This is a genomic window from Niallia oryzisoli (assembly GCF_036670025.1).
Taxonomy (GTDB): Bacteria; Bacillota; Bacilli; order Bacillales; family Cytobacillaceae; genus Bacillus_BD; species Bacillus_BD oryzisoli.
Genome location: NZ_CP137640.1, coordinates 5,010,686 through 5,126,028 on the forward strand (window position 1 = coordinate 5,010,686; position 115,343 = coordinate 5,126,028).

The 115,343-nt window shown below is 38.8% G+C and carries 95 protein-coding genes, 1 pseudogene, 1 riboswitch and 1 other annotated feature (2 of these 98 running past the window's edge); of the genes and pseudogenes, 32 read left to right on the forward strand and 64 right to left on the reverse strand.

The window, feature by feature from the left end:
- The 4 genes from fliS to R4Z09_RS25145 form a co-directional block, all read right to left on the reverse strand.
- Nucleotides 1-282: the 5' portion of a flagellar export chaperone FliS gene (fliS, locus tag R4Z09_RS25130; protein ID WP_338449422.1), read on the reverse strand. Its footprint begins 120 nt before the window's first position; 282 of the gene's 402 nt are visible here — the first part of the coding sequence; its start codon is at nt 280-282; the stop codon falls past the left edge of the window.
- A 27-nt stretch (nt 283-309) separates the two neighbouring features.
- Nucleotides 310-2,394, reverse strand: coding sequence for a flagellar filament capping protein FliD (fliD, locus tag R4Z09_RS25135; RefSeq protein WP_338449423.1), 2,085 nt, complete (start codon nt 2,392-2,394; stop codon nt 310-312).
- A 15-nt stretch (nt 2,395-2,409) separates the two neighbouring features.
- Nucleotides 2,410-2,775 (reverse strand): flagellar protein FlaG, encoded by a 366-nt coding sequence (flaG, locus tag R4Z09_RS25140; RefSeq protein WP_338449424.1) that lies wholly within the window; start codon nt 2,773-2,775, stop codon nt 2,410-2,412.
- A gap of 401 nt (nt 2,776-3,176) precedes the next feature.
- Complete coding sequence (locus R4Z09_RS25145; protein ID WP_338449425.1) at nt 3,177-4,376, reverse strand: MFS transporter; 1,200 nt, start codon at nt 4,374-4,376, stop codon at nt 3,177-3,179.
- A 219-nt stretch (nt 4,377-4,595) separates the two neighbouring features.
- On the opposite strand from R4Z09_RS25145, the gene R4Z09_RS25150 reads away from it, so the two are divergent.
- The 3 genes from R4Z09_RS25150 to R4Z09_RS25160 all read left to right on the forward strand — a co-directional run bounded on the left by R4Z09_RS25150 (nt 4,596) and on the right by R4Z09_RS25160 (nt 7,053).
- Nucleotides 4,596-6,278 carry a diguanylate cyclase domain-containing protein gene (locus R4Z09_RS25150; protein ID WP_338449426.1) on the forward strand — a complete coding sequence of 561 codons (1,683 nt, stop codon included), beginning with the start codon at nt 4,596-4,598 and terminating at the stop codon, nt 6,276-6,278.
- A 223-nt stretch (nt 6,279-6,501) separates the two neighbouring features.
- The gene (locus R4Z09_RS25155; RefSeq protein WP_338449427.1) at nt 6,502-6,822 is read left to right on the forward strand and encodes a YbjQ family protein; all 321 of its coding nucleotides are present in this window, start codon (nt 6,502-6,504) and stop codon (nt 6,820-6,822) included.
- 3 nt (nt 6,823-6,825) lie between these two features.
- Nucleotides 6,826-7,053 carry a hypothetical protein gene (locus R4Z09_RS25160; RefSeq protein WP_338449428.1) on the forward strand — a complete coding sequence of 76 codons (228 nt, stop codon included), beginning with the start codon at nt 6,826-6,828 and terminating at the stop codon, nt 7,051-7,053.
- A gap of 55 nt (nt 7,054-7,108) precedes the next feature.
- On the opposite strand, the gene R4Z09_RS25165 is transcribed toward R4Z09_RS25160, so the two are convergent.
- The 5 genes from R4Z09_RS25165 to R4Z09_RS25185 form a co-directional block, all read right to left on the reverse strand.
- Nucleotides 7,109-7,387 carry a chorismate mutase gene (locus tag R4Z09_RS25165; RefSeq protein ID WP_338449429.1) on the reverse strand — a complete coding sequence of 93 codons (279 nt, stop codon included), beginning with the start codon at nt 7,385-7,387 and terminating at the stop codon, nt 7,109-7,111.
- Nucleotides 7,388-7,577: 190 nt separating this feature from the next.
- Nucleotides 7,578-8,294 carry a lactate utilization protein C gene (locus R4Z09_RS25170; RefSeq protein ID WP_338453356.1) on the reverse strand — a complete coding sequence of 239 codons (717 nt, stop codon included), beginning with the start codon at nt 8,292-8,294 and terminating at the stop codon, nt 7,578-7,580.
- A complete protein-coding gene (locus R4Z09_RS25175) occupies nt 8,294-9,721 on the reverse strand; it encodes a LutB/LldF family L-lactate oxidation iron-sulfur protein (RefSeq protein ID WP_338449430.1) in 1,428 nt (475 codons plus the stop codon). The genes R4Z09_RS25170 and R4Z09_RS25175 overlap by 1 nt, the downstream gene beginning before the upstream one ends.
- Nucleotides 9,722-9,743: 22 nt before the next feature.
- Nucleotides 9,744-10,463 (reverse strand): (Fe-S)-binding protein, encoded by a 720-nt coding sequence (locus R4Z09_RS25180; RefSeq protein WP_338449431.1) that lies wholly within the window; start codon nt 10,461-10,463, stop codon nt 9,744-9,746.
- A 236-nt stretch (nt 10,464-10,699) separates the two neighbouring features.
- Complete coding sequence (locus tag R4Z09_RS25185; protein ID WP_338453357.1) at nt 10,700-11,431, reverse strand: FadR/GntR family transcriptional regulator; 732 nt, start codon at nt 11,429-11,431, stop codon at nt 10,700-10,702.
- A 320-nt stretch (nt 11,432-11,751) separates the two neighbouring features.
- Between R4Z09_RS25185 and R4Z09_RS25190 the strand changes: the two genes are divergently transcribed.
- The gene (locus R4Z09_RS25190; protein WP_338449432.1) at nt 11,752-13,443 is read left to right on the forward strand and encodes an L-lactate permease; all 1,692 of its coding nucleotides are present in this window, start codon (nt 11,752-11,754) and stop codon (nt 13,441-13,443) included.
- Between the two features lie 180 nt (nt 13,444-13,623).
- On the opposite strand, the gene R4Z09_RS25195 is transcribed toward R4Z09_RS25190, so the two are convergent.
- The 5 genes from R4Z09_RS25195 to R4Z09_RS25215 form a co-directional block, all read right to left on the reverse strand.
- Nucleotides 13,624-13,941: a YerC/YecD family TrpR-related protein gene (locus tag R4Z09_RS25195; RefSeq protein WP_338449433.1), complete on the reverse strand. Its 318-nt coding sequence runs from the start codon at nt 13,939-13,941 to the stop codon at nt 13,624-13,626.
- A gap of 199 nt (nt 13,942-14,140) precedes the next feature.
- Complete coding sequence (locus tag R4Z09_RS25200) at nt 14,141-15,295, reverse strand: Glu/Leu/Phe/Val dehydrogenase (protein ID WP_338449434.1); 1,155 nt, start codon at nt 15,293-15,295, stop codon at nt 14,141-14,143.
- Nucleotides 15,296-15,326: 31 nt separating this feature from the next.
- Complete coding sequence (nhaC, locus tag R4Z09_RS25205; protein WP_338449435.1) at nt 15,327-16,754, reverse strand: Na+/H+ antiporter NhaC; 1,428 nt, start codon at nt 16,752-16,754, stop codon at nt 15,327-15,329.
- Nucleotides 16,755-17,411: 657 nt separating this feature from the next.
- Nucleotides 17,412-18,533 (reverse strand): amidohydrolase, encoded by a 1,122-nt coding sequence (locus tag R4Z09_RS25210; protein WP_338449436.1) that lies wholly within the window; start codon nt 18,531-18,533, stop codon nt 17,412-17,414.
- A gap of 317 nt (nt 18,534-18,850) precedes the next feature.
- Nucleotides 18,851-20,026, reverse strand: coding sequence for an S-layer homology domain-containing protein (locus R4Z09_RS25215; RefSeq protein WP_338449437.1), 1,176 nt, complete (start codon nt 20,024-20,026; stop codon nt 18,851-18,853).
- A 431-nt stretch (nt 20,027-20,457) separates the two neighbouring features.
- Between R4Z09_RS25215 and R4Z09_RS25220 the strand changes: the two genes are divergently transcribed.
- Nucleotides 20,458-21,549 (forward strand): HupE/UreJ family protein, encoded by a 1,092-nt coding sequence (locus tag R4Z09_RS25220; RefSeq protein ID WP_338449438.1) that lies wholly within the window; start codon nt 20,458-20,460, stop codon nt 21,547-21,549.
- An 84-nt stretch (nt 21,550-21,633) separates the two neighbouring features.
- Nucleotides 21,634-25,236: a PQQ-binding-like beta-propeller repeat protein gene (locus R4Z09_RS25225; RefSeq protein ID WP_338449439.1), complete on the forward strand. Its 3,603-nt coding sequence runs from the start codon at nt 21,634-21,636 to the stop codon at nt 25,234-25,236.
- Between the two features lie 96 nt (nt 25,237-25,332).
- On the opposite strand, the gene R4Z09_RS25230 is transcribed toward R4Z09_RS25225, so the two are convergent.
- Nucleotides 25,333-27,378: a YhgE/Pip domain-containing protein gene (locus tag R4Z09_RS25230; protein ID WP_338449440.1), complete on the reverse strand. Its 2,046-nt coding sequence runs from the start codon at nt 27,376-27,378 to the stop codon at nt 25,333-25,335.
- 224 nt (nt 27,379-27,602) lie between these two features.
- On the opposite strand from R4Z09_RS25230, the gene R4Z09_RS25235 reads away from it, so the two are divergent.
- The gene (locus R4Z09_RS25235; RefSeq protein WP_338449441.1) at nt 27,603-28,145 is read left to right on the forward strand and encodes a DUF7010 family protein; all 543 of its coding nucleotides are present in this window, start codon (nt 27,603-27,605) and stop codon (nt 28,143-28,145) included.
- Between the two features lie 126 nt (nt 28,146-28,271).
- On the opposite strand, the gene R4Z09_RS25240 is transcribed toward R4Z09_RS25235, so the two are convergent.
- From R4Z09_RS25240 to R4Z09_RS25250, 3 genes are all read right to left on the reverse strand, one after another.
- Entirely contained in the window at nt 28,272-28,517 is a 246-nt protein-coding gene (locus tag R4Z09_RS25240; RefSeq protein WP_338449442.1) for a YkuS family protein, read from the reverse strand.
- 185 nt (nt 28,518-28,702) lie between these two features.
- On the reverse strand, nt 28,703-29,890 hold the full coding sequence (locus R4Z09_RS25245) for an amidohydrolase (protein WP_338449443.1): 1,188 nt from the start codon (nt 29,888-29,890) through the stop codon (nt 28,703-28,705).
- Between the two features lie 65 nt (nt 29,891-29,955).
- The gene (locus R4Z09_RS25250; RefSeq protein WP_338449444.1) at nt 29,956-31,374 is read right to left on the reverse strand and encodes an MFS transporter; all 1,419 of its coding nucleotides are present in this window, start codon (nt 31,372-31,374) and stop codon (nt 29,956-29,958) included.
- A 285-nt stretch (nt 31,375-31,659) separates the two neighbouring features.
- Between R4Z09_RS25250 and R4Z09_RS25255 the strand changes: the two genes are divergently transcribed.
- Complete coding sequence (locus R4Z09_RS25255; RefSeq protein ID WP_338449445.1) at nt 31,660-32,526, forward strand: Cof-type HAD-IIB family hydrolase; 867 nt, start codon at nt 31,660-31,662, stop codon at nt 32,524-32,526.
- Between the two features lie 607 nt (nt 32,527-33,133).
- Here R4Z09_RS25255 and R4Z09_RS25260 read toward each other — a convergent pair.
- The 3 genes from R4Z09_RS25260 to R4Z09_RS25270 form a co-directional block, all read right to left on the reverse strand.
- Nucleotides 33,134-33,595 carry a GNAT family N-acetyltransferase gene (locus R4Z09_RS25260; protein WP_338449446.1) on the reverse strand — a complete coding sequence of 154 codons (462 nt, stop codon included), beginning with the start codon at nt 33,593-33,595 and terminating at the stop codon, nt 33,134-33,136.
- 329 nt (nt 33,596-33,924) lie between these two features.
- Complete coding sequence (locus R4Z09_RS25265) at nt 33,925-34,596, reverse strand: DUF2642 domain-containing protein (RefSeq protein WP_338449447.1); 672 nt, start codon at nt 34,594-34,596, stop codon at nt 33,925-33,927.
- Nucleotides 34,597-34,627: 31 nt separating this feature from the next.
- Nucleotides 34,628-35,995, reverse strand: a complete 1,368-nt coding sequence (locus R4Z09_RS25270) for an arsenic transporter (RefSeq protein ID WP_338449448.1) — start codon at nt 35,993-35,995, stop codon at nt 34,628-34,630.
- Between the two features lie 293 nt (nt 35,996-36,288).
- On the opposite strand from R4Z09_RS25270, the gene R4Z09_RS25275 reads away from it, so the two are divergent.
- Both R4Z09_RS25275 and R4Z09_RS25280 read left to right on the forward strand, forming a co-directional pair.
- Nucleotides 36,289-36,498, forward strand: coding sequence for a hypothetical protein (locus tag R4Z09_RS25275; RefSeq protein ID WP_338449449.1), 210 nt, complete (start codon nt 36,289-36,291; stop codon nt 36,496-36,498).
- A gap of 72 nt (nt 36,499-36,570) precedes the next feature.
- Entirely contained in the window at nt 36,571-36,732 is a 162-nt protein-coding gene (locus tag R4Z09_RS25280) for a hypothetical protein (RefSeq protein WP_338449450.1), read from the forward strand.
- 60 nt (nt 36,733-36,792) lie between these two features.
- Here the strand turns inward: R4Z09_RS25280 and R4Z09_RS25285 are convergent, their stop codons facing one another.
- The 6 genes from R4Z09_RS25285 to R4Z09_RS25310 form a co-directional block, all read right to left on the reverse strand.
- Complete coding sequence (locus R4Z09_RS25285; protein ID WP_422392217.1) at nt 36,793-37,128, reverse strand: YnfA family protein; 336 nt, start codon at nt 37,126-37,128, stop codon at nt 36,793-36,795.
- Nucleotides 37,129-37,274: 146 nt separating this feature from the next.
- Nucleotides 37,275-37,913 carry a hypothetical protein gene (locus tag R4Z09_RS25290; RefSeq protein WP_338449451.1) on the reverse strand — a complete coding sequence of 213 codons (639 nt, stop codon included), beginning with the start codon at nt 37,911-37,913 and terminating at the stop codon, nt 37,275-37,277.
- 371 nt (nt 37,914-38,284) lie between these two features.
- A complete protein-coding gene (locus tag R4Z09_RS25295) occupies nt 38,285-39,706 on the reverse strand; it encodes a M20 family metallopeptidase (RefSeq protein ID WP_338449452.1) in 1,422 nt (473 codons plus the stop codon).
- Between the two features lie 51 nt (nt 39,707-39,757).
- On the reverse strand, nt 39,758-40,993 hold the full coding sequence (locus R4Z09_RS25300) for an MFS transporter (protein WP_338449453.1): 1,236 nt from the start codon (nt 40,991-40,993) through the stop codon (nt 39,758-39,760).
- Between the two features lie 409 nt (nt 40,994-41,402).
- Nucleotides 41,403-42,704 carry a hypothetical protein gene (locus tag R4Z09_RS25305; protein ID WP_338449454.1) on the reverse strand — a complete coding sequence of 434 codons (1,302 nt, stop codon included), beginning with the start codon at nt 42,702-42,704 and terminating at the stop codon, nt 41,403-41,405.
- A 304-nt stretch (nt 42,705-43,008) separates the two neighbouring features.
- A complete protein-coding gene (locus R4Z09_RS25310) occupies nt 43,009-43,860 on the reverse strand; it encodes a LysR family transcriptional regulator (protein ID WP_338453359.1) in 852 nt (283 codons plus the stop codon).
- 367 nt (nt 43,861-44,227) lie between these two features.
- On the opposite strand from R4Z09_RS25310, the gene R4Z09_RS25315 reads away from it, so the two are divergent.
- Nucleotides 44,228-45,121 (forward strand): DMT family transporter, encoded by an 894-nt coding sequence (locus R4Z09_RS25315; protein ID WP_338449455.1) that lies wholly within the window; start codon nt 44,228-44,230, stop codon nt 45,119-45,121.
- A 134-nt stretch (nt 45,122-45,255) separates the two neighbouring features.
- Here R4Z09_RS25315 and R4Z09_RS25320 read toward each other — a convergent pair whose 3' ends face one another.
- The 5 genes from R4Z09_RS25320 to R4Z09_RS25340 form a co-directional block, all read right to left on the reverse strand.
- On the reverse strand, nt 45,256-46,437 hold the full coding sequence (locus R4Z09_RS25320) for an amidohydrolase (protein WP_338449456.1): 1,182 nt from the start codon (nt 46,435-46,437) through the stop codon (nt 45,256-45,258).
- Nucleotides 46,438-46,540: 103 nt separating this feature from the next.
- Complete coding sequence (locus tag R4Z09_RS25325) at nt 46,541-47,971, reverse strand: MFS transporter (RefSeq protein WP_338449457.1); 1,431 nt, start codon at nt 47,969-47,971, stop codon at nt 46,541-46,543.
- Between the two features lie 254 nt (nt 47,972-48,225).
- Nucleotides 48,226-50,565, reverse strand: coding sequence for a helix-turn-helix domain-containing protein (locus tag R4Z09_RS25330; RefSeq protein WP_338449458.1), 2,340 nt, complete (start codon nt 50,563-50,565; stop codon nt 48,226-48,228).
- 145 nt (nt 50,566-50,710) lie between these two features.
- Nucleotides 50,711-51,913, reverse strand: a complete 1,203-nt coding sequence (locus tag R4Z09_RS25335; RefSeq protein ID WP_338449459.1) for an MFS transporter — start codon at nt 51,911-51,913, stop codon at nt 50,711-50,713.
- A 281-nt stretch (nt 51,914-52,194) separates the two neighbouring features.
- Nucleotides 52,195-53,463, reverse strand: a complete 1,269-nt coding sequence (locus tag R4Z09_RS25340; protein WP_338449460.1) for an OFA family MFS transporter — start codon at nt 53,461-53,463, stop codon at nt 52,195-52,197.
- Nucleotides 53,464-53,814: 351 nt separating this feature from the next.
- On the opposite strand from R4Z09_RS25340, the gene R4Z09_RS25345 reads away from it, so the two are divergent.
- Both R4Z09_RS25345 and R4Z09_RS25350 read left to right on the forward strand, forming a co-directional pair.
- A complete protein-coding gene (locus R4Z09_RS25345; protein ID WP_338449461.1) occupies nt 53,815-53,979 on the forward strand; it encodes a hypothetical protein in 165 nt (54 codons plus the stop codon).
- The gene (locus R4Z09_RS25350; protein ID WP_338449462.1) at nt 53,980-55,389 is read left to right on the forward strand and encodes a purine-cytosine permease family protein; all 1,410 of its coding nucleotides are present in this window, start codon (nt 53,980-53,982) and stop codon (nt 55,387-55,389) included.
- A gap of 267 nt (nt 55,390-55,656) precedes the next feature.
- Here R4Z09_RS25350 and R4Z09_RS25355 read toward each other — a convergent pair whose 3' ends face one another.
- The 7 genes from R4Z09_RS25355 to R4Z09_RS25385 form a co-directional block, all read right to left on the reverse strand.
- Nucleotides 55,657-56,934: an MFS transporter gene (locus tag R4Z09_RS25355; protein WP_338449463.1), complete on the reverse strand. Its 1,278-nt coding sequence runs from the start codon at nt 56,932-56,934 to the stop codon at nt 55,657-55,659.
- Nucleotides 56,935-57,211: 277 nt separating this feature from the next.
- Complete coding sequence (locus R4Z09_RS25360) at nt 57,212-58,255, reverse strand: zinc-dependent alcohol dehydrogenase family protein (RefSeq protein ID WP_338449464.1); 1,044 nt, start codon at nt 58,253-58,255, stop codon at nt 57,212-57,214.
- Nucleotides 58,256-58,343: 88 nt separating this feature from the next.
- The gene (locus R4Z09_RS25365) at nt 58,344-59,810 is read right to left on the reverse strand and encodes an aldehyde dehydrogenase family protein (RefSeq protein WP_338449465.1); all 1,467 of its coding nucleotides are present in this window, start codon (nt 59,808-59,810) and stop codon (nt 58,344-58,346) included.
- Nucleotides 59,811-59,988: 178 nt separating this feature from the next.
- Entirely contained in the window at nt 59,989-61,167 is a 1,179-nt protein-coding gene (locus R4Z09_RS25370) for an iron-containing alcohol dehydrogenase (protein ID WP_338449466.1), read from the reverse strand.
- A 160-nt stretch (nt 61,168-61,327) separates the two neighbouring features.
- Nucleotides 61,328-61,747, reverse strand: a complete 420-nt coding sequence (locus R4Z09_RS25375; RefSeq protein WP_338449467.1) for a MarR family winged helix-turn-helix transcriptional regulator — start codon at nt 61,745-61,747, stop codon at nt 61,328-61,330.
- 479 nt (nt 61,748-62,226) lie between these two features.
- Nucleotides 62,227-62,598: an SET domain-containing protein gene (locus R4Z09_RS25380; protein WP_338449468.1), complete on the reverse strand. Its 372-nt coding sequence runs from the start codon at nt 62,596-62,598 to the stop codon at nt 62,227-62,229.
- A gap of 14 nt (nt 62,599-62,612) precedes the next feature.
- Nucleotides 62,613-63,695, reverse strand: a complete 1,083-nt coding sequence (locus R4Z09_RS25385; protein WP_338449469.1) for a CotH kinase family protein — start codon at nt 63,693-63,695, stop codon at nt 62,613-62,615.
- A 204-nt stretch (nt 63,696-63,899) separates the two neighbouring features.
- On the opposite strand from R4Z09_RS25385, the gene R4Z09_RS25390 reads away from it, so the two are divergent.
- A complete protein-coding gene (locus R4Z09_RS25390; RefSeq protein ID WP_338449470.1) occupies nt 63,900-64,049 on the forward strand; it encodes a hypothetical protein in 150 nt (49 codons plus the stop codon).
- A 230-nt stretch (nt 64,050-64,279) separates the two neighbouring features.
- A complete protein-coding gene (locus R4Z09_RS25395) occupies nt 64,280-64,882 on the forward strand; it encodes an SET domain-containing protein (protein ID WP_338453360.1) in 603 nt (200 codons plus the stop codon).
- 305 nt (nt 64,883-65,187) lie between these two features.
- Here the strand turns inward: R4Z09_RS25395 and R4Z09_RS31190 are convergent.
- The 3 genes and pseudogenes from R4Z09_RS31190 to R4Z09_RS25405 all read right to left on the reverse strand — a co-directional run.
- Nucleotides 65,188-65,337: pseudogene (locus tag R4Z09_RS31190) on the reverse strand (hypothetical protein); the annotation flags it as partial.
- A gap of 355 nt (nt 65,338-65,692) precedes the next feature.
- The gene (locus R4Z09_RS25400; protein WP_338449471.1) at nt 65,693-66,436 is read right to left on the reverse strand and encodes a glucose 1-dehydrogenase; all 744 of its coding nucleotides are present in this window, start codon (nt 66,434-66,436) and stop codon (nt 65,693-65,695) included.
- Between the two features lie 168 nt (nt 66,437-66,604).
- Nucleotides 66,605-67,342 (reverse strand): SDR family NAD(P)-dependent oxidoreductase, encoded by a 738-nt coding sequence (locus R4Z09_RS25405; RefSeq protein WP_338449472.1) that lies wholly within the window; start codon nt 67,340-67,342, stop codon nt 66,605-66,607.
- Nucleotides 67,343-67,536: 194 nt separating this feature from the next.
- Here R4Z09_RS25405 and R4Z09_RS25410 point away from each other — a divergent pair, with 194 nt between their 5' ends.
- Nucleotides 67,537-68,148: a TetR/AcrR family transcriptional regulator gene (locus R4Z09_RS25410; protein ID WP_338449473.1), complete on the forward strand. Its 612-nt coding sequence runs from the start codon at nt 67,537-67,539 to the stop codon at nt 68,146-68,148.
- Nucleotides 68,149-68,775: 627 nt separating this feature from the next.
- Here the strand turns inward: R4Z09_RS25410 and deoD are convergent.
- Both deoD and R4Z09_RS25420 read right to left on the reverse strand, forming a co-directional pair.
- A complete protein-coding gene (gene deoD, locus R4Z09_RS25415) occupies nt 68,776-69,495 on the reverse strand; it encodes a purine-nucleoside phosphorylase (protein ID WP_338449474.1) in 720 nt (239 codons plus the stop codon).
- A 294-nt stretch (nt 69,496-69,789) separates the two neighbouring features.
- On the reverse strand, nt 69,790-70,041 hold the full coding sequence (locus R4Z09_RS25420; RefSeq protein ID WP_338449475.1) for a hypothetical protein: 252 nt from the start codon (nt 70,039-70,041) through the stop codon (nt 69,790-69,792).
- 344 nt (nt 70,042-70,385) lie between these two features.
- Nucleotides 70,386-70,576: a binding site (T-box leader), on the forward strand.
- Between the two features lie 51 nt (nt 70,577-70,627).
- Between R4Z09_RS25420 and nhaC (R4Z09_RS25425) the strand changes: the two genes are divergently transcribed.
- From nhaC (R4Z09_RS25425) to R4Z09_RS25455, 7 genes are all read left to right on the forward strand, one after another.
- A complete protein-coding gene (nhaC, locus tag R4Z09_RS25425) occupies nt 70,628-72,043 on the forward strand; it encodes a Na+/H+ antiporter NhaC (RefSeq protein ID WP_338449476.1) in 1,416 nt (471 codons plus the stop codon).
- Complete coding sequence (locus R4Z09_RS25430; protein WP_338449477.1) at nt 72,040-72,906, forward strand: MBL fold metallo-hydrolase; 867 nt, start codon at nt 72,040-72,042, stop codon at nt 72,904-72,906. Before nhaC (R4Z09_RS25425) ends, R4Z09_RS25430 begins: the two co-directional genes overlap by 4 nt.
- A gap of 262 nt (nt 72,907-73,168) precedes the next feature.
- A complete protein-coding gene (locus tag R4Z09_RS25435) occupies nt 73,169-73,951 on the forward strand; it encodes a DnaD domain protein (protein ID WP_338449478.1) in 783 nt (260 codons plus the stop codon).
- Nucleotides 73,952-74,096: 145 nt separating this feature from the next.
- Nucleotides 74,097-74,444 (forward strand): DnaB-like helicase N-terminal domain-containing protein, encoded by a 348-nt coding sequence (locus R4Z09_RS25440; RefSeq protein WP_338449479.1) that lies wholly within the window; start codon nt 74,097-74,099, stop codon nt 74,442-74,444.
- On the forward strand, nt 74,414-75,391 hold the full coding sequence (locus R4Z09_RS25445; RefSeq protein ID WP_338449480.1) for a DnaB helicase C-terminal domain-containing protein: 978 nt from the start codon (nt 74,414-74,416) through the stop codon (nt 75,389-75,391). The genes R4Z09_RS25440 and R4Z09_RS25445 overlap by 31 nt, the downstream gene beginning before the upstream one ends.
- Complete coding sequence (locus R4Z09_RS25450; RefSeq protein WP_338449481.1) at nt 75,366-75,800, forward strand: hypothetical protein; 435 nt, start codon at nt 75,366-75,368, stop codon at nt 75,798-75,800. Before R4Z09_RS25445 ends, R4Z09_RS25450 begins: the two co-directional genes overlap by 26 nt.
- 628 nt (nt 75,801-76,428) lie before the next feature.
- Nucleotides 76,429-78,330 (forward strand): serine aminopeptidase domain-containing protein, encoded by a 1,902-nt coding sequence (locus tag R4Z09_RS25455; RefSeq protein WP_338449482.1) that lies wholly within the window; start codon nt 76,429-76,431, stop codon nt 78,328-78,330.
- Between the two features lie 68 nt (nt 78,331-78,398).
- Here R4Z09_RS25455 and R4Z09_RS25460 read toward each other — a convergent pair whose 3' ends face one another.
- From R4Z09_RS25460 to R4Z09_RS25505, 10 genes are all read right to left on the reverse strand, one after another.
- On the reverse strand, nt 78,399-79,643 hold the full coding sequence (locus R4Z09_RS25460; protein ID WP_338449483.1) for a dihydrolipoamide acetyltransferase family protein: 1,245 nt from the start codon (nt 79,641-79,643) through the stop codon (nt 78,399-78,401).
- A 13-nt stretch (nt 79,644-79,656) separates the two neighbouring features.
- Nucleotides 79,657-80,715: an alpha-ketoacid dehydrogenase subunit beta gene (locus tag R4Z09_RS25465; RefSeq protein ID WP_338449484.1), complete on the reverse strand. Its 1,059-nt coding sequence runs from the start codon at nt 80,713-80,715 to the stop codon at nt 79,657-79,659.
- An 18-nt stretch (nt 80,716-80,733) separates the two neighbouring features.
- The gene (locus R4Z09_RS25470) at nt 80,734-81,681 is read right to left on the reverse strand and encodes a thiamine pyrophosphate-dependent dehydrogenase E1 component subunit alpha (protein ID WP_338449485.1); all 948 of its coding nucleotides are present in this window, start codon (nt 81,679-81,681) and stop codon (nt 80,734-80,736) included.
- Nucleotides 81,682-81,705: 24 nt separating this feature from the next.
- A complete protein-coding gene (gene lpdA, locus R4Z09_RS25475; RefSeq protein WP_338449486.1) occupies nt 81,706-83,058 on the reverse strand; it encodes a dihydrolipoyl dehydrogenase in 1,353 nt (450 codons plus the stop codon).
- Between the two features lie 265 nt (nt 83,059-83,323).
- Nucleotides 83,324-85,312 (reverse strand): sigma-54-dependent Fis family transcriptional regulator, encoded by a 1,989-nt coding sequence (locus tag R4Z09_RS25480; protein ID WP_338449487.1) that lies wholly within the window; start codon nt 85,310-85,312, stop codon nt 83,324-83,326.
- Between the two features lie 171 nt (nt 85,313-85,483).
- On the reverse strand, nt 85,484-85,930 hold the full coding sequence (locus R4Z09_RS25485) for a GtrA family protein (RefSeq protein ID WP_338449488.1): 447 nt from the start codon (nt 85,928-85,930) through the stop codon (nt 85,484-85,486).
- A gap of 58 nt (nt 85,931-85,988) precedes the next feature.
- The gene (locus tag R4Z09_RS25490; RefSeq protein WP_338449489.1) at nt 85,989-87,092 is read right to left on the reverse strand and encodes a phosphatidylglycerol lysyltransferase domain-containing protein; all 1,104 of its coding nucleotides are present in this window, start codon (nt 87,090-87,092) and stop codon (nt 85,989-85,991) included.
- A gap of 192 nt (nt 87,093-87,284) precedes the next feature.
- Nucleotides 87,285-88,142: a glycerophosphodiester phosphodiesterase gene (locus R4Z09_RS25495; protein ID WP_422392218.1), complete on the reverse strand. Its 858-nt coding sequence runs from the start codon at nt 88,140-88,142 to the stop codon at nt 87,285-87,287.
- Between the two features lie 505 nt (nt 88,143-88,647).
- Complete coding sequence (locus R4Z09_RS25500) at nt 88,648-89,484, reverse strand: DMT family transporter (protein WP_338449490.1); 837 nt, start codon at nt 89,482-89,484, stop codon at nt 88,648-88,650.
- Between the two features lie 139 nt (nt 89,485-89,623).
- Nucleotides 89,624-91,414, reverse strand: a complete 1,791-nt coding sequence (locus R4Z09_RS25505; protein ID WP_338449491.1) for a pyruvate kinase — start codon at nt 91,412-91,414, stop codon at nt 89,624-89,626.
- Nucleotides 91,415-91,680: 266 nt separating this feature from the next.
- Between R4Z09_RS25505 and R4Z09_RS25510 the strand changes: the two genes are divergently transcribed.
- The 3 genes from R4Z09_RS25510 to R4Z09_RS25520 are packed head-to-tail and all read left to right on the forward strand — an operon-like array spanning nt 91,681 to nt 95,364.
- The gene (locus R4Z09_RS25510) at nt 91,681-92,766 is read left to right on the forward strand and encodes an endospore germination permease (RefSeq protein ID WP_338449492.1); all 1,086 of its coding nucleotides are present in this window, start codon (nt 91,681-91,683) and stop codon (nt 92,764-92,766) included.
- On the forward strand, nt 92,763-94,193 hold the full coding sequence (locus tag R4Z09_RS25515; RefSeq protein WP_338449493.1) for a spore germination protein: 1,431 nt from the start codon (nt 92,763-92,765) through the stop codon (nt 94,191-94,193). The genes R4Z09_RS25510 and R4Z09_RS25515 overlap by 4 nt, the downstream gene beginning before the upstream one ends.
- 1 nt (nt 94,194) lies before the next feature.
- Entirely contained in the window at nt 94,195-95,364 is a 1,170-nt protein-coding gene (locus R4Z09_RS25520) for a Ger(x)C family spore germination protein (RefSeq protein ID WP_338449494.1), read from the forward strand.
- 353 nt (nt 95,365-95,717) lie between these two features.
- On the opposite strand, the gene R4Z09_RS25525 is transcribed toward R4Z09_RS25520, so the two are convergent.
- Both R4Z09_RS25525 and R4Z09_RS25530 read right to left on the reverse strand, forming a co-directional pair.
- Entirely contained in the window at nt 95,718-97,694 is a 1,977-nt protein-coding gene (locus tag R4Z09_RS25525) for a methyl-accepting chemotaxis protein (RefSeq protein WP_338449495.1), read from the reverse strand.
- 504 nt (nt 97,695-98,198) lie between these two features.
- On the reverse strand, nt 98,199-98,660 hold the full coding sequence (locus R4Z09_RS25530; protein ID WP_338449496.1) for a hypothetical protein: 462 nt from the start codon (nt 98,658-98,660) through the stop codon (nt 98,199-98,201).
- Nucleotides 98,661-99,030: 370 nt separating this feature from the next.
- Between R4Z09_RS25530 and R4Z09_RS25535 the strand changes: the two genes are divergently transcribed.
- The 3 genes from R4Z09_RS25535 (at nt 99,031) to R4Z09_RS25545 (ending at nt 101,405) form a co-directional block, all read left to right on the forward strand.
- Nucleotides 99,031-99,468, forward strand: coding sequence for a LytTR family DNA-binding domain-containing protein (locus R4Z09_RS25535; protein ID WP_338449497.1), 438 nt, complete (start codon nt 99,031-99,033; stop codon nt 99,466-99,468).
- A gap of 12 nt (nt 99,469-99,480) precedes the next feature.
- Entirely contained in the window at nt 99,481-99,909 is a 429-nt protein-coding gene (locus tag R4Z09_RS25540) for a DUF3021 family protein (protein WP_338449498.1), read from the forward strand.
- Between the two features lie 191 nt (nt 99,910-100,100).
- Nucleotides 100,101-101,405: an alpha/beta hydrolase family protein gene (locus tag R4Z09_RS25545; RefSeq protein WP_338449499.1), complete on the forward strand. Its 1,305-nt coding sequence runs from the start codon at nt 100,101-100,103 to the stop codon at nt 101,403-101,405.
- Nucleotides 101,406-101,616: 211 nt separating this feature from the next.
- A riboswitch (cyclic di-AMP (ydaO/yuaA leader) is annotated at nt 101,617-101,755 on the reverse strand.
- A 49-nt stretch (nt 101,756-101,804) separates the two neighbouring features.
- Here the strand turns inward: R4Z09_RS25545 and R4Z09_RS25550 are convergent.
- From R4Z09_RS25550 to R4Z09_RS25560, 3 genes are all read right to left on the reverse strand, one after another.
- On the reverse strand, nt 101,805-101,987 hold the full coding sequence (locus tag R4Z09_RS25550) for a hypothetical protein (RefSeq protein ID WP_338449500.1): 183 nt from the start codon (nt 101,985-101,987) through the stop codon (nt 101,805-101,807).
- Between the two features lie 419 nt (nt 101,988-102,406).
- Entirely contained in the window at nt 102,407-102,751 is a 345-nt protein-coding gene (locus R4Z09_RS25555) for a PilZ domain-containing protein (protein ID WP_338449501.1), read from the reverse strand.
- Nucleotides 102,741-104,009, reverse strand: a complete 1,269-nt coding sequence (locus R4Z09_RS25560; protein WP_338449502.1) for an EAL and HDOD domain-containing protein — start codon at nt 104,007-104,009, stop codon at nt 102,741-102,743. The genes R4Z09_RS25555 and R4Z09_RS25560 overlap by 11 nt, the downstream gene beginning before the upstream one ends.
- Nucleotides 104,010-104,306: 297 nt before the next feature.
- Here R4Z09_RS25560 and R4Z09_RS25565 point away from each other — a divergent pair, with 297 nt between their 5' ends.
- On the forward strand, nt 104,307-108,434 hold the full coding sequence (locus R4Z09_RS25565; RefSeq protein WP_338449503.1) for a phosphodiester glycosidase family protein: 4,128 nt from the start codon (nt 104,307-104,309) through the stop codon (nt 108,432-108,434).
- A gap of 220 nt (nt 108,435-108,654) precedes the next feature.
- Here the strand turns inward: R4Z09_RS25565 and R4Z09_RS25570 are convergent, their stop codons facing one another.
- Nucleotides 108,655-109,962, reverse strand: a complete 1,308-nt coding sequence (locus R4Z09_RS25570) for a hypothetical protein (protein WP_338449504.1) — start codon at nt 109,960-109,962, stop codon at nt 108,655-108,657.
- 575 nt (nt 109,963-110,537) lie between these two features.
- On the opposite strand from R4Z09_RS25570, the gene R4Z09_RS25575 reads away from it, so the two are divergent.
- Nucleotides 110,538-110,864 carry a hypothetical protein gene (locus R4Z09_RS25575; protein ID WP_338449505.1) on the forward strand — a complete coding sequence of 109 codons (327 nt, stop codon included), beginning with the start codon at nt 110,538-110,540 and terminating at the stop codon, nt 110,862-110,864.
- 182 nt (nt 110,865-111,046) lie between these two features.
- Here the strand turns inward: R4Z09_RS25575 and R4Z09_RS25580 are convergent, their stop codons facing one another.
- Both R4Z09_RS25580 and R4Z09_RS25585 read right to left on the reverse strand, forming a co-directional pair.
- A complete protein-coding gene (locus R4Z09_RS25580) occupies nt 111,047-112,033 on the reverse strand; it encodes a Gfo/Idh/MocA family oxidoreductase (protein WP_338449506.1) in 987 nt (328 codons plus the stop codon).
- A 75-nt stretch (nt 112,034-112,108) separates the two neighbouring features.
- Nucleotides 112,109-112,393: a putative quinol monooxygenase gene (locus R4Z09_RS25585; protein WP_338449507.1), complete on the reverse strand. Its 285-nt coding sequence runs from the start codon at nt 112,391-112,393 to the stop codon at nt 112,109-112,111.
- Between the two features lie 552 nt (nt 112,394-112,945).
- Between R4Z09_RS25585 and R4Z09_RS25590 the strand changes: the two genes are divergently transcribed.
- The gene (locus R4Z09_RS25590; protein WP_338449508.1) at nt 112,946-113,410 is read left to right on the forward strand and encodes a UPF0158 family protein; all 465 of its coding nucleotides are present in this window, start codon (nt 112,946-112,948) and stop codon (nt 113,408-113,410) included.
- A gap of 112 nt (nt 113,411-113,522) precedes the next feature.
- Here R4Z09_RS25590 and R4Z09_RS25595 read toward each other — a convergent pair whose 3' ends face one another.
- Together R4Z09_RS25595 and R4Z09_RS25600 are read right to left on the reverse strand one after the other, a co-directional pair.
- Nucleotides 113,523-114,626 (reverse strand): LLM class flavin-dependent oxidoreductase, encoded by a 1,104-nt coding sequence (locus tag R4Z09_RS25595; protein WP_338449509.1) that lies wholly within the window; start codon nt 114,624-114,626, stop codon nt 113,523-113,525.
- A gap of 45 nt (nt 114,627-114,671) precedes the next feature.
- Nucleotides 114,672-115,343, reverse strand: the 3' portion of a protein-coding gene (locus R4Z09_RS25600) for an alpha/beta hydrolase (protein WP_338449510.1). 168 nt of this gene lie beyond the right edge of the window; the window shows 672 of its 840 coding nt (coding positions 169-840); its start codon lies beyond the right edge, outside the window — the gene reads right to left on this strand; it ends in the stop codon at nt 114,672-114,674.

The window sequence follows — 115,343 nt, forward strand, 5'->3', positions numbered from 1 at the left end:
GGTGTTTGCTTCGATAAGACGGCGGTGTAAATAATCATATAAAGACATCATGTTTTTCGAAACTGGAATTTCCATGTTTAATGTCACCATTAATTCTTGGATAATTTTTTGCGCCTTGATGAGGTTTGTGTTTTTTTCCTCGATTTGATTTTCAGCCATCGCTTTTTTGGCGAAGCGGATAAACTTGATACATCCATTATATAGCATAAGCGTTAATTCCCCTGGAGAAGCGGTTGTAACGGAATTTTGCTGATAGGATTGAAACGGATTTTGAACAGCCATTTAAAATACTTCCTTTCTTTACGTTCATTAACTAAAAAAGTTCTGAGTGATGTATGCGGATTGCTGATTGGCATTTTGAATCGCTTTTTCCATCGCTGTAAATTGCCTGTAATAGCGGTCTTCCAAAGCCGTCAGTCTGTCCTCGAGACTGTCAATTTGATTATCAATATTGTTCAGCTGCTTTCCAATGGTAAATTGATTATTCGTTGAATAGCTTTTCCCGGCTTTTTCATATAATATATCCATCGTTTTGCCAACGGTATCGTATAGACGCTGAGCAATCCCTTTTTGGGAGTTTGTCGTACCTGATGCGTTGAATAAGGCTTCTATCGATTCAGGATCTTCTTCGATTGCCTTTTTCAGCTCAGCTTCATTTATTTCGAGCTTTCCGCCCTCTAAGTAGTTGGCAGTCGTCTTGATGCCGATGCTCGCAAGCTGTGAATAGACTGGATTGATTTTCTCAGATTCTACTTTTCCGTAAAAATCCATCCGCATCGATGATAGCAGGCTTGTTAAGGTTTGATCTCTTCTTAGGAGGCCACTCTTGGCCTTCTCTTCCCATTGCTCTTGCTGCTTGTCCGATAGCTGTTCGCGCTGTTCGTCGGTAAGCGGTGTGTAGCTTTTGTAGCGTTCTTCTTGGGTTTTTTCTTGAATTTTTCCGATTAATTCGTTGTATTTTTCGATGAAGCTTTTGATGTTATTGAAAATTTCATCGTTGTTGTTGTTGATGGCTATGGTTACGGGTGTTGCTGTAGTGCTTTCAGATTCATTAAATGTTTGTTTTAAGGTAAAAGTAACACCATTTACCGCAAATGTGTTAGAGTTGCGTTCGGTTTTAAGCCCGTTGATGGTGAAGACAGCATTTTTTCCACCAGATTCAGTTACCCCTCCAAATTGAAGTAAATCATTAATAAAGTTACCAGTTGTAATTATTTCAGGATCTGACTCAGACCCGTTAAAATTTCCAGTTTCAGTTCTTGTTAGAGTCATTTTGTCACTAAAAGAATCATAAAACATGGAAACACCAACATTAGAAGAATTTACTTTATTGATTACATTGTTTAGAGACTCAGTCCCCAGTATATTGAAACTTTCTGTAACTGCTTTTCCTTCAGTATTATAGGTAGTTAAACCGAAATTGAAATATTTTTGATCGTAGGTTACGTCAACCTTAGATTTTGCTGAAATTTGAAATCCTTCAGCCATCGAAATTTTCCCATTCAAACGATTGATTGATCCGACCTTGGTTCCATCTTTGTTCACAATATCCCAATCATCTTGATTATAGTTTTCATTTACAGTATATTCGGTTGGTATAGAGGCTCCTTCAGCCGTTATCTTAATAGTATCAACTGCGTTTAAAGCACCCTTTGTTAAATTAAAACTACTAGTATTCTCATTAAAATTAAAAGTATCTATTTTTTTATTAGCAATATAATCTATTTTTATTGTACTTTCTTTAGATAAAAGTTGGTTAAAGGTCAATTTCCCTGTATCTAAGTCTACTAAAACTTTCCCATCAGTTAGCTCACCCTGATTTGTAACAGCTATATAAGCCACACCATTTACTTTAACACTCATGTTTGAAATACTTTTAATATCAATGACTTCGGGTAGTTCCAGTGAAATATTTCCAGGATCAGTCACTTTTAATGTTTTACTTTCAACACTTCCTGATTGCCAATTGAAGTTAGTTTTATCAACTGAAAATTTATCACGTGCTGCATATAATCCTTCATCTAGATTGATTTTCTGACTTCCAGATATTTTACCCGCATTCACCTTAGTAGCCGCCGTAGCCAATTGGCTTACGCTTTGAATCGAATACGAAGAAAGCGCCGCAGCACTCGTTGCTGTCGCCGTCACCTTCGACTCATCCGTCGTCGTAGTCGTCCGAGTTCTATAATTAGTAGATAGCTTCATCTGTGTGAGTTCCGAACGGAAGTTTAGGAGCAGTGTGTTCATTTCGCGGTAATCGTCACGCTGCCATTCCATTGTCTGCTTTTGCTGCTTGAGCTTGTCGAGCGGCATTCTCTTGATTTTCATCATGTCGGAAACAATGGAATCAATATCCATCCCGCTGGCCAAGCCGCTGATTCGCAGGTTTGCCATATTCATACACCTCGCTTAAATCTTTTTATCTACAAGCAAACCGACAAACTCCATCATGTTGGCATACGTGTCCAACAGCTTTTTCGATGGAATTTCCTTAATCACTTCTTTTGTTTTATCATCAACAATCGTTACATAGTAATCGTGTAATTTATCATGAAGGACGAACCGGATCGATGTGCTAGCAGGCTGAATAAATTCGTTCAAGCCTTTTACCATTTCCTCCATTTTTTCCTTATCGATCTCCACCATTGGTTTTTCCTGCTTTTGCTCAGGTTTTTTCAAGAGATCTTCAACCGGTTGGGTCGGCTTCGATTTTTCCACCGGAGTTACTCTCGCTGCATTGGAATTAGTTTGATTAGGCATCCGCTCAATGTTCATAGAACTCCACTCCTATACTATTCACTTGCTACTGTTTATATCGGCAGGGATGGCGACGTTTTTAATAGTGAAAAAACGGAACTTTTTTTGAAACAGGTTAGGCATCGATCATTTTTCTATAAAATCATTTCTAAAAAAAATAACCTGAGTCACCATCAACTCAGGCTGTTCAATCCTTTTATTCTACAATTTCTTTACATCGGCTGCTGCCTCATACATTTTGTTAAACCATGCTTCTACCTTTGCGAAAATGTATGAGGCGGGAATTGGTCGTTTGCATCACGCACTAACCCATGCTAAAATTTCAATTCCTTCAGCGATATGAACGACAGACCATTGACCATTTTTTACTGCTTCAACGACTTCTATTAAAAAAGAAGCAAGAGAATCCCCCCTGCTTCTTATACATATTGGTTGCGGCCCGCACTTGCACCGAAGAGGCCGACAAGTACGCTGACTGCTATTAGCGTAATTAATGGAACAGACCATGTGTGGGCTACATCGTACAAAGAACCAATGGCAATCGGTCCAACTGCGGCAAGGACGTACCCAACCGACTGGGCCATGCCGGATAATTCAGCGGCCTGTCTGGCATCCCTGCTTCTCAACCCAATGTACGCCAGCGCCAATGGAAAGCTTCCGCCCAAGCCTATCCCTAACAAAATGATACTAAAAATCATCATGGTAAACGATGATGTAAACATGATTCCAGTAAAACCAAGGATTGAACAAGCTCCAAGTATACCGGCAAGCCAGGCTTGATTGCGAAGTTTCCCAGCAATGACCGGGACTAAGAAACTGGCAGGCAGCCCCATGAACTGGGTGAAGGATAGCAGCCAGCCTGCTGTCGATGTATTGACGCCAAAATCATGGAGGATCTCAGGGAGCCAGGCAACCGTGACGTAAAATAAAAACGACTGAAAACCCATGAATAAAGCGACGTGCCAGGCAAGTCCCGAACGCCAAATCCGACTTCCATTTGTCGCAGACCTTTTCATATCTCCTGTTTTTGCTGGACTCTTTTTAATGAGATACACCCACAGAATAATAGCAATAACAGCAGGAATTCCCCATACAAGCAGCGCGCGCTGCCAGCCTAGATCTAATCCAACCGCCAAAGGTACACTGAAACCCGATGCCAATGATGCAACAAGACCCATCGAAGTCGAATAGACACTTGTCATTAAACCGAACTTCGTTGGGAATTTGTCTTTGATCACAACCGGCAGCAGCACATTACAAATCGCAATTCCAACGCCGATCAAAAACGTTCCAGCAAATAGGAAAAGCACCGTTGCAATCGTTCGCAGGATGACCCCTATCAAGATCGTGATCAGCCCAATTTGTAATGTCAGCTCATTGTGAAAACGGCTAGCGATTTTCGGAACAAGCGGTGACATAAAAGCAAAACAGATGAGCGGCAGGCTGGTCAAAATCCCTGCACTCCAATGCTCGAGCCCCATGTCCTCTTGAATCATTCCGACCAATGGTCCAACTGAAGTAATAGCCGGACGTAAATTGAAGGATACTAACACAATACCAACAATAAATAAGTTTATGTACACAGATTTCGTTTTTACTGCAGAATCATTAAAAACCACAAAATAATCCCCTCTCTAAAAAAACCCTATATAAATATAACACAAAAATATTTTTCGTTTATAGAAAAGGTTGTATACTAAAACCTTAAAAGAAGGATGAAGCAATAACCCTTTTGCAGAAAAGTGATTGGTCATCCTATTGTCTTTTTTTGTTCCATAGTCAAAGCAACATTATCAATGATATAAAGATTTATAGCTATAGTTGGAGAGGAATAAATCATGGGTTTTTTTAATAGATTATCAAATCTTATTAGAACTAAATACACTACATTCAAACAGCAGCTTGATATTGGTAAAAACCCGTTATTTAGCCAACTTCCAGATGCTGTATTTATCATAAACACAGAAAGCCATATTTTATCGATGAACCATCAGGCTAAAACACTGCTGGGATATACTCCTGAAGACAGGAAGAACTTTTTAGCAAAATGGATGCCTAATGATATGGTTGACATTTTGAAATCTAATATTCATCTAACGCGAAACGGCGAATCCCCAACGTTTAATGCTGTACTTTTACACAAAACGGGACAGAAAATTCCAATTCTTTTTACTTTAATCCCAAATGGAAACGATTGCATTTATTGCGTTTGTAAAGACCTACGAACCATCAATGACTATAAAAATCGGATCTCATCACTATATGATAATTTGCTTTATCTGCAAAAAATCACGAATATCGGCAGCTTTGATTACGATGTAGCATTAGACACATCATTCTGGTCGAATCAAACGTATGAGATCTTCGGTGTGGATGATTGCGAGTTTGTCCCGACTTGGGAAACAATTGTCCAACTAATTCATCCAAATGATAAGAAAAAGTATGAAGAAACCATTCAAAATTCGATCGATTATGGTCATGACTACGAGTTAGAGCACCGCATCGTGAGGAGCAATGGTGAGGACCGCATTGCTTTTCAACGCGGGGAAGCTGTTAAAGATGAAACAGGAAAAACGGTCCGGCTGATTGGGACCGTACAGGATATTACCGAGCAAAAAAATTTGGAATTGAAATTAATTGAAAACGAAAAACAGATGAAGTCTGTGACGGATCGTCTACATGTTGGGATTTGGTCCTATGATGTAAGACAAAATCGCTATACCCTTTGCTCAAAAGGAATAGAAGAAATGTACGGAGTGGCGCAACAAGAGTTCCTCGAAAAGAATACAACCTGGTTTAAGTATATTCATCAGGAAGATTTATTTTACGTTCTAGCTGACTTTAAACGTTCAATGAATGGAGATGAAATGACGTTTAAACACCGGATCATCGATGCCAATGGAAATGTGAAATGGCTACACCATCAAGTATTGCCGTACCAGGATGCAGACGGTACAGTGATTCGATTAGACGGGATAATTGGAGATATTACGAAGGAAAAAGAGCAACAAGATACCCTTACGTTTAACGCGAACCATGATTATTTAACCAAACTCCCGAATCGTCGTTATTTTGAAAAAGAATTAGCAGAAACACTACATCAATCGCTGAATGGTCTGGAAATGGTTGCTGTCTTTTACTTGGATTTGGACCGGTTTAAGCTTATTAATGATACGCTTGGCCATGAGATTGGCGACAAGCTGCTAATCAATGTCGCCAAGCGATTGAATCATGTTCTAGGTGATCATACATTTCTTGCCCGCTTAGGCGGCGATGAATTTGCCGTCTGTGTAAAACAATTTGAAGAGAAGGATGAGGTTATCCGGATTGCTGAAAGCATCATTCAGGCCATGAAAGAGCCTTTTGATCTAGATGGAGAATTAGTGAAAACAGCGACAAGTATTGGGATAAGCTTCTTTCCTGATGACGGCTTGGAATCCTTAATGCTTTTAAAAAGAGCCGATCATGCTTTGTATAAAGCGAAAGAAGCAGGACGAGGGAAGTGGATGTTTTATTCCTGATGAGGAATGACGGCCGAGTTATTTTAATATCGGTAAAAAGAGATTTCATTATTGGAATCTCTTTTGAACATTTTTTAAAAGAAAATCCCTATACCTCAGAATTGAAAATTACTTATTTTTCCAACCGTATGGTATGATTAGGATAGATTATACATATATTTCTATGATGTTTTATCAGCAGCGATAGAATAATAGAATAAACCAAGATTGGAGCGTGGTCACCATGTTGGTAGTAACGACAGAACGAATTCCCAACTATAAAATCGTAGAAGTGAAAGGGCCTGTATTTGGTTTAACGGTTAGAGCCCGCGGGATTGGTAAGGATATCATGGCTTCCTTTAAGGGGCTTGTTGGAGGGGAAATTAATCAGTACACGGAAATGCTGGAGGATGCCAGAAAACAGGCAATGGACCGAATGGTAGAAAATGCGAAAGCCATGGGCGCAAATGCAATTATTATGATGCGGTTTGATTCGGGGGAAATTGGTCAAAACATGAGCGAGATCGTGTCTTACGGGACAGCCGTACTGGCAGAGCAGGAATAATAGATGGAATGGATATTCGGTTACTTTGTAATACAAATCCTAATTTTGGCCATTCTCATTATCGGCTCTTGGTTTATTTGGGACCGCCGCTTTAAAACAAAACATGGGACAGACGTACCTGAGGGTTTTATACGAACAAATGAGGTTTCTATTGACCCGACAACAAAGAAAAAGCTTGTTGTGTATTACCATCCGGAAACGGGTAAAAGATTTTATAAGGAAGAAGATTAAACTAAGCAGGGCAGATCTATACTGGAGATCTGCCCTAAAAGTGTATTTGTGCATATTACTTCCCTATTTCTTGATGACGGGAAATGGCAATGTCCATGATGCATCTGAAAATTTTCAGGGCATATTCAGGATTTAGGCCGCTTTCTTCGGATAGTTTAGTTAATTTATTAAATTGTTGAGTTTCGCGACTTTTATCTTGGGGAATTAGATTGTTTTTTGACTTGTAGATTCCGACTTTCTCCGTTAATTCAAATCGTGCAGCTAGTAATTTTATTAACTCACGATCCACTTGATCAATATTTTGACGTAATTCATCTAGGTTGAAATCTTCCATTTTGTTCCTCCTGGCGTGTAAGAGTTTTACATCTTTCTTTTTAACTAAATTATCATAAATATCATTATATTTATATATTCTCTTATTGACCCTCATTTTCCTTTTTTACAAAAAGAAATGGTTCTTCCAAAATAAATCGGAAGAACCATTTTTTACCTATCCAGATTAAAAGCTACATACAATTACTATTCTACAAATCTTCCACTACAATGTAAGTCATTTTGACTGGTCCATGGACACCGACAACGAGGTTTAGCTCGATATCTGCTGAATTACTTGGGCCGGTAATATAGTTAATACAGGAAGGAACTTGTTCACCGTTCTTTATCTTTTCACGTAATATTTTTGCCGCTTGGGTCATGCGCGGGACGATTGTGCTTTTTGGAACGATCACTATAGAGTTTGTTGGCAAGAAGCTGATGGTTCTCCCTCTATCCTTGCCGCTGTATAAAACAACCGTACCTGATTCCGCCAATGTGATTTCGCTAATCGTTATTCCAACATTCGCTTTTTCAGCTTTCACAATATTTTCTTTCCCTAGCGCAGCATTCCATTCAAAAACATCAACATTGGATTTCGGGAAATCTTCCTTTAATAGTTTCCCAAGTCCAAATTCCTCAAAGCGCTTATCCTTCCACGTCACAATCGGTCCGCCGCCAACTGTTTCAATCGAGTTTACTAGTGTTTCCTGCAATTTTTCTTTTGTCGTTACGATAAGTTTCGTATGAACTTTTGTGCATTGAGTTTTTAACACTTCTAACAATTCATCTACAGAAGCACCTTTTAATACCTCTTCTTGAGGATTGTAAGCCCAATTTGGTCTTTTCACATAGGTTTTTCTTTCTCGGCCAAGACGATTAGCAATATCATTTAAAAAAGCATCACGATTGTTAATAGTTCCTTGCATCATTCATTTCCCCCTTTTGACCGGTTCTTAAACCAATCCCGGAAGCGCTCTTTATTGGGCGCTGGCAAATCGCGAATATCTGTCCATTCTTTTAAAAGTCCGACACCTTTCGTAATTTGGTCATCAGTAGATAGTGGCTTCGAAAGCGTTGGTGCCATTTTTGAAGCCATTTTATATAAAGTTGGTGAAGAAGTTCCCATACCGATTGTCTTCATTAGTATTTTTTCGGAAAAAGGTGCCTTCCCTTCCTTTTCTACAATCACTTGCCTATGCTTCAAGATTAGTTCATGAAGCGGGATTTTTACCGGACATGCATCCGTACAAGCAGAACATAAGGTGGAGGCATATGGTAATTCTTTATAGTCATCATACCCGCCAAGAAGCGGCGTTAAGACAACTCCAATTGGACCAGGATAAATAGAACCATAAGAATGCCCGCCAACATGTCTATATACCGGACAAACATTTATACATGCTGCACAACGAATGCACTGAAGAGCAGATTGAAATTCTGTTCCAAGAATGTTTGAACGGCCATTGTCAACGATGACGAGATGGAACTCTTCAGGACCATCCACATCGCCTTCCTCACGTGGACCTGTTAATGTCGTAATATAACTTGTTAATTTTTGGCCGACTGCACTTCTTGTAAGCATGCCGACCAATACTTCCATTTCTTCAAAGGTCGGGACAATACGCTCCATCCCCATGACAACGACTTGTGTTTTTGGCAGGGCAGCAACAAGGTCAGCATTTCCTTCGTTTGTCACAAACGTAATAGATCCTGTTTCTGCCACGGCAAAGTTACAGCCTGTTATCCCGAGATCCGCAGTCAAATAGTCTTGACGTAAGGTTTGACGGGCAAACAATGCAAGTTCTTCAGGTTTTTCTGTCTGTTTATAGTCTAGTTTCTCTGCAAAAACATCCCTTATTTGCTCTTTATTTTTATGTAATGCAGGAACAACGATATGCGACGGCGGATCATGGTCGTCCACTTGTAAAATATACTCCCCTAAATCCGTTTCAATCACTTCACAACCAATAGCTTCTAGTTTTTCATTGAGACTGATTTCCTCTGTCACCATAGATTTTGCTTTGACTATTTTTTTTGCCTCGTTCTTTTTGGCAATTTCCGTAATATATTGGCCAGCCTCTTCAGCTGTTTTAGCAAAAAAGACATGACCGCCTCTTTTCGCCACATTTTCACTTAATTCAAATAAATAGTAATCAAGATTTTCGAGTACATGTTTGCGAATTTCTTCCCCATGATTACGCCATTCTTCCCAGTTTCCCAACTCATCCGTCACGGTTTGCTTTCTGCATTGGATCGTCTCTTGAGCGCTGGCAACCGCACCTCTCATATAGGAGTCTTGGATTTGATTTTTGACACGAACCTTAAATTTCTCTGAGCTCGTTTTCATTGACATATGTTTGTCCCCCCTTATTTGCTTATACGCGGCTATTTAACACTTCAGCTATATGCAGCACTTTGATTGGCTTTCCTTGTCTTGTGATTCGCCCTCCAATATTCATTAAGCAGGACGCATCTGCACCAATTAAATAGTCAGCACCTGTTTCTTCCACATGCTGGACTTTTTCATTCACCATTTGCTCAGATATTTGCCCCATTTTAACGGAGAACGTTCCGCCAAAGCCACAGCAATTTTCTTTTCCTGGAAGCTCTATATATTCTAATCCCTTTACATGACTTAATAATGTTATCGGTGCTTTCTTTACCCCAAGTAATCTTGTCATATGGCAAGATGTGTGATAGGTAACCTTGCCGGGAAATGTTGCCCCAACGTCTTTAATTTTTAAGACATCAACAATAAATTCAGTTAATTCATATGTTTTGGCTGCAAGCTCTTTCGCCTTGGGTCCATAGACAGGATCGTCTTTAAAGATATGTTGATATTCATGGAACATGTAAGCACAAGAGCCAGATGGACTGACAACATACTCAGCATGCTCAAATGTATCAATCATTTTTTTCATGGTTGGCTTCGTGTCCTCTACATACCCGCTATTGTAGGTCGGCTGGCCACAACATACTTGCGATTCAGGAAAATCAATTTCACAGCCAAGCCGTTCTAACAATTCGACTGTTGCCTTACCTACATCACTTTTAAACATATCAACAAGACATGTGGCAAATAAAGTTACTTTCATTTCTTCCATCCCTCTCCCCAAAAATGAGTCCTGTAATTATTTTATTTGTCTAAATAGAGTAAAAATTAATAAACCTACTTTACTACTAATCAGCCAACTGGTCAACAGGTCATCTGATGACTAGTGTATAAGAATTTCAGATAAACACTTTGAAAACACTATTAATATTCCATGTTTCGAAAGTGTTTTCAAATATTTTTTTTATCAAGGAGCTCTTTTTTAAAAAAAAAGGCCCCTTAATCTAGTGGCATATCCGTTTCCTCAAAATACTTTTGTAAAATATCCTCTACATTGTTCAAATGGCTAAGCATTGCCTTTCTAGCCTTTTCTCCATTCTGTTCTAGAACTGCTTGATAAATTTCAACATGTTCCTCATATAGTTTCTCCGTTGTCGTCGATTTAGAAAACAGCCATAATCTCCGTGTTTCTTTCATCGTTTCCTGCATTAGGTCAGAAACATGAAGCAATAAATTGGTTAAGAGTGAATTTTGAGAAGCAGCTGCTAGGGCTAAATGAAATTCCATATCATATTTCTCCCCTAATTCTTCATTTCCATAGGAAATTTTCATTTGCTCTAATGCCGCTTTCATCTGTTCTAAATTCTCCGCACTTCGCTTACTTGCGGCAACAGCAGTTGCTCCAACTTCAATAATTTTTCTTACCTCAAGAAGATTTTTCACATCTTCTTTATTCATCAACATCGCAGTTGAGAGGGGAAACGTTAGATTTTCTGCATCAAATTGCCTAACATATGTACCTTCTCCCTGCCTCATTTCGATTAAACCCATTGCTTTTAAGGCAGACAATGCCTCCCGAATGGCCGATCGTCCAACCTGGAAATTTCCCGCTAATTGCTCTACCGAATTTAGTTTATCTCCTGGTTTGAGTTGGCCATTGTGAATCGCTTCATGAAGGGCTTCTGCCACTTCTTCGTATATTTTTTTAGGCTTTATTTGTTTATACTTCATCATTTCCGCCTCACATCCTCAGGTTACTGTTAGCTATTACTAAAAGTATAATGTCTTTTTAATACTTTACACAAATAAATATCACACTTATCGTCAATAAAATTCATAAACTTTTCACAAATCTATTGTTTTTTCTAAAATTCGCATTTATAATTCAGACTATTGAGTCATCCAGTCATCAGATGACCTTATCATAATACCTATGTTAGAAACCAACAAATGTAAACGATATCTATGTTCAAGGGGGGATTAAGCTCTACTAGCATTAGAGAAATGCAAAAAAAATGAATAGTTTGATTGATTAATTGGAGGGTATAACTATGACATTTACTCAAAATTTTACTATAGTTGGGGATAATTTAGCTCTAACAGCCATAGTGGCTGTTATCCCAATATTATACTTTTTCTGGGCACTTGCGATAAAACGCATGAAAGGGCATATTGCTGGATTAACAACACTGGTTCTAGCTGTTCTCCTTGCCGTAATAGCTTTCAAAATGCCTGCAGAAATGGCGATTATGTCTGCCACACAAGGTGCCGTTTACGGTATATTACCGATCGGCTGGATCATCGTAACATCCGTTTTTCTTTATAAGCTTTCGGTAAAAAGCGGACAGTTCGAAATTATACGTAATTCTGTCCAATCGATTACAGAAGACCGCCGCTTACAGGCTTTACTCATTGCCTTCTCATTCGGAGCTTTCCTGGAAGGAGCAGCTGGATTTGGTGCTCCCGTTGCGATCTCAGCAGCCTTACTTGTAGGATTAGGCTTTAATCCATTATACGCTGCCGGAATTTGTTTATTAGCAAATACAGCTCCTGTTGCCTTCGGGGCAATCGGGATTCCGATTACAGCTATGGCAGGTCCTGTAGGGATTGATGCCATGGAAATATCTAAAATGGTTGGACGTCAGCTTCCATTTATTTCTTTCTTTATTCCATTGTATTTAGTGATTATTATGGCGGGATTTAAACGAGCATTGGAGGTTATGCCTGCCATCCTTGTATCAGGATTTTCATTTGCGATCTCACAATATTTAAGCTCTAACTTCTTAGGACCTGAATTACCGGATATTCTATCAGCCTTAGTCTCATTATTTGCCCTTGCTATTTTCTTAAAATTCTGGAAACCAAAAACGATTTTTCGTTTCAAAGGGGAAGCTGAAATGGCTGCCGCTTCAGCTGTAAAAAATGCAAAAAATGAAAACGTTCACTATACAGGCGGACAAGTATTTAGAGCCTGGTCACCATTCTTAGTTTTAACAGCATTTATTTCTTTTTGGGGTATTCCAGCCATTAAAGCAGCGTTAACAGGACATTATGAAGGAACAAATGTTATTTTAAAAGGAGTTAATTCAATAGGACAGGTGCTTACATATGCACCGGAAGTGCCATTCTTGCACAATAAAATAATAAATGATGCAGGCGAAACGATTGCTGCAGTATACAAGCTCGAACTATTAGGGTCAGCTGGGACAGCCATTTTAATTGCTTGTTTTATTACAAAATATATTACGGGTTTATCTTGGAAAGATTGGTCAGTAGCATTTAAGGAAACGATCGACGAATTAAAACTGCCTATTTTAACAATTGGTTCTGTCGTGGCATTTGCCTATGTAGCCAACTCCTCAGGTATGACTCACGCTCTTGGAATGACCATTGCCAAAACGGGTTCATTATTCCCATTCTTCTCTCCATTCCTTGGCTGGCTTGGTGTCTTTATTACCGGATCGGATACATCTGCCAACTTGCTGTTTGGAAACTTACAAAAGATATCGGCCATGCAGGTTGGAATGGATCCGCTGCTTGCTGTTGCTGCCAACTCTTCAGGTGGTGTTACCGGAAAAATGATTTCACCACAATCCATTGCAGTTGCATGTGCCGCTGTTGGACTGGCAGGGAAAGAATCTGAGTTACTTCGCTTTACGTTAAAACATAGTTTTTTCCTGGTTATTCTTGTTGGAATTTTGACCTTCCTGCAAAGCAGCGTATTGTCGTGGATGATACCATAAGCAACATTAGACTTTTTATAGGTGAGGCTGCTGAAAAAGTGCCGATAGCATGAATAAGCGTTGACTTCTTTGATTTTGATCGAGGAAGTCAACGCTATTTATTATTATTTCCATTCAAGATACAATCAACTACCAACCTAAACCAACATTGATCTTGAACGTAGTCCTGTTAATAATGGTTTATCTAGTCACCTTAAGGGACTCTGATTCCTCTATACGATGTATAACAAGCTCATAACCACTGTCTTCCGATTCAATTAATCTTTTAATTCTTTTGATTGAAGAAGATGAGGCGCCAGTCTCCACTTGTATATCCATATAGGTATCGCCGTCTCTTACCATTCTTGCAACTTCAAGCCTTTGACTAAAGGATTTCAATTCATTCATCGTACACAAATCTTCAAAAAACTCGATACATTCTTGTTTCGTTTTTAAAGAGAGAATCGCATGAAATAATTGCTTGACCATAGGTGATGATAATTCTTCTTTCCTATCCATTCCCTGCCTCCGATGAATTTTTTATTATCTACATCTCTATTGAATCTCAGAAATATAACCACGTGAGAATAGTTCTCATGAGGTGCCATTGCTATTATAGAAAAAATCTTGTTAAATATCAATTTTTTCTATAGACAATAAGGGCTCCCACAGACGAATTGGGCAGCCCCTCTACAATTCTATTTATCTATTCCATTGATTAACGACGAACTTCCCACTTGGGACGTTTCGTTGGAGAGAAGAAACTATTTCTTACCTTTGTTATATTCAATCTTTTTTCGCACATTAAATTAGCTGCTTCAACAGTTGTCATGTTTTCGTGCTTTGATTGCTCAAGAACCTCTAGAATCGAACGATAGATATTTTTCGTTTTACTTAAGACGCGCTCCTTATTTGGTCCATACAATTCATCCGCTACTTGGATGACACCGCCGCTATTGACAATATAATCAGGTGCATAAAGAATTCCTTTTTCTTTTAGCACTTTGGCATGGCTTTCATGTAGCAGCTGGTTATTGGCAGCCCCGACAATTCCTTGTACCTTTAATTGGTCAATTGTTTGGTCGTTGATAATACCGCCAATGGCACATGGAACGAAGATATCTGCATCGACTCCATAAATCTCACTTCCTTTAACAGCCGTTACGTTTCCACCCATTTGTTTGGCTTTTTCAATTAATGTGTTGATAACTTCTTCGGAAATATCTGTTACATATAAATCAGCGCCATTCTCCAGTAAATGCTCTGCTACTTTATAGCCTACTTTGCCTAATCCCTGGATGGCAAAGCGCTTCCCAGTTAAATTCTCGTGTCCCCATAAGGTTTTTGCCACCGCTTGAATACTGTATAAAACACCCAGGGCTGTCGGAATCGACGTTTCACCGCCGCCGCCGTACTCTTCAGGTAAACCAGCGATGCAGTTTGTTTCTTTATGGGCATGAACGAAATCGTCTAAGACCGTTCCCATATCCGTACCTGTATAAAAACGACCTTTTAAAGAATCAATGAATTGTCCATAGGCACGGAATAATTCTGGAGTTTTGTCTTTCAGTGGGTCGCCGATGATGACACCTTTTCCACCGCCAAAGTCGTTACCAGCTGCAGCATTTTTGTAGGTCATTCCTTTTGATAAACGCAGCGCATCTTCCAACGCTTCTTCGAATGTGTCATATGGTCTCATCCTTGTTCCGCCTAATGCTGGTCCAAGTGTTGTATCATGAATCGCTATGATTGCTTTTAGGCCCGTTGCCGGATCATTGCAAAATACTTGCTCATGCTCTTGAATTTTCGTGAATAGATCGAATGATTGGATGGATTGTCCTGTTTTTTGTTCGTTTGATAATGTTAATGCCATGTTAAATTCCTCCTAATATGTTCAGATGTGATTAACCCTCAAGTGCTTCTCTTCGTACTTCAATTGTTTCTTCTTTTATTGCCTTTTCTTCTTCTTTTAAAGGCGTTAACCCAATTCCGGTGTAGCCGTAAATAATCGCTATAATCGGATTGATCATACTAATAAAGACAAATGGAGCATACTCTACGCCGATATTTAACGTTGACATAATAAAGGCTCCTGTTACACCCCATGGAACCATTGCATGGACAATTGTCCCTGCATCTTCCAGCGTTCTCGACATGTTTTTCGGATGAAGCTTTACCTTTTGATAAGCTGATTCAAACAACTGCCCCGGCAATAGAATGGACAAATATTGTTCACCGACAGTCAGGTTAATGCCAATGCAAGAGGCAACTGTTGATGCAATAACGTTTCCCCTGCTTTTTAACATATTTTGAATCCCTTCAATAATGGAATGAGCAATCCCTATGTGTTGAATCATTCCTCCAAAAGCAAGGGCGATTAAAATGAGTGAAACACCAAATAACATACTGCTCAAGCCTCCAAGTGAAAGCAGGCTGTCAATGGCTTCTACACCTGTATCTGCTGTATAGCCGTTATGGGCTGTTGCCATAATCGTTCCAATTCCAACATTTGGAACGGTATAGAAAGTTGTTAAAATAGCTGTGATTAAACCAATCACAAGTGATGGAATAGGGCTTACACGTTTGATTGCCAGTATAATGATTAACAATGGTGAAAGAATGGTAATTGGTGTAATCATAAACTCATCATTTAGAACTTGGATAAGTGTTTCAATTTGCTTACTGTCCACCGGACCCTTGTCCATAAAGAGGCCGATGACGGTAAATGCAGCCAATGTCAGAATGTAGCTAGGAATGGTTGTCCATAACATATGTTTAATATGGTCAAAGATACTAACCTTGGCAGTGGCCGCTGCCAGATTTGTCGTATCTGAAAGCGGGGAAATTTTATCACCGAAAATAGCCCCCGATACTATGGCTCCCGCTGCCATGGCCGGAGAAATACCTAAACCGTAGGCGACCCCCATTAAAGAAACCCCGATCGTACCAATCGCACTCCATGAACTTCCGCAGACAACTGAGACGATAGAGCAAATCAGCACAGCAGACATAAGAAAGAAATCAGGAGATAAAGCATGCAAACCATAATACGTAATGGTTGGAACTGTTCCATTTAGAACCCATACTCCGATTAAAATCCCAATTAAACATAAAATTAAAATCGAGGGAATTCCTTGAGAAATGCCTTTTGCCATGGCATTCTCTAAATCTTTCCATTTATACCCCAATGTAAGTCCATAGCAAGCAAGAAAAATCGTTGCAATGATAATCGGAATCTGCGGTGCCACACCATAATGCAAAATACTTATTCCTAAAAAGGTAACAACACTTAGTACAATCGCTATCGAGGTTAAAAATGAAGGTTTTTTCATATATCTACTCCTTTATCTTCTTTCATGAAGACCGGTCTCTTAAAAAAGAAGGCACCTGTCGTTCATTCTCACCTAATTTGAATATTTCTATTTATTTATTGATACTTCGGCTTTTTATTGATATTTTATATATAAGTAGTTTTCATTGTTGCCACCTACTTTTTCTAGGTGGCTTTTTATATCTTTTTTGGAACTGGCGTAAAATATTGAACTCGTCATGACAAGAGGGGAACCCTTATTTTTGTGCTGAACCATTTTAACTATTAGGGTCTGCATGTTGAAAATAGAATCCGCTTTCATTAATGAAAATGAGTGGTACATGGACTTCCTCCTTAATAGGTATCTAAGTTTTGTTTTTTCTTAATCCAAAGATGCTATTTTCATTTCTGACTATTATGAACATTCGGAATTATTTTATTAGCACTGTCATTATATTAATTAATTTATTATGATGCAAAAATATTCATTAAAACGATAGTGCGTTAATGAGTTAAAGTGCTTCCTTGCACTTTCTATCAAACAATACACAAACCGGATGCCGCCGCTGTTTTTTTCTAATCTACAGACATGAAAAAGCTTTCTCATAATAAAAAAAATACCGAGCAGACTGATGTCTGCTCGGTATTTTTTAGAGTGTCAAAAGGAGTTCCTCTACTCTTATTTTGCAGCTGCTAATCCCTTAAATAGTTCAACAGCTGTTTCGATAATCTCATCTTTGAAGTCATATTCATAGGTATGGATTTGCGGGTAATTTTCGCCGTTTCCGATGTAGACCATCGCTCCTTTTGTTGCTTTTGTATAGTGGCCGAAGTCTTCAGATGCCCGCCAAGCCGCCGGCATTTCAACGATTTCAATCCCTTTTTCTTTAGCAGCCTGACGGACTTTTTCAATGCTTTCCTTGTGGTTCTTCGTTTCCGGGAATTCATCGTTATACGTAAAGGTTACCTTTTTAATCCCGTTTTCCTCTGCCAGAGTTTTGGCTAACTCTTCCAGGTTTTTCTGAAGCTTGTCTAATTCCTCTTCATACAGGGCACGGATCGTCAGGAGCAGGTCCCCTTTGCTTGCCGACATTCCGAAGGCTCTTTCGCCGACAGCAACCTGTACCACGGTGCATAGAACTAACCCTTTATTGTTCTCCGAAGAAGTGAACTCAGGAATTTTACTAATAATTTTAGCAATCGCGAAAGCCGGATTGACCCCGTCCTCTGGCTGGCTGGCATGCGCCGGTGAACCTTCCATGTGAATCGTCATGCCTTTTGAAGCAAATTGAGCCGTTCCCTCAATGACATTGACCGTTTTTAACGCCATCCCGCTCCAATTATGATAGGCAAATATTTCATCGATGTGATGTTCCTTGATAAACCCAACACACTGAATCGCGCCGTCTCCGGTTTCCTCTGCAGGCTGAAAAAGGAAATAGATGTTGTGATCGGCCCCTTTCTGATCGATTTCAAGTGCAAATCCGGCAAGTGACGCAGAGTGGCCGTCATGCCCACATTTATGGGCTTTTCCCGGATACCTCGATGCGTGGGGAAGATCAATGACTTCATCCATCGGCAAGGCATCAAAATCAGCCCGGAAGGCCAAATTCCTTTTTCCCTCCCCTGCATGGTAAATAGCATAGAACCAATTTCCTTTATCAACGATTTCAAGCTTTGTATGCTCTCTTATAAAATCCATTAAACGCTGCTTCGTCCAAACCTCCTCATTCGAAAGCTCTGGATGCATATGCAATTCATGACGCAGCTTTGTCACTAACTCGAGATTTTTACGTTCCATTGATGTGTCTCCTCTTTTACAAGCATTATCTGTGTTAGAATATCTACTTTCATTTTACAGAATAAAATTTAGGAGCACCACTCTATGGGACAATTCTCTATTGACTTGCATTCGTTTTGTCCTTTAGCCCCTTTCTATGAGACTTTTCCTTTTCCACCTTCATATGTTTTGTCCTTTAGAACACCTCTATGAGACAAAACCTAAGTTAAACAAATAACGCTTTGTCCTTTAGACTAACTCTAAATGGACAAAGCGTTATAATATTTTTTTTAAAATGTTCATTAAAACCAAAATTTCAAGAACTAAAATTTATTCCCCTAACGAATCATCGAATACGGCATACTAAACTCCCTTATTCCAGCAGCATATGGCGCATATTCATATGGATTCAAGAACATCACAAACGACGATGGAGTCATGTAAAACTGACCCTGCAGCTCATCAAGATTACTAGGACCGCCGAAGTAAGGATAAAATTCAGCATTCATTTCATTGATTTTGTTCACTACATTCTGCTCCCAATTAGGCTTCGTTGCCAAATCCCCGAGCGAAATGAGCGAAGCATTTTTTACATCATAATTATATGAGAAGAGCTGCTCATAACCGTGGGCTCCGCCTGTATATGAGTAGCTGGAGAATAACACACTGATGTAATTCAAATCCGCCCGCGGCACGCTGTAGGTGGCTTCGAAGGCATAATAGTCTCCCATCATGTCGTCTTCAAGCGCCAAATCCATGATCTCCTGCCGTGTCTCCACGAGGGACTGGCCCTCTTCCTGCAATCTTCCGTTTAAATAAGACACATCATACGTCCCGGTATTATCCTTAAATTGCGGATAGTAAATGCCCTCAGCTGCTTTCTGCGGATATTGAATCACCTTCAATCGGAACTCAGGATTCATCGCCCGAGCTGTAAATACTGCCATTTGAGCGCGAGTGACAAACTCAGACGGTTTGAACTGTGTCGCGGTATATCCGGAAGTGATTCCACTTGCCAGCATTGGCGTTACATAAGTATTTCCTGGATATCCCGGGCCCATGTCCTCCCATTGAACAGGAACAGAACCAGTGATTCCGAAGGCCAGCTGCGTGATTTTCGCCATATCCACGCGCTTCAATTGATTATTTGGGTTGAAGGATGCTGCCTTCGAGAACCAGCCGGCATTGACGGCCGCGGCGATTTCTTTGTAAAACGTATGCGTTACTGGTACATCGTTAAAGCCCGGATTTGGCACATTTGTTAAAGACAGCTGTTTCGCGCGGACCAAAATCGCTGCCGCTTCTGCCCGTGTTACGGGTGCGTCCTTGTTGAAGTACCCGTTCGTGCCTCCTTTTAGAACGCCAAGTTCAGTTAAATAATAAATTTCCTTCGCCGCCCAATGCGATGAAGGTACATCTGGAAAAACAATCGCTGCATCGGCTTTTGGAGAAGCCCCGGCAAATAACAATGCCGCAAGAAAAATCATACTCATCCACTTTTTTAACTGCTTCATACCCTATCCCCTTTTTGTTAAAATTCAGTCTACTTTATTTTAATGCCTCCCATCTAAATGATTAATAGGTAAAAGGCACTTAAAGGAACCTTTTCATTGTATTTATATATAGGGATATTTATGAATTTGAAACAAAAAAAACCTACCTCAAGGCTGTGAAATTATCAGCTGAAACTCCTTCCATGTGAAGGAGAGTTATAAAACATCGGATACACGCAGATGGTAACCCGATTTTTTTTATGTTGATTTCATTTGGAAGCAAGAGAGCCACCCCCTGCTTCAATCATCTTATTTTTTCTATACCGTTTTGTAATAGGATCTTTGCTTTTCTTTACACCCCGTTCATCCTGTGTTAAAAATTCCAATCTACACTTGAATAGGTTTCACTTTTCGACATTTTCAAATATTTCAAACAAAAAGGTGTGAGTTTTATGATTGGAAATAAATTAAAAGGAATTTTCTTTTTAATTTTAGGTGTTTATTTCTTCATTTCCCCGCTATCCGCTTCTGCACATACAGATAATAGCGAGGGATACTCTTCGATTTCTCTTGATAACCATGGGCTGCGTTATGAGCTTAGTTTAGATTATCTCGAGCTAGCTCGAATAGTAGATCTCGGCATAACAAGCGGCGGCTATACATCTGCAGAATTAAGCGAAGCATTAGAAAAAAACAAATCTTTACTTGAAGAATATTTTGCAGAAAAGCTTACGGTCTTTAATCAAGGATTGAAATTAGATGGAACGATTATTGAAACAAATGTAGATAGAAGATTGGAGAGGGATTATGCCAATATTACGTTCCATTTTCCAATCGAAGATAAGGAATCCGCTGCCATACAAATTACTTATGATGTTTTCTTCTTAGATAATGATCCTGCTCATCGAAACATCGTCACGTATGATCTAGGTGAAAAAACAGGAAAGTTTGTTTTTACCTCTGGGGAACGTGATCTCACTCTTGGTAAAGACAGCATGCTTGGACAAAGCGTTCCTTTTATCAAACTAGGCTTTCACCATATACTCATTGGCTTAGATCACATCCTGTTCATTATTGCGCTTGTAGTGACTTCACAGAAATTGATAGATGTCATCAAAATTATGACTCTGTTTACATTGGCCCATAGCGTCACTCTTGGCCTAACCGCCCTCGAGCTGGTACATATTCCTTCTAATATTGTAGAACCCTTGATTGCCCTAAGTGTTGCATTTGTTGCAATTGAAAGATTCCTTGGTCTATCAGATAAATATCGTTTTATCGTTGTATTTGTTTTCGGTTTAATTCATGGCATTGGCTTTGCCGGAGCATTGGAATTAGCCAATCCAACTGAATGGTCATCCCTTTGGCCGATATTAACCTTTAATGTGGGCGTGGAATTAGGACAAACACTTATTATTCTTCTTCTTTTCCCAATTCTACTCTTTATTCGTAAATTCAAATGGTCATCACCCATCCACATTGCTGTTAATACAGCCATTTTCTTATTTGGAATAACGTGGTATTTCCAGCGTTTTCTATCGTAAATCTATTAATCTTTTAAAGGAGGTGATGATCCTACAATTACGCGTGTTACAAAATAACCTTAATAAAAAAAAGGAGGAGAAAGAATGAAGTTTACACCAGAACAATTTGAAAAGATCAAAAATGTGCTGAGACCCAGTGTTCTTGTTCTCATGTCGAGTCTTGCCTTGGCTGCCGTAATTAAACCAGTTAACGCTGATAACGACAATGCGACTGTAAAAGGAACGGTTTACCAGGACAAGAATGAAAATGGAGTACAAGACAAAAATGAACCTGGGATTCCCCATGTAACAGTATCTGACGGAAAAACATTGACTGTTACTGATGAAAAAGGAAACTATCAACTTGTTATTGATACAGAAAGACGTCAAAGTGATATCGTCTTTGTTACGGTTCCAAGTGGATACAGCGTACCAACAGACGAAAATAAAACACCGCAGTTCTACAAGCAACTTGGCACTCTCCAAGCCGCTGAAACAATTGAAGAAAATTTCGGACTCCTACATACGCCGGAAACGAATAATCCAAACTTTAGTTTTGCTAACGTGGCGGATGTTCACGTACAAGCAGGCACGACGAATAACCGTCAGCGATTTACAGATCAGTTAAAACAAATTAATGATTCAACAGGGGACCCTGCCTTTATTGCTGTCAGTGGTGATTTAACAAACCGGGCAACAGATGATGAATTTAAAGATTATACGGCGAGCACGGCAACATCAGACCTCCCAGTATATCCTGCCGTAGGTAACCATGACTTTGCTCCCGGAAGTGAATATAGCGCAAGGATTGATCGGTACCGCGAATATCTGGGACCTGAATGGTATTCCTTTGATTACGGAAACCGTCACTTTGTCACATTAGAAAATACCTTAGGTTTTAATGAAGCTGAACAATTAGAATGGTTAAAGCAAGACCTTGAACTAAATGCAAAAAACAAGGAAGTAGTTGTATTTGTTCATAAGCCTTTGAATACACCGCAAACTCCTGGAGGAGATAAAACCAAAGCATTTATTGATCTTCTTAGTCAATATCATACAAGGCTAGTTATGGTTGGACATACACATGTAAATGATGTAGCACAAGACACGATTCCAGGTGCTAACCATGTGACGACGGTGTCCAGCTCTTATACGATTGATCAAATGCCAAATGGATTCCGCATGGTTAGTTTCCAAGGCGGTAAACAAGATGCTAATTATAAAATGTATGATATCAAAGAAAGTGCAGCCATTGTCCATCCAGCAGCAGGAAGCAAGGTTACAAAAGGAAAAGTAGACATATTAGTGAATGCCTATAATACCACAAGTAATGTATCAAAGGTCGAATACCGCGTGGATGGCAGCCAATGGAAACAGCTGAAGCAAAGCGGCGGCATGTCATGGTTTGACCAATGGGACGCAAAAAAAGCTGACCTGGGCGAACATGCCATCGAGGTTAGGGTGACAGATGATGCCGGTAAGGTTTGGTCTAGGAATCATTCTTTTACAATCGTAAACAGCTCAGAACGAGTTGCACCTAAGAGCGGCAGCGATTGGACCATGTTCCATGGCAATGCACAGCATACTGGTGTGAGCTCAGATACTATAGAAGCAGGTTTAAATTTAGACTGGTCATACCGCACACCAGGTACCATTCTTACCTCTTCACCTGCTATCTCAAATGGAATGGTTTATATCGGAACACGTGATGAAAACGGCAGCGAACAGCATGCAATTCATGCAGTTGATCTAGAAACAGGAGAAAAAGTATGGCAGGTTCAAGCCGATGCACAAGTTCAAGCCTCACCTGCTGTAGCAGATGGAATCGTCTATGCTTCTTCGATTCGCGGCACACTATATGCAATAAATGCCCAAACTGGTGAAATCCTTTGGCATAAAACAATGGCGAAAGACGAAGTACAACGAGCATGGATGTACTATTCCCCAACAGTAGTGGATGGAGTTATCTATCAGGCTTATAGTACAGGCAGCGGCGGTAAACTGATGGCCCTTGATGCCAAGACTGGAAATGAATTATGGAATTCTAAATTAGCAGGAAACTGGATTGTCGAATCAACCCCTGTAGTTGCAGACGGTGAGGTATATGTTGGCGCAGACGGCGGTTACTTAATTTCTTTTGATGCAGCCTCAGGAAAAGAGCTGTGGAGGAAACAACCTGCAGGCGGCTGGATGCATTCGATGCCATCGATCTCAGATGGAAAAGTATTTATGGGATACCAAGGTGGATTACTTGTTGCTCTTGATGCCTCTACTGGAAAAGAACTATGGCGCTACAAGAGCTCCGATAGTTCCTATATTCACGGCGATGCAACTGGATCTTCTCCTGCAGTAGCTGATGGAGTTGTATATATGGGATTCCCTGATGGAAACGTAGCTGCTATAAATGCGTCAACAGGCAAACTGAAATGGAAATATCGTACGAATGGCGGAATCATTTCTTCTGCAGCCATCAGCGGCGAAACTGTCTTTATTGGTTCAAATGATGGCAAACTCTATGCGTTCGACCGTTTAACAGGACAACCTTTATGGCAGCATGAAATCGGCGCCTGGGTTGCATCTTCTCCTGCAATCTCCGGAAATACACTTGTTGTTGGGGCACTCGACGGAAATCTATACGCTTTCACTCCAGGTGGTGAGGCAGCAGAGCGCTGGCCGAGAGTTAATGGGAAAATTACAGATTCAGTTTCAGGTGAACCTGTAGCAGATGCTGCGATTATCATCAAAAATGACCAAGGTAAAAAGATGATGTCAGGGATGACAGATGCTAACGGTAACTATCAGATCTCATTAGAGCCCGGAAATTATCATTTGGAAGCATCCCGCCTGGCCTATCAGACCAACAAAGTTGATTTTCAAATTGCTAATGGAGAAACAGAAAAAGTAGATCTCGCATTAGCAGCAGTATCTGTAGATGCCGGCTATGGTAAAATCATTTCCGGTCCAACATCACAGGGTACCATTGAGGACTTGGTTATGGAAAATAGCAAGCTGGCCATGACCATCGCTGATAAAAGTACAGATTCACAGCTGCCAGGAGTAACAAAAGGAAAGCTTCTAGACATAGCAGCCAATGGCATGAAGGATCAAATGGACTGGATCAACCTTCCATATGCTTCAAAAACAAAACCATCCGGAACAGAAGCCTGGCAGCAGCTTACAGTTGAAAGTGAAAAGGTTGAATCAGCTGAAGTTTCTGCAAACCGTGCTGTCGTGAAAGCAACTGGAAAATCTCTTGAAGTTCCTAATATCCAAGTAGAAACTATTTTTACAATTGAAAAAGATCAAGAGTGGATAACAGCTAATACCGTTTTCACGAATACCGGTTCTGATACACAAACATTTTGGATTGGTGACGCCATTGATTATGATGGTTCTGGTCAAAGAAGCGGTGTTGGAGGCAATCCGTCGATTACCCTTTCTTATTCGAATCCACAAGAGTTTACCTTAAGTGAACCATGGATTGGAATGACGGGAACAGATAAGCAGGTATACGGACTTATCTATGCTGGAGATACAAGTGAGCTTGTAGGTTACGGAAATGGAAACTGGATCATGAGTCAGAAAAGAATAGAGGTTCCAGCAGGCGAAAGCTATACATTAGAAAGAAAAATTCTTGCAGTAAATGCTGCTCAATCAACAAATCCTATTTCAGTGCTTAGTAACTATTATCAACAATTTAAGAAATAAGGAAATGAAGGGACATAAGGTTCAAAATGGAGCTTTATGTCCCATTTTATTTATTCAACGTTCGGTTTCATCCGGTCCGTTCTGTAAATAATCCTTCTACTGCGCTGCCAGCCTTCGTGTTGATTTTCGATTCATGATCCATTTTACTGCATACCCGCCAATAGCAAAGAGCAAGAGGAACATGAGCAAAATCAGTGCGATGGTCTGCATTCTCGATGTGTTGATTCCGCTTGTGATCATTCTTAAGGCTTCGACGGTGTAGGTCATTGGGAAATAGGGTGAAATGGCTCGGAAAAATTCCGGTGACGTTTCGATTGGAAAAGTACCTCCCGATGACGCCAGTTGCAGGATAAATAGTATGAACACAATTGGCGTGGCAACCAAACCAGCGGCAAACGACATTCCATACATAATGCTGAAAAATACAAGCGAAATGAACATATTGCCTAGATAAAATACAGGTATGCTGACAGCTTCCATTCCTAAGCCATTTACAAGGATGACCGTTAATATTACTGCCTGCAGCATCACCAGGATGGCCCCTGCAATAAAAGTTCCGATATAACTGCCCCAGAATTTGGACGTAATCACCTTTGATAGCTTAACCAATGATAAAACTAAATTCATCAACATCGCCCCAAGCCATAGGGACAATGAAATGAAATAAGGTGCCAAACCTTCCCCATATGTATTTACTTGATTGATCGTTTGATCTTCAATCGCTAACGGATTCTTGATAAAGTTAGAGATCCCTTCGACTGTAAAGGTCAGGTTGTCATTCATCTCGTTGTAGCCGTTCTCCAAGCCTTCTTTTAAGTCAAGTGCACCTTGGTCGGCAGCTGCCATACCTTCATTAAGGTCGATGGCCCCGTCATGCAATTCATGTAACCCTGAGGACAATTCACCTGTGTTTGCCGCAGCGGTTTGTAATCCTTCGAGTAAATCATTGCTGCCGGTTTGCAGTTCTTCGGCACCGCTAATCAGTTTATCCACTCCCGCCGATGCCTGCTCCTGCGTCTCCGTTAGCGTATCCTCTATTGTATTCGTGCCTTCTGCTACCTGTTTCGCCCCGCCGTTTAATCTCTGCAGATTTACCACTAAATCGCCGGTGCTTGTTGCTGCGTTTTGTAGATTTCCTTCTAGGTTTTGATTATTAATATTGGTAACGAGCTGTTCTAAAATTCCACGTGCCTGTGCTATGCTTGCGGGATCATTTGATGAGGCTAAAACAGTTGAAGCCTGGCTGATTGCACCTTTGATGCTGCCGATACTGTCAGCTGCTGCCTGTAAGCCTTCCGAAAGTTTCGCTTTCTCAAGTGTGGCATTCATTTCTCCTAGCCCATCAGATACAGATGCTGCACCCGCGGATAATGCGGAAACATCACCGGTACTCTGGGTTAAGCCGCTTTTAAATTGATGCAGTCCATCGAGTAAGGAGCCCATTCCCGCTGCAAGCTTTGACTGACCGCCCGCTGCTTCTTCCAGTCCCTCTTTTAACTGATCTGAACCGGAAGCAGAAGTATTTAATCCAGAAGACAATTGATCAGCACCTGCCGCTAATGCACTTGTCCCCTCCTGAAGATCTGCAGCACCAGTACTCGCATCACCAAGTGAATCTCTTATCGCAAAAAGATTGTTAGCTAAAGCCTTTGTTGTTTCCTTTTGAATATTAGAAGCAACCTCTGCTTTTATGTTCTCTGCCGCACGTTCTGACACTTGGGCAAATACATAGTTTTTCCCTTTGTTTGCTTCATAAATAATCTTCGGCTTTTCAAACTTCCCATAGTTTGATTCAGAAATTTTTTTGGAAAAATCCTCCGGAATCACGATCAAAGCATAGTATTTCGTACCTTCAATTCCTTTTTTCGCTTGGTTGTAGCTGACAAAGTGCCAGCCGATGCTCTTGTTATCCTTCAGATTCTCTTGAATATCCTTTCCCAAATGAAATTCCGTTCCGTTCTTCACCACCGGCTTGTCCTGGTTTACAAAAGCAACCGGCACCCGGTCAAAATGACCATATGGATCCCAAAATGAACTAAGATAAATACCGGAATACAGAATTGGAACAAAAAGAATTGCAATAACAGCAACAATCATCAGCCTCTTCATCGACCTTTGATTTGTCTTTATTTCCTCATCCATAGATGATCACCTCTTAAATTTGGGTCGCGGGGACAGGCACCTCGACCCAGACTAGTTTGTGGGTCACGGTGCCTGTCCCCGCGACCCATTTTTATTTTTAGGCAATTATTGGCTCCCTTCTTCATACAATCAATCAACAAGGTTTATCCACCCAGAACTTTCCATCTGCAATATAATATAAATTATCGAAATGAAGACCTATAAATTGAAGGAGGATTTTTGCAATGAATTTGGAGGAACTGCGGCTGGATTGTGCCCTTAAACAGAAAAAAGGATTGCATTTTATTCTAGCGTCTATCATTATTTGGTCTGCCGTATTAATCGTTCATTTGACCTCAATGCCGATCTTGATGAAAAACTTGTTAACCTTTTGCTTCACGGCACCTCTCATGCCAATCGCTTTTCTCCTATCAAAATTCATTAAAGTTGATTTTACAAACAAAGGGAATCCATTGACACAGTTAGGAGTATTATTTTCCTTCAATCAAATGCTGTACCTGCTGATTGCCATGTGGGTATACCCAACCGTACCTGAAAAAATGGTCATGGTTTTGGCAATGATTTTTGGCGCTCATTTGCTGCCATTTGGCTGGCTGTATCAATCAAGAAGTTATATCGTCTTATCTGTGGTGATTCCCATTGTTGTACTTCTGGTAGGGATTAATTTTCCTCCTTATATGGTTTCAGGATTCATGATTGTGTTTGAAGTCCTATTTAGTTTGTTATTAACGATGGAAGTAAAGCGATTAACCACGGTCAACGGCTGATTTTTTCCTTGAGTGGAACACAGGGACAGGCACCGCGTCCCGGACAGGGGGCGTGTTACTGTCCCTGTGTTCCACCTATGATGCAAAGAAAGAAGCAGAGATTCCTGCTTCTTTTTGTTTGCTAAATTATTGCATTCTTGATTCAACTTGCTGACAAACTTCATCCGCGGATAAGCCGTTTGCTTCGATGACCGAAGCTTTTGTTGAAGTATCTGCCATTCCCATGACGTTAGAATCCACGCCAGTAATCACGCAGCATTCGCAATTTTCCGCATCCGCAGCTGACTTCAAATCAACCACGTCATATCCTTTTTGACGAAGAGCTTCTGAAACGTTTGTAAGTGAGCCTTCAACAGCAACTCTTTTTGCCATATATGTACACCTCCTCTACGTAAGTAGCGTGCGTTTTAGGGTGGATTTTTATTCCTAAATGTTTGATATATGAAAAAGGTGGAGCAAAGATAAGTGTGTTAATTGCATTTAAATAAAATTGTAAATATATGGTGGTACAAGGTGCCTGTCCCCGCGACCCTCCTGCGACCCTCCTGCGACCCTCTTTACTCCAACCCATAGTACCCGCAAACGACATACCCTACAGATTTAGCGGCTACAATCAATGCATCTTCGTCAATATCAAACTTTGGATGATGGTTGAAATATGGCTTCTCTACCCCTTTTGGCGTACAGCCAATATAGAAATAGCAGCCAGGAATTTTTTCTAAATAATAAGCAAAATCATCAGATGGTGACATCATCGGATACTCGATCACTTCTTTAATATCCGGATCATTCGCCCCTTCAAGACTTGTCTTAACTAAATCCGTCATTTCCGGGTTATTATAAAGCGGCGGGTAATCTGGGGTAAAGGTCAACTCACATTGAACACCAAACTCAGCATCAATCCCGCCTGCAATACGGCGCAGCTCCTCCCCGATGATGTCTTTTGTTTCATCCGACATATAGCGGATGTCCCCTTCAAGTTCCACACGATCCCTTATGACATTAAAGGTTCCCTTTCCATCAAAGGAGCCAATGGTGATGACACCCATATCAAATGGATTCAAGCGCCGGCTGATAATCGTTTGGACCGCCGTAACAAAATGAGCGCCTGCAACGATGGCATCATTTGCCTTATGAGGGGATGAACCATGTCCGCCAACCCCCTGAATCCCCACCTTTAAATAAGATCTGCCAGCCATCGAGAATTCGCTGTGATACCCCACCACTCCAGCTGGATTCATTGGAAGTAAATGAATGCCGAAAATATTTTCCACATCATCAAGCGCCCCGGATTCGACAATACTTTTTGCTCCGCCCGGCGGTACTTCTTCTGCATGCTGATGAATGATTTTGATCGTACCAGGGATTTCATCCTTTAATTGAATAAGGCAATCAGCAAGAATCAGTAAATAGGCCGTATGTCCATCATGTCCGCACGCATGCATGACCCCTTCATTCTTTGATTTAAAAGGAAGTTCCGTTTCCTCCATAATCGGCAAGGCATCGAAATCAGCACGTAAAGCAATGGTTTTCCCCGGCTTTCCTCCTTTAACGGTTACAATAATCCCAAAACCATTCCCAACATTAGACTGAACCTCTACGTCCTTCCCATTATAAAAATCTAAAATATATTGTGCCGTTTTTTCTTCTTTAAAAGACAATTCCGGATTCTCATGTAAATGACGGCGAATTTGAATCATTTCCTCTTTACGTTCTTCCAACAATTTCATAAGCTGCTGCTTCATTTTTTATACCTCCCAGCTCCAAGGCCCTTACATGTGTATTTTAAATAAATGAAATTTCCTCTTTTTTATTCCGTGACAGGTGTTGGTGTCGGTGACGTTCTTTTTGTTCCTTTCTCTCCTGCATCCGCCGGAACCAATGTCATGATGGACACTAACGATATGACACCAAAGGCTACATTTGTGATAATTCCCCAAGTTGCGGCTGCATCTATATTTCCCGTAGCAGCAATCGCACCATAAACAGCCGCAGAAATGGCAACACCAAATGAACCGCCAAGAGAGCTGGCCATTTTATAAAGTCCAGATGCCTCCCCAACTTTATTTGACGGTGCATTAGAAACAGCCGTATCTGTCGAAGGTGTTGCATAAATTCCAAGGCCGAGGCCAAATAAGGCAAACCCAATGAATACAACAACGGTGTAAGTCATACCTTGTAAAAAGGTCAAGCCCATGAGTCCAACCCCAACGGTTGTGATGATTGCACCCCAAATCATCGGTGATTTCGCCCCTACTTTTTGTAAAATTTTCTCACCCACACGAATCATTGCTAATACGGCAACTAAATAACCAATCGATAGCATGCCTGATTGGAAAGCTGTAAACCCTCTGCCAACTTGAACGTACGTATTCGCTACGACAAGAGTTCCGGCAATTGCATTTAATAAGAAGTTAGAAACAGTGGCACCCGTGTATGGCTTATTTTTAAATAAGGAGAAATCAATCAGTGCATGCTTTTTCTTTCTTTCCACTTTAATGAAAACAAAAAATCCAATTAAAGTAAGGGCAGCAAGACCTAAAGTTAACGGGCTTGTCCAGCCAAAGTCTTTTCCACGTGTGATGACAAGGTTTAAAGCAAGCATCGTAACAGCGAAAATAGCCAGACCGACAAAGTCAAACTTGAATGCACCTGACTGTTCTGCTTTACTTTCTGGTGTATCTTTAATAAGCCACATCGCTAAAACAGCAAAGATGATCGAAAAAATAAATATCCATTTCCATCCCATATAAGTGGCGATGGCACCGCCTGCGAAAGAACACACACCAGAGCCGCCCCAAGAGCCGATCGACCAAAAGCTTAAGGCACGCTGCCGCTCCTTACCTTCAAAATACTCTTTCATTAAGGCAATCGTTGCCGGCATAATACATGCGGCTGAAAGACCTTGAATAACACGGCCGATGATTAACAATACAGAACCGTTTGCAAGAACCAAACAAAGTGAACCGATTATACTTAAAACCAAACCTAGATAGGTAATTTTCTTACGCCCAATCTTATCGGCAATTCCTCCTGCAGCAACAATAAACATCCCGGAGAATAAAGCCGTTAAACTGATCGCAACATTTAATGATCCTAACGAAATTCCTAAATCCTTTTGCACAGCTGGGACAACGTTAACCATTGCCTGCGCAAACAGCCAAAATGTGATAACGCCAAACACAATCCCAATAATCAATTTATTTGTACCTTTATAGCTTGTTTCCATGGCGAACCTCCCAATTTTTTTAGTGTCGTACCGTTATGTTTTCCAACTCCCACTTAATACAGTAAGATAGAACTTGAAAAATTTATTACCTTTAAAGGTGCTTATTAACAAATCGGTTAACTACTGGAAGTAATGCTTTTTTTGTAAAATAACTCCTATATTGAATTGGGGCGTCACAGTGACTTAATTCCATTTCGACAAACCCGGGGCGTCACAGTGACTTTAATTTTATTAATATGGTATAGTAATGGCAAAATGAACACAGTAAATGAGGTAATAAAGAAAATGAAATTGATTGCATCAGATTTAGACGGAACACTTTTAAATGAAAAAGGGGAAATCAGCCGGGAAAATGTGGAGGCGATTAAAAAGGCGGAAGCGAAGGGTTTACACTTTGTTGTGGCAACAGGAAGGTCCTATGATTCTGCTAAAAGAATCCTTACGAAGGCAGGAATCTCGTGCCCGATTATCTGTCTGAATGGTGCTGCAGCATATGACATAAATGGCCATTTGACCCGCGATATCCCTTTGGATACAGAGGCTTGCCGCAAGATTGTGTCAGCCTGTCAAAGGGCAGAAATGTATACAGAGCTTTTTATGGAAAACAATGTATTTTCATCCGGTAAAGAAAATTTTCTGGAAGTGGCGATTGAAATGTTTAAAAACGTGATGCCTAACTCCACAGATGAAGAAATCCGCCAAGTGGTGGAGAAACGGTTTCAGGATGAAAATGTACAATTTACCGATAACTTTGAAAAGCAGCTTTCCGATGAGAAAAACAGGGTCTATAAAGTACTTAGTTTCTCTCTTAAGGAAGATAAACTTTCGGAGGCCTATAATGAATTAAAAAATGAACCTGGGATAATCATCACATCCTCCGGTCACTTGAACCTTGAATTTAACCATCCTGACGCGAATAAGGGCCTAGCATTACAGGAATACAGCAATCGTTTGGGAATCCAAATGAAGGATGTCATGGCAATGGGGGACAGCTTGAATGATAAAACCATGCTACAATCAGCAGGCCGCGGCGTTGCCATGGGAAATGCCGCACCAGAAATAAAAGAGTTATGCAAATATACAACAAAACAAAACACCGAACACGGAGTAGCCTACGCCATTGAAGAAATGCTAAAGGAATATCATCAATAATGTGGGTCAAGGTGGGTCAAGGGGACAGGCACCGCGACCCTAAATTGAAATGAGTCATCGTTAAGCAATACCCAATCTTATATCTCAAAAAAACAAAGAGGCAGTATCCAATAACACACAAAATAACATAGTGACAATAACTATTGTCACCTTAACAGGACACACGTTCCGTTATTTGCAGTAATAATTATGATTTTACATTTTTATAGGACATACTTTCCGCTATTTATATGAAAGGTTGTTATTTTTTCGTAATTTTTAGCAAATAACGTACTCAGTGTCCAAAGGCTCTACAAAATAGATTTATTTATGATAATAACGTACTCAGTGTCCACAATATTAAAACGCATGGATTTTACCTGTTATGAAGTGAACCCCCTAAGTTGGACTAAGAAATCCAACTTAGGGGGTTCACTTCACGGTTGTTGCGTTTCACTATGAAATATTTTCCTTAGCTCAACTACTAATTTTAACTATTTCTGACATAATTGTAAGTGACTAAAGACACAAGAAGAGGTAATTTTTAGGGCTTATAACCTATATTCAATGTAAACAAAAAGGCAATAGAGAAAAAAAACTCTATTGCCCTATATAGATGATAGAAAAACTATTTTTGATAAGGGGATTTCTGAACTTTTTGCATAAAAAGTTCTGGATTATCCAATTGTTCAAAACCATATTGTTTATATAATGAATGTGCATCATTAGTAGCTAACATAAACCTACGCACTCCTTTTAGTTCGGAATGATTGGTAATAATGTCCATTAACCATTTTGATAATCCTAATTTACGATAGTCTGGCAATATAAACACATCACAAAGATACGCAAAGGTTGCTGAATCCGTTATTACCCTTGCAAAACCGACTTGTTCAATCACTTCATTACCTATTTCACCTTTATAAACCCCAAAACAAAAGGGAGTATGTTCAATTGACTTTTTTACTGTTTCCTTTGGGATCCCCTTTGACCAGTAGGCTTCTTGATTCAAAAAATTATGTATTAAATCAAAATCTAAATACTCTTTATTTGTAGAAATTGAAAACCCTTTATTTACCCAAACTTTCATTACAATCACCCTCATATCATTTTTAATGATACTGTAATTATATCAAACCAATGGTGTAATTTTTTAGGTCATTCATTAATGTTTGAAGCGGCAGACTGCCGCCCCGATTGGTTCTCTAAAAATTTTTTTCTACCTGGAACAAAATGTAACTAAAAAACATATCCTGATAATAGGTAGTACACTAAAAAAAGACCGCGGCTCACACGGTCAATAAACGATGCTAGTGGTGAATGAATAATCCATCTTCGCAGGGTGGGTTATTCTTTTTGTTTGTTTCGTCTACACAAGTGGACATCACATCCCAAATTTTTTTGTTCAAACCGAGTTTATTACGGTAATTGGATTGTTTTAATATGCTCGATATTCTGATACACCGTTTCCCTTTCAGCTGTGATCAGAGTCACTTTGTTATTTCGAACTTTTTGAAGTAAGCCAATTTGTTCTGTATTTTCCCCGCCATCTATGATCACTAGTTGATTTTCAAATTTTTTCAACTGCTCATCGAAAGACCTGGCTAATGAAATTGAAACGGGCTTAAATGGTAGATTTTCATTGTTTAAGGAATATGGCGTGGCGTTTGGTGGATATGGAATAAGCCATTTGACGTGTTTCATCGCAATAAACATTGTTTTGTATACAGGGGAGTGAAAGACAAAATAGTCGTTCATAATGCTGGTTAAATAGCCATGAATCGATTTGTTTCCAGTCACGTACACTTGGACAAACAAACCTTTTGCAATCATTAATACTTTTCGAAAAGAAATAAGCTCCGATTCAATCGGTCTTTCTTCAGAGGGCTGATAAGAGACCTCTTCGTCTAACTTTATTTCTTTCAACTTTTGAACATGAACAAAGGGAATATAGAGAAAATGTTGATCTTTAGCATCATACATGACAATGATATCCAATCCACTATCTAACAACGTTCCCCTTAGAAAAATATCTCTAGACATTTCCACCTCAATATTTTTCCCTATTAAATCTACAAAATCGATAAGCACCTTGATTCTCTCCTTATTTCTCAAATCTTCCTTATTGTTGTAGAGTGCCGGCAAAAAGCCAATTTACCCAATAATATAGAATCACTAAGGTAAATAATGTAGCTGGAGGTATCACAACCACTGTGATTTTTATATACTCCAACCAACTGAGCATGACTTTCCCTTTCCTAATGATGTGCATCCACATCAGTGTAGCGAGCGTTCCCATTGGCAGCAGTAATGAACCCATGTCACTTCCAATAACGTTCGCTAGGTAAGCAATTTTTAATTCGAGTAAACTTAAATCCATATTCATTAACGTAAGTGTTCCAACCATGAGGGCGGGGTGATTATTAAAGATATTGGAGAGTACAGTTAGAAGAGTACCCATCATGACACTCGCATGGAGCAGGCTGCCTTCAACCATTGGCCTCATGAACGTGATCAACCAGTCTGTTAAACCGATGTTATTGAGACCGTAAATGATGGTATACATACCAAAGGCAAAAACGATAATATACCACGGCGTTTTTTTCAGCATATCTGCAGGAGATTGTTTTAAATAGGCCCATCTCCAGCCTAAAAGTACAAGCGATCCGATGACAGCCATAAGAGAAACAGGTATGTTGACAAACGAAGCGACAAACAAGCTGCAACGGACGGCAAATACGAACAGAAGGACGTTTCGCATAAATCGAGACCGAGCTTTTTCCGATTCATGCTGAATTCCTTTATTTATTTTAAGCGGGTGGTCAGTTGAGCGTGACAAACCTGAAACATTTGTAGGAACGGTTTCCGGTAAGATTTTTCTAAAGCGAAGGTACAAGAGCCAAGTCAGCAGCAGCAATCCAGTTGTTGCAGGCACAAACATCATGGCTGTATGCAGCCATAAATCCATATGGACGATTTTGAGAGCGATTAAATTAACAATGTTACTTACGCCGATTGGAGCACTCGAAGCGGTTGCAATTAAAGCACCAGACAACAAATACGGGATTTTTTGCCGGTTTTCTAAGCCCATATTGTTTAATAACATGACAAGGATAGGAGTTGTGATTAAAATACTTCCATCGTTATTGAAGAAAAGTGTCATGAGAAAGCACAAAAGATTGACGTACCAGAATAAACGAACCCCTGACCCCTTTGCTCTTTCTGCGAGCTTCTCAGCCATCCAGTTAAAGAAACCAAAGCTTTCTAAAACAATCGCCATGACAATGGTTGCCATAATGGTAATGGCGGCACCACTAATGGTGTTTGAAATGATCCCCAGGTCTGATATGGAAACACTTCCAATAAGCACAACAATAATCGCACCTATTGAAGCTGGTATCGCTTCATTCATGCCTTTAGGTCTCCAAAGAATTAAAACCAATGTAGCCAAAAAAGTGAAAATGGTTAGCCAAACAGTTAAATTTTGCATTTTTTCCCCTTTCATCTAATTAAGTATTTCAGGTTAATCCTGATACGGCTTTACCTCCACTTTTCCCGGCTGTGCTAATGTCCCTCCCTTCCATCTGTCCCTGTAGTGCGGTTGTACTATTAATATATGTTTTTTCAAAGGACATGCTCTGGTTTTATACCCTTTTTCATAAAAACCAACTTAAGTCTATTTTTACGAAGGGAATGGTAGTATGGTAGATTTTAATAACATGTTAAAGTAAAGTGATCTGGTGATTTTAGACAAAAATGAATAGGATAAAGGTGGGGGCAGTCTTGTTTTTTAAAAAGAAAAAGAACAGTGAAGAAGCGGAGAAAATTTGGTACTGTGTTGGCCTGATCACAAAAGGTGGAGTCAATGAAGGTGAACACAACAGAATCGCTGACAAGATATTGAAGGTCGATAATGTCGGCATCCTCTCCGGCTTTGTGAAGGAAGAGTTAGATCCCAGCCAGCTGCAAATTCTATATAGACGATTTTTTTAGCCGGACTTTTCTGCACCCTGTATCATCATCAACGAAATTAATCATGACGAAATCAAACGGGAAACAGAGCTGTTGGAAAAAGAACATAAATGGAAGAAATTTTTTGGCTTAATCTCCTTTGCGGACTATCAAGCAGCTGAAGACAGGGCCATTTTTGATTTTAATAAAACCTTATACCTCACCGAAGACGTTGATAAAGCCATTGAATTTCTAAGAAAACAAGCAGCAGAATAAGAGGGTCGCGGGGACAGGCACCGCGACCCTCAGCGAACTGAACCAATTTCAGTCCTTCATCTATTGGCGTGGTGCAAACAACATCACCGCAACACCAATTAAACATATACTGGCACCTACCCAATCATATAGATCAGGTGTTTTTTTATCGATTCCCCATCCCCATAAGACAGATAGAACAATAAAAACACCACCATAGGCAGCATACACTCTTCCGAATGATGGAAATGTTTGAAACGTAGCAATAACACCATAAATAGCTAATGCTATTCCCCCGCCGATTCCCCAATAAAAAGGCTTACCTTCTCTTAACCACAACCAAATCAAATACCCTCCGCCAATTTCGGCAAAGCCTGCAAGTATAAACAAAACGATTGCATTAATAATGAAAACCACTTCCTAAACAGTATTGTATAATCACAATTTTAACCTATTCTTCTTGTATTACGATGAAAGAATGTTGAGATACCAGCACTAAAAAACACACCAATTCGCACAAAATTGGTGTGTTACAAGTTTTTTTAGAGAGGGTTTAAGAAAAATTATTCCGGTATGACGATCTCCAGCTTTCCTTCATGACAATTGATTTCAATCACCTGATCAGCAAACAAATAAGGTGTATCAAATCGATCCTGTTTTTTCAGATCAAGATAATGATTATTGGCAGTCAGGACAGGGAAAACCGCATTCGTCTTCTTGAACATATTTTGGCTAACCTCTATTTCTGCCATCAAGATTATTTGTTTATGAGAGATGGCAAAAAAGAGCTTTCCAATATCTCTGCCATTGTCCATGATGGGGATCTGCTGAAGGATGGAAATGAGGCAAGTGACCAAATCATTCATTTGCTCGTTTGATAAACCATCTAACTGCCATTCCTCTAAAGCTTTGTTCACTCCACTTCTGATTTCCTTGAAGGAAAATACATCTTCAATCCTAAGTGCCGTTTTCGTTTTCCCGAGGCTTTCAAACTTTCTTCTCATGTCAAAAATATAGTCCTTGATAAACCCTGTATACTGTTCCCGCTGCACTGCAAAATCTGTAAGTTCATTAATACTACGAATCTCATTGCAGCGATTGCGGATTAATTGAAAAAAAGGATAGACATCCTTCTCATCAAACGTATGATCCATCAACTTACTATAATAATAGTTCAATAATGATTGTTCTTTCTTATCCATTTGTCTCTCCTAGAAGTCTATTTCATTTCTTTCTTATTGTACAACTTATAGTTGCTGAGAACATTATTATTGTTTGTTTTCGGTAGCTTGTCGCCCTTATTGGCTACCGAATTAGGATTATTTTTCCTTTTTCGGTAGCCTATCAGCCTTATCATATTTGATTTAGGTCAGCACAACAGATTTCGTGCATTACTTGCCTAAAATTGCTAACGAAAAACAATTTTCAAAAAAATAAAGGAAAGTTCTGTAATAGAATTGAATCTTTACAGAACTTTCCTTCGCTATATAGGAGTTTCCGTCCCAACATCCCTCTCTCCTTCACTTAAAATGGAAGAATATGGTGGGATGTGGAACCTGTCCCCGAGACTCTCTTAGCTTTTCCGAGGCGCCTCTTGTTGTTCTGGTATTAGTGAGAAGTATGTTTCTCCGTCAAGGCGTTCTTTATGCTCGGCTTTTGCTTGTTCGAGGATATCCGGGTTTTCCATGACGTCGATGGCTGTGCAGGCCATGACTTTTCCTGCTTGCAGCATGCCTTTGTGGCCAATGGGCATTGCCCCTTGCGAAACGACCTGCCAAGTGTGGAAAGGAGTTCCGAGCGCCCAGCAAGCTGTCATACATTGCATGGTTGGAACGACCCAACTCACATCTCCAACATCCGTGGAGCCTGACAACATGATTTCTTTCTTACTGAATGGCGGAATGACATCAGCTATGTGCTTTTCCTTCAGTTTTTCCGCTGTACTTTTATCAAATCCGATTAAAGCAGCGTCACGATCTTCGGGAGATAGTGAATCCCTTATTTCTTTCGCGTACTTTTGATCGAACTCATCATAGGCAGGAACACCAATCGCTGATAAGTTTTTGTACATGGTCTCAGCAAGTGTGGTATTAGGAATCAAGTCCGAAGCAGCCCCCTCAAACACGACCTCCACCTTTGTTCCTGTCATTAAGGCCGCCCCTTCTGCAATGTCATGTACTCTGTTATACAGCTCGATGACCTGCTTCTTTTTCGGAGCACGAATTAAATAGGCAACCTCTGCATGAGCTTGTACCACATTGGGAGAATTTCCGCCTGTATCCGTAACGGCATAATGGACTCTTGCCTCTGGAATCATGTGCTCCCTTAAATAGTTGACCCCAATATTCATCAGCTCAACCGCATCAAGTGCACTGCGGCCTAAATGAGGAGCAGCGGCGGCATGAGCACTCTTTCCGTTAAAAACAAATCGAACAGCGTAGTTCGCAAGCGAACTGAAATTCATAATAACAGGCTTTGTTTCCGGGTGCCAGGAAAGGGCAAAATCCACATCGTCAAACAAACCTGCTCGAGTCATATAGGCTTTTCCAGAGCCGTTTTCCTCAGCCGGACACCCGTAATAACGAACCGTTCCTTTCAGACCTGTTTGTTTCATATATTCTTTTATAGCTACTGCAGCGGCAAAAGCTCCAGTACCCAATAAGTTATGTCCGCATCCATGTCCATGACCGCCGGCTGAAATGGGGTCATTTTGGGTACACCCTTTTTTCTGACTTAAGCCAGGCAAAGCATCAAATTCACCTAAGATGGCCACTACAGGGTTCCCGCTGCCAAAGCTGGCCATAAAACCAGTTTGTAGTCCGGCAACATTTCTTTCAACCTGAAATCCTTCCCCTTCCAAGGCGTGGCACAAATATTCAGAAGACCGATACTCTTCAAAATAAATTTCCGGTGTTTCCCATATTTTATCGCTTAGTTGAATAAATGTTTCTCTGCGTTTCTCTATATATTCTGAAATAAAAGTTTGTATGTCCAAACCTGTAAACCTTCCCCACTTTAAAATTTTAAAACGGCTCTAATCGTCAGCTTATGATGCACTTGCTTCTTCATTTTTTTTAGTAAGTAATTCACCTTTTTCATAATTTATCGTCAAAAGAGAAACAGCACATATAAATGCAAAAACAATCAGCATCCAAAAAGCGGCATTAAACGAGCCATTAAATGCATCAACGATAAATCCAATGGCAAGTGGTGTGATAAAACCAGCAAGCTGACCGCCTGTATTAACTAGCCCCATACCAGAACCAGCTACAGAAGATGGCAGATTTTTAAGTACCACTGCTGGCAATAAAATGACGACAAACGAAATAATCAACATAATGACGGTTTGATAAATAATAAAAGAAGTTACATTTGAGGCCGTAAACATAAGGTACAGTAGAATAGAAATAAAGACACAAGCAAAAGCACCAGCTATTTTTTCGCGTCCTTTTGCTAACTTATCGATCACATATCCACTTAAAAACATGCCCAAGAGTTGTGCTACTCCTGGAATTGTCTGTAGCCAGCCTAATGAAACTAAATCGAGACCGCGAACATCCACTAAATAGGTAGGGAGCCATGTTGCAAGACCCCAGTTAACTGCGTATAAGGTAAAATAAGCAATAAATAAATTTAACATCAGGGGTGTTTTAAACAACATTTTAAACGAACCCTTTTGTACTCCTTGAGAATTCTGTGCACTTAGCGTCTCATTACTGTTTGGCAGCTTAATAAAATACCAATATAACGCTGCAATAATGGCACCGACAAATCCAATTATGACGAACGTGGTACGCCAGCCAATGGTCGTGAGCAATGTAACTGAAAGAACCGGGATAATAAGTGCAACAATTCCGCCAGATGATAACATAATAGACATTGCCCCAGCCCGTTTCTCTTTTGGGAACGCTTGTGAGATGATTTTAGAGCTAGCAGGCTGAAATCCTCCTTCTCCAATCCCAAACAAGAAACGAATTACGATCATGGAGACCATTGACCACGCCGCACCAGTTAGGCCAGTAAAAATAGACCACATAATGACTGAAGTGATAAGGACTTTTCTTGCACCAAACCGATCAGCCAGCCAGCCTCCAGGCAGCTGCATGAGTGCATATCCTGCGAAAAAACTGCTGAGTAAGAGTCCTGTCGATGAGGCACTCAGATTCAAGTCTTCCGTTATGGACAACACTGCATAATTCATAATGTATCGATCCAAATTTCCTAAAGCCCATCCTAAAAAAAGTAAAGCCAAAATCCAATTTCTTTTACGTGCTGACACCAATTCTACCATCCCCCTAATTTCATCCTTTATCAGATAAGAGTTAGTTCCTTTAATAAACTTCAGCAGAATTCCCCAACTATTTTTCCCTATAAAGAAAAAACGATGGTTTTTTCTTTATAGGGAAAAATAATATCATGGAGATTAAATCTAAAATGAACTTGCGAAAAAAACCTATACGTTCCTGCTGTTTTTACTTAAAAACTAGTTATGTCACTTTATCTTTTTTATTTAACGCATTATTAACGAACTGTTCGCTAATTAAATATTACGTAAAATTAAGAATCATATCAATAGTTTTTTGACTGATGGAGGGTATTGGAAAAAATCGATATTAAAAAATCGATTATATGACACATAAAAAACTAAGTTAAAATAGGCAAAAAAATAAGCATTTGTTATAATCAAATGCTTATTTCAACTTATAAACTTTAATTGGCCTTCCTCGAGAATGCGGTGACTCCTCGCCGATATATTCTGCCAAATCTACTTTACACAAATCAGCCACAATCTTCTGGGCATACCGTTCACTCATCTGAAGATGAATGGCCAAATCCTTAGTCGTGAATCCATTCTGATACTTTTTCCGAATGAATGCCTCTATTTTCTTATACGTTTTGACACTGATGTTTCCTTTATTTAGTTTCTCTAAAAAATCTTTATCATCCGTTCGGTAGAAATAAGTGAGTTCCTCCTCCTCTCCAACTGACTCGATCATCGTCCCATCATCTTGAATAATCGTAATCTTCTTTGCTTCTTTTTCCTTCGATTGACGAAGTGCACGATGAGCATTCATCTCTGCAAAATAAAGAGTTTCTCCAAAACCAACCCCTGCTGCAACAGCCGTATTTGATTCGAGTGATAAGCCTTCGATTTTCTCCTGAATGGTCTGAATCTCTCTTTCAATTACCCCTCTAGAGCTGAAAATCGTATATCTTCCGTTCCCTTGTTCGAAAAGCGACCCGCCTAAATTTTCGCAGAGTTGAATCAGCAGTTCCTTGAAGCGAAGCTCTAAATAATGGATCTGATAAGGTTTTTTCATCTTTTCTTTCATCTGGTCAAAATCCAACACCTCAATTATGACAACACCGATTTGAGTCTCTTTATAATAAGATGTCTTTATTTTTTCAAAAAAGATTCGAATCGTTTGGAATATTTCAATCCGAGTGGGTGACATCCAATAGGTTGGAACACCCGCTTCTTTAAGAGCCTGGTTGACAGTTGGGAAACAGGTTAAAGCACCTTCTGTCTTTTGTTGTTTCCATAAATCATAGTGGAAATGAAACAATTCATTCGGGTCAATCTCAGCATCGAAGGTTTTCAAATAAAGGTCCTTCATTGTCATTTTTAATTGCTGTATACCGTCTCCTTCTGCAATGTTAGAAGGTTGAACCATATCAATACTAACCTGATTTAATAATTTCCCTTGAGAATAGGAGAGCTCCATGATTCCTTTATAAATGCTCGATTCCGTAAAAAATATATACACTAGCTTTTCATCTGACGGAAGTAATTTTTTTGCTATCGTATAGGGGATATATCCGGAAAAAAGCCAAAAATCCACCTGCTGATCATTACTCAATATGATTTCTTTTACTTCACTTGTTTCATTATAGGCCAGGGGGATAAACTCCATCTCCTGTTCCATTTCTCTAGCTATCTCAAGAATTCGATCGACCGACAAACTCGGGCCAACAATTCCAATCCTAAACATTACATATTCCTACTTTCTAAGAATTAGGTGGTACAGGGGGACAGGCACCGTGACCCAGATATTCAACTAGTCCCCTATATCAACGCTGCCTCTAATCCAATCTATATATTCAACATAAACATAGTCGAAAGACGCGCAGACAGACCAGTCCAACGTTCCTGCAAAAAAGCGAGAGAAAGCTCTATTATAGTGGATCCTTACTGAACTTTCCTTGTTTATTATAATTTATCATTTGTAATCGTGGGGAGGGTTCTCACCTCGGACAGATGGCGAGAAACAGGTTTTACATTTTTTCTTTCCTACATTACAGATAGTCTAAAAATCGTTTAACTGCAAGCGGCGCAGATTTTTTATCTCTCATGGCAAGACCAATCTTACGGTACGCAGGGATATCGAGTTCCTTTATTACAATTCGGTAGGGAATGCGCTGCAAAATAAGCTCCGGCAATATACTAATCCCCAACCCACCTTCGACCATGGACATGATGGCATAATCATCCCATGTCGTAAAATGTACTTTTGGTTCAAGATTATACCGCTCAAATATTTCGGATATTTCAGCTTTAGCACCTTTTTCTAAAAGCATAAAGGGATAATCACAAAGCGCCTTAACAGGAAAGCATTCACAGTCAGCCATCGGATGGTCTTCCGGCAAAACAACGAGGAGTTTATCCTGCTCCAAAAAAATCGTTTCAAACTCCGGGTGTGTAGGAAGCCGAAGGAAGCCGCAATCCACGCGTCCCTCTAAAATCCAGCTTTCAATTTCCGTATAGTCCCCCAACAGAAGTTCGTAATCAATATTAGGAAAGTCCTTTTGAAATTCTTTAATGATCTTCGGAAGCCAATGGGTTGCTACGCTTGAAAATGTACCAATGCGAATGAGTCCCGATTGCAAGCCTTTCAGTTCATCCACCTGCGCCTGCAATTTTCGAAATTCATTACATACATTTTGCGCAAACGGTAATAGCTTAAGTCCGTCGGAAGTCAGGCGCACACCGGCTCGCCCGCGCTCAAGAAGCGACACACTCCATTCCTTTTCCAAATCGTTAATCATGCGGCTGATGCCGGATTGGGAATAATTCAATACTTCTGCTGCCTTTGTAAAGCTGCCATATTCATCGGTTTTGATAAATGCCATATATTTTTGAATGTTCATGTCCATATGTTTCTCACCTACTTTACCTTTGAAATGGGCACTAGTTTTGCTCTTTAGTGTCCGTTTCCCTCGCTTTTCATCTGGATTTGTCATGTTAATTATGATAAATATTCGTTTTTGTAATCTATAAAAGCATGATACACTTAATTCTGCAGACATTTCAATTATTCAAGTATAGCGAAAGAACGATGAATTATGCGAACAAACACAAATAGGAGGTTTATTATGCCGTATATTAATCCATACATTAGAATGCCCGTTTCAACATCACCACCACCACCAGTTACTCCTTTAAACACGCTTATATTTATAACAGATTAAGAATCTGCGAAATATAAGCTGTTTCGCAGATTCGAAGGAGTAGACGATGAAATCTAGCATTCAGTTTATATTATCAATGATTATTTTCGGTACAATTGGTTTAGTTGTAAGATACATTGATTTATCTTCGAGTGAAACAGCTTTACTTAGTAGTTCAATCGGATGTTTATTTTTAATGTTCGTATTTTTTATGACAAAAAAATCCATTTCGTGGAAACTAATGAAAGCAAATTCTTTCGTCTTATTGCTTTCTGGTATTGCATTAGGAGGGAATTGGATTTTCCTCTATCAATCCTATGATTATACAACAGTCACTAACGCAACCTTAGCGTATTACTTTGCACCTGTGCTTGTCTTGATTCTCTCACCCATGATCCTTAAGGAACCATTATCCATCAAAAAGACAGCTTGTATTGGTGTAGCGATAGCAGGGATGGTATTGATTGTTGGAAATGGCATAAGTGCATTTGGCAAAGATGATCTGCTCGGGATCTTTTTTGGTTTAATTGCGGCTGCATTTTACGCTGCATTAATGTTATTGAATAAATTTATTCAAGACATGGCCAAGTTAGAGATTACAATCATCCAACTTGGAACAACAGCTTTCCTTCTCTTACCATATGTACTTGTTACAGAGGGATTCGGTATCTTGGAAGTATCAAGGGCATCTATCCCCTTTATCATTCTATTAGGAATTGTTAACACAGGAATTGGATTTTGGTTATTTTTCTCAGGAATGCAAAAGTTAAAAGGACAAAGTATTGCGTTGTTAAGCTATGTAGATCCATTTGTGGCTATCCTTATTTCAGGGGTCATCTTACAAGAACAAATGACGATGATTCAAGTGCTAGGTGGCACCCTCCTCTTAGGCTCTACATTTGTTAGTGAAACGAAATGTAGAAGATTATCAATACAGAGTACAAAAATTTTATCGAAATAGTGAATAAGAGCAGTGGGCTACATTCTTCACCACTGCTCTTATTTTATGTTATTTAACTATTTATCTCACTATATTCCATACCACAAATGCGTGGAACATTTTGTGAAACAAGATTTTTCGACGAGTGCCTGGAACTACTGCAAACTGCTGCAAACAACTTGTCCAACTGCTTTTGCTGCCACTAGGAGGGCGTCTTCATCGATATCGAATTTTGGATGATGATTAAAGTAAGGATTTTCTACTCCTTTTGGTGTACAGGCAATGTAAAAGAAGCAGGCAGGGAATTTTTCCGCATAATAGGCAAAGTCTTCAGATGGTGACATGGCTGGAAATTCCTTTACTTCTTTAATGTCTTTGTCATCCATGCTGCGTAAGCTTTCTGCAACCTTCGCGGTTAGCTCAGGGTTGTTGTATAAAGGTGGATAATCTGGCTCATAAGTAAGCTCACATGTTACATCAAACTCTTCTTCAATCCCTTTTACAATCCGTTTGATTTCTTTCTCAATCTTATCTTTTGTTTCTACCGTCATATAGCGAATATCGCCTTCAAGCTCTACGCTGTCCTTGATCACATTGAAAGTCCCTTTTCCATCAAAAGATCCGATGGTAATTACGCCAATTTCAAAAGGGCTTAATCTGCGGCTGACAATCGTTTGAGCAGCTGTCACAAAATGCGCCGCAGCCACGATGGCATCGTTTGCTAGATGCGGCGAGGAACCATGCCCGCCCCTTCCTTGAACCTTCATTTTCATATATGCTCGTCCATTGAAAGAATAACCAGCATGATAGCCTACTGTTCCCGCAGGTCCCATTGGCAGTAAATGAATCCCATAAATGGAATCCAAATCATCAATCAATCCAGACTCGACAATACTTTTTGCTCCGCCTGGCGGAACCTCTTCTGCATGCTGGTGAATGATTTTGATTGTACCTGGAATGGAATCCTTTAATTGAATTAAGCAATCGGCTAAAACTAACAAGTATGCCGTATGACCATCATGTCCACACGCATGCATGATGCCTTCATTCTTTGATTTAAACGGTATATCCGTTTCTTCTGTAATCGGAAGGGCATCAAAATCAGCGCGCAAACCAATAGTTTTTCCCGGTTTTCCACCTTTAATTGTCACAATAATTCCATGACCATTCCCAACATTCGTTTGAATCTCAACATCTTTTCCTTTATAAAAATCCACTATATACTGAGCTGTTTTTTCCTCTTGAAAGGATAATTCAGGATTTTCATGTAAATAACGACGAATGGCAATCATTTCTTCTTTACGTGCTTCTAACATGCTCATTAATTCACTTTTCATTTTTTTCGTCTCCTTTTTTGATGGCAAAGAACGGTAGAACCACCGATTCCTTGCCAATTTATAAAAAATGAGCTGAAGTATACTTCTATTGATTCTTTTTTTATTAATTAGCGGCTCTCTGTGCTGCTTGTGTGTGAACTTTTGACGATGAAGCCCCTGCTGTTTTTCCAGCATTCTTTGGAACCATGACCACAATGGAAAGAACGGAAAGGACTCCAAAAATAACGTTTACGATAATTCCGACGGATGCAGCCGTTTCAACACTTCCAGCTGCTGCAACTGAACTATACACCGTTGCGGAAATGGCAACCCCTATCGCACCGCCAAGTGAGCTGGCCATTTTATAAACCCCTGCAGCTTCTCCCACTTTATCTGAAGGTGCATTTGATACAGATGTATCTGTAGATGGTGTGGCATAGATTCCAAGTCCAAGACCAAATAAAGCAAATCCAATAAATACGACAACTGTATAAACTAAATCAGGTAAGAAGGTTAATCCCATAACCGCTACACCAACGGTTGTGATAACAGCGCCCCAAATCATTGGTAATTTCGCCCCAACTCTTTGCAGGATTTTCTCTCCCACACGAATCATGGCAAGAACCGCTACTAAATATCCAATGGACAGCATGCCTGACTGGAATGCAGTAAATCCACGGCCTACTTGAACATACGTATTGGCAACAACAAGTGTCCCGGCAATGGCGTTTAACAAAAAGTTTGAGTAAGTGGCACCTGCGTATGGTTTATTTTTAAATAATGAGAAATCAATAAGGGCAATCTCTTTTCTTTTTTCAACTTTAAAAAAGACAATCGCTCCAACAATTGTAATGATGGCAGTGATGACTGAAATTGGACTTGTCCAGCCTAAGTCCGCACCAAATGTAATAAAAACGTTTAAAGAGATCATCGTAACAATAAAGATAGCTAAACCACTAAAATCGAATTTGAATGCACCTGTTCCTTCTGCTTTGCTTTCAGGCGTATCTTTAATAAGGAGCATGGCAAGAAGGGCAAAAATAATAGAGAAGATAAAGATCCATTTCCATCCCATATACGTTGCAATAGCACCGCCGGCAAACGAACAGACCCCTGAACCGCCCCATGATCCAATGGACCAAAAACTAAGGGCACGCTGTCTGTCTTTTCCCTCAAAGTAAGCTTTCATTAAAGCAATGGTTGATGGCATAATACAGGCTGCGGAAAGTCCTTGAATCACACGGCCAATGATGAGCAAAACTGCTCCTTGTGTGAATACAAGGCAAAGAGAACCGATCACGCTTAAAATTAACCCGACATAGGTAATTTTTTTACGTCCAATTTTATCTGCTATTCCACCCGCAGCTACAATAAACATACCTGAGAATAAAGCGGTTAAGCTGATGGCAATATTTAACGTTCCATAAGAAACCCCTAAATCTGATTGAACGTCCGGGACTACGTTGACCATTGCCTGGGCAAAGAGCCAAAATGTGATAACCCCGAACACAATCCCTGTGATCATCTTATCTGTACCTTTATAATTAGTCTCCATCGTTAAACCTCCTGTAATTTGATGTAAAATCTTTTAATGTGTTTCTATACTGTAATTATAGAAATGAACGCGGATTTAAGAGAGTCAATTTTTATGCAAAAGACCGGAGGACTGTGTAAAATAATTAACCTGCTGTGAAGTTAGGTAAAAATTTTGCGGTTGTTTTTTGTTATCATAAAAAAGTCCGACCCGCCTTCACACAGCTCAAACTGGATAGAAGACGAAGTCGGACTTTATGGGCATTTCAAACACGCTTAACTGTAGGTTTTTCGAATATCAAAAAAGTGAATCGCATTACTGGTTAAATAGGAATAAAAGGACCACTCCTCTTCAATGGTTTCATCAAAGATTTCTAAGGAAGGCCTGCTCGAATTGATAATATAATCAATGATTTCCGCATCCATGCCATACTTACTGTTCAAGTTCCACCATTTCGTATACAATGCTCCATGATCTTTATCAAACACATGCTTGCGTATTTGATATTCCCCTGTGGCCATACCGGAAATGGTCACGTGAATTTCTTTATTGAGTTTTTGCAGAAAGGTCTCCTCCACGGAGAAATACGGATTGATGATCGTACCATTCATCAAAATCAATTGATATCCCCGCTCATTTCGTGTCATTACATATTCATGACCATGTGCAACAACCTCGCCATGCAAACGTTTTAAAAACATCAAGGCAAAATAAGCTGGTCGTTTTCCATTTAGATAATGGAATAATTCGACACCGTCCATTCGATAGCGTTTATTTTTTCCAGTTTCCTCATGTACAATCGTGTTAATCCAGAGCCCAACGGTTTTCACATCATTAGCTATATCTAAAACATTTTTCAAAACTAAAGCTCCTCGAAAAAAGGTGCCGTTCGTATACCTGGTATTCCCAGACAACGTGTTCCATGCTACAAGGTGGAGGGGCTTTTCCAAATGACTCTTTTTTAAATATCTCTTCAGCTTATCGGTTTTCTCTTTGATATAATCCTTTGCTAAATCAAATTGGCTATTATCCAGTTCCTGAAAATCAACGACATCATTTTGGTTCGCATTAAACCCAATAAAATCAATAGACGCACCATGTTCCAGCTGCCATTTATGATTGTCACTTGTCTTTTCTTTGCTGAAGGAAAAAGGCATATACACGCCCACTTGAACCTGAGGCACCATCTTCTTCAGTAAATTGTACAGTTTTACATAAACCCTCTGAAGCTCTTTTGCTTCGGCTCCAGTGTTATACGGCTCGTAAAACATCACATGCCACTCGCCAATAAACGATTCCCCATACAATTGCAAACAATGTCTCACAAATTGAACAAGTTTTGTAAAATATTCCTCTTCATTCCTCGAGATATCCATGTAATCAGACTGGACAAACAGTGATAATTCATTCTTTTTCATGAATTCCAACGCACTATCAATATTAAAATAAGGAGATGTTGTCGGAATCACTTCATCTGTTTCCACCTCAGGAGGAATCGCCGTATTGTTAAAAAGATGACGAATTCCAATATACCTTAACTGTAAATCCCTTTTCACATCTAGCACTTGAGATCGAACATCTTCTTTTAATAATTCGATAATTTCGCCAATATGGAGAATGTGAGACGGACAATTTAATGTCATTGACACAGGTTTGGCCAGGTTTAACGGCAGCTTTTCATACCTTGTCTCTGTATGGGTGTATGGTTTTTCATCCTCTAAGATCATGCTGCTTAATTTTGCGACAATTTCTGGTGATTGTATAAACTTTGAAGTATCTTCCTTGCTATAGCTTTGAACTGAATCTTCTTTTTGTACATGATGACTGTCACGATATACATGCGGGGTCATTCCGTACACTTCTTTAAAAAAAGCTGAAAAAGACTTGGTATTTGGAAAGCCATTATTCATAGCGATTTGCGAAATCGAGTCAGACGTGTAAAGTAAATCCTTCATACTATGCTTCAGTCTGATATTCATTAAATAACGACTAAATCCCATTCCCATTTTCTGTTTAAAATAACGGGACAGATAACCTGTTGAAAGAAAAAATTTCTTAGCCGTTTCCTCTAATGTTATCATCTGGTCATAGTTCTTTTCCATATAGTCAATGATTTGTTCTATACGCAGATCACCTGTATCTAATTTTTCAAGAACACTGCCTTCTACTTTGAAATTACGTATCAAGATCAGTAACATTTGACAGATATAACTTTTAATCTCAATTCGATAACTTTCATCTTGTCGATAATAACTAACCATGACATTTGCCAGGAGCTTCCGAATCGAAAGAATCATCCCTTCTCTTCCCATATCTATTTCCTTTGAATAGCATTCAAATCGCCGATTTCGATAGTCCGCGTAATGATGATCCATAAAGGCATCGGAAATGGTTAATGTCATGACCCGGTTATTTTCACTGCCTTGAATCTGGTAAAGCTGATTACGATTAATGACAAGCAAATCCTTTTCTTCCATATAATAAAAACGACTAGATGTTTCTATTTTTAATTCGCCGCTTATGACCAAGATAAATTGAATCCCTTTATTCACCCTTGGAACTAGTAGTTCAATCTGTTGAAATGATAGTTGAAAATCTGACAATGGATCGTTCAATCTAATCGCCCCTAACTTCTTTTCCGATAAAACACTTTCATTGACCCTTATGATAATTCTTTTTCTAGGAATTTAGAAGAGGGAGTCAAGCACCATTAAACTGCTCCTGACTCCCTCTTCCTTTTTTCCTAAAAAGAAACTTATTTTAAATCACTTTGTGTTTTAGTTTATGGTCTCCTGTATTCATGTCCTTTTGCCAAAAAGTCCTTTTCGAAAAAACACTTAATAGGATTGGGACAATTAATAATACGATGGCTAGATAAATGATATGATATACCGATAATTGATCTAAAATCGCACCGCCAATTGCACTTCCAAACACGATTCCAAAATTAAAGGCACATGACTGCAAAGAAGTAGCCACATCTTTTCCCTTTTCCACCTGTTTGGTTGTTACGGCCTGGAATAACGTAGGAAGCGCCCCAAAAGAAACACCCCATAAAAGGAAAGCAAGATGTGAAACATATGGCATTCCCTTAAAGCCTGCAAACAAAAACATCGTTCCCAAAGCTAAAGTGAACAAAAATACGGTCAGAGGTCCAAGATGGTTATCCACCACCTTACCTGCTAGTACAACGGATAGGATGGTTCCAATTCCAAAAAGGATGGAAGCTAACTTGATTCCACCAACAAAATCAAAATAATCGACAAGCGGTGAAATATATGTATACAAACCATATTGTGCCATAATCGTAAGCAGCGTCACGATCAAACAAATGACGACGGATTTATTGCGAATGATATAAAAAGGAGAATTGGCAGTGGTTCTTTTTTCTCCTTCTACAGATGGTAAAATGATTTGTCCCAAAATGGCTATAATAAAAATAATAGCAGCAATCACACCAAATTCTATTCTCCATCCAAGTTCAGTGCCTATCGTTGTCATAATCGGCAAACCGATTCCAAGTCCCAAAGTACACCCGGACATGGTCACCGCAATGGCTCTCCCATGTAATGTAGAAGGTACTAGCCTCATAGCATAAGCAGAAACCATTGGCCATAATACACCTGCACTGATTCCTCCGACAAGTCTAGCAGCAGCTGATAGATAATAGGATGGAGAGAAGGCAACGATTAAATTGGAAACCCCGAATATATACATCAATATTGTTAAAAGTTTTTTTCTGTTCATTGGCATTGTCAAAGTAATTAACGGAATCGTTCCGAGCGCAGAAGCAATCGCATATACGCTTACTAATAACCCTATAGATGAATAGGATACAACCAAACCTTCACTCATTTCAGGCAGAATTCCCGACGGTACTAGTTCTGATAAAATCGCCATAAAGGTAACGCTTGATAAAATTAATAAATACAGCCATGGAAACTTTTCTATCTTCTGTTCCATATTTACTCCTTCCTCCCACCGTTTGGGCAACTGTACTACATATAATGGAATGTTTTTTCATTGCGATTTATTTATTCACCAATTATTAATTGTATACACTCAACCATGCTTAAATCAATGGGTATGCTTTACACTCTCGAAAATGGAAGAAAATGGTTGGTCAAGGAACCTGTCCCCCTGGTCCACTCGGCAAAAAAAAGGAAAGCTCTGTAATAAAGTAGTATCTTTACAGAGCTTTCCTTGAAATATATAGCGGGTCGACGTGCCTGTCCCCGTGTCCCTTATCCTGCAGCAATTTGTTCATTTCTATTTGATTCTTCATTTTCCAAGTATACTTTATCAGGTTTGACAACGAATATACTAATTAAAGTAGCAAGGATGAAGAAAGCCATAATGACATATAACACCATATCATAGGATTGTGTTTTTTCCAGAACAAAAGCACTTAACTGATTGCCTGTCAGTCCTGCCACGGCCCAAGCAGATAACGCTAGTCCATGTACAGTGGAAACACTATCTAACCCAAAGCGGTCAGATAACAGTGGCGGTAATGATGAAAATCCTCCGCCGTAACCTGCATTTACGATACAAAGTAAGGCGATGATAAGGATCGCGATCGAATGGTTAATACCATCAAATACAATGGTTAATAATATGGCTGCAATTGATAAAATGAAAATAATTTTATAGATGGAGTTTCGATCTTTTAATCGGTCAGCCCATGAAGAGAAAGCGATTCGTCCGCCTGCATTGAAAACAGCGGTTAACGAACTAACTAAACCAATCGCTCCAAATCCAATGAACGCTAAAATACCTTTTTCTTGTGATATCAACGCTAATCCACATGTAATATTAATATAGAACATCAGCCAAATGCCGATAAATGTTTTATTTGTTAACACCTTTTTATAGCTAAAGCTTAAGGCTTGTACACTTTCTTCTTCATATCCGGCTGGTTTCTTTAGAAGCAAGTGTCCAATAACCATCATGACTAAATAGATACCTGCTAATATATAAAACATAGTATAGATATTTGTAGGATTTACTAAAATTCCCTCTTGATTTCTTTCTCCGAGAAGTTTTTCCATTAAAGGACTAGCAATGACCTTCGCTAAGCCAAAACCGGCAACAGCGAGGCCTGTCGCTAACCCTTTTTGCTTTTCAAACCAAAGCATTAATGTTTTTACCGGTGTTAAATAACCGATACCAAGTCCAATCCCCATCACAATTCCATAAGAAACATAAATACCGATCAATGACTTTTGATAAATAAAGAAACCTGTACCCGCCATTCCAACGACAAAAAATAATGCCGCAATTAATGAGGACTTATGAATGTCCTTTTCAACAAATTTCCCGCCAAAAGCTGCAGACATTCCAAGGACAAAAATGGCTAAACTAAAGGCCCATTCCACTTCACCGACAGAACTCCCAATGTAAGTGGCAATATCCGCCTTGAACAATGACCAACAGTAAACTGTGCCAATACTACAGTGAATGAGCAGTGCTGGAAGTACAGCACGAATCCACTTATTTTCAAACTTACCCATATTAGAATCCCTCATTTCCACCCAACCATTAAATACGAATATTATTTTTATAAATAAATATTATGTTCGATTATAAAATATAAAATAGCATGAATTTAGTCGAATTATAGGTTGAATTAAGTTTATTTACGAAAATTAATAAAGTCATTATATATCATCTTGTGTCATAATAAAATAATATTTTTTAACATTTAGGTAGTTGTAATAGGGAAAAGGCTTAAAAATAGTGGACTTGATGCCTCCATTTACCACAGTTCGAAGGATAATTAGGTAATCAAAACGAAGTCCAAACAACTCTTTGTAGACAAGCATAAATATGTAGAAACCTTTGATTTCAAGGAGGATTCTTTCATGATAAATAAAAAAGCAAAAAAAAGGCTTACGACAGAAGAAAGATTAGAATCAATGGTATTGAAAGAAAACCAAGGCGGTGACCTATCAAACCAAGATTATGCTGTTTATGTTTTGTTTGGTGTCATCTTTCCAGGAGTCCTATTAATATGGGGATGGTTATAAATGTCTGATCAGGAATATAGCGAGACTGAAGGGTCTTATCCGCTGCTTCCCAATGAACGAACTTGGCGCCCTCGGGACTTATTGATGGTACTGATAAGCACATCTGTCGCTACATGGTGTTTTTTGGTTGGAGGGTATGTTGGTCTTTATTTAAATGCAAAAATGGGAATTGCCGCATTTACGGCAGGAACGATGATTGGAATGCTGTTCGTTTCGCTTGCTGTCATTCCAATAACTGCAAAATATGGAATTGATAGTATTACTTCCTCTAAACCGTTCTTTGGTAATCGAGGCTTTATTATCGCTTTATTACTGCAATACTTATCTGTGATTGGTTGGAATTCGATTCGCATCATTTTCTTTACCAAAGCAGCTACTCACATATTGGTGCTTTCAAATGTATTTAGTGAAACGATGAGTTCTATATTACTATCCTTACTTGCTATAGTAGCTGTCATAACCATCTGGTTTTTAATGAAGCTTGGATCGAGGGCAGTTAAGCATTTATCTACTATCCTTGCTATTCCGACTATCCTAATTGGAATATGGATGTTAATAATGATTATAAATATCTTTGGTTATCAAACAATTACTGAAGTTAAACCAGCCTATTCCTCTAATGATCGATTGTGGAATTACACAACTGGCATCGAAATAGGCTTGATAAGTATAATAGCTTGGTGGCCTTATTTAGGCGGGATCGTAAGAATTGTGCCCAAAGCAAGCCAAACGACCTTACCTTCAATCATTGGACTTAGTTTTCCTGTATCTTTAATGAGTTTTATTGGTTTATTATCAGTGTTATTAATGAATGATCCAGATCCTACTAGCTGGATGGTAGAATTAGGGGGCTCATTATATGGAACGATTGCATTAGCTTTTATTGCTGTTACCAACTTCGGATCAGCAGTGATTGGCGTTTATATCTCTTGCATAGGTTTGCGTAACTTATCTATCCTGAAAAAAAGATCATGGAACGCTACTATTTTAATTACATTAATTCCAATAGCGGTTGTGTCTGTTTTTATCCCGGAACTTTTCTTTGATAAATTTAGTAATTTCTTAACCTTCCTAGGAGTGTTGATTGCTCCTTTAGTTGGCATTCAGATCATTGACCATTTCATCTTTCGTAAAAAGCAACTTCATGTTAAGCATTTATATGATGCAGGACCAAACTCCGTTTATTCTTTCTGGAAAGGCTGGAACCCCGCCAGTATCATCGCTTTACTTTGCGGCGTTTTAACCTATTTCTATTTATTAAATCCACTAACGTACGAGTCCCATGCACCATATCAGTATTTAACAGCCACCCTGCCTACGATGGCTGTAGGTGCTTTTGTATACTTGATTATTACGCAATTTGTCATTATCCCTTTTGGATGGGGAGGTTATAGGAAAAGAAGTAAATGACAGAAGAAGCGAGACAGTCGAGATCGCACTGAAACAAAGTGTCGAGGAGGCTCGGCGGTTGCCCTAAGGTGCGCAAAGTGCCCGAACGGAAATCAACAAACATTAACAGAGCCAAATAAAAAGAAGCAAAACAAGCCCATTATTCCCACTATATTTGGATAATGGACCTGTTTTACTCTCTATTAACATAACTTCTATTCAATTCCACAAGTGCTTATGCACAGGCAACTTGTGGAACAAGATTTTTCGGGCCGTCACAGCGAACTACTAATTCAGGTTTGTGACCGCTTCCAATTCAACCTTCTCTTTTTTCGTACGAATTCCCATCCATACAAGCGCCCCGCAGACAGCTAAAATCAGGGCCATTAAATAGAAGGCATAGTGGAAACCAGTTCCCATATTCGAAGCACCTTCGATCATAACACCCGTTACATAAGGGCCAACCATTCCACCGATTGAACCAGCTGCTACAAAAATCCCTTGCGCCTTTCCATGATGCTGCGGGTGAATAATTTCAACAATAATAGCTGGACCTAATACTAAGATAACTGATCCCATTGTTAAACCTAGTGATAAAAAGGTGACAGCTAAAGCAGGGGTCGTTGCCAAGCTGCCTAAGAAATAAGCAAGCCCCCCTATCAATACCACTGGTCCCATCACAAAGACTCTTGATCGAACCATACTCCCAGTTTTACGGTATATTCTGTCGGAAAGCATTGAAAAAAGTAATTGGGATGCCATGATCAATATACCTGGCATGGTTACAGCTAAAGACATGCCAGCGTTCCCTAATTTTAAAACGGTTGCAAAATAATTAGGGGCCCAGGACATGAAAACGGACATCGACCAATAGGCAGTAAAACCGCAGATGATGACAATTAAGAAGTTCTTAGAAAATAAGGAAGGAATAAAACTAACTTTAGTATTCGAGCTCACTTGTAAAGTCTGTTTCTCTTCAACCGTATCCGGTTTTTCTTTCCCAAAGAATATCCAAAGCACTAACCAAATCAACGTAAGAATACCTGCTGCTAGAAATTGTGAACGCCAGCCATAATGTGTAATGAGATAGATACAAATGGGTGCTGAAACAGCTAAAAAGACAGGTGCACCAATAGAGACAAGAGAAAGTCCTGTTCCCGTTTTTTCTTTTGGAAGCCATTTAGACGCAGCGGTCATAGCTAATGCATATGATGGACCTTCTGCTATACCAAGAATAATTCGTGTTAATAATAGAATCGGCAAGCTGTAAATAAACATCGTTGAAAATTGAACGGCTGCCCATAAAACAACAATAATCGTAATCACGTGCTTTGTTCCCATCTTGTCTGCCATTGATCCGCCAAAAATAGCAGAAACGGCAAACATCCAATAGAAAGCACTGCCAATCAATCCCCACTCCGTTGGTGATAGCCCTAATTCATCCATGATAGGTACTGATGCATATCCAATCATCGCTTTTTCTACATTACTAATCCCTATCATTAAAAATAACAACAATATCATCGTCCATGCTTTTTTGGTTATTTTTGAGTTTAATTTCTCCATCCCTTTTATCTCTCCCTAATTCGCAACGAAAATTCCTATCTCATTTTTTAGAATGATAGATGAGTAGATAGAAACCTTTCGAAACATATGTTTAAAATAAATTTCACCCATTTATTTCATTACTAATTGATCATCTTTTTAAAAAAAGTCATCATCAGTTTCTCATTTAGGAGTTTCGAGATGGTTCAATTTGAGTATATTCACGATGAAAAATCACAACTCATTAAAACTCCAATCACCACAAACCCAACCATTACCACTGTTAAGAAAAGCTTTATTAAAAACGGTCAACCACTGATATACCTACATTCGAATACTCGCTCATTCCGGCGATGACACCATATGCCTCATCTAAAGACACACACTGAGATACTAATTGACTAGGATCAATCTGAACGCTTTCTATTAGGTTGAACATAGCTGGATAACGTGATGTTGGCATACCTGAGCTTCCCATTACCTGAATCTCTTTGGCAACAATCATATCAATCGGAAGCGAAATAAATCCCTTTTCCTTTTTGGTCGTCAACCCGATTTGCAGATGACGGCCGCGTTTTCCTAGACTTAAAATGGCTTTCTGACAGGTTTCTGAAATTCCTAAGGCATCGACAGATACATCCGCTCCACCTTTCGTGATTTCACGAACGGCCTCAACAGGATCGTGATACGCTCCATTTACCGTGATATGGGCGCCTAATTGTTTTGCCAGCTCTAATTTATCCTCTCCAATATCTACTGCAATTACCTTTGCACCAAGGGAGCTCGCTAGTTGTATGGCCGATAAGCCTACACCGCCACATCCATGGATCACGACCCATTCACCGGCTTGAACCTTTACTTGGTCTACGATCCCATGATAAGCGGTGACAAAACGGCATCCTAATGAAGCAGCCGATACAAAATCCATCGATTCTGGTAAATAAACGAGATTCCCGTCTGCATTCGGAACGTGGACATACTGACTATATCCTCCCCAATAGCTGATTCCTGGAATCACACGGTTATCACATAGATTATGATGGCCTCCTAAACAATGTGGGCAGGTATTATCACTCTGAGCAACAGGAACAATGACTTTGTCACCCTTTTGAAACTTCCTCACTTGACTTCCGACTTCCTCAACGATTCCTGTAAATTCATGGCCCATGACATGCGGGAATTCTTTTACCACATTTGCATCTCCCGCCCATATATGCCAATCACTGCGGCAAATTCCATTAGCTATCACTTTGATGATGACTCCATCTGGTGTTAGGGTTGGATCAGAAACCTCTTTTACCGACATCGGCTTTCCTGTTTCTTCTAATAATAGGGCACGCATGATTTATTCCTCCTCGATCAATGGTCAACCCGTTGGCAGGGTTCAAAAATTTTTCCTTCACCTTATTTATACAAATAGTAAATATTTTTTAATTCAAAGTTCTTTTATGGTAGGTAATACTATGGTAGTTTACATATTCCTGTAAGCCAGACATTCCTCGTTCCCAGCCAATGCCGCTTCTTTTTACTCCGCCAAAAGGAACAAAATTCATACCAAGAGGAGAGTCAATGCTTCCATTAATCCCTGTGCAGCCAGCTTCGATTTTCCTAGCAACTCTAAGTCCCTTCTCGTAATCCGATGTCCAAACAGAAGATCCGAGACCATACTCTGTATCGTTTACCATTCGGAGCACTTCTTCTTCGTTTTTGTACGATATCAATGGAACAACGGGACCAAACTGTTCACATTGAACAATCTCTTGATGATTCTTCACATGGGTAACAACCGTCGGATGGATGTAATAGCCATTATTCCAGTTTTCTGGTTCAAGCTTCGTACCTAATTCTGTTACTCGCGCATATTGCTTTGCCCTTTGAATGAGGGAGGTAACATACTGATATTGGTGTTGATTATTAACCGGTCCGAATGTAGCATCTGGATTTAAGCCATGACCAATCTTATAGTGATCCACATAGCTCATAAAAATTTCACAAGCATCCTTATATAGTTTTTCTGGAAGATAGATTCTCTTTGTCGCTACACATACTTGTCCAGAACGTCTAAACGTTAACTCCGAAATTTCTCGTAAAACCTCTTCTAAATTGGCATCATCTAAAATGATGGCAGGATCATTTCCACCTAATTCAAAGTGCAATCGTTTTAACGAATCCGCAGCGGATTTCATAATGCTAATAGCCGTTTTTTCTCCGCCAGTCAACGTAATTTTTCGTACAAGCGGATGGGATGTTAGGGCTTCACCAACCTCCATTTCTCCATGAACAATGTTGATGACACCTGGCGGAAGTAGTTTTGACATTTCTCTAAAAGCCAAGGTAACTGCCAAGGATGCGTTAGGAGATGGTTTAAGTACAACGGTATTTCCCGTTATTAAAATGGGAAGGACTTTCCCCATCGCAATTCCCATCGGTACATTCCAAGGGGTAATCGCAGCCACTACTCCTAGTGGAACTTTTTCAATCATGATACGTGTGTGTTCATCCTCAGCATATTTAGGTTCAAAAAATTCCTGTGCCAGTTTTACCGTTTCACGAATAGACATGATGGATGCCATGATATCTCTGTTACATGCCGATAAAAGCATGCCGGTTTCTTTTGTCAGTAAAGTTGCATATTCATTAGTGCCTTTTTCAAGCATATTTGCTGCCTCTAATAGCAGCTGAGCTCTTTGTTCAAAAGTTATTTCCCGCCAAGAAAGAAAGGCTTGATGTGCCGTTTTAACTGCTTGATCGACGTGATGGGCTCTTCCTTGAGCTACGTTACCAGCAATATCCGTTAACCTTCCAGGATCAACAACGTCTCTATACTGATCTGTTTTCACATCTTCATGATTAATCCATAAATCAACATGCTTTACATCGACTTGATTTATATTCAAACTTTTAACCTCTTCTCTTCGTGGTATTTTTTCAAAATATTCTGAAATAATAAGGCGTAATAATTACCCTTGTTCAATGGGTCTTAAATAGGACTTGTTCGTTTTCGGATGATTGGTTTTAATAAAACAGTTTTAATGTAACACCAAAGATTCAACCATCATAATCAGTGGACTTTTCTTACCGTGCCTCTAACTGCCTTTCACAGCTAATGTCATACGAGTTCGATAGAATCCTAATGGCATCTTCTTTTTCCAATGATCTAGGAGAAAATACAGAAGGTTTATAGAATAGATCTATGTTAGCCAACATCTCGTCCTTGTTAGGAATATAGGAATTCATCGATGGCATATTCACATCTTTATACAGTGATCTCACGGTGTTTCTCGTTATAACTCCAATTTCTTCTGCTGATGCTTCAGGAGGAATCTCCGCTCCTAGGGCTTCTGCTACTAAGCGAACTTTATCTGGCGCAGCAGGTGCTATAAAAGAAAGAGCTTCCGCTAATAGAAAGGACACGGCATTACCATGCGGGATCGGATAAACACTGCTTAGTGGTGAACCTAAGTCGTGAGGTATCCCACCAAAAGGTCCTCTAAGTGACATGCCTGCTAGAGTCGCAGCCAAAGCCATGCCTTCGCGGGCTTCAAGATTGGATCCATCATGTACGGCTGTACGTAAATGTTTTCCAACAAGTGTGATGGCCTCTAATCCCAAAACATCACTAATTCTGTTACTGCTTTTAGACGTTACTGCCTCAACAGCATGGCATAACGTATCAAATCCTGTTAATGCTGTAATCGCAGACGGGAGATTTTCATGAAGCTCAGGATCAATAATACCCAAACTGATTCCACATATAATTGGTCTCTTACCATGGGTCATACTGTCGGTGATCACGCCCCCAGGAGTGGCTTCACTCCCTGTGCCTGCTGTCGTTGGCATGACAATGAGCGGTTTCATCATTTTCTCATCAAGTGGCGGCGAGTCTAATTTTGCATAATAATTGCTTATAGGACCAGGATACGATAATAAGATTCTCACTCCTTTTCCTGTATCCAAAGAACTCCCTCCTCCTATTGCCAGGATGCCGTTTACGTTTTCTCCTAGACCCAGTTCTCCTGCCTCATTTATTGAATAATCAGGCGGGTTAGGTTCTACCTTATCGTAAGTTACAATTTCAATACCGCATGAAGTAACATAATCTGTTATTCTATCCACAATACCTGCAGACTTTATCCCCTTATCATAGATGAAAAGAACTTTTGTCACTCCCATTTCTTTTAGCTTTTCACCTACATTTTTAGAAGTTCCATTCCCAAAAAGTAATTTGTTCGGACTATCAAATACACTTGGCATGATCCTTATTCCTCCCTTTTATTTTCCTATTCATTCAAGCTAGTAAACTTTTATTGGATGACCTCCTTTTATAAAATAAAAACATATATCATAAATTAGTCAGTATACTGACTAATTAGGAAAAACATTCTTATCGTTATAAATGCTAAAAAATCAACCTCTACTTACAATTTCTTATTTTCTTAAGAGCAGTAATTAAGCACTCTCGCTCCTGATCTGTTAAATCTTTCGTTAAAAATCTATTTACCTCCACAGCCTGTTCCAGCATAGCCTCTTTAATGGCAAGTGCTTTCTCTGTTATATAAATCAAACTAGACCGTTTGTCAGATGGATTAACTCCTTTTCTTATATAACCTGATGCTTCCAGTTTATTTACAATACCACTGATGGTTGTTCGATCCTTTTGAATCATTTCACCTAATTGCAGCTGATTAATACCATCCTTCTTAAATAAATAAGTAAGAGCAACCGCTTGTTCCGGTGTCAGACTATATTCTGACAATCTCTCCTGAGAAAGTGCAAAGGCTGTTTGGTTACACTTGGAAAGTAAAAAAGATAAACTTTCGTTGAGTTCAAACATTAAAAAAGACTCCTATCAAAATAAATTGGTTTTGGTATCTATTCAATCTAGTTCATTTCTATTTTATATCAAATAATCAGTATGCTGACTATTTGAATATTAGCACAGCTTAATTATTTAGTCAATATTCAGATTATTTAATATATTTATAGTGATATTTAATGTGAGAGAGTACGCGAAACCCTCGTGTCCCTTGCCTCAACCTCCATTTGGAAGGAGAAGAACCGCCCCCTGCTTCTTTCAAAAATATAGTCCTTGATAAAACCTGTATACTATTCCCGCTGCACAACAAAATCTGCAAGTTCATTAATACTAAGAAATTCCTTGCATCGATTGCGGATTAGTTTTGAAACGAGGGGGCGGTTCTCGCGTTTCAATTAAGGTATTTTCCCCAAAATAACTCCTCAAAATCCACTATTATTTTCCATAACATCGAAAAAAAGTGCCCTGAGAATTGTCTCAATGAAAGTTAACGCAGTTTACTCTATGACTTCAAACCATAATGGAGACTGATCCATTGGGTCTCCATTGTAATTGACCACGAGTTCTTCTCCCTCACGAATATCTTCCCTTGCATAGAAGTCTATCGATTTGTTTTCAATATTCGTAATATACCCTACATTTGGAGTGTATGAGTGATTGTATAAAGAGCCATATCCTAAAGCGAGAGCTTTATCGTCGTCCCAACGGAAAATATAGTTCACAAGAACACTTTCCCTCATTTGTTTCCATTCAACTTTAGGAATGATAATCACTGGTGCTACCTCAATGAATTCGTCCTTCTCAATATTACGGGCCGCAAATATCCCACGACCATATTTCTCCGTATATTTCATAACGATGGGTCCCAAAAGTATTTCCTCCTTTATTTTAAATCCTTAAGATGCTCTTGAAGATAGCTATTCCGATCTGAAATAAAACGTAGAATGGATTCTCGCTCGTTATCAAACAGATCGATAGACATCTTTTTATAAGGATCTAAAGTTATATATGGGCGTATTTGCCTGTATAGATTTGTAATTTTTGGTTCTAATGCTGCAGTGGTAAACGAGGTTTCCAAAATTTCTTCAAGGAGAAGACGATATTGATCGCGGTATTCTTTTACATCAAGAAGGCGTGCAGTGAGTGTATTATAGCCTTCAATGGGAACATAATTGTATTCCATAATTTCTCCATCCCAATCTCTGCCCCACGTTGCATCATAATCCCAGGGAATCATTTGGAATAATCCATCTTCCCCATTTCTATATAGTGCATAATTGTGAATAAAACCGTCATAGTTCTGCGTACAAACCACACCACACAGCCACAACAAATATTTTTTGACATCCAAGTACTTTGTAATTTCTTCACCAAAATCTTTTCGTGAAATCGTATTAATTTTATAAATGAGCACCTCTAAATCAAGGTCATCCTCATCTTCCCCTAATTTCCGAACATATCCCGATAGAAGGGAAGTCTTCGGATTATGTTCTGGGGTTAATAAAGAAAAATTAGCAAGATATTCCGTTGCATAAAAGATTGGACCATACGGAAGCTTTCTTTTTTGTAAAAACCATTCATCGACCGATTCAAGCTGTAAATAAATACCCATAGGCTCTCCATTAAGTTCGATGAAAACATGCTTACAATCAGGTGAATGACTCCCAATGGTCTGAAAAAAGTCAAAGGATAGCTTGTTACGAATGAATGAGGGGTCGCAATATTCAGCATTCAAGTGAATTTCACGCCCTGCAAATTTCCCGTTAAACGTTCCAAAGTCGATTCTATACGATTTTTTGAGGAAATTGCGTATGTGATCCCCTCGATAAGTAATACCAACCTCGTATGGAATATGGTCTGCTACCAGCTTGGCAGGAAGAGGCTCCTCATTCCAAACATCGCTTTCCAGTACTTCAAGATGCTTAGGCTCAATAAAAATACTGATTGTAGGGATATTGTGCTGCATAACATCATCCCCCCTTTTTTTACATTTCATCTTATGAGGAAGAAAGTATGTTTGATAATAAAAATAAATAAATAAATTAATAAAAAAAAATAAATAAATTAATAAAAAAAAATAAATAAATTAATAAAAAAAAATAGAACAAATAAATTTGGATTTCATAATATACATAGTCTTTGAAATTCTAATGAAAAGGTGGTTTTATACATGGGAGCATCCCAAATTTTAGAATTAATTGAACAAGCAAGAAAATCAGAACTTGGTGAGTTCTTGACTCAAAATCCAGTAGCAAAAGGTACTGGTAAAGGTAAGGGTACTGGTAAAGGAAAAGGCACAGGTAAAAAGAAAGGTAAGTAAGAATTAGACTTACCCAGGCTGTTGGGAAATTCCCAGCAGCCGTTTTTGATTCACCACACCTAATCAATCGGCAGTTGAGGAATTTTTAGCTATAACTCCTTCAAATAAAACAAGAGTTTATTCCAAACGTAAAGGTTGCACATAAGCATATAAAGTATATCCAAGAAGGTGTAACCGTCATTTAATTACGAATAAATCAATTTCGATAATAAGGAGGAATAAACAAATTGATGCACCCAGATACAGAAATTCGGTATGTAAGCGAGGATGTAGGCGTTGGTGTGTTTGCAACAAAATTAATCCCTAAAGGAACCATTATCTGGATTAAAGATGAATTAGATATGATTCTGACAGAGGAATATATTGATAGTCTTGATGATTTGCGAAGTGAGTATATATATAAATACGCCTATTTAGATACTGATGGTATATATGTTCTTTCTTGGGATCATGCAAAATATATGAATCATAACTTCAATCCGAATTGTGTAGATACAGCTTATGATTTTCAGTTGGCGGCGAGAGACATTCAACCTGGTGAAGAATTAACATCTGATTATGGAGCATTCGGTGAGGATGAAACGTTTGAATGTGCACCAGAAGAAGGAACCACAATAATGAAAGTGACTGCAGATGACTATTTAACCTATTATGAAGAGTGGGACAGAATGGCAATAGATGCGTTTAAGTTTTTTAATTTGGTAGAACAACCGCTAAAACATTTAATTAGTGATCAATATATTGATAAAGTAAATGCAGTTGCTAATGGAACAGAACCCCTAGATTCTATCCTCAATTTATTTATGGATGAGGAAGGGGATGACACTCAGTAAAGGTTCCTTCATTCTCGCTTTAAAGGACATTCTCCTTCATAACCGTACAGCTCACCCATGCGATACCATGTTAAACAAACTAAATTCAAAATCACTACATTCATATTATAATCTATTTAAAAAGACCAGCATGACTGGTCTTTCGGTTATAATAACCACCTCTATTTATGGTACGGTTCACTGTAACGCATGTAAATGAAGTTTTTATTGTTTAATTAAAGTTTGTACATAACTAAAATAAAGCTTGCCTTATATTTTTTAAGACAAGCTTCATAGTCATGTATTCTTTAAAAAATTAATAATGAAATCTCTTCCGTAGATGAAAAGGAAAAATACCTCCCTTTTCCAAGAACATGGGTGATGTCACAAATAATTTGCCAGTCATGCTTTACCTCTCCCGGAATCGGATAGCTCGCTTCCCTCAACGTTACTCTCCCTTCCAGATTGGTTATCGTCCGAGAAGCTGTACTAAATCCGATTTAAAGAAAAAAACCTGCTCTCTCGTTTGGAGGGAGCAGGACATGGAAGCAGGGGAACCATCTCCTCACTTCTTAATATTTATAAGATTGTCCACCATCAATTGGAATAACCGTTGCATTATTGAAGTTGGCCTGATCAGAAAGTAGGATGCCACTAAATAACAGTGTAATCACTTAGAAAAAAATACCGACTTAATTGAGTCGGTATTTAGGTTTTCCGTAATATCAAACTAACATCCTAGTTAACGGAATACTTAACAATACTTGTTTTTCTTTTCCCTGTCTTAATAATTTAATCATTTCCAGCATTACCATGAGGTTTTTATATCTATTATAAGTCAGAAATCATTCCACCATCTACTACAAATTGAGCTCCAGTTGAATAGCTAGAATCATCAGAAGCAAGGTATATAACTAAATTTGATACTTCTTCTACTTCTGCTCTTCTTCTTAGTGGAATATCTTGTTCAAGTTGCTTAAGATATTCTTCAACATCTGGTTGGTCAGCCATAGGTGTTTTGATAATTCCTGGATGTACAGAATTTACACGGATATTATATTGTCCAAGCTCAGCAGCTGCACCTTTAGTCATACCAGTTACTGCATGTTTAGAAGCACTATAAGCAATAGCCGTTGGTGCACTCACCAAACCATCTACAGAAGAAATATTAACAATAGAACCTACACCAGCTTTTTTCATAGAAGGCAATACTTTTTGCATTCCTAAGAATACACCAAGCTCATCTACTTTAAATGTTAATTCAAAGTCTTTTACAGTTAGTTCTTCTAATGTTTTGAAGATACCAATTCCTGCGTTGTTTACTAACACATTGATCGGACCAAATGTTTCTTCTGTTTTTGCTATAACTTCTACCCAATTCTCTTCACTAGCAACATCTAGTTTAAGTGCGATTGCGTTTTCTCCTAATTCATCGGCTAGTTTTTGTGCACCCTCAAAGTTAAGGTCAGTAATCGCTACTTTTGCTCCTTCTTCCACGAATTTACGAGCATGCATAGCGCCCATACCTTGTGCTGCCCCTGTAATGATTGCTACTTTACCATCTAGTTTACCCATTATGCATTCCTCCAAATTTCTTTAAAAAATCACAATAATTTTTAACAACTCTGGTAAAAATCCACTTACTTATCAACCTGAACTATTATTTGTTGAAGAATTTCCTTTATTCTTTTCAATTTCTATTGCTATACAAGTCCCTATTTGCCCTTTAGTCCAATTTATTGATTATTGTGCTGTATACCCGCCATCAACAGTCAAGCTATTACCAGTCATGAATGAAGAATCATCAGATGCCATGAATAATACAGCTTTTGCCATTTCTTCTGCTTTACCAAGACGTTTCATCGGTGTGACTGCAGATAAAGCCTGTTTGCTTTCTTCCGGTATAATTGGTGTATCAATGAAGCCAGGGCATAATGCGTTAACACGAATATTTTGTTCTGCATATTCAAGAGCAAGAGAACGAGTTAAGTTAATCACGCCGCCTTTTGCTGCGTTATAAGCTGCTGAACCAGGTGATCCAACCCATCCGTACATAGATGCCGTATTCACGATCGTACCACCGCCTGTCTTTAACATTTCACGGATAGATTCACGTGCTACTAAGAAGACACCATCTAAATCAACATTTACGGTATTGCGCCATTCTGAGTACTCTAAATCATGGGTAGAATGAACACGGCCGATTCCCGCATTGTTGAAGACAACATCTACTTTGCCGAACGTTTCAACGGTTTGTTTAAAGATATTTGCGACTTCCTCTTCACTTGTAATATTTGCTTTTATAAAAAGAACTTCTGCGTTAAGCGCTTTCAATTCTACCTCGAAGGCTTTTCCCTTTTCCTCATTTAAATCAACAAGAACTACTTTGGCTCCTTCTGAAACGAATAATCGTGCTGTTGCTGCACCAATACCAGATGCTCCTCCGGTAATTACAGCTACTTTATCTTGTAATTTTCCCATCCTAGTTCCTCCTCATACCAAGAATTCAAAAGCACATTTAAGATAAAAATAATAGATATATCTATTATTTGTGCTTTTTTGTTCACAATTAAATTGTACTATTTTGTTCACATTTAACAATCATTAAGATATCACTAAGTGTCTATTAGATAGACACTTATGATAAATCTGTTTATATTGAAGGAGAATCTTTCATGAATAATGAACAAACTATGAAATATCAACGACAAAATCGGACAAAAGCACATTTAAGGGATGCATTGATTGAACTTATTAAAGAAAAGGGTTACCATTCCGTTACTGTAAAAGATATTGTCGATTACGCCGCTTATAATCGTAGTACATTTTATATCCATTACACAGATAAAATTGAATTGGCTGAGGATTTACTCGTTTCCATGCTTCAGGGATTAGAAGCTTCCGCGGGCAAACCTTATGTATCAGGGCAAAAAGTTTATACAGCCAAGCTAGATGCGCCATCTTTTAATATCGTTTCTTACATCTATACTAATCGTAATTTTTTTACATTAATTAACTACGATGACACATTACCAGGTTTACATACACGGTTTCCTCAAACGATCTTAATAATCTATAAGAAACATTTTATTTTTGAGACCATCAACAATATCCCCGTGAATATGGAATATTTTAAACGTTACACAGCCTATGGCTTTTACGGACTCCTTCAAAATTGGATCCAAAATGGGTTCAAAGAAACCCCAGAGAATTTTATCCAAGAAGTCATTAATCTAACGAAAACACATATTTACTCGTTTAAGTACATTGATAACACACCTACCTGATGGGATATATTAGCTTAAAAAATAAAGGGGCAAAACATATTAAACATAACTAATATGCTTTGCCCCTATTTATGGATATAGATTGTACCTATTTATCAAATTTTACACTGATATTAAAGATTCGACCTAGATTATCCGTCATTTTTCCACTGACTATTGAAGCTCTCCTTAAACTTCAATACTCTTTGTTTATTGAATATCTATAATAGGGAGAATTTTATTGTGAAAAAATCGTTTATAATGCGAATCATTGTAATGTGGTTGATATTAATGTCTGCATGCGAAAGTGAAGAAGACAAGGAATTATTAGAAAGGTCAAAACAATTTGCAATTGGTCAGTTAGCAAACTAAAGAAATAGACACAGCTATGATCGATGTATAGAAGTATTCCTTTCTGCAAAATGGGATTCCCTTTTAACAAAAAATTCCCTCATACCATATTGTATAAGGGAATTTATAATAGTTTTTAGTTATTTTTTGAAAACCTCATTTACTTATGATATGGTTCACCGTGCTGTAACTAAATGAGGTTTTTTACATACTTATTTTTTAATATCTACTGTTACTAATAGCATGATCAACAGAATTGTGCTTTCTATAAGTAATACCTCATATGACTCCCATTACTTATACTAAATCTAAAGCTATTTCCATCATCTTTGTAAATGAAGTTTGTCTCTCCTCTTGTGTTGTTTGTTCATGTGTAATCATATGGTCACTTACTGTTAAAATTGTTAATGCTTTAACTCCAGCACTAGCAGCATTTAAATATAAACTTGTCGTTTCCATTTCTTCCGCTAATATTCCCATCTTAGCCCACTTTTCTGTTGCAGTTTCATCAGCATTATAGAAAACATCACTAGATAGTACATTTCCTACATGAACCTTATAATTCTTTTCATCAGCTATTTTCTTAGCTTTCTCTAATAATTCATAAGATGCTGTAATTGGAAATTGACCTGGAAGATTCAATTGATGTGCATAATTTGAATTTGTTGCTGCTCCCATAGCAAGTATAATATCATATAACTTAATCTCATTTTGCATAGCCCCACATGAACCTATACGAATTAAATTTTTAACTCCAAAAACATTAATTAGTTCCCATGAATATATTGCCATGCTGGGTGTCCCCATACCGGTACCCATAACAGAAACTTTCTTTCCTTTATATTCGCCTGTGTACCCCAACATACCTCTAACTTCATTAAAAAGAACATGTTTTTCTAAAAAGTTTTCAGCTATAAACTTTGCACGGAGTGGATCTCCTGGCAAAAGTATAGTTTCTGCTATTTCTACTCCATTTGGCTTAATATGTGGTGTTTCTTTTAATTCATTGTTTTTCATTTGGTTCTCTCCTTAATATCTTTATATTATTGTTATACTATATCTTTTGTAATCGAGTTTTTTTCTATTAAATGAGACTTATCTTTAATTAATTTGTATAGGGCTTACTTCTAATAGTAAGTCCTATTAAAAAATCTGCATCACTTACAGTACATTTCTCCCCAAAACATTCAATCTAAATTTAGTAAAAACCTCATTTTTTTATGATACGGTTCACCATACTACAACCCAACACCACCAATTATTTGTTAGTAGCTTAGGCGTATTGGGAAGTTTAAATATATGAAAGAAAATTTATTCCGGTATTACGATCTCCAGCTGTCCTTCAACACTAATGATCTCAATCACCTGATCAGTAAACAGATAAGGTGTATCAAATCGATCCTGCTTTTTCATATCCAGATAATGATTATTGGCAGTCAAGACAGGGAAAACCGCATTCGTCTTTTTGAACATATTTTGGCTTACCTCTAAATCTGCCATCAAGATGATTTGTTTTTGAGAAATGGCAAAAAAGAGCTTTCCAATCTCTTTGTCATTATCCATGATGGAGATCTGCTGCAGGATAGAAATGAGGCAAGTGACCAAATCATTCAACTGCTCGTTTGTTAAACCATCTAACTGCCATTCCTCTAAAGCTTTGTTTACTCCACTTCTAATTTCCTTGAAGGAAAATACATCTTCAATCCTAAGAGCCGTTTTCGTTTTCCCTAGGTAATATTCATATCTTCCTATTGTACAACTTATAAGTTATAGAGAACATTATTGTATTAAAAAGGTCCATGGTCTTAGTAATAGTAAAATACAATAGAATTTGTAAATAGTATAAAAAGATTGACTTATTATACTCTATTAGAATATTATCTAAATATACTTAACTACACAAAAGCATAAAAGCGTTGAACTATGAAAGTAACTAATACCAACTTTGAAAACAGAGACCTGTTGGGGCTGCAAAACAGGCAAGGGGTATGGTGAATTACAGATAGGGAGCTGGTTTCCGGTTTCGGCCGTTATCTAAACAAGCGAGCAGATTTTGATCTGTTAACTAGGGTGGTACCGCGGAGCTTCCGTCCCTTTTTTGGGATGGGGGCTTTTTTTATTTCATTAATTACTCAAAGGGGATGTTTACATGAAGAAAAAAGAACTTACGTTAGGGATGTCGCTGATCCCCATCATTGCCTTGATTGGCGCTGCAGCCTTATCTATTTTCATTTGGAAAGCCGGGATGCATATTCCGTTAATGATTGGTGTAATCGCGGCAGCCATTGTTTCCATTATTGCCGGCTGGACCTGGGATGATGTCCAGAGGATGATGGTAAATGGCGTTGCAAGGGCATTACCTGCCGTATTTATTCTGCTGATTATTGGTATTATTGTTGGTACATGGATTGCCAGCGGGGTCATCCCAACTATGATTTACTACGGTCTTTCCATTATTGATCCCTCCATGTTTGTACCAATTGTGGCACTGGTGACTGGGATTATTTCGATCACATTGGGCAGCTCATTTACGTCTATTGCGACAATTGGACTTGCTTTTATGGCAATCGGAGAAGGGCTTGGCTTCCCTCCAGGGCTAGTGGCAGGAGCCGTGATTTCGGGAGCCTATTTCGGTGATAAATTATCTCCCCTATCCGATACAACCAATATCGCTCCGGCAATGGCCGAAACGGATTTATTTAGTCATGTAAAGCACATGCTATGGGATACCATTCCAGCATTTATCATTTCAATCGTGTTATATTGGATCGTTAGCCAGTCGGCAACAGCAAATAGCGGAGCCGATACAAAGGTAATTGATGTAATGAAAACAGGCTTGAACGCTGTGTTTGTTATTCATCCACTCTTATTGCTGATGCCTATTTTGACCATTATTTTGATGATTAAAAAGACACCAGCAATCCCTGCCTTGATGGGAGTTGGTATTTTAGGCGGCGTGCTCGCCATGATCGTTCAGGGTTCATCAATGGCATCTGTTATTCAAATCATGACAAACGGTTATCACGTAGAGTCTGGTGTAAAAGAGTTGGATTCCTTGTTAAATAACGGCGGACTCATGTCCATGCTGGGAACCGTTTGTTTGTTAATCTTGGCAACCGCACTCGGGGGAATATTAGAGGAAACCGGATCCTTTGATGTTTTAACTAAAAAAATGATGTCAAAAGTCCGTTCGACTGGATCCTTAATCAGTACGACGATTCTTTCTACCTTTATTGTAGCGTTTGCCAGCGGAGCACAATTTCTAGCGATTATTTTACCAGCGAGAACCTTTGTAAAAGACTATAAGAGAATGGGGATTGATACGAAAAACCTGTCCCGCTGTGTTGAAGCAGCAGGAACCGTTGGCATCAATCTCGTTCCATGGGGCGTACCTGCCGTATTTGCAGCGGGAATACTAGGCGTCAGTCCAGGTGAATTTATTCCGTATGCCTTCTTAGCCTACCTTGTCCCGCTTATAAATATCTTATTCGGTTTTACCAGCTGGACGATTACAAAGAAAAACTATGAACAAGAAACAACTGAAAAAGGAGACGTTGCACTATGAGTAAGGTGATCTTAAGCGTAATAGGAACGGCTCAAGATGCCGGTCTGCCCCATCCAAATTGCTTTTGTAAAAATTGTACAAACGCCATTCAGAATCCGCGGCTTCGGCGCCTTGCTGCATCATTAGCGATTATCCTTCCCGATGAGCAAACGTGGCATTTAATTGATGCAACACCTGACCTTAGAGAGCAAATGACCAGGCTGCAAATGAAATATAACTTAAAAGGAAAGCTGATGGAGAGCATCTTTTTAACCCATGCTCATTTGGGACATTACCCTGGTCTATTATTTTTGGGCCGAGAAGCCATCGGAGCAAAGGGAATCCCGGTGATGGCAGGTACAAAAATGAAACATCTATTAGAAGAACAGGCCCCTTGGAGTCAATTAACCAAGCTCGGGAATATCAGTGTTCAAGAAATCGTGGATGGAGATGACATTCGGGTTTCCCCACTCGTTACGGTTACTCCAGTTGAGGTACCGCATCGAAATGAATTTTCAGAGACATTTGCCTTTTGGATTAAGGGACCAAATAAGAAGGTCCTCTATGTTCCAGATATTGATCGTTGGCACGAGTGGAGTCATGACATTCACACCGTTTGCGAGGAAGCGGACATCTGCTTATTAGACGGAACCTTTCATTCAGCCAAAGACCTTGAGAATATTGGCCGCGATTATCGCGAAATCCCCCATCCCCTCATGGTCGAAACGATGGAACGGCTGCAAGATTTAACAAATAAGACTGAGATTTATTTTACCCATCTAAATCATTCAAATCCGGCAATTGATTCGGAGCTGCAAGTACGAAAGGAAATCGAGGACTTAGGATTTCATCTTGCTGAAGAAGAAATGGAATTTAGGATATAACTAAAATAATTAAAACAGGTCCATATCGCCGATTTAGCGGGATTATGGACCTGTTTATTATTTATAACAAGAAACCTTCTCCTCGTCCCCCCCAATTTGGAAGCAGAAGAACCGTCCCCATGCTTCTTTGTGAACTTTCTATGACACTACTATTAAAATCTACTATTATTTCAAAATTCATAGGACATTTTCATGTACCTAATCCATATAACAAGGATGGAGGCAGTTCAGATCAAATATTACATATGGTGAGGGATGCTGCATGAATTATGTACAGGAAATATCTTCTTTTTATAGTTGGTTGGAATTAAATCCGCTTACGCCGTCGTCTATTAATCTTTGGCATGCGTTAATGCATATGCATGTTAAGGCGGGCGGGTCTGAGACCTTTTCAGTAGCCGAGTCGGTGTTGTGTATCAGAACGAACTTAACAGACCGCACGTTACGAAAAGCCAGAAAAGAGTTGAAGGAAAAAGGCCGGATTGATTATGTTTCCCGTCATGGAAAAGCGCCGGTTTATCGGATTATTCCTTTTCAGAGCTGGGATCAACCCCAATTACCTCAACAGACAGCAGAAGAACCTTTTGAAAAAATTTCACCACCCTGTGCTGAAAACGATACGACACCGGCACGATCATCAGAATCTAATTCCGAAGTCTGTACCGGTAACTCTACTAACCAGGTACAAGCCTCGGAAAAAAATTCTGACTTTCATTCCAAGCATCACTCAACATCGGAAACTATTGCCGTATCTCATTCCGAGCCTCTCTCAAGTTCGGAAAATACTTCCGCAATTTGTTCCACATTATTTAGACAACAACAGACAGACACACAACAAAACAAGGTCTGGTCAGATGTAATCGAAACCTGGAAATCGGTGTTTGGCTTCACACTCAAACCCAATCACATTCAAATACTCAATACATATATCAATGTATCAAAAATGTCTGAATCTCTAATCTTGGAGGCGATCGAAAGAGTCAAGCAGGCCTCAAAACCGGTGTTGAATTATTTGTGGACCATCCTCTCCAACGGGCTCATTTAGGGATCCGGACCATTCAAGATTTGGTGATGCATGAAAAAAGACGTGTGCAACATAGAAAACTGGACCGACAAGACTGGCAGCACGATAAAGGCAGAGCTATTCCCCGCAGCTTTCAGATTGACCTAACAGAAGGAGAGGATTGGTGATGATGTTGGCAGAACAATTACAAATGGAGACGCGGAACCTTTGTCTTGCTGAAAAGGCACTGTTGGGAAGTTTTTTAAAAGAAAATCATCTGCTGCATGACACCATCATCCTTCCTGAACATTTTGCGGAAGGGCGGCATAGGCTGTTAATGCAGCTGATGAAAAAAATACATAGCCTATCTAGAGCTGTTGATGCAATTACGCTTGCACTCGATTGCGATCCTGAGCACTACGGCGGACTTTCCTATGTCCAGGAACTTTTATCTTATGCCAATCCCGTTCGATTTGAGGATTATGAAGAAATCGTGCTCGAGCAATGGAGGAACGGGAGAAACGAAACATTTTAACATTGGCAGTAAAAGAGGATTGGGAGATTGATCGAGTGGTCTCCGGTTTACAGATGATGGATCAAGCGAAGGTCGATGATCACCGGTCCATCAGCGATGAGATTCTGGATGTTTTTGAAGATCCCTGGAGCGAAGCAGCGGAACAATCCGGCGTTCTAACAGGAATCAAGGAGCTGGATGCCTATACAAATGGATTTCAAGAAGGGGATCTCACGATTGTTGCAGCAAGACCGAGTATGGGGAAAACCGATGTCATGCTCCACCTGGCAAAACAGGCCGGCTGGCAGCACTATCTGCCGGTTATCTTTTCACTGGAAATGCCGGCCAAAACCATTACGAAGCGATTAATTGCCAGCACGGGAGGCTTTAATCGCGGAAAAATGCGGGATCCTTATCAACTTTTAACAGAAAAGCAAAAGGAGCATTGGCCAACGGTATTAGGCAAGCTGAACGAAACGGGAATCCAGCAATTCGATGGATCAAGCCAAACGGTGCCGATGATGCGGGCAAAGCTGCGCAAGGTAATTCATGAATTCCCTGAAAGGAAGCCAATCGTGTTTATTGATTATTTGGTCCTTATCACACCGAATGACACATACGGCGGCAACGCTAATCAGCAGGTCGGTGAAATCTCCAAAAACCTGAAGGCGATGGCAAAAGATTTCAACTGCCCGGTCGTCTGCCTTGCCCAGCTAAATCGAGCGGTTGAACAGCGGCAAGATAAGCGCCCGAGCATGGGGGATATTCGGGACTCCGGATGTATCGAGCAGGATGCGGATTTGATTATTCTTCTTTACCGCGAAAAATATTATGATCACTCGCTGAAGGACCCGGCATTAGAACTGATTATTACGAAAAATCGAAACGGTCCTGTAAGTACAGCCCATGCATTCTACAACGAGAATACGGGAGAGATCAAAGATGTCGACAATCAAAGAATTATTTGAAGAAGCTGTTCAGAATGACTATTCGTTTACGGCCCATTCCCTCTATTATCTCCTGAGGGAGGGCCTGGTTTCACCAAACGATTCCCATACCGTTCTTGACCATGTACAGGTGGATACCGAGCTAGTCGGTGAATGGACGAAGCAGAATTATCTTTGTATATCGGTTGAAAAAGTATACTCTCTCAAAATCGCTGACGATGAGTTTGTGTTTGTTTTTGCCAAGAATCCGCGGCAGGCGGTTGATTTTATAAAAAGAACCTGGAACATCGTACCACGAAATTGTCATGAATATTCACTAGACTTTATGATTGTGCGAGGAAATGAGTTTGTTAGTTTTCGGGAGTTGAAGAAGGACTATTTGGTGTTTCCGGCTGTGATTGGGGTTTATCGGAGGGATGAGGTTTTGTGAATGGTAAAGGGGCTGGCTTCAGTCGCCAATATGGCTGATAGGCTACCAAAAACAGGAAGTAGTCTAACCTATTTTATTAGAACATAAGCTTTGCGCACTATAAGAAAACACAGGAACCAAAAAATTGTATACCTAGAACAGCTATCGGACATTTTCATCATCATAAAGTACAAAAAGAAGTAGATCCCCTACATATAGTAGTTAACCTACCTCTTTTTCTTTTTGGCCCTGTTATAACTGAATGTTGATTTCCATATGTTTAAAAAATAAACTGAAAAATTCCGTTTAAATTGGTAAATACCCCTATTTCCCTAAAAATAAAGGTAGTTTTTCCGTTTAATTATCCAAATCTTTGGATTTTGTCTTATTTAGAGCAGTTAATCGGAATATCTCCGTTAATATCTGCTAATAAGCCTCCACTTTATACTTTAGCCGGAAATTCTCCGCCTATGAATTTACATACCAACACGAAAACTAACAATGAATAATGTCAGAGCCTCCTTTTTAAATTGGCTTTTTTAGTGCTCTCGTCTGTGCCTATATTCCTCCCCTCCTTTTAAAAAATACGCAGGAAATAACCATTAGATAATCGAATAGTAACTATGAGCTCATTGAAGGAGGAATCTATGTGAAAAAACACACAGTGATCGGAAAATGGCTTTTAGCAGGTTCTCTCGGAATAACAACAGTTGGGGTTGGGGGATTTATTCCATCTCCATATGTCTATGCAGAACAATCTATGAAACAAGTAGACTACGAACAAGCGGCGAAGGAATTTATTTCCCTGGCAGAGCAACAAGACTGGGATACACTCTATCCACTATTAAGCGAAAATCTTCAAAAGTACTTAACCAAGGAACAATTACCGCATCTTTGGGCGGGTTTTGCCTCATATGGAAAAGTCAATACAGTTACACTGCAAGAAAAACAAAATAATGGGTTACATGAGAAGGTAAAATTACTTTTAACAGCCGAGAATGGAACTTTATTATTCGTTCTTAACTATAATCAGAATGGAAAAGTGGATGATTTCCACATAGAAGCCCCTAATGATCCGAGTCAGATCATCAATCCAGAGTATAACCATCCTGAGAATTACATAGAAAAACAAATCACGATTGGTGAAGAATCTTTTACATTGCCAGGTGTATTAACGATCCCTAAAGGTGATGGGCCATTTCCAGTTGTTATACTTGTACACGGCTCCGGGCCAAATGATATGGACGAAACACTTTATGCAATTAAGCCATTCAGAGATATCGCTGTAGGGCTGGCTAATCATGGAGTTGCCGTTCTTCGTTATGATAAAAGAACAAACACACACGCCATTAAAGCAAGTATGGACCCTAAGTTTACTATCATGGAGGAAACGGTTCTTGATGCCAATCTTGCCGTAAAAGCATTGAAATCTATTCCAAAAGTAGATGACAATAATATCTTTGTATTAGGCCATAGTCAAGGAGGATATGCTTTACCGCTCATATTAGAAAATGACAAAAACCAGGAGATAAAAGGAGCCATTGGTGTTGCCGGCCCAACTGGAAAATTCCATGATCTTTTACTTTGGCAAATGGAGCAGGCACTTCTTCGTGCTGAAAAGATGAACGCACCAAAGGAACAAATCGATGCAGCCAAAGCCCAGGTGGAATGGTTAAAGAGCCAGATTGCTTTACTTGAAGATCCGCAATATTCTCGAGACAACCTGCCTCCTGAATTCCAATTACAGCCTCCTTACTGGTGGTTTGATTTAAATGAATACGAGCCAGCAGAGCTTATAAAAGAGCAAAATGTACCATTGTTATTCTTACAGGGTGGAAAGGATATCCAAGTCCCAGCTGAACAGCTAGAAAATTGGAAGTCCGCTTTAGAAGGAAGGAAGAATGTCCAGTATCAATTGTATCCTGATATGATGCATATGCTTGTCAACTATAAAGATAAACCAGACGGAATAACAGAATACATGACACCAGGAAATGTCCCTGAGGAATTTATCGGCGATATTGCCGAATGGGTAAAAACAGGCAGCATCAAAGAAGAAAATTCAGTTGATTTAACGATTTATAAAGATTATCAACCAGGTTTATTTTGGTCACATGCCTTTGCTTGGGCTATTAGCGAAGGGATCATAAAGGGATATGAAGAGGAAAAAGTACTGAAACCGTATCAGTCAATGACAGAAAGCGAATATTTAAGGGTCTTTTTACGAAGTAAATTGGGAGCAGATTTGAAAGATGAATCTTTAGCAAACATCTATTCACTTGCCAAATCATACGGTCTTCCTGTGAAAGGAAAGGGAAATGCAGCCCTATCTAGAGGTGAAGCAGCTGTTCTGCTTGTTACTAGTTATACAGGAAATACGGTAAGCGAAGAAGAAGCCGTTAAATGGTTATATGACCAAAACATTATAGACGGTTATCTAGATCAAAATGGCAAAGCTCAGAAAAACTTTACTACCTTTAAGCCTAATGAGCCAATGAAAAGATCGCACCTTGTCACAATGCTTTATCGATTGAATATATCAGATGAATAGACCAACAATATAAAAGAGATTAACAATAGATTGCCAAGCTCTCTACTGTTAATCTCTTTTTTTGTTTACTAAAGAACTAATAAATATGGATTTTCAATATAGTTAATTAAGATACTTAAGAATTCTGCCGCCAATGCCCCGTCTGCTATTTGGTGATCGAAGGTGAGGCTGAATGGTATTTTCTTAACGGATTTCACTTTGCCTTCTTCATCTAAAATTAATTCATCCTGGAAAGCACCTACACCTAAAATACCTGTTTCTGGTGTATTTAAAATAGGTGTAAAGTATTCAATTCCACTGGCTCCAAGGTTTGTAATGGTGAAAGTTGAGCCTGTTAGTAAATCTCCGCTTGCATGACCATTTCTTGCTTTCGTCGAGATCTCTTTGATTTCTTTTGCAAGAGCACCGATTGTTTTTTGGTGTGCATCCTTAACGACAGGAACTAATAAGCCATCGTCCAAAGAAGTTGCAATTCCTAGATGAACCTCGTCAAATTCCGTCAACTGACCATCCTGGTAGTGAGAGTTCATTTTCTTCAAATCTTGTAAGGCTAGAACCGTTGCCCGAGCAATCAATACTGTCAACGTTAGTTTGACATCTAAATCAGCTGACTCAATTTTGTTTCGAAGCACCTTTTGGAAGTCTATTAAGTTATCAGCATTTGCTTTACGATGTAAAGTCAATTGAGCCGTTTGTCCCAAACTTCTACGCATATTGCGGGCAATAGCTTTTCGCATTGGATTCAGACCTTCACCAATGGATTCATAATTAGCAACAGGCGCAGGTACAGCTAGGGCTGCTGCCACTTGTGACTCTGCCTGATAATCGTATCCACTCGCTAAAACACGTTGGATATCCCGTTTTGTAATTCTGTCGTTGCCGCCCGTTCCCTTTATTAAATCCTTATCCAGATTATTCTCTTTAACCATTTTTCTTGCTAATGGAGTTATAAAAATCCGGCTGCCTTTTACTATCTTTTCTTCTGTTTTTACCAAATTAGCACTAACTGCTTCCACTTTCTCGGAGCCAGCTGCAGGCTGATCGGCCTTTCCCTCATTCGGTACAGCTGCTTCGCCTTCTTCTCCGATAACAGCAATAGGCGCTCCTACTTCTAATTGATCATCTACATTTGCATTTTTTGCTAGTAAAATACCAGAAATGGGAGCTTCGACGTCTTGGTTTAATTTTTCAGAACTGATCATTAAAACAGGTTCGCCTTCATTAACAGGGTCTCCTACTTCTTTATACCATTCCACAATCGTACCTTCTGTCATCGTCATTCCTAATTTAGGCATTACTATTGTTTCACTCATTCCTCTTCACCTCCTAGTTCATTACTTGTTGTTTTTTCAAATCAGCGATTAATTCTTCTGCAACAGTCAACACTTTATTTGCATCCGGAATATAGGCCTGTTCCAAATTAAATGCAAATGGTACTGGTGTATTTGGTGCACATACCGTTTTAATCGGACCATCTAAATAATCAAACGCTTTATCCGCCACGACTGATGCAATATCAGTTGCTGTGTTGTTATGTGGATTCGATTCATCCATGACAATCAATCGACCTGTTTTCTTCACAGAGTTCAGAACTGTTTCTTCATCCCATGGTGCTACTGTTCTTAAATCAATGACTTCCACTGAAATTCCATCTTTATCTAAGGTTTCTGCCACTGTGTGGGCTACCTGCACCATTTTACCGATCGCCACGATGGTAAGGTCTGTTCCTTCTCTCGTTACATTGGCTTTTCCGATTTCAATCGTATAGTATTCTTCAGGTACCTCCCCTTTCATGCCATAAAGGGTCTTGTCTTCTGAAAAAACAACTACGTTATCTTCTTCAATCGCTGCTAACATTAACCCTTTTGCATCATATGGATTGGAAGGAACAACCACTTTAACACCTGGAATCGCACCAAACATTCCATACAACGTTTGGGAGTGCTGCGCAGCTGCTCCTACACCTGCTCCATGGACGGTCCGGACAGTTAGAGGGATTTTTGCTTTTCCACCGAACATATAACGCATCTTTGCTGCTTGGTTTAAGATTGGGTCCAAAGCGAATCCAACAAAATCATTAAACATTAATTCTGCAATCGGACGTAAACCGGTAGCAGCAGCACCAACTGCTGCACCAAAATATGCATGCTCTGCGATTGGTGTGTCAATGACACGTCCGCGGCCGAACTCTGTTACCATCCCCTTAGATAATCCGAAAACACCGCCAAATGCATCATCATAACGGCCATCGTCTTTAACTAAATGATCGACTTCAGCCCCACCCGCAACATCCGTACCAATTAAAATAACGGTTTCATCTTTTCTCATTGCCTGTGACATCGCCTCAGTAATAGCAGTCATAAAAGTTACTTGTCTGTTTGTCATTTTTCATTCCTCCTATTCTTATGCAAAGATATCCGTATATAAAGTTTCTAAATCTGGTAGTGGACTTGCTTCAGCAAATTCAACGGCTTTTTTGATGGTTTCCTTCGCTTCAGCTTCAATACGATCGGCTTCTTCTGCTGTCATCCAGCCATTTTGAAGCGCCTTTTCTCTAAGTTCGATAATCGGATCACGGTCTTTATTTGGATCGTTATCCGTTTTGTATTTTTGTTCGTCCCCTTCAAAGTGACCATATTTTCGATACGTATCACATTCAATGAGGGTAGGACCTTTCCCTGACTTCGCTCTTTCAATTGCTTCTTTTGTCGCATTATATACAGCCTCAACATCCATGCCATCCACACGTACGCCAGGCATATTATAAGCTGATGCTCTTTCCGCAACCGTTTCAGAAGCACTTGCATATCTAAACGGTGTCCCTTCACCGAATTGATTATTTTCACAAACGAAAATAACCGGTAAGTCTAAAATGGATGCTAGGTTTAGACCCTCATGGAATAATCCTTCGTTTGATGCTCCATCACCAAAGAAGCAAACAGCCACATTGTCACGGCCTAATGTCTTAATGCTAAGTGCCGCACCAGCCGCTAAGCCGAAACCGCCTCCAACAATCCCATTGGCACCTAACATTCCTTTACCCACATCGGCAACGTGCATGGATCCACCTTTACCGCCGCCTAGGCCATCCTTTTTCCCCATAATTTCAGCCATCATACCATTGATATCGCACCCTTTTGCAATGGCATGTCCATGGCCACGGTGAGTACTTGTAATATAGTCCTCGTCATCTAATAGAGCCATAACTCCTGTTGCAACCGCTTCTTCCCCTGCATACAAATGAACAAATCCTGGAATTAACCCTTTTCCGAAAGTACGGTGTACATCTTCTTCGAAAAATCTAATCTCATTCATCTTTTGATATATCCAAAGTACCGTTTCCTTTTCCATTTATAATTCCTCCTTATAGGTTGTTTACATATGAATGGCCTGTTTGAATAAAGCGTTTGCATTTTCTCCAATCGCTTCAGAAATGGCCGGATGGGCATGAACCATGTTTGCTAGCTCATTCATCGTACCCTCTGAATGCTTCATGGCCAATATTTCTCCAATTAGCTCGGTTGCATTGGCACCGACAATCACGGCGCCTAGTATTTCTTCATATCGATGATCAGAGATGATTTTGATAAAACCTTCTGTTTCTCCCATCGCAATGGCTTTCGCATTTCCTGAAAGGTTAGATGTGGTGATTTTCACATCATAACCGGCATTCTTGGCTTGTTCTTCATTAAGACCAAATGAAGCGATTTCCGGATGTGTATAGACGCATCTAGGAATTTCTGTTTGATCTAAAGGTTGAGGCTTCTCACCATTCATGGCTTGAACCGCAATGAGACCTTCTGCACTTGCTGCATGTGCCAATTGATAGCCTCCGATCAAATCTCCTACTGCATAAACATGTTTTTTGCTCGTTTCATAAAACTCATTGACTGCCACAAATTTATTCGATTCATCCATTTTCAGGTTAAGTTGTAGTGCCACTTCAATATTTGGTTTTCTTCCAGTTGCGACTAAAAGTGTATCAAACGGAATTTCTTGGTCCGCTAAAATGACCTTTCCTTGTTGTACTTCCTGTATTTCAGCTTTTATAATGGTTTGTACCTTTTTCCTTTGTAATTGCTTTTTAATGATTTTTCGTGCGTCAAGGTCTTCAGTCAAGAGAATATCAGGAGCTACTTCGATAATGGTCACTTTTGTTCCAAGTGGGGCCATGGCAAAAGCCAGCTCTACGGATATTACCCCGCCACCAATGATTACCATAGATTTCGGCAATTCTTTCAAGTCAAAGAATGAATCGGTAGTCAAGTATTTTACTTGATCCAATCCTTTAATTGGCGGGATAAAAGGTTTACTTCCTGTTGCTAATAAAATATCTCTGGCCTTCATTTTGTCGTCACCGACGGAAACCACTCTGTCTTCTGTTACAGTTGCATCTCCTTGGAAAAAAGTAATCTTGTTTTTCTTTAGCAGATGGTCAACTCCACCGGTCAGCGTCTGTACGACTTGGTCTTTTCGTTTCATTAGTTTAGGAAAATCAATGGATAATTCACCGGTCTTAATCCCCCAGCTATTTGCCTTTTGAATCTCTTCAACCATTTCACTATGTTTCAATAGTGCCTTTGAAGGTATGCAACCGACATTCAGACAGGTTCCACCTAATTTCTTTCTCTCGACGATCGCTACCTTTTTGCCTAATTGAGCAGCCCGGATGGCGGAAACATATCCCCCAGGTCCTGCACCAATGACAACTAGATCAAATTCTTTCATTTCTATTCATCACCTTGCTTTCGTCTTAAAAGTGAATGTTTTCTTTACACTTATTTATAATGCAAGTATCGTGCCAACTTTTATAAAGGTTGAAAACGCTGTCAAAACAATATTTTTTCTTGCCATTGTATTTTTAAGTTTTGTATCAATGAGACGGATTGTGTCTCATTTGTCTCATTTGTCTCATTTGTCTCACTATCTCAAGAAAAAAACCTCCATTCTATCCTTCTCACCTGAGAGATGTATAAAATGGAGGTTTTTATATTTAGCTTTTTATATGTTTGCCTTTCCAATCTTCAGCAGCCAGCTGATACTGTTTGATTTTTCGATACATGGTCGCTCGGGAAATATCAAGGATTTTTGCCGCGTTTGTGACATTCCCATCCTCCCTCATCATAGCTTCAATTATTCTTCCCTTTTCATCTTCCTCTACAGGGTCATTAAGCAATTCTGGAGGAAGATCGAATGGGGAAAGGCTATTTCCTTCCATATTAAAAAGTGATTGCTGAATAACATTTTTTAATTCCCTAATATTCCCTGGCCAATGATAGTGTGTCAGGTACTGCATCGTATCTGCTTGTACGACGATATCACTCTTTCCAAACTCTCCACCCATCATGTTTATGAAGTGATGAACCAATGCCGGGATATCGCTGCTTCTTTCACGTAAAGCAGGAATTCGCAGCTGGATCACGTTCAGACGATACAATAGATCCTCGCGAAATTCACCTTTTTGTACAGCTTCCTTTAAATTTTTATGAGTAGCCGCAATAACACGTACATCAAGCGGAATCGGTTTGCCCCCACCAAGTCTGGTGACCACCCTTTCTTCCAATAACCGAAGCAGGTGGACCTGCAAATCTAACGGCATATCTCCAATTTCATCAAGGAAAATCGTACCACCCTGAGCCAATTCAAATTTTCCAGGACTTCCTTTCGATTTCGCTCCTGTAAATGCACCTGATTCGTAACCAAATAATTCACTTTCTAACAAACTATGTGGAACAGCTCCACAGTTAATCGCTACAAAGGGTTTATCACTCCGGTTACTACCCTGATGAATGGATTGGGCAAAAAGCTCTTTTCCTGTCCCTGTCTCACCTGATAGAAAAACAGTGGTATCGATCATCGTAGCTTTCTGTGCTTTTTTTACGATAGCTGTAAACTCCTTTGAAGAACCAATCATATCATCAAAACTATAACGTGTGGATGTAGAATTTCTAGATTGGATTCTGTTTGGTTTTTGCGGTTTTGTGATGGGAAGCTCAATGTTTTTTCTAAAAAAGATAACGGCTCCGAAAATCTCATCTTGGAAAGTGACAGGATAAATAGAGCAAATAAATTTTTGCTTATTTTTATGATTAATACTTACCTCTTCTCTTAAAATCTGTTGTCCATTATGTAAAACAAACTCTACGAAACGATCTAACTTTGGTATGCTATTTAACGATTGAACTTCACTTAGAAGGGAATGTGATTGAGCGGCAGCATTTTTTTCGACAATACTTTTTCCACCATCCACGATAAACACTGCATCTTCCACACCTTCCAATGCCGTATTTAAAAATAAATGATTTCGTAAAGCATATTTGAAAAAATATTGATTGATAGATTTGGAGATTTGATTTGCTTCGGAAAAGATAAACTTAAGGTGTTTCTGATTCAACTGATTATTACATCCCGCAATATTAATCACGCCTAATAAATCATTTGTAAACGGATACAAAATAGGGAAAGCCGCACAAAACCATTCATGATTTTTTTCACAATAATGTTCCGAAAACAAAACTTGCGAGTGCTGTTTGGTTTTCAGCGCAAGCCCCACTGCGTTTGTTCCCGCTGATTTCTCACTCCAGGTTCCCCCAGTGAAAATGTTGATTCTCTCCGCTTTCTTCAGGATATTCTTTTCACCTTCAGAATACAAGACTGTGCCATGATTATCTGCAATGGAAAACATCGTTTTCGATTCATTTAATAGGTCGGATATGTTTTTTATTTTTGGCGTGGCAACCGTTAGCAATTCTTTATTTTTCTCAAGACAGTTATCTAAATCGGTTTGGGTAATAATTTCATTAATTTTTTTTTGAAAAGGATTGATGCCTAGCTTCTTCGAATCTTCCCATGAATGGAAAATGTCCATACGGATCTCTTCGCCCGTATATTGTCCCATTTCTTGATATTGCTTCCAAATTTTATTAATAGAAAGGTTATATTCCATGGATCCAACTTCATTATTTGTAAGTGTCGGTTTCATCAAATGCCCTCCAAAATATATGAAAGATTAAGAATATTATATCACAAACTCGTACGAAGCAGGAGGCGTTGTTTGGCTTAGGTGTTTTGAAGTCTCTATAGAATATATCTTCATAAGAGAAACTGCACCTCCACTTGTTAGTTTCGACAAACAATTGAGGGTGCAGTTTAACTATGTTCCATTTTGGGTCGAGGCGCCTGTGTCCACCGATGTGATGGAACCGCCCTCATTTTTTATTCTAAAAGTCCAATAATTATTTAAAATAAAATTAATCACTGGTATGATCAGGGTTGTTACCAGCTCTCCGAGATAATAGTGGAGATCAAACACCTTTACAATCAAATACATAATGATAAAATTTATTATAAAACCAATTAAAGAGACTACAAGGAAACGGAGCAAGGTTTTCGTGGAAAGTGTACTCCCAAAGGTAAACTTTCTATTTAACAAATAGGAAATCAACGTCATGAAAATAAAGGATAAGGCAGATGCATATAAAGGATCATAGATGAACCACTCTACTAAAACAAATACTGAAATGAAATAGATGAGCGTGCTTATACAGCCGACAAAGCTATATTTCATAAATTTAAAGGATAGTTCTTTATTTATCACCATAATGAATGTCCTTTCAATTTTGAAGAGAGCCACCAAAGGAAAGTTACTTGATCATCAATCAATTAGCAATTGTGTTATCGCGCTTTTTTGAAAGATATTCGTATTTTTCCTCATGATCCTTTTTATTGGGTTGATGGTTTCGATTAATTAGTAATAACAGCTGAAAACAAGTAATGGGAAGTGATGTTTTTTTATATGCTAAATATTTAGGCTCCCAATCGGTAGCAAATTTATTTTTAAATTCTTTTAAGCCTTTAAAATTATATAATGAATTACCATAAACATACGCGAGGCGTGCAATTTTTTCACTAGTGAAAGAATGCTTGCAATGCCCCACATTTGACAGCGGAGTCATACCTAAGCTGCACTGTTTGTATCCGTTGTCTTTTGCCCATTTAAGGATATGAATAAATAATACATCCATTGTTCCGTGTGGACTATCAGAAAGTTTTCTCATTAGATCAATCGTAATCGTGGTTTTATAATCTGTTGCTAAAGTTGAAAACGCCATGATATTCCCGCTAGGGCCGTACAAAACCGCAATAGGAAAACGTGAAACATATTCTTCACTAAAAGAAACAACGGAAAAACCCTTTTCTTTTTGCCCGCTTAACCAAGAATCAGATACCTGCTTTAACTCTGAAAGAAGGTTATCTGTAAAAGGAGGATAGATAACATTAAATCTGTATGAATTTCGAACAAACTTATTAAATCGGGTTCGCAATTTTGCACCCTGTTTTCCTTCTATAGAAAATTGTTTAAGATTAACAAGACCTTCCTCACCTAACTTAAGAAAACGATAGCCTGAATCATGATAATATTGCATATAGCGTGGACTTATTTGATAGAATACAGCTTTTAACCCTAATCTTTTACCATATTCACAAAATTCCTTTATTGCATCCTTGATCTCCGCTTCCTCTCCTATTGGATCTCCAAGCACGACTAATTTATTTGCAATCCTTTTATAAGCAATTAATACATTTCTTTGGCTAGTCCAAAATAGTTCTTTATCTTGTAAGAAGATTAAATGTGATGCATGGTTTCCTCCCTTTTCTCTTAAAAAGGAATGTAAGTGCTCGTAACAAATATTGTAATCTTTTGATAATTCAGTTTTTAACTCGCGTTTTTTTCTAAAGGGACTAAGAATTTGGTCAATCATGAACAGATTTCCTCCTGATAAAAATCACTCTTACATAATACCATAGAGAAGGTGTCGATAATAGATTTTGATAGAATTTGAAACATGGTGTCTAGCAAAATATTTCTGTGGGGATAGTGGACACCCCATAAACCTAAAAAAAACAGTTAATGCCTGCATAAAAGCAAGCACCAACTGTTTTATCAAATCCAATTATTTTCCTTTCTTCACCTCATGAAGCAGGTCTGGGAAGTTCGTAAACATTCCTGTCACTCCCCAGTCAATTAATTGTTGCATTCTCTCTTTATCATTTACTGTGTATGGGTGAATTTCAAGACCGTTGTTTACAACCTTTTGGATATACTCTTCATTTAAATAAGTATGGTTCGGGCCGACTCCCATTGCATACTCTTTTATTTCAGCGATTTCTTCATTAGTAATAGTCGCATTAGAACGATAAGATAGTAATTGAACCAGTTTAATAGAAGGATCCAGTTCATGCATGATTTTTAAACTTTCAGCACTGAAAGATTGCACAAGAAGTTTGTCCTTATTAATATCGTACTTGTTCACCAAACGTAACAATTCTTTTTCCATTCCTGGATAAATGTTAGGTGATTTCGTTTCAATATAGTAGCTATTATTTTTACCAAACTTTTGGAACACTTCTTCTAAAGTTGGTACTTGTAATCCTTCATATTTTTCATTTGCATACGCTGGATAGGCTTCGTTAAACCAGCTGCCTGCGTCTAATGCTTTAACTTCTGAAAGGGCCATGTCTTTTACATACCCAGTTCCGTCCGTTGTCCGGTCCACTTTCTCATCATGCATCGCGATTAATTGGCCGTCCTTCGTCATTTGAAGATCCACTTCAATATAATCCCCATGCATTTTTTCGCCCATATCATACGACACTAATGTATGTTCCGGAGCATGTCCAGATGCACCGCGATGCGAAACATTCAAGATATCCTTATGCTTTTCCTTTGCCATTGCAGCACCCCCGCCTGTAGTAATCCCGGCTGCCATAACAAGGGCACTAAGTGCTGGTAACCATTTTTTCCCTATCATTTCTCCATCTCCCCACTCTATTTAATAGACAACACTTACAAAAATACCAAAGAAATATTAAGTAGTTTCTATAAGAAGGGTAAAAGAAAGTAAAGATCTGATGACAAATGTAAAAAATCGTTAGTTTTTGCCTAGTATTTCCGAACTATGAAGAAAATACAAGGTAATTGTTGGATTGTAATGATTTGTGGGGAGAAAAAGATAATTAGGCTCTAAAGGACAAAAGGAAAGATTAAGAATGTGGAAGTGTCTCATAGAGCCTTTCTAAAGGACAAAAGCAAAGCACATGCTTGATATAATGTCCGATAAGTCCCCTTTACATCCATTCTTACATTTCAGGCTGCATTAATAAAACTAAAACTTGCCGTATATAGACAAAAAGAAAGAGAAATATGAAAATAAAAGCCCTGCAGAGAATATTTCTCTCCACAAGGCCTTTAATCGTCCTTTTTTAGGGGATATAATTTACTTGAGATACACCCCCATATTGCATGAGCATCTTTTGCTAAATCTTCGCCAGCACAATCCCAGCTAATGCAGATATAACCCCGATGACTTGATATATTTTAAGCCTTTCTTTATATAGCCAGCAGCTGCTAAGAACGACAACTAAACAACTCAAACTAACAATTGGGAATACAATACTCGCCACTCCTGTTTCCAGAGCAAAAAAATAGCTGCTATATCCGACAACACTAAAGCATCCAATAATTGCCCCAAATTTCAACTCTGTCTGCTGCCATTTTTCCTTCATAATAAAGCTATTGATAATTAAATAAGCCGCACCACCGCCATACATACAAACCAATGTATTAATTGAATCAATATGTAAATGGGAAGACGTCTTCATCAGCACACCGAGTACACCAAACGATCCAATCGATAATAAAACGCGGTACATCCACGGCTTATAATCCACTTTCACACCATTACCCGGTACATATTGGATGACAGCTGCAGAAGCAAGCATAACCATAATGCCAACCCATTGAATGAGTGAAATGTGCTCGTGGAAAATAAGTGCTGCACTTAGAATGGGAATAACCGTATTTGTGCTAATCAGCGGCGAAGTTATGCTCGCCGGCCCCTTTTCAAACGCCTTTGACATTTGAATATTCCCGTTTGCATTTAATATTCCGATGATGGCACCTAGTACAATCGTTAATCCATTAAATGTTGCAAAACCTGCAGCGATTCCATAGCCAACCATTAATAAAAAAGCGACAAGGTAAAAGAAAAACTGCATATGCACCTTTGATAGTCCTTTTCCCGAAGTAACCTTGAAAATCATATTATTAATTCCAAAACAAACCATCGTCAATACTGCCGCTATAATCCACATTAAAATCCTTCTCTCATATTGATAGAATTATTTTAATATAGATTTCTAGCATTTCAAGTGGTTTTTACAATTTAAAATAAGACCTTGTTTTAAAATTGTAATATCCAACTATTAAACAAGAAGTCAGATATCCCAAATACTATTGAAAATCATATTGCACAAAGGATAACAATGAATTTCTAAACTCTAATAATGGATCTTTTTTAATTTGGTCAAGCTGTTGCAGAAATTTTACGGAATTGGATATATAAGGACCTTTATTGATCATGATACAATCTGACCTTAATCCCGTATAAGCATCAGTTAACTCGGCCCTTAGCGGTATTCCGGTCTTATTCATTTGATTAAGAATACTGGTTGCCCATATAACGGGGGCATGTGCTGCCCGGCAAATTTCCAAGATTCCTTCCTGAGCCTTTGCCAACTGTTCGTAGCCAATTTCAATCGCTAAATCTCCCCTAGCAATCATGACTCCAAACAGATCCAAATTTACCCCTTCAAGAACAATTTTGGTTAAAGACAAAAGGGCGTACTTTGTTTCTATTTTTGCAATGACACCGATTTTCCTCTCTGTATATTGATCCAAATACCCCTTCAATATTCGAATATCATTTGGATGATGGATAAATGAAATTCCGATTAAGTCAACAAATGGGATGATTTCAGCTAACATGGTAATATCCATTTTTGTAATAGCCGGAACACTTAAGAAAACCAATGAGTCTGGAAAATTAACCCCTCTATCTGGTTTAATCGTTTCTACGTTATTTCTAGTAAGGATAATCTCTACATCTAAATAATGATCATTCACTTCCAATACTACGCCGCAGATATTTCCATCATCAAAAAAGACCCTGTCTTTTGGTCTAACATTTCTTAATGCTTCCGGTAAGGTAATGCCAATAGAAGCTGGTTCCCCATTCATCGTTGGTTTTCCAAGATAATGATAGCTTTTATAAATACGTAAAATATCTCCCATTTTCACTTTAATTGTTACTGGTCCCTCCAATAGATTTGTTAGTTTGCTCTTCTTGTCAGGACTCAGTTCGACAATCGTTTCCCCATTTAAGATGGCCGATTTATTTAATTCAACTTTTAAGCATGCTGGGCTAACGATTTCTAGTATCGTGAAAAATCGTTTTCTTCCTTTAGCGTCAGTAAAATGAATAATCTGACCGGCAGCAGCATTCGTGAATTCATCGATATTTATTTTTATAACAAAACCATCTTTAATAGGATTCTCATGACTTTTTTGACTCATTAAATAACCCACTGCGGAGGTTTTTTTCGTATTGATTTTTAATGGAACTTTGATTTTCCTTAAATCACCAACGCGAATTTTAGGGCCTGGGAGGTCCATGTATATCTTGCATGTTCTATCTTGTGTTTCAAATCCCAGCTCTTCTTCTGCCGCACGAATGCCCTCAACCAACTTTTTCCATACAGAATGATCACGAGCTAAGTTTATTCTGGCAATAGTCATTCCAGCCCTTAGTAAATCTTTGAATATTTCCGGTGTGTCCAACATCGTTTTATCTAAAGTGACCATGATGGAGATGGGATCCTCTTCCGATTTTCCTAATAACTCCTGATTTCGCTGATTTTTAAGGTATACGGCATGTTCGATATCAATATAATGATCATTCTGCCGTTGATTTGGAGACAAATGGCTGATTATTTTATTCAAGGAATACAAAACATGGGGACTCATCATTTGTATAGATGAAAATCCTTCTTGTACTAAAAAAGAATCGAGTGCCGGATTTAAAAATCTTTGTAAGGCTAAAAACGCACATAAATTTTGCTTACTTGCATCCGTCATATCGATCTGGTGGCTATTAGAAAGATCAAATAAAGAATCTTCAATTTCATCGCGTAATTGAATAAGTTGATCAATCAATTCATTTTTATGGTTTGAAATTTTCTCCATACAGGTCACCTCATTTCATTAATTTATGCTTTTCTTTTTTAAAGGTGACCTTGGTTAGGAATGCTGAGATACGCAGAAACGCGGGGACGGTTCTGACGGCATGTTGCGTGGATATTCTTGTGAATCAAGATATTTTGAGGAGTGTCTGACACTTAGCACCAAAACTACATATTTTGACAAAAACCGGGTGGTCACAGTGACCAATGCATAATTTGGAAACACAAACAAAACCTAACAACAGTGGTAATTTATTTGGTGGTGTTTCAATGCAATTTTCTCGGGCCCAATTATTTTTCGTTCTTATCCTTTATATTGGCATTTCCAATCATGTGCTCATTTTGCCTCATTTGCTCACAACAGGAAAACGGGATGCATGGCTATGCTCATTGATTGCCTATGTTTTCTTACTGTTATGGGGAATGATCCTTTATTTGATTATGAAAAAAAATCATCAGCGCCTATGTCTTTATGACTGGATCAAAGCACGTACGGGGGCAGTGATTTCACGCTTTTTCATTGGCATCCTTACGGCTTATGTTTTTGCGATTAGTGCGATTTCTTTTTATGATTTAATTCAATCCATTAATATTTATTTTCTGCCGCGGACGCCATCCTTTATTGTGATGCTGCCTTTCCTGATGATTAGTGCTTGGTCAGCCTATAGCGGCTTAAAGTCGATTGTCTATGTTTCAGCGGTTTTATTACCGATTGTTTGGGCGCTGGGAATGTTCGTCGCTTTGTTTACTTTTCCAGAAAAAAATTATTCCTATCTTTTCCCTGTCCTGGTTAATGGCTACCCTCCCATAATAAAAGGGACAATCATCATTCTTGGGGGCAGCGCCGATTTACTTGTGCTGTTACTTCTTCAGCACCATTTAAAAAAATCGTTTTCGTTGATGAATATTTTCTCTCTGATCACGATTTTAGTAGGTCTTATTCTTGGCCCTACTACGGGGACCTTGTCTTCATTCGGACCGGCATTGGCAGCTGATATGCGGTTCCCCGCCTTTGAACAATGGCGTCTCATCACCTTAGGGGAATATATTTCCCATGTTGACTTCTTGGCGATGTTTCAATTATTAAGCGGTGAGATCATCCGAATTTCATTAGGTCTTTACCTGCTTTCGGATATGATTAAAGGCCACCTACAAGTCTCGAAAAAGAAGCATGTGTTTGTCGCCGCTTCCCTACTTTTAGGATTATTGACCTTAATTCCGTTAAGTGATATGTGGGTGCAAACCCTCATCGGAAGATACTTTTATCCAACCGCTATGATAAATGCTGCGGCCATTTCATTGGCATTATTGATCATCAGCTATTTGCCAATGAAGAAAGGAAACCAAAACATATGAACCTGAAACAATTAGACCAACTTTTAGCAAAGGAAACGTTGACTTGCGATGAGATAAAAAGCTTTTTTCGCCATTATGCAGATATTGAATTTATTCCAATTGAAAATGACGATCATCTCCAAGCGTTTTACTGCAAAGGGATGCTTGATTCCACACAGTTAAATGAGTATTTTAACCGCATACTTTTAAGTATAGGGAGAGAAGAACCACGTCGTCGTTCTGAATTGCTGCCTCCTGTTCAGCATATTAAAAGCATGAATGAAATGGTCAATCTTGTGTTTTCAGGTTCGCTGATTGTATTTAGGGAGGGGACACCATTTTTTCATGTGTTTGATATAAGCAAGGTACCACATCGAGATCCGCAGGAATCGAATACAGAGGTTTCAATTAAGGGACCGAAGGATAGTTTTACCGAGGAGATGAATGTAAACATCTCCTTGATCCGGAAACGAATGAAATCCGAACAACTTTATTGCGAAGCCTTTACCATAGGTTCGCTGAGTAAAACCGAGGTATCTCTGCTTTATTTAAATGACAAAGCCAATCAGGAGATTATTGAAGAAGTCAGGAAGCGACTCGCCGACTTTCAAGGAGAAAGCGTTATAAGCAGTGGTCAATTGGAGCAATGGCTTGCCGATCGCTCGTTTTCTTTATTTCCCTTACTCGATTATGTGACACGTCCAGATTTTGTCATTGAAAGCATGCTGCGCGGACGATTTATTATCATTGTGAATGGGTCACCCTCTGTATTAATTGGGCCCATCAATGTTTTTGAGCTAATTAAATCGCCTGAAGATGTTCATTTTCCTTACTATCTGGTTTGGTTTGAACGTTTTATTCGGATTGTCGGCTTAGTCATAGCCATTTTTCTGCCGGGACTTTGGGTGTCACTGGCTTCGGTCAATATGGACCAGCTGCCGTTTTCCCTATTAGCCACTGTTGTTGTCTCACGTGAAGGATTGCCTTTACCCGTCGGTCTGGAAGCGATTTTTATTCTTGGGTTGTTTGAGGTGTTAAGAGAAGCGGGAATTCGCATGCCGACCGTACTGGGTCAAACGGTTTCAATTGTCGGCGGGCTCATTATCGGTGAGGCTGCCATTCAAGCAGGGCTTGCTTCCCCAACGATGATTGTTGTCATTGCGTTAACAGCAGTCGCGAGCTACACGCTTGTGAATCAATCTTTAGTCGGAACCGTGAGTATCCTCCGCCTCTATACCCTATTATTATCTATTTTTTTAGGGGTGTATGGGCTTTTTATTGGATTCCTTAGCATTCTTATTTATCTTTCTCAATTGGAGTCATTTAAAATCGCTTATCTCGAACCCATTGCCTCGTTAACATTCAAAGAATATTTAGCAGCTTTATTTGTGGATCCATTTGATCGAAAAAAATTTGGCATTTCATTTATTCAGAAGCGGAGAAAATAGTATGAAACAAACATCCATCATGCTTTTTTGTACCATTCTTTTTCTTTGTCTATCGCTTGTAACAGGCTGTGACCATGATATCGGCAGCATCGAAAATCAAAACTTTGGCACCGCCATCGGTGTCGACTATCAAGATGGGGAATATTATGTCTATATTCAAATGATAGGCTTGAGCTCTGTTGCAAAAAGTGCAGACGGTGAAAAAGCGCCGGCAGAGGTTTATGTGTCCAAGACGAACGGGGAAACATTTATCGATGCGTTTTTTAAAGCTTATCATACCGCGCAGGAACGAATTCTATGGGCACATGTCACGGCCATTGTTGTAAGCGAAGCCGCGCTGGAAAAAGGAATGGACAGTATCTTTGATGGATTAACGCGTTATTATGAGTTCCGGCCAACACCATGGATGTTCGCAACCAAAAGTTCCATGGTCGATATCCTTTCTTCTACTGGATTTTTTAATCAAAGCTCATTAAAAACGATTTTGCACAACCCGAAAAATTCATATGAACAAAGCTCGACGATCAGGCCTGTAAAACTAAACCAATTTGCTCGGGACTTTTTTGAACCTGGACGCACCACTTATATTCCTTCACTCAAGCTTGATGACACACAATGGAAGAAAAATAAAAAGAATGAGATAAAATTAGCTATCGATGGTGCGTTTTTTCTAAGTAATCAAAAGTACAAAGGCTATTTTCCCTATGAAAAATTAAAAGGGATGCGTTGGCTGAATCCTAAAACGGAACGTGCTTCTATCCTATTACCAAATAAACAAAAACCTGAATTTCTTGCGGTGCTTGAAGACCAAATGGTAAAAATCCAACCCGAAAAACAAAACGGAAACGTTCGCTTTACTATCCTCTACCTTGCCAATGGGATTATAAGTAATCGCATGAAGAACAACACGATCAACGCTACTGCCATGGAGGATTACGTAAAAAAAGGGATCATTTCTGAAGTGAGGCAATTATATCAATTGGGATTAGAACATGACATTGATTTTTTGAACTTAGAGCACCAGCTGTACAGATACTATCATTCGGATTGGAAACAGTTAAAAGCTCAGGATACCAAGCTCCGTGAAGATAGCTTAAAGTCCATTGAAGCGCATATCTCGCTAGAACATTCAGGTTCATTTAAAAACCGGAAAATTACAATTAAGGAATGATTGTTGTTGGGGCAAGGCTGGTCTTCTTGAGGTTTCCAATGAAAGCGAGAGGTCTAGTGTGTGAGCCTCTGTCACAGTGGTTCAATCCTTTTCTTTTATATAATTAAACTACCTATAGGTTTCAAATTAAGGGAATATTAAAAAAAGGTACTATTTTATCATTCAATTTTTGTCACATGAACTTTCTAAAATCGAAAAAACCATCCGAAGATTTTATAAATCTAAGGATGGTTTTTTTAAACTTTGTCGCGGGATAAGAGCGAAGGTACCGCAACCCAATATACTTGATAAAGGGCAGACACTAAGCATCCGACAATTCACGTTTAGTGGGTCGAGGTGCCGTCCCCGTGTACTTAATACTTAAACTGAGAAACAGCTCCATATAATTCATCTGCCATAGTGGAAAGTTTCTTTGCGGAGGTTGAAATTTCCTCCAAGGAAGCAATTTGTTCTTCAGTTGAGGCTGCTACCTCTTCTGAAGTAGCTGCATTTTCTTGAGCAATGGCGGAAAGCTCATTAGCAATGCCGGTTACCTCTTGAACGGCAGCTGCCATTTGTTCGGCTGCTGCTGAAACCTCTTGCATTTGTGGAGCCATTTCTTTAGTAGAATGAATAATTTTATTAAATTTATCGATGGCATCCCGAGAAATCTGGACGCCGCTTTGAACATCTGACATCACTTGTGTCATTATATTGAAGGACTTTTCCGTATCGTGTTGAATTCTCTCAATAATTGAATAGATTTCTTTTGCGTAATGCTGGGATTGTTCTGCTAGTTTACGAACTTCATCAGCGACTACCGTAAAGCCTTTTCCATGTTCACCTGCACGGGCTGCCTCAATCGCTGCATTTAATGCAAGTAAATTCGTTTGATCGGCAATGCCGGTAATGACATCGACAATTGAATTCACTTCCTTTGAACGTTCATTTAACGTTTTAATCACAAGGTTCGATTGAGTCACTGTCTCATAAATCGATTGCATTTGATTTACGGTATCCTGTACCGCTTTACCTCCATCCTCCGCATATTGTGAAGCATGATGGGAAAGCTCTGATACCTTCGCCGAGTTTTCAGCGATTCTCATGACACCTTGTGAAACTTCATGTAAGGATTGTGTGTTTTCTTCCATCTTATATGTTTGTTTTTCGGCACTGGACGAAACCTCTTGAATCGCTGTAGCCACCTGTTCAGATGTTATGCCTGTTTGGTAAGCATTGGTAGACAATTCCTCTGAAGCATCCGTCACATGCATGGCGCTCTTTTCTATTTTTTGCACGAGATTCCGAAGGCTGCCCTGCATTTCATTAAACGCATGACCTAACGCTCCAATTTCATCATTCGTTTTGATATCAATTGGTTCGGTTAAATCTCCCTGACTGATGGTAATTGCTTTTTCCTTAATCGCATTGAGTGGTCGAATAATCGATTTTATAATAAATAGAACAGCTAACGAACCAATTAAGACAGAGGCGATCATGACGATGATCGTCGTTTTGAGAATGGTGGCAGCACGCTCACTAATTTCTTTGGAGACGAGGTTTCCTCCCAATTTCCAGCCTGTTAGATCATTCGTCATAAAACTCATGATTTTCTGTTCACCGTTTAAAGTATATGTAAACTCCCCTTTTTCTTTTTCATATAGTTTATTGTAAAACTCTTCGGCTGCTTCAATTCCTCCAGCATTTTCAGGGTGAGAAATAAATTTTTTATTTCCGTCTAATAGAAGTGCGTAGCCGCCTTCCCCAATTTTCACTTGGTTAGTTAAGTCCTGCAAGTACTTTAAATCAATATCGACCGCCATCACGCCCGAGCCATCCGCAGTGGCTTTTGAAATAGTCACGACCATTCCGTCCGTACTGGCTGAAATATATGGCGGCGAGATCACCGCTTCACCTCTCTGAACCATAGACTCTTGATACCAAGGTCGTTTTCTTGGATCATAATCAGCGTCCATCGCCACATTAGGTTCTTGAATAAATTCCCCTTTTTCATTACCTACATAGATGTTAGTAACCTCCGGATGGGTTTGGATATATTGATCAAATTTCAGCCGTAAGTCCGTTACATTGGTTTCCTGATCGAGTTGAGAAGCACTAATTTGCGAAAAGTGCTCGACGTTTTGAATTTTAGATTCCATTTCATTATTTATTGTAGTATTTAATAAATTTAAATAGTCATCGATTCCCGCCAATACTTCACGTTCAACTGTATCTTTGGCGGTTGTAAAAGATAAAACACCTACAATGAGAATGGGAATAATTAAAATAAGGGCAAAAGCTAACGTTAATTTCGTTCTAATATGGTTGATTTTACTAAAGAATGTTTTCATCTTGTTGTCCTCTTCTTTTTAACTTATTTACTAGAATATGTATAAAATGTGGGTATTGATTAAGTGATTTTTTATAACAAACGTTAAAGATCTAAAAGATTTACAAAATCTCACACCCTTCCTTTTACCTATAAAAAACAGTAATAAACTCCAATAAATATAGACCTTTTTATCTATCTATATATGAATCATATATATTTTGTCTAATAAGTTCAATAGGAAACAGTGACGGGTCGTGGGGACAGGTACCCAGTGATCAAAGAAGCACCGGAACGGAGCTGACGTTTCTTTTTGCGTGGAATATTCATGTGAAATAAGATAATTCGAGGAGTGTCTGGCACTTAGCAATTAGGACAGTTTTCTGGTTGCCAAAGAAAAAAATACTAAAATTAAAAAATAGGTGATCATAGTGCAGTAGAACACTTTGACCACCTATTTCAATTCATTCATCTCCCTTTTTTCCGTTCGGATATTTTCATTAAACATAAATAATGATAGGCCAAATTATAAACCGAAACGCATTAATACCATGAAAATAAAAATCAATAGCATGAATAATAATTCAATCATGATGAAAAGTTTTATTTTTGATAACTGTTTTGTGAATTCTGGTGTTTCTGGGAGAATGTATTTAAGTTTGCGCTCTGCGGGATTGATCACTCCCACCCCCCAATAAAGAAGCAAGCATGTAAACACTATTGAAGCAATCCAAGTCCACCCATAAGGTGTGGAAAGTTGGTCCAAGACCCCAGTAGCAATGCCAAGGATGATCCCTGAGATGATCGTCAAGATACTGACTGGAAATAATACGCGGCCAGCGCGTTTGCCAAGTGGTTCCATCACTGCGAATTGATACCGTGGTTCGAGACTTGAAATGACCGGCATCAGGATGAAATCCGCAAATAAAACGGAACCAAACCAGAAGATACTACACAAAACATGAAATACCAGCAATACGATCAACATTAGAGTCACCTCCAAAATAGGAATTAACATAGAACGCTCTGACCTTAAGGGGGATGATTGTTCAGATTTTCCGGCTTTAACAGCTATTAGACTATAAAATGATTAGACATATTTCGTAGGAGAACAACTACATTACCAATATATGCTCCAGTAACTTCATAACATACCATTTAAGACATATGTTTATTATCAATACAGATGTAAATTTCGACAAACTTTTAGCGGTCACAGTGATCGACTAAAGCGGAAATCATACTATAAATTTCCAACTATAATCTGTTAAAATGTAAACTAGAGGATTGTAATTGGTGTTCTCACAAACAGAATCCTTATTCGACCTGAAATCATTTGAATTTCCGTGGGTGATCATTTGAAAATTTCAATAGAAGAAATAAACAAAGAACTAGCAGAAGAAATTATCATTCGGTGTCATGAGGTAGATGATGAAATTTCCGAAATTGTCAGCAAGCTGAAGACGGAGGACCTCCTTTTACTAGGATATCAGAATGATAAAGTTCATCGTATCAAGCTTAGTGATATCTATTATTTCGAAGCAGTGGATGGAAAGGTTTTTATTTACTGTAATGACAACGTCTTTGAGGTAAAACAAAAGCTCTATGAGTTAGAGGAATTATGTAAGGAAAAGAACTGTTTTCGTGCCTCCAAATCAACGATTTTGAATATAGCCAAAATATCATCTGTTTATCCGACCATAAGTGGACGATTCGAAGCGGTGCTGGATAACGGGGAACGTGCTGTTATATCAAGGCAGTATGTGCCTGTCCTAAAAAATATGCTTGGATTGTAAGAGGGGGATAATATGAAGACGACCACATTTGCACAAAAGATGATAAAGGACTTCTTGATCATCTTCGCATGCATTATCATTATGATTACTTTTTTGCGGCAAATCTATTATCCCCATATGGCCTTTGATTTAGAGTCGATTTATATCATTATGGCATTTTCCTTTTTAAGTGCATTAATGGGATTTATTTTATATTCTCCTAATGATAGAAGTGAGAAGAACATGCGAATTCGAATGGGGATTCATTTTTTCACGTTGGAGATTCTCTTAATTGCTCTTGGGAGCGTGTTTGAAATTGTGAATAATGTGTTAGATGGAATCATCATGGCAGGGCAAATTGCCGTTATCTATATTTTCGTTCGTCTGTTGTCATGGCAAAAGGATAAAAAAGAAGCCCAAAAAATCAACGAAAAACTAAAGGCATTTAGGAAAAATGTTTAGGTGTAGTCAATAAAATCACGTGCAGCAGTTGTCTGCAACAGATTATTTTTGCGGTAAGCGATACAGCTTACCGCTCTTTTTTGCATCTTATTTGCTTCTGGATACAACTTACTGTTTTTCTATATACTTCTTTTCAGCCATTTATTATGCTGAGTTCATAATATGTGATTCGAATGAAAAGGGGTATTTCTATGGGGATTTTACTTTTATTAATTGCATTGATTTTCGAGGTTGCTTTTGCCATCTATTGTGTGAGAACGAAACAAAACCATACAAAGTTAAAGAATTGGATTCGGATTGGTATTTTTATAGTCTTTGTCATTCTCACACTTTCATCGGTGATTGTGTGGAGCTTCCGCTGGTTTATGCTGGCCATCCTGCTTTTCCTATTAGCCTTAAAGGGAACCGTTTCCCTTATTCGTAACAAAACAACTATCCGAAAATACAAAACTTCTTCTATTGTGTGGAAATCCATTTTAATGATATTGGCATTTGTATTCGCACTGGCACCTGCCGTTGTTTTTCCGCAGCATCAATCACCAAAAGTGACAGGTAAGTATGAAGTGGCAACAGCAACTTACACCTATGAGGACAAAAACCGTATGGAGGAATTTACCGACATGGGGAAAAACCGATTGGTTAATGTAGAGTTTTGGTATCCCGAAAAGGCAGATGGAACATACCCATTAGTGGTGTTCTCACATGGCGGATATGGGATTAAGGCAAGCAATACCTCTACCTATACAGAACTTGCAAGCCATGGCTATGTAGTCGTTTCCATTGATCATACGTATCATTCCTTTTATACTCGTTCAGAGGATGGAACAGTTGCTTTGATCAATACAGATTATAACCGTGAAATAAATAATCTTAATAAAGAGGGCTTTTACACGAGGGAAGAAGAATTTAGTCTCATTCAAAAATGGATGAAACTGCGAACAGACGATATGAATTTTGTCCTTGATACGATCCTTCAAAAAGCCAAAAGTGACAAAGACCCCGTTTATCAACATATCGATACTGAAAAAATCGGTGTGTTCGGGCACTCCATGGGAGGTGCAGCAAGTGTTTGGCTAGGCAGAGAGCGTAATGACATACGTGCAGTTGTAAATATAGATGCTCCGTTCTTTAGTGAGCTTGGTTATAACAAAGAAATGGGTGATTTTACAGCAAGCAGTGAAGACTACACAACTCCGCTTCTTAACATTTATTCTGATGATGTTTGGAACCAGCTTGATAACAACTCGACTTATGCAGCGAACAAACTCAATAATGAACACTTCAAAGATGCCTATACGGTTCATTTTCAAGGGGCAAAACATCTAAGCTTGACCGATTTACCGCTATTCTCTCCTATACTTGCAAATGTGCTGCAAGCCGGAAAAGCTGAGATTGATCCTTATTATTGTGTTGAAACGGAAAATGAACTCATTCTTAGATTTTTTGATTATGAGTTAAAAGGGATTGGGGATTTTTCTCCGGAAGAAACTTATTGATTTTTTTCAATATCCAAGGGTAAAGCTTATTTAATGGACAATAAGAGATGCTAAGGATGAGGAAAGGTTCATAGAGCTCCTCTAAAGGACAAAAGAGATGCTCAGGAATAAAAAACGTCTTATAAGCCCTTCTAAATGAAAAAAAAGTGTCTACAAGTTCATTTTTCATGACCTGTAGACACATTTTAATGGATGCCATAATAAGCTCCACCTTCTTTCTCTATAACGCTTACGAGGTTAGCTGACGGATTCGGGCCAGAGTAGCCCTACCTATATAAAGGATTCACCCCATGGATTCTAATGAATCCAGATGGTTCCCCCGCACACTATGGTTTCGGCGATTTAGAATTTGGAAACTTTTTTAGTTGGTATTGGGTAAGTAAAAAGGTTTGGTCTCTTTTAAGAAACTTTAGAGCTTACATAAGCTTCTTCGATGAGTTTCGAATCAAAGTCGTTATAGTAGATGACCTCACTAAGGACTTTGCTTCCCTTTATTTTCTTAAAAGATTCTTTTGCCTCTTCTTGATTATCAAATTCAAACATTTGAATATCATTTTTTCCATACACAGTAATAACCCACATTATTAAAGTTCCCTCGCTTTTATTATTGATTTCAAAAAATATAATCCCAACGCCATATCGCCTAAACAATCAATACTTACTATCTTTTCACTAAACGCTGCTTTTATCTTCCCCTTTCATAAACGAAATTTGCATGTAGGTCGCCTGTTTTTTCCAAAACAAGCTTACCTTCCACATATGATATTGTACATCATTTTGATTGTCAAATATTAAAAAAATTGTGACAATTTTATGACACAAATTACAATGAGGCTTACCCCTCTTCGCACTCAATTAAAAAAAATAAAAACTTCATTCAAATTCTTCCTTTACTACAGTATCAAAACCATACACCATACTAAATTCTATGACACATTTGTAGAACAATTTATGTGAAACAAGATTTTTCGGGGCGTCACAGTGACCAATAAAATCCGTATTTACATCGAAGCGGATTTTGGAAACTTTTTTACATATTCCTTTAATTCACGGGTAATCGCCTTAGCAGCCGACTGATCGTTCTGTAACTGAATTCCCCCAACACAAGATGCTAAACAACTTTTTTTCCATCGAACATTGCCAGTTATTTTAAATTGATTTCCGTTTAATCCAAAAGTAATATGTATAGTCCTGAATAAAGGCAAGTCTTTTGTAGACGTTACCTTCATGCCATTTGGACTTAAATCTAATATACTGCCATCTATCTTTTCTTGGTTAGTTTGTAATATACAATAAATCGGTTTTTCAAATTGATATCTAAATGGTTCATTTCTCTTATATCTCATTTGTCGCAACTCCCCTTTCCGTTGAATGATTCAATTCAATGATTACTTGTTGTGTCCATTTCAAAGCATTCAAATATATTTCAAAAAGATCCTGCTCTTCTATACCAATTTTTTCGCAAAGTTTTGCAATTTCTGTCCAGACACCTTTTTCAAGTAGGATAACTAGGTCAAGGACATCCTTATACAGTGTGGGATTGCCTATTAATGTTTCTTTTATTTCTTTATCTAAAGGTAATTGATTAATGATTTCTTCAAGCGGCTGTTTTAAAAGTGTATCAATTAACGAAAATATTCCAGTCAAAAAGTAACTCGAGCTTTCATTTCGCTTTCCAATTTTATCAGCAATGAGTTCACAAGCTTTTGCTCTTACCATACTCATTTTGGTGATCTCATTTTGAATTTGGTTTGCTTCTCTGATGGTCTCACGAATAAACATCATACTAATCCACTTTTTTAATTCTTTTAACCCTAGCATCACAATTGCCTGTTTGATCGATTTGATTTCCTTTACTCTGCGAAACACAGGGGAATTAATTAATTTTAGTAATTTGTAAGAAATAGTTACATCTCTCTCAATATTATTGACAATTTTATTAAAATCAACTTCAGGCTGAGATAGTTCGCCTATAATTAAAAATAAGTTATTCTTTTGAATGCTCAAATCATTGGTTGAAATAATCATAGGTTTACAAAAAAAGTAACCTTGGAAGAATGTATACCCATCCTTAAGACACTGTTCATATTCTTCTCTTGTTTCAACTTTTTCTGCTAAAAGCTCTACACTATACGTCTTAAGTAAACTTATTATTTTAATTTGTTGGTCTCTTGGAGTTTTTTGAATATCTATTTTTACAAAATCAACTAAATTCATAACAGTATGAAAATATGGTTCGTGCCCCTCCAACTCAAAATCATCTAACGCAATTTTATATCCTTGTATCTTTAGTTTCCTCAATAGATCTATAAATTCATCAGTTAATTTAACAGTTTCCAATATTTCAATCACAATCGTCGCCGGGTCAAAGTATGATTGTATTTCTTTTGCTAATAACGTATCAGTAAAGTTAATAAAACAAGGCTTACCTTCTGACAAATCTTCTATACCTATTTGTACAAAACTATTAATTACATCTAATGTAGCTTGATCATTACTCAGTAATGAAAAATTCTTTTCTTTATTGCTTCGATGAAGTAGTTCGTAGGCATGAACTTCTTGATTTTCATCTAAAATTGGCTGTCTAGCTATAAATATTTCCAAAGCAGCTCCTCCCTTTTTAATTTAACAATTAATCTACCAAAAGACCTATTATCCTTTTTAATTAGGTATTATATACTATTTTACACAAAAAATTTGTAGAATACTAACGTTGGAAAATAATGATTTTTGTCGAATACCTTTCGGGGCATCACAGTGACCTTACCTCTTTCAATCCATAGATACTTTACTTTAAATCAATACGTGATTAATATTTTTGGAATATTATAGAATGAATCGTCTATTTTTGGGCTATTTCCTCGGAAATTGACGATATGATTATTTTTTGGAGGAGCTTGCATGAGGAAAAAATGGAGTAAAAGAATGTCACGGGTCACCCTGTCATTGGCTTTGGCAGGCAGTTTGATTTCCCCAAGTATCACTTCGGCATTGGGCGGATATGATTTGAACTCTGTGGTCGTCCAAACACCAATCAATGAGTATCAAGCTGACCTCGCACCTGGTGTGAAGGAAAAGCACTACAGTTTTGAGGGAAAGGATGGAAAAAAGATTGAGAGTTTTGTAGTCGATGTAGATCTACAAAATCCTAGTGTCTCCATTGAAGCAGGTACACCGAATGACGGTACTAGGTTCGGACTTCAGCCCGTCAGGCAGCAAGCAAAGGCAGCTAATTCCGAGAATCATACCGTAGTGGCTGCTGTGAATGCTGATTTTTACAATATGGCCACAGGGGAACCGCTAGGTATTGTTTACAAAGATGGACAAGCAGTTAAAGCTCAGAATGGAACGAACTGGAGATTCTTTGGGATAAAAAAATCCGGCGAAGCCATCATTGGTGACGCAACCGAATATGAGGGAATAAAAGATCAATTGCAAGAAGCGCTGGGCGGCAATGCCATTCTCGTAAAAAATGGGCAAATCTATCAAACTCCTCAAACAGGAGCGGATAAAGAACCCCGGACAGCTGTTGGGATTAAAGCAGATGGCGATGTATTTTTTGTCGTTATTGATGGCAGACAAGAGCCTTATTCAGCTGGAATTTCCATGCCGGATTTAGCACAGCTAATGATTGACATGGGGGCGGTAAATGCTTTAAACCTTGACGGAGGAGGTTCTTCCACCTTCACAACTCGTGAATTAGGCGGTGATAATCTAGAGGTAGACAATCAACCTTCTGACCGTTCAGAGAGAAGTGTAGCCAATACTTGGCTGATTGTTTCAAAAGAGCCATCCGATCATCAATTTCATTCCGCACATATTGAACCTTATGACCAATCCTTTATCCCCGGCTCATCGATTTCATTTACAGCTAAAGGAAGGGACAAATCGATGGCTTCCGCAGGATTACCTGCAGACGGATTCTTCTTGTGGGAATTATCGGATTCATCCTTTGGCACGATTGATGAAAATGGAAAATTTATATCAAACGGTAAAACGGGTGAATTGCAAGTTATTTTAAAATATCAGGGCAATGAGGTTGGAAAAAGCATCATCGAAATAGCTCAACCGGATGAGATATATTTCACCGCACCTGAATTAACCGTAGCTAAAAACAGCGAAGCAAACTTAAACTTAATCACCAAATTTGAAAAAAGAAATGTAAACTGGAGTTTACAGGATATTGAGTTTGAAATCCCTGAAGGAATGGGAACCATTGATGAATCTGGTATACTCCACACAGGTGATAAAATCGTATCAGGGACAATTACCGCTCGCTTAAAAGGAACAAGTCTTACAGCCCAAATAAAGGTGTCGGTTGGAAAGCTCCCTGAAGTTTTATTTAATTTTGAAAATGCGCTTGGAGGCTGGAAAACCTCTACTGCCGGCCGCGGTGAAAAAGTGGCACTTAGTTTATCTTCCTATCCTGCACCCGTCAGATTTGGCAGTCAGTCATTAAAGCTGGATTTTGATTTGACCAATGCACAGACCGGTACCACACTTGGAGCCTATGCAGGACCGGGTACAAACACGCCGATCCCTGATAACCCATCAAGCATAGGGATGTGGGTATATGCCACTCCTGAAGCTCAAGGTTATTGGCTGAGAATGCTGATTGTCGATGGAAATAACAAAAGTCAGACCCTTAACCTTACATTGGAAAAACCAGGGATTGATTGGACAGGCTGGAAATACATTGAAGCCGAAATACCAGCTTCCTTCACAGGACCGTTCAAACTATCTGCTACACAAACCATTAGATTAATGTCTACAAGATCTGGAATTACCGGACCGATGACGAAAGGATCCATCTATATTGATAATATCAGAGCCGTATATGGCGAAAAAGTGGATGACTTAAACCCGCCAGAAATTCAATCAATTAACGTAGACGGGAAAGATTTTGCTACAAATGCCGTAAATATTAGAGCTAACGTAAATGAATTTGAAAACGATCCATTTAAGACTGGAATTGATTGGGAAAAAATAAGGATTTTCATTGATGGCAAAGACTACTCCCAGTCTGAAGGACATTTTTCATACGATATGGATGGGTATATTTCATTAAACGGATTAACCTTTGCAGATGGAACACATCAAGTAACACTTATGGTCCCTGACAAATTGGGAAACCAAGCCATCGAAACTGTCTATTTTACGGTTAACACCGGTTCAGCAAAGATGGAAATAACCCATGTGCAAGAGCAAGCATTGCTTGGCGATGTGTTCAGTTTGGTCGTCAAAGCCAGCAACCTATCTGAAATCTCAGGTTCAAAGCTTAAAATGCAAATCGATAAAAATTATCCCGTGGAAGATGTTACTTTTTCCAATGGATTCCAAACTAGCACCTATAGCTATGATGCCAGCACAGGAACACTTACTATGAATCTTGTGAATAACGGGGAAACGGCTGCGGAAGCAGACGCTGCAACCATTCAGCTTCGAATTCCTGCATCGACAAAGGAAGGCAGTAAGTTGACCTATGAAATGACAGAAGCTAGCTTACAATTCCATACCCCTATAGGTGAGAGCTTTGTTCCAACGTACTCCATGAAAACAGCAAGTGTTGACGTGGCGGGTGCTTTTGATTTAACGACAGAGCCAATCCTAATTGGCAAGCCTGCAGTAATGACTGTTAAAAATACCCAAAATGAAGTAGTCAGTGATGCTGAAGTTTTCGCGTTAATCGATGGCAATACCCAGCCTATTTTACTTGGCAAAACGGACGACAAAGGTTCTCTTACTGTCGAATCCATCACAAATGAAGTGAAGAAAATAGCTTTATATACTGTCAAGGATGGAAAGTATTCATTCAAAGTGAACACGCAAACCTACCCAGCTCTTGCAGCGGAGACAGAAATAAAAAATATCATTTCTACGCCAACCGGAGATCCTTATAAAGAAAAAGGCTTCACCTGGATGTCTAGTCCTTTAGCAAAAGAGAATACGGTGATCCAGTTAGCCCGAAAAAAGGATTATGAAAAGAAAGGCAATAAATCATTGGAAACCGTTACCGGATCATCTACTAACCAAGTATTCTCTGGTGAGCAGGATATAACGAAAAACGGAATCGTTCGCGTAAATGAAGTAACAGCAAAAAAATTACAGCAAGGCACAACCTATGTGTATCGTGTAGGTGATGGAGAAAACTGGTCTGAGCTTCTTGAATTCTCTACCTTACAAAGAAAGCAAAGTTTTGAATTTGCTATTTTAGGTGATACTCAATCGCCTTCTGATTTGAGTGACTTTGAAAAAATACTAGGGGATTTAGATAAAAAAGACTTATCGTTCATGATCCATGTCGGAGATGTAATTGATGAATCCTCTAAATTTAATCAATGGGATGCTACATTGGGTATCATGAGCCAATTCAATCAGATTCGTTCAACCGATCTTGTCGCGGCTCTTGGAAATCATGAATATATGGGAGATGCGGATGGACATCTGGCAAAAGCTATTTTCAACGCTCCTGACAATGGGCCTGACGCAGACAAAGGCGGTACGTATTCCGTTGATTACAATAACATGCACATTAGCGTATTAGGTTACACCGATAATGCTGAGATTTTGAACAAGCAGCTGGAGTGGCTAAAGCAGGATGTCCAAAATTCAGACAAGCCTTGGAAAATCCTTGTGACACATAAACCTCCTTATTACACAAACCCAAGTGGTGGTAATGCCTTAATGAAAGAAAAGCTGCCGCCAGTTGTCGATGAATTAGGAATTGATATCGTCTTCTCTGGACATGATCATTCCTACGGAAGAACGAAAAAATTGAAAGCCGAAAAAGAAGATCCAAACGGAACCGTATATGTGATTGTCGGTACAACAGGTAAAAAACATTACGATGCCGTAACTGATGAAAAATTCGACTATGTCAATACGGATAACATTGCCGTATCCATTCAGGCAAAGGTTGACAAAGACCAAATTACCTTCACAACCATTACTTCTGACGGTGAAATCATTGATGAATTTACTGTTGTAAATCCTGATTATCACGAAGAAGAGGAAGAAGTTCAAGAATAGAAAAAAAGTGTCAGGCACTTTCTCCAGTGTGCCTGGCACTTTTTTTAACATTGATAATAAAGTGTTTTTTTCTCATTGATCTTGGAAACGCAGGGACGGTTCTTTTGTTTATAGAAGTCCTGAATAAATTCCTCTCCTTATAGCATTCCCTTTCAATGAAACGCGAGAACCGTCAACCGTCTAAAATTTACCATCATAGATTTTAACTTAAAGCGTGTTCCTATATCGTTATACGTTCCTTTGATAATGACTGATCGGACGTGGCAACTGAACCCAAATCCCACCCCTTTTCTTTAAAGATGCTTGAAGCTATGGCTAGTTGCAAAAGACCAGCGCTGCTTGGGTATAATAGGTCATTTTTAAACATGGATTCGAGTTTGTCTAGTTTAACTGATTTAATCACTGCGCCTTCAAAGTTTTTTTCAAAGGTATTTTTGGAAAAATCCTGATCATCGACAACTAATAAAAACGAAAGTTCTGGCCTTAAGGTTGTTAGATCTGTCGTGTTTCCTAAAAACTCGATTTTTGCTTTCTTATCTGCTAGTAATTTTTCCAATTGTTCAATAACTGGATTTCGATAAATGATTTCGTTGCCGTCATGGCCCATTTCATTGTCTTCAAAATCACGGCCATTGTATAATTCCTCCAATAATTCCCTAAACAAAGCCAGTTGAATATCAAAATTTTCCTCAATCACATGTTCATTATGCATATCTTCTTTTTCAAAAATTTCAAAACCCCCAGCAGGGATGATATGCCAATAATTTGGCTTTAATGCAACTTCCTCTGACCTTTTTATAATTGGCACTTTATAACATTGAGACCTCTCATCCCAATAGATAATCATCATTTGCACACTCATTAAAGCGTGACGGTTTTTCCCTTTTATAATAACATCTTGAACTGATTGTCCTATATGTATTTTATTTCGATATGGCAAATTGTTTAAAATCTCTTCCACAGAAGCGTCTGCAATGCTTCTGTTTTCTTTATATAACTGATACATTTCATATTCAAGAATATGACTAGTTATCACCGTATGTCTATATTGACAAATATTTGCCGTAAAAGACGAGATTTGTCCCTCATGATTAACTTCATATTCATCCAATTCAAAACCAATTAAGTTTGGTTTCTTAATTTTAGAGCTCATGATATTGTAATACTTCATTTGTGTTTTATCTGGTCTATATTCTGGAATTTCTACACTTTTTAACATACTAAAATGATGTAGATCATCCTTAACAAAAGGATATTCAATATTCCCGTCGGATGGATGTGCGACTACCATATGATTACGTCCGAATAAATGAACAATCGGTTGATCCCCATAAATCTTAGTTAATATTTTACTTTGCCACCTTACATATTCCAATGAGCTAATCGTGCTATTATACTTACTTCTAGCATTTTCATATCGCTTTTCTTTTGAAACTTTTTCTTTTACATAATCAATGACTTTTTTCAATAAATCTGGACCAAAGTATTTACTTATTAATTTATTCACAAATAATAGGGATGATGGCACTATTATTAACCACCATAAGATTGGACCCAGAATAGGATGAATACCCAGAATAAAATTCGTAAATTCCCCTATTACTGGTACTTGCGAGATTGCATTTGTAACAGTATTCATAACAATTTAAATTTCCCTTCCTTAACATATTAAACTATAAATTATTTAACTCCTTTATTATTACGTTAAAATAGTTTATTGACTATAGGAATAATAATAAAAATTTTAAAAATGAAGTTGCATTTTATCCCTGGATGGTTCCTGGCACCCGATTTTTCTTAAAACCCTTGTACAGTCACACACCTACTGAAACACCAGGATGGATCTCGTGATCAAAATCTATTTCAAAGGAAATAAGCACCTTCCATGGGCCTACTTTCAACTTAAAATACGAAGCTTAAATCCAATCCACCAGGGTGAAACGCCGGAACAGTCCCGACGTTAACAATGATCATCATCTTTAGGCCCCTATACTACCTGTTTTGTGATTACCGAGTATTTTATATTTACGATATTTTGACTTAGAAATATTGTTTTAATAAGTGGGTACATTAAAAGTACTAATAGATAAAGGAGTAGACCAAATGGGAATATTCAGCGGTGGAGCTAAAACAAATAAGCAAGTGTCAGAAATAGAGTATTCATGGAAGAGTAACTTTCTAAAAATAAATGGTAAATTTCTTGAAACAGGAGGCTTAATTGGTACGATTCGTGTACCACTAGAAGCTATAGAAACAGTTGTCATTGAAACCTTAGAACCGATAGAATCTCTAAACGTTCTAAAAGCGGCTAAAGAAGCCATGACCCCAAGGGTGATCCTGATTGGTAAAGGCACACGGCTGGCTTATTTAAAAGTGGGGATAGATATTGCGAATGAAGTTCAAGAGTGGCTATTAGAAAGAATACAATAATAATCACAAACTTAAATGTTTGTGATTATTATATTTATTTTACCTTTTAAATATAATGCCTATAATTCCTAACCTTTCACTTTTGGTTCTTCATCACAGTAACTAGGCCCTACCAACTAGCTCATATGCTTTCAAAGCATAATTCCTTGTGGAACATATGTGAAACAAGATTTTTCGTGGCGTCACAGTGACCAGCCGTTTATCTTACCCATCACCCAGTTTGTTCTCGCAGCGGTTACGCCAATACTTGAGCACTGGCTGCTACCTTCTAATAAGTCAGCCACAATCGTTTCTAACAGAGGTTGATGGACGTGCAGCGGCGCTTCAAACCTCCATTGCTCTGTTCCACTTGTGGTCTTCAAAACAATGGGCTCATTTCCAAAAGTGGAAAAGGAAATTTTCCCCTTACTACCGACAATTTCATTCACATCCACATCATCAAAAGCAGTAAAACACCAGCTGCCAATACCGTGAACTCCCGACTCAAATCGATAAGTGCCTGTAACGATATCTTCCGCACGATAATAACCCGCTTGATTGGAAGCAAAGCCTTGAACATCCTTAATGGGCCCAAACAAAAAATCGAATAAATCAAGCGTATGACTAGCTAAATCAAAAAATAACCCTCCTCCGGCTATTTCAGGTTGAACTCTCCACGGCAGATTTTTTGAATCCAATACATTATCCGAAGCTTTTTGATAGAGTTTTGTTGATACGAAACGAACGTCACCGACTGCTTTATTTTCTAATAACTCTTTTACTTTTAAAAATCGGGGCAAGGCCCTACGATAGTAAGCAACATAAAGAGGAACGCCAGCAGCATTGCAAGCGGCAATCATTTCACTGCATTCAGTAAAATTGAGCGCCATTGGCTTTTCTACATAAACTGGTTTTCCAGCCTTTGCAACTTCAATGGTATATTCTTTATGTGAACTTGGTGGTGTCGCAATATAGACGGCATCAACATCTGGATCGTTAATCAGTGCATCAGCATCATCGTACCATTTCGGAACATCATGTCTTTCCGCGTAGTCCTTCGCTAGTACACCGGTTCTCCGCATAACGGCAACTAACTCTGAATTCCCAATTTTTTGCAATGCCGGTCCGCTTTTCACTTCTGTCACATCACCGCATCCAATAATGCCCCAACGAACTTTTTCAAATTTCATGGCTATTTTCCCCTTCTCCTATCATCACTCTAGTTTTAATAATAAGTGTTCCTCCTGATGTTTTTACAGAATCTATCAAACCTCTCGATATAGATTTATTTCGGTGCTTTCCCGCATTTCCCTTAACTTTGGGACAATTTTTAAGACGTGACCACTTTGATTATGTTCTTTGATAGCCTCTTCATCATCCCATTCCTCAATTGTTGTAATGATAGATGGGTCATTGATATCTTGATGATATGTATACATTTTACAGCCTTGTTCTTTCCTCGTTTCAGCCACTACCTGTCTTGCTAAACTTAAATATTCTTCAACATTTGCACCTGGTTTAAGCTTTCCCTTACAAACAACTCTAATCATTTAATTGGTCTCCTTAGCGCTTTTTTAGCCGTGAAAATGTTACCTATGGGGAATTTTTTCAACAAACAATGGTAATTTAGATTACTTGATTTAGATTTACCTTCTAATACAATTTTAACTTACTCTCTTAAGTTTTTTATTATTCTTTTATGGTGAAAAGCCTGCAAAATACTTCAATAGAAGCATAAATTCGTATGAATTGAACTTATGCTTAACCTTTAAAAACTTATAATTTTGTTCACGGGGTTGCTTTAATTTCGCTGCTATTGCTTGTTTAATTTAGGCAGGAATCCGATTCTTAATCGGGTTGTTAACAGTAGCTAGGCCTCTCCATCTAGCTCAAATGATTTAAAAACATACATCTTTCTGGCACCAAGGTGTGCAACAAGATTTTTCGGGGCGTCACAGGCACTTAAACCCAAACAGTACCTGGCACTTAGCTTAAAAGAACAGAGGGCACCGCTAATGTTTCAAAGGTTAATACGTCAAATAATGTATGTTATTTTATATAGTGAAAATAGAGATAGAATTGAATAGAAGGAGATGATCATAATGGTCAAACCTGTGAAGTTGAAGGATATTGTATGGGAAATGGAATCTCAAATCGATGATTCTTACTCATTTTTTAATAAGACCACTGGAGATATTGTTTTTATAACATCGGAGGAATTAAGAGCAGCAGAAGGTGAAGATAATGATGATTCACCCCAATGGATGCAGGAAAATAGCAGAGTTGCTATTGATATTTTAGAGAATGATGGTAATTATATAGAATTACCGACTAAATTTGATATCCATGAATACGGGATTATGGAAGATTTCTGCTTCTCAATGAAAGATGAACGGATTCAAAATTCTTTATTGCGTGCTATCGGCAGCAAAGGTGCCTTTCAAAGATTTAAAGATCAAATTATCAATCTTGGAATCCGAGATCAATGGTTTTCCTATCGTGATGAGCGCTATAAACAGATTGCTAAAGAATGGTGCCGGGATAATGACATTGAACTTATTGAATAAGGAGAAGTCCAATGGAAATGCGAGATCCTTCCTGCTGGTTCCAAAGGATTTTTCAAAGTACATAAAAAAACAGAAGACACCCTCGCTGGAGTAGTCTTCTGTTTTTACAGATTTATTTAGTTAACACAGTTGATTTAAATCTTGGCATTACTTGTTCACCGAACAATTGAATAGAGTTCATTACCTTTTCATGCGGCAGATCTCCGAAAGCCATCCAACATCCTAAATGGCCCATGCCTATCATTTCATGCTGTCTTTGAATTTCTTCAGCCACTGTATCCGGATCCCCGCAGATGAAGATACCACTTTCAATTAACCCTTCATAGGTTAAGGAATCACCAAAGAATGGCGCAAAGAATTCAGAAAAATATTTGAAGTTCTCTGGGAAGTTATCCATCATTTCTTTCGTTTCTGGCACAGCTGCATTTTGGAATAGCTGCAGGAATTTCAACATTGGTACTCTTGCTTCTTCAATGGCCTGTTCCTTTGTTTCCGCCACGTACACATTTCTAAATAGCAAATAATTTTTCGGATCCACTTCCCTGTTATATTTTTCACACGCAGACATATACGTTTGATAGCTTTGTACTGTTTGATCTGGAGGTAAGAATAAGGTTGAAATCGGATACCCTTCTTTTGCGGCCCAGTCATGGGTTTCCGGACTTAAACAGGTGGCATAAATAGTTGGATATGGCTGTTGAATTGGACGTGGTACCAGTGAACCCCCATTCATTTTGTAATACTCTCCATCAAAATGAACGACTTCTTCCGTAAAAGCTTTTTTTACTAATTCTAACCCCTCTTGGTAACGAGGTCTTCCCTCTTTCAGTGGAATACCAAATTTTTCATATTCCTGCACATCAGCACTTCGTCCTAACCCAATGACTAATCTTCCCTCAGAAAGAATATCAAGCATGGCAAATTCTTCTGCTAATCTCCATGGGTCATTAAAAGGGAAAGCATTAATCATATTCCCAATTTTAACTTTCTTCGTTTCCCTGGCCAATGCCGCCAACATGATATTAGGAGAAGGTGTCATGCTGTAATCAGTAAAATGGTGTTCTCCTAACCAGATAGCATCAAATCCCAATTCCTCTGTAAGTTTCCACTGCTTTATATGTTCTTCATATATTTGGGATTGAACCTTTCCTTCCATTTTCCGTCCTGTATGCGGCCAATGCACCAAATCAAACGTAGAAAATTCTAATTGAGTCATTCTATCACTCCATTCATTTTATAGGAAACTACTAATGGCTATCACTTAGGAAAGAGTATTTACCTTTTTATCCTGATTGATTAAAAAGTTAATAGCGATTGACTGGAATTCCTCCGCTCTTTCATTCATTAGTAAATGGCTTGAACCTCTGCCAGTTATTACTTGTAGCTCTGCATTTGGAATTTGTTCTACCATTTCTTTTGCATATCGTACAGGGGTTGTCCGATCTTCTTCACCCGCAATAATCAATGTTGGTGCTTGAATATACCGGAGTTCATCTAACGCATCATGGGCGATATCAATTTCCAAGTGTGCAAGCGTGACAAATGTAGGAGGTGCTGTTTCACTTTCAAAGACCATTTTTGATAATAATGGAATTTGTTCTGGATGTTCTTCCCAAAGAGCTTCCGAAACAAGCCAGTGCAGCATCGATGGCCCGGCAAATGACATTGGCTGTGTCTCAATTAACCTTTGCCATATACTAAATATTTGTTCCATAAAGTCATCCGTTTTTCCCCAGGAATTATATAAGGAAAGGGAACGAACAAATCCAGGATGTTCAATTGCCACGCGCTGGGCAACGATGGAACCCATAGAGATGCCGGCAACATGTGCAGAGTCAATATTTAATGATTTCATCAGTTCAAATGCATCATCTGCCAAAACTTCCTCTGTGTAATGACTCACATCTTCTATCTTGCTGCTGTCACCTGTCCC

Coding starts and splice junctions, on each gene's coding strand:
- fliD (WP_338449423.1), bottom strand. CDS start 2,394: ATGGCAAACCTGCGAATCAGCGGCTTGGCCAGCGGGATGGATATTGAT.
- flaG (WP_338449424.1), bottom strand. CDS start 2,775: ATGAACATTGAGCGGATGCCTAATCAAACTAATTCCAATGCAGCGAGA.
- R4Z09_RS25150 (WP_338449426.1), top strand. CDS start 4,596: ATGGGTTTTTTTAATAGATTATCAAATCTTATTAGAACTAAATACACT.
- R4Z09_RS25155 (WP_338449427.1), top strand. CDS start 6,502: ATGTTGGTAGTAACGACAGAACGAATTCCCAACTATAAAATCGTAGAA.
- R4Z09_RS25160 (WP_338449428.1), top strand. CDS start 6,826: ATGGAATGGATATTCGGTTACTTTGTAATACAAATCCTAATTTTGGCC.
- R4Z09_RS25165 (WP_338449429.1), bottom strand. CDS start 7,387: ATGGAAGATTTCAACCTAGATGAATTACGTCAAAATATTGATCAAGTG.
- R4Z09_RS25170 (WP_338453356.1), bottom strand. CDS start 8,294: ATGCAAGGAACTATTAACAATCGTGATGCTTTTTTAAATGATATTGCT.
- R4Z09_RS25175 (WP_338449430.1), bottom strand. CDS start 9,721: ATGTCAATGAAAACGAGCTCAGAGAAATTTAAGGTTCGTGTCAAAAAT.
- R4Z09_RS25180 (WP_338449431.1), bottom strand. CDS start 10,463: ATGAAAGTAACTTTATTTGCCACATGTCTTGTTGATATGTTTAAAAGT.
- R4Z09_RS25185 (WP_338453357.1), bottom strand. CDS start 11,431: ATGAAGTATAAACAAATAAAGCCTAAAAAAATATACGAAGAAGTGGCA.
- R4Z09_RS25190 (WP_338449432.1), top strand. CDS start 11,752: ATGACATTTACTCAAAATTTTACTATAGTTGGGGATAATTTAGCTCTA.
- R4Z09_RS25195 (WP_338449433.1), bottom strand. CDS start 13,941: ATGGATAGGAAAGAAGAATTATCATCACCTATGGTCAAGCAATTATTT.
- R4Z09_RS25200 (WP_338449434.1), bottom strand. CDS start 15,295: ATGGCATTAACATTATCAAACGAACAAAAAACAGGACAATCCATCCAA.
- nhaC (WP_338449435.1), bottom strand. CDS start 16,754: ATGAAAAAACCTTCATTTTTAACCTCGATAGCGATTGTACTAAGTGTT.
- R4Z09_RS25210 (WP_338449436.1), bottom strand. CDS start 18,533: ATGGAACGTAAAAATCTCGAGTTAGTGACAAAGCTGCGTCATGAATTG.
- R4Z09_RS25215 (WP_338449437.1), bottom strand. CDS start 20,026: ATGAAGCAGTTAAAAAAGTGGATGAGTATGATTTTTCTTGCGGCATTG.
- R4Z09_RS25220 (WP_338449438.1), top strand. CDS start 20,458: ATGATTGGAAATAAATTAAAAGGAATTTTCTTTTTAATTTTAGGTGTT.
- R4Z09_RS25225 (WP_338449439.1), top strand. CDS start 21,634: ATGAAGTTTACACCAGAACAATTTGAAAAGATCAAAAATGTGCTGAGA.
- R4Z09_RS25230 (WP_338449440.1), bottom strand. CDS start 27,378: ATGGATGAGGAAATAAAGACAAATCAAAGGTCGATGAAGAGGCTGATG.
- R4Z09_RS25235 (WP_338449441.1), top strand. CDS start 27,603: ATGAATTTGGAGGAACTGCGGCTGGATTGTGCCCTTAAACAGAAAAAA.
- R4Z09_RS25240 (WP_338449442.1), bottom strand. CDS start 28,517: ATGGCAAAAAGAGTTGCTGTTGAAGGCTCACTTACAAACGTTTCAGAA.
- R4Z09_RS25245 (WP_338449443.1), bottom strand. CDS start 29,890: ATGAAGCAGCAGCTTATGAAATTGTTGGAAGAACGTAAAGAGGAAATG.
- R4Z09_RS25250 (WP_338449444.1), bottom strand. CDS start 31,374: ATGGAAACAAGCTATAAAGGTACAAATAAATTGATTATTGGGATTGTG.
- R4Z09_RS25255 (WP_338449445.1), top strand. CDS start 31,660: ATGAAATTGATTGCATCAGATTTAGACGGAACACTTTTAAATGAAAAA.
- R4Z09_RS25260 (WP_338449446.1), bottom strand. CDS start 33,595: ATGAAAGTTTGGGTAAATAAAGGGTTTTCAATTTCTACAAATAAAGAG.
- R4Z09_RS25270 (WP_338449448.1), bottom strand. CDS start 35,995: ATGCAAAATTTAACTGTTTGGCTAACCATTTTCACTTTTTTGGCTACA.
- R4Z09_RS25290 (WP_338449451.1), bottom strand. CDS start 37,913: ATGGATAAGAAAGAACAATCATTATTGAACTATTATTATAGTAAGTTG.
- R4Z09_RS25305 (WP_338449454.1), bottom strand. CDS start 42,704: ATGTTTAGGATTGGAATTGTTGGCCCGAGTTTGTCGGTCGATCGAATT.
- R4Z09_RS25310 (WP_338453359.1), bottom strand. CDS start 43,860: ATGAACATTCAAAAATATATGGCATTTATCAAAACCGATGAATATGGC.
- R4Z09_RS25315 (WP_338449455.1), top strand. CDS start 44,228: ATGAAATCTAGCATTCAGTTTATATTATCAATGATTATTTTCGGTACA.
- R4Z09_RS25320 (WP_338449456.1), bottom strand. CDS start 46,437: ATGAAAAGTGAATTAATGAGCATGTTAGAAGCACGTAAAGAAGAAATG.
- R4Z09_RS25325 (WP_338449457.1), bottom strand. CDS start 47,971: ATGGAGACTAATTATAAAGGTACAGATAAGATGATCACAGGGATTGTG.
- R4Z09_RS25335 (WP_338449459.1), bottom strand. CDS start 51,913: ATGGAACAGAAGATAGAAAAGTTTCCATGGCTGTATTTATTAATTTTA.
- R4Z09_RS25340 (WP_338449460.1), bottom strand. CDS start 53,463: ATGGGTAAGTTTGAAAATAAGTGGATTCGTGCTGTACTTCCAGCACTG.
- R4Z09_RS25345 (WP_338449461.1), top strand. CDS start 53,815: ATGATAAATAAAAAAGCAAAAAAAAGGCTTACGACAGAAGAAAGATTA.
- R4Z09_RS25350 (WP_338449462.1), top strand. CDS start 53,980: ATGTCTGATCAGGAATATAGCGAGACTGAAGGGTCTTATCCGCTGCTT.
- R4Z09_RS25355 (WP_338449463.1), bottom strand. CDS start 56,934: ATGGAGAAATTAAACTCAAAAATAACCAAAAAAGCATGGACGATGATA.
- R4Z09_RS25360 (WP_338449464.1), bottom strand. CDS start 58,255: ATGCGTGCCCTATTATTAGAAGAAACAGGAAAGCCGATGTCGGTAAAA.
- R4Z09_RS25370 (WP_338449466.1), bottom strand. CDS start 61,167: ATGCCAAGTGTATTTGATAGTCCGAACAAATTACTTTTTGGGAATGGA.
- R4Z09_RS25375 (WP_338449467.1), bottom strand. CDS start 61,747: ATGTTTGAACTCAACGAAAGTTTATCTTTTTTACTTTCCAAGTGTAAC.
- R4Z09_RS25385 (WP_338449469.1), bottom strand. CDS start 63,695: ATGCAGCACAATATCCCTACAATCAGTATTTTTATTGAGCCTAAGCAT.
- R4Z09_RS25390 (WP_338449470.1), top strand. CDS start 63,900: ATGGGAGCATCCCAAATTTTAGAATTAATTGAACAAGCAAGAAAATCA.
- R4Z09_RS25395 (WP_338453360.1), top strand. CDS start 64,280: ATGCACCCAGATACAGAAATTCGGTATGTAAGCGAGGATGTAGGCGTT.
- R4Z09_RS25400 (WP_338449471.1), bottom strand. CDS start 66,436: ATGGGTAAACTAGATGGTAAAGTAGCAATCATTACAGGGGCAGCACAA.
- R4Z09_RS25405 (WP_338449472.1), bottom strand. CDS start 67,342: ATGGGAAAATTACAAGATAAAGTAGCTGTAATTACCGGAGGAGCATCT.
- R4Z09_RS25410 (WP_338449473.1), top strand. CDS start 67,537: ATGAATAATGAACAAACTATGAAATATCAACGACAAAATCGGACAAAA.
- deoD (WP_338449474.1), bottom strand. CDS start 69,495: ATGAAAAACAATGAATTAAAAGAAACACCACATATTAAGCCAAATGGA.
- R4Z09_RS25420 (WP_338449475.1), bottom strand. CDS start 70,041: ATGGATAATGACAAAGAGATTGGAAAGCTCTTTTTTGCCATTTCTCAA.
- nhaC (WP_338449476.1), top strand. CDS start 70,628: ATGAAGAAAAAAGAACTTACGTTAGGGATGTCGCTGATCCCCATCATT.
- R4Z09_RS25430 (WP_338449477.1), top strand. CDS start 72,040: ATGAGTAAGGTGATCTTAAGCGTAATAGGAACGGCTCAAGATGCCGGT.
- R4Z09_RS25435 (WP_338449478.1), top strand. CDS start 73,169: ATGAATTATGTACAGGAAATATCTTCTTTTTATAGTTGGTTGGAATTA.
- R4Z09_RS25440 (WP_338449479.1), top strand. CDS start 74,097: ATGATGTTGGCAGAACAATTACAAATGGAGACGCGGAACCTTTGTCTT.
- R4Z09_RS25445 (WP_338449480.1), top strand. CDS start 74,414: ATGGAGGAACGGGAGAAACGAAACATTTTAACATTGGCAGTAAAAGAG.
- R4Z09_RS25450 (WP_338449481.1), top strand. CDS start 75,366: ATGTCGACAATCAAAGAATTATTTGAAGAAGCTGTTCAGAATGACTAT.
- R4Z09_RS25460 (WP_338449483.1), bottom strand. CDS start 79,643: ATGAGTGAAACAATAGTAATGCCTAAATTAGGAATGACGATGACAGAA.
- R4Z09_RS25465 (WP_338449484.1), bottom strand. CDS start 80,715: ATGACAAACAGACAAGTAACTTTTATGACTGCTATTACTGAGGCGATG.
- R4Z09_RS25470 (WP_338449485.1), bottom strand. CDS start 81,681: ATGGAAAAGGAAACGGTACTTTGGATATATCAAAAGATGAATGAGATT.
- lpdA (WP_338449486.1), bottom strand. CDS start 83,058: ATGAAAGAATTTGATCTAGTTGTCATTGGTGCAGGACCTGGGGGATAT.
- R4Z09_RS25480 (WP_338449487.1), bottom strand. CDS start 85,312: ATGAAACCGACACTTACAAATAATGAAGTTGGATCCATGGAATATAAC.
- R4Z09_RS25485 (WP_338449488.1), bottom strand. CDS start 85,930: ATGGTGATAAATAAAGAACTATCCTTTAAATTTATGAAATATAGCTTT.
- R4Z09_RS25490 (WP_338449489.1), bottom strand. CDS start 87,092: ATGATTGACCAAATTCTTAGTCCCTTTAGAAAAAAACGCGAGTTAAAA.
- R4Z09_RS25495 (WP_422392218.1), bottom strand. CDS start 88,142: ATGATAGGGAAAAAATGGTTACCAGCACTTAGTGCCCTTGTTATGGCA.
- R4Z09_RS25500 (WP_338449490.1), bottom strand. CDS start 89,484: ATGTGGATTATAGCGGCAGTATTGACGATGGTTTGTTTTGGAATTAAT.
- R4Z09_RS25505 (WP_338449491.1), bottom strand. CDS start 91,414: ATGGAGAAAATTTCAAACCATAAAAATGAATTGATTGATCAACTTATT.
- R4Z09_RS25510 (WP_338449492.1), top strand. CDS start 91,681: ATGCAATTTTCTCGGGCCCAATTATTTTTCGTTCTTATCCTTTATATT.
- R4Z09_RS25515 (WP_338449493.1), top strand. CDS start 92,763: ATGAACCTGAAACAATTAGACCAACTTTTAGCAAAGGAAACGTTGACT.
- R4Z09_RS25520 (WP_338449494.1), top strand. CDS start 94,195: ATGAAACAAACATCCATCATGCTTTTTTGTACCATTCTTTTTCTTTGT.
- R4Z09_RS25525 (WP_338449495.1), bottom strand. CDS start 97,694: ATGAAAACATTCTTTAGTAAAATCAACCATATTAGAACGAAATTAACG.
- R4Z09_RS25530 (WP_338449496.1), bottom strand. CDS start 98,660: ATGTTGATCGTATTGCTGGTATTTCATGTTTTGTGTAGTATCTTCTGG.
- R4Z09_RS25540 (WP_338449498.1), top strand. CDS start 99,481: ATGAAGACGACCACATTTGCACAAAAGATGATAAAGGACTTCTTGATC.
- R4Z09_RS25545 (WP_338449499.1), top strand. CDS start 100,101: ATGGGGATTTTACTTTTATTAATTGCATTGATTTTCGAGGTTGCTTTT.
- R4Z09_RS25550 (WP_338449500.1), bottom strand. CDS start 101,987: ATGTGGGTTATTACTGTGTATGGAAAAAATGATATTCAAATGTTTGAA.
- R4Z09_RS25555 (WP_338449501.1), bottom strand. CDS start 102,751: ATGAGATATAAGAGAAATGAACCATTTAGATATCAATTTGAAAAACCG.
- R4Z09_RS25565 (WP_338449503.1), top strand. CDS start 104,307: ATGAGGAAAAAATGGAGTAAAAGAATGTCACGGGTCACCCTGTCATTG.
- R4Z09_RS25575 (WP_338449505.1), top strand. CDS start 110,538: ATGGGAATATTCAGCGGTGGAGCTAAAACAAATAAGCAAGTGTCAGAA.
- R4Z09_RS25580 (WP_338449506.1), bottom strand. CDS start 112,033: ATGAAATTTGAAAAAGTTCGTTGGGGCATTATTGGATGCGGTGATGTG.
- R4Z09_RS25585 (WP_338449507.1), bottom strand. CDS start 112,393: ATGATTAGAGTTGTTTGTAAGGGAAAGCTTAAACCAGGTGCAAATGTT.
- R4Z09_RS25590 (WP_338449508.1), top strand. CDS start 112,946: ATGGTCAAACCTGTGAAGTTGAAGGATATTGTATGGGAAATGGAATCT.
- R4Z09_RS25595 (WP_338449509.1), bottom strand. CDS start 114,626: ATGACTCAATTAGAATTTTCTACGTTTGATTTGGTGCATTGGCCGCAT.